Origin of the sequence: Nonomuraea sp. NPDC047897 (assembly GCF_043204415.1) — a bacterium.
Taxonomy (GTDB): domain Bacteria; phylum Actinomycetota; class Actinomycetes; order Streptosporangiales; family Streptosporangiaceae; genus Nonomuraea.
The window spans coordinates 1-111,647 of sequence record NZ_JBIDCC010000020.1; the positions used below are offsets into that span (position 1 = coordinate 1).

Annotated in this window: 102 protein-coding genes, 1 tRNA gene and 3 pseudogenes; 62 read left to right on the top strand and 44 right to left on the bottom strand. The window is 72.4% G+C overall.

Annotation, left to right across the window (positions count from 1 at the left end):
• Together ACGF0J_RS33720 and ACGF0J_RS33725 are read right to left on the bottom strand one after the other, a co-directional pair.
• Positions 1-106 (bottom strand): transposase (locus ACGF0J_RS33720; protein ID WP_393152732.1); only part of this gene is annotated, 106 nt, incomplete at its 3' end.
• 224 nt (positions 107-330) lie between these two features.
• Complete coding sequence (locus tag ACGF0J_RS33725; RefSeq protein WP_393152528.1) at positions 331-684, bottom strand: hypothetical protein; 354 nt, start codon at positions 682-684, stop codon at positions 331-333.
• Between the two features lie 226 nt (positions 685-910).
• Here ACGF0J_RS33725 and ACGF0J_RS33730 point away from each other — a divergent pair, with 226 nt between their 5' ends.
• The gene (locus ACGF0J_RS33730; RefSeq protein ID WP_393152530.1) at positions 911-1,837 is read left to right on the top strand and encodes an anti-sigma factor RsbA family regulatory protein; all 927 of its coding nucleotides are present in this window, start codon (positions 911-913) and stop codon (positions 1,835-1,837) included.
• Positions 1,838-2,029: 192 nt separating this feature from the next.
• On the top strand, positions 2,030-2,671 hold the full coding sequence (locus ACGF0J_RS33735) for a DUF998 domain-containing protein (RefSeq protein ID WP_393152532.1): 642 nt from the start codon (positions 2,030-2,032) through the stop codon (positions 2,669-2,671).
• Here the strand turns inward: ACGF0J_RS33735 and ACGF0J_RS33740 are convergent.
• Positions 2,632-2,997, bottom strand: a complete 366-nt coding sequence (locus ACGF0J_RS33740) for a hypothetical protein (RefSeq protein ID WP_393152534.1) — start codon at positions 2,995-2,997, stop codon at positions 2,632-2,634. The genes ACGF0J_RS33735 and ACGF0J_RS33740 overlap by 40 nt on opposite strands.
• Before the next feature lie 81 nt (positions 2,998-3,078).
• Between ACGF0J_RS33740 and ACGF0J_RS33745 the strand changes: the two genes are divergently transcribed.
• The 4 genes from ACGF0J_RS33745 (at position 3,079) to ACGF0J_RS33760 (ending at position 5,616) form a co-directional block, all read left to right on the top strand.
• A complete protein-coding gene (locus ACGF0J_RS33745; protein WP_393152536.1) occupies positions 3,079-3,522 on the top strand; it encodes a universal stress protein in 444 nt (147 codons plus the stop codon).
• Positions 3,523-3,635: 113 nt separating this feature from the next.
• Positions 3,636-4,622, top strand: coding sequence for a phosphotriesterase (locus ACGF0J_RS33750; protein ID WP_393152538.1), 987 nt, complete (start codon positions 3,636-3,638; stop codon positions 4,620-4,622).
• Positions 4,623-4,663: 41 nt separating this feature from the next.
• Positions 4,664-5,050 (top strand): STAS domain-containing protein, encoded by a 387-nt coding sequence (locus tag ACGF0J_RS33755; protein ID WP_393152540.1) that lies wholly within the window; start codon positions 4,664-4,666, stop codon positions 5,048-5,050.
• A 110-nt stretch (positions 5,051-5,160) separates the two neighbouring features.
• Positions 5,161-5,616 carry a hypothetical protein gene (locus tag ACGF0J_RS33760; protein WP_393152542.1) on the top strand — a complete coding sequence of 152 codons (456 nt, stop codon included), beginning with the start codon at positions 5,161-5,163 and terminating at the stop codon, positions 5,614-5,616.
• Positions 5,617-6,349: 733 nt separating this feature from the next.
• On the opposite strand, the gene ACGF0J_RS33765 is transcribed toward ACGF0J_RS33760, so the two are convergent.
• From ACGF0J_RS33765 to ACGF0J_RS33785, 5 genes and pseudogenes are all read right to left on the bottom strand, one after another.
• The gene (locus ACGF0J_RS33765) at positions 6,350-7,450 is read right to left on the bottom strand and encodes a hypothetical protein (protein WP_393152544.1); all 1,101 of its coding nucleotides are present in this window, start codon (positions 7,448-7,450) and stop codon (positions 6,350-6,352) included.
• Between the two features lie 272 nt (positions 7,451-7,722).
• Positions 7,723-10,202, bottom strand: a pseudogene (locus tag ACGF0J_RS33770) (Tex family protein).
• Positions 10,203-10,483: 281 nt separating this feature from the next.
• Positions 10,484-10,918: an RpiB/LacA/LacB family sugar-phosphate isomerase gene (locus tag ACGF0J_RS33775; protein WP_393152546.1), complete on the bottom strand. Its 435-nt coding sequence runs from the start codon at positions 10,916-10,918 to the stop codon at positions 10,484-10,486.
• Positions 10,919-10,927: 9 nt separating this feature from the next.
• Positions 10,928-11,404, bottom strand: a complete 477-nt coding sequence (locus tag ACGF0J_RS33780; RefSeq protein ID WP_393152548.1) for a hypothetical protein — start codon at positions 11,402-11,404, stop codon at positions 10,928-10,930.
• Positions 11,405-11,429: 25 nt separating this feature from the next.
• Positions 11,430-13,217, bottom strand: a complete 1,788-nt coding sequence (locus ACGF0J_RS33785; protein WP_393152550.1) for an alpha/beta hydrolase — start codon at positions 13,215-13,217, stop codon at positions 11,430-11,432.
• A gap of 291 nt (positions 13,218-13,508) precedes the next feature.
• On the opposite strand from ACGF0J_RS33785, the gene ACGF0J_RS33790 reads away from it, so the two are divergent.
• The 7 genes from ACGF0J_RS33790 to ACGF0J_RS33820 are packed head-to-tail and all read left to right on the top strand — an operon-like array spanning position 13,509 to position 21,232.
• Positions 13,509-14,573: a DUF917 domain-containing protein gene (locus tag ACGF0J_RS33790; RefSeq protein ID WP_393152552.1), complete on the top strand. Its 1,065-nt coding sequence runs from the start codon at positions 13,509-13,511 to the stop codon at positions 14,571-14,573.
• Entirely contained in the window at positions 14,570-16,108 is a 1,539-nt protein-coding gene (locus tag ACGF0J_RS33795) for a hydantoinase/oxoprolinase N-terminal domain-containing protein (RefSeq protein ID WP_393152554.1), read from the top strand. Before ACGF0J_RS33790 ends, ACGF0J_RS33795 begins: the two co-directional genes overlap by 4 nt.
• 23 nt (positions 16,109-16,131) lie before the next feature.
• Positions 16,132-17,748: an ABC transporter substrate-binding protein gene (locus tag ACGF0J_RS33800; RefSeq protein ID WP_393152556.1), complete on the top strand. Its 1,617-nt coding sequence runs from the start codon at positions 16,132-16,134 to the stop codon at positions 17,746-17,748.
• A 4-nt stretch (positions 17,749-17,752) separates the two neighbouring features.
• Positions 17,753-18,769 carry an ABC transporter permease gene (locus ACGF0J_RS33805; protein WP_393152558.1) on the top strand — a complete coding sequence of 339 codons (1,017 nt, stop codon included), beginning with the start codon at positions 17,753-17,755 and terminating at the stop codon, positions 18,767-18,769.
• Complete coding sequence (locus tag ACGF0J_RS33810) at positions 18,766-19,605, top strand: ABC transporter permease (RefSeq protein ID WP_393152560.1); 840 nt, start codon at positions 18,766-18,768, stop codon at positions 19,603-19,605. The genes ACGF0J_RS33805 and ACGF0J_RS33810 overlap by 4 nt, the downstream gene beginning before the upstream one ends.
• A complete protein-coding gene (locus ACGF0J_RS33815) occupies positions 19,602-20,339 on the top strand; it encodes an ATP-binding cassette domain-containing protein (protein ID WP_393152562.1) in 738 nt (245 codons plus the stop codon). Before ACGF0J_RS33810 ends, ACGF0J_RS33815 begins: the two co-directional genes overlap by 4 nt.
• Entirely contained in the window at positions 20,336-21,232 is an 897-nt protein-coding gene (locus ACGF0J_RS33820) for an ABC transporter ATP-binding protein (RefSeq protein WP_393152564.1), read from the top strand. Before ACGF0J_RS33815 ends, ACGF0J_RS33820 begins: the two co-directional genes overlap by 4 nt.
• Before the next feature lie 3 nt (positions 21,233-21,235).
• Here ACGF0J_RS33820 and ACGF0J_RS33825 read toward each other — a convergent pair whose 3' ends face one another.
• Together ACGF0J_RS33825 and ACGF0J_RS33830 are read right to left on the bottom strand one after the other, a co-directional pair.
• Positions 21,236-21,592: a DUF742 domain-containing protein gene (locus tag ACGF0J_RS33825; protein ID WP_101787211.1), complete on the bottom strand. Its 357-nt coding sequence runs from the start codon at positions 21,590-21,592 to the stop codon at positions 21,236-21,238.
• Complete coding sequence (locus tag ACGF0J_RS33830; protein ID WP_393152566.1) at positions 21,585-23,483, bottom strand: nitrate- and nitrite sensing domain-containing protein; 1,899 nt, start codon at positions 23,481-23,483, stop codon at positions 21,585-21,587. The genes ACGF0J_RS33825 and ACGF0J_RS33830 overlap by 8 nt, the downstream gene beginning before the upstream one ends.
• A gap of 163 nt (positions 23,484-23,646) precedes the next feature.
• Between ACGF0J_RS33830 and ACGF0J_RS33835 the strand changes: the two genes are divergently transcribed.
• Positions 23,647-25,209 (top strand): ABC transporter substrate-binding protein, encoded by a 1,563-nt coding sequence (locus ACGF0J_RS33835; protein WP_393152568.1) that lies wholly within the window; start codon positions 23,647-23,649, stop codon positions 25,207-25,209.
• Here the strand turns inward: ACGF0J_RS33835 and ACGF0J_RS33840 are convergent.
• Positions 25,185-25,352, bottom strand: coding sequence for a hypothetical protein (locus ACGF0J_RS33840; RefSeq protein ID WP_393152570.1), 168 nt, complete (start codon positions 25,350-25,352; stop codon positions 25,185-25,187). The genes ACGF0J_RS33835 and ACGF0J_RS33840 overlap by 25 nt on opposite strands.
• A 21-nt stretch (positions 25,353-25,373) precedes the next feature.
• Here ACGF0J_RS33840 and ACGF0J_RS33845 point away from each other — a divergent pair, with 21 nt between their 5' ends.
• Entirely contained in the window at positions 25,374-26,066 is a 693-nt protein-coding gene (locus ACGF0J_RS33845; RefSeq protein ID WP_393152734.1) for a hypothetical protein, read from the top strand.
• An 80-nt stretch (positions 26,067-26,146) separates the two neighbouring features.
• Here the strand turns inward: ACGF0J_RS33845 and ACGF0J_RS33850 are convergent, their stop codons facing one another.
• Both ACGF0J_RS33850 and ACGF0J_RS33855 read right to left on the bottom strand, forming a co-directional pair.
• Positions 26,147-27,088, bottom strand: a complete 942-nt coding sequence (locus tag ACGF0J_RS33850) for a cobalamin biosynthesis protein (RefSeq protein ID WP_393152572.1) — start codon at positions 27,086-27,088, stop codon at positions 26,147-26,149.
• Complete coding sequence (locus ACGF0J_RS33855) at positions 27,072-27,854, bottom strand: phosphotransferase (RefSeq protein ID WP_393152574.1); 783 nt, start codon at positions 27,852-27,854, stop codon at positions 27,072-27,074. Before ACGF0J_RS33855 ends, ACGF0J_RS33850 begins: the two co-directional genes overlap by 17 nt.
• Positions 27,855-28,008: 154 nt before the next feature.
• Here ACGF0J_RS33855 and ACGF0J_RS33860 point away from each other — a divergent pair.
• Both ACGF0J_RS33860 and ACGF0J_RS33865 read left to right on the top strand, forming a co-directional pair.
• Positions 28,009-28,082, top strand: a tRNA-Arg gene (locus ACGF0J_RS33860).
• Between the two features lie 610 nt (positions 28,083-28,692).
• The gene (locus ACGF0J_RS33865; RefSeq protein ID WP_393152576.1) at positions 28,693-29,331 is read left to right on the top strand and encodes a hypothetical protein; all 639 of its coding nucleotides are present in this window, start codon (positions 28,693-28,695) and stop codon (positions 29,329-29,331) included.
• A gap of 51 nt (positions 29,332-29,382) precedes the next feature.
• Here ACGF0J_RS33865 and ACGF0J_RS33870 read toward each other — a convergent pair whose 3' ends face one another.
• The 3 genes and pseudogenes from ACGF0J_RS33870 to ACGF0J_RS33880 all read right to left on the bottom strand — a co-directional run bounded on the left by ACGF0J_RS33870 (position 29,383) and on the right by ACGF0J_RS33880 (position 30,410).
• Complete coding sequence (locus tag ACGF0J_RS33870) at positions 29,383-29,547, bottom strand: hypothetical protein (RefSeq protein ID WP_393152736.1); 165 nt, start codon at positions 29,545-29,547, stop codon at positions 29,383-29,385.
• 356 nt (positions 29,548-29,903) lie between these two features.
• Positions 29,904-30,083, bottom strand: a pseudogene (locus ACGF0J_RS33875) (GntR family transcriptional regulator); the annotation flags it as partial.
• Between the two features lie 45 nt (positions 30,084-30,128).
• Positions 30,129-30,410: a hypothetical protein gene (locus ACGF0J_RS33880; protein WP_393152578.1), complete on the bottom strand. Its 282-nt coding sequence runs from the start codon at positions 30,408-30,410 to the stop codon at positions 30,129-30,131.
• A gap of 401 nt (positions 30,411-30,811) precedes the next feature.
• Between ACGF0J_RS33880 and ACGF0J_RS33885 the strand changes: the two genes are divergently transcribed.
• The 4 genes and pseudogenes from ACGF0J_RS33885 (at position 30,812) to ACGF0J_RS33900 (ending at position 33,421) form a co-directional block, all read left to right on the top strand.
• Complete coding sequence (locus ACGF0J_RS33885) at positions 30,812-32,143, top strand: XRE family transcriptional regulator (protein ID WP_393152580.1); 1,332 nt, start codon at positions 30,812-30,814, stop codon at positions 32,141-32,143.
• Complete coding sequence (locus ACGF0J_RS33890; protein ID WP_393152582.1) at positions 32,140-32,673, top strand: flavoprotein; 534 nt, start codon at positions 32,140-32,142, stop codon at positions 32,671-32,673. Before ACGF0J_RS33885 ends, ACGF0J_RS33890 begins: the two co-directional genes overlap by 4 nt.
• Positions 32,674-32,930: 257 nt before the next feature.
• Positions 32,931-33,152: pseudogene (locus ACGF0J_RS33895) on the top strand (DUF4240 domain-containing protein); the annotation flags it as partial.
• Positions 33,153-33,172: 20 nt separating this feature from the next.
• On the top strand, positions 33,173-33,421 hold the full coding sequence (locus tag ACGF0J_RS33900) for a hypothetical protein (RefSeq protein ID WP_393152744.1): 249 nt from the start codon (positions 33,173-33,175) through the stop codon (positions 33,419-33,421).
• 866 nt (positions 33,422-34,287) lie between these two features.
• Here ACGF0J_RS33900 and ACGF0J_RS33905 read toward each other — a convergent pair.
• Both ACGF0J_RS33905 and ACGF0J_RS33910 read right to left on the bottom strand, forming a co-directional pair.
• On the bottom strand, positions 34,288-34,443 hold the full coding sequence (locus tag ACGF0J_RS33905; RefSeq protein WP_393152584.1) for a hypothetical protein: 156 nt from the start codon (positions 34,441-34,443) through the stop codon (positions 34,288-34,290).
• Positions 34,444-34,753: 310 nt separating this feature from the next.
• A complete protein-coding gene (locus tag ACGF0J_RS33910; protein ID WP_393152586.1) occupies positions 34,754-35,758 on the bottom strand; it encodes an endonuclease/exonuclease/phosphatase family protein in 1,005 nt (334 codons plus the stop codon).
• Between the two features lie 542 nt (positions 35,759-36,300).
• Here ACGF0J_RS33910 and ACGF0J_RS33915 point away from each other — a divergent pair.
• From ACGF0J_RS33915 to ACGF0J_RS33930, 4 genes are all read left to right on the top strand, one after another.
• Positions 36,301-37,371: a winged helix DNA-binding domain-containing protein gene (locus ACGF0J_RS33915; RefSeq protein ID WP_393152588.1), complete on the top strand. Its 1,071-nt coding sequence runs from the start codon at positions 36,301-36,303 to the stop codon at positions 37,369-37,371.
• A gap of 124 nt (positions 37,372-37,495) precedes the next feature.
• Positions 37,496-37,906, top strand: a complete 411-nt coding sequence (locus tag ACGF0J_RS33920) for a VOC family protein (RefSeq protein WP_393152590.1) — start codon at positions 37,496-37,498, stop codon at positions 37,904-37,906.
• Between the two features lie 94 nt (positions 37,907-38,000).
• Complete coding sequence (locus ACGF0J_RS33925) at positions 38,001-38,465, top strand: helix-turn-helix transcriptional regulator (protein ID WP_393152592.1); 465 nt, start codon at positions 38,001-38,003, stop codon at positions 38,463-38,465.
• Positions 38,466-38,573: 108 nt separating this feature from the next.
• The gene (locus ACGF0J_RS33930; RefSeq protein ID WP_393152594.1) at positions 38,574-39,029 is read left to right on the top strand and encodes a pyridoxamine 5'-phosphate oxidase family protein; all 456 of its coding nucleotides are present in this window, start codon (positions 38,574-38,576) and stop codon (positions 39,027-39,029) included.
• A gap of 58 nt (positions 39,030-39,087) precedes the next feature.
• Here ACGF0J_RS33930 and ACGF0J_RS33935 read toward each other — a convergent pair whose 3' ends face one another.
• The 4 genes from ACGF0J_RS33935 to ACGF0J_RS33950 all read right to left on the bottom strand — a co-directional run bounded on the left by ACGF0J_RS33935 (position 39,088) and on the right by ACGF0J_RS33950 (position 43,802).
• The gene (locus ACGF0J_RS33935; protein ID WP_393152596.1) at positions 39,088-40,335 is read right to left on the bottom strand and encodes a hypothetical protein; all 1,248 of its coding nucleotides are present in this window, start codon (positions 40,333-40,335) and stop codon (positions 39,088-39,090) included.
• Between the two features lie 99 nt (positions 40,336-40,434).
• Positions 40,435-41,715, bottom strand: a complete 1,281-nt coding sequence (locus ACGF0J_RS33940; RefSeq protein WP_393152598.1) for a protein kinase — start codon at positions 41,713-41,715, stop codon at positions 40,435-40,437.
• Between the two features lie 105 nt (positions 41,716-41,820).
• The gene (locus tag ACGF0J_RS33945; RefSeq protein WP_393152600.1) at positions 41,821-43,122 is read right to left on the bottom strand and encodes a hypothetical protein; all 1,302 of its coding nucleotides are present in this window, start codon (positions 43,120-43,122) and stop codon (positions 41,821-41,823) included.
• Positions 43,119-43,802: a hypothetical protein gene (locus ACGF0J_RS33950; RefSeq protein ID WP_393152602.1), complete on the bottom strand. Its 684-nt coding sequence runs from the start codon at positions 43,800-43,802 to the stop codon at positions 43,119-43,121. The genes ACGF0J_RS33945 and ACGF0J_RS33950 overlap by 4 nt, the downstream gene beginning before the upstream one ends.
• A 141-nt stretch (positions 43,803-43,943) precedes the next feature.
• Here ACGF0J_RS33950 and ACGF0J_RS33955 point away from each other — a divergent pair, with 141 nt between their 5' ends.
• The gene (locus ACGF0J_RS33955) at positions 43,944-45,437 is read left to right on the top strand and encodes a cobyric acid synthase (protein WP_393152604.1); all 1,494 of its coding nucleotides are present in this window, start codon (positions 43,944-43,946) and stop codon (positions 45,435-45,437) included.
• A gap of 52 nt (positions 45,438-45,489) precedes the next feature.
• Here the strand turns inward: ACGF0J_RS33955 and ACGF0J_RS33960 are convergent, their stop codons facing one another.
• Both ACGF0J_RS33960 and ACGF0J_RS33965 read right to left on the bottom strand, forming a co-directional pair.
• Positions 45,490-46,377, bottom strand: a complete 888-nt coding sequence (locus ACGF0J_RS33960) for a DNA-3-methyladenine glycosylase family protein (protein ID WP_393152606.1) — start codon at positions 46,375-46,377, stop codon at positions 45,490-45,492.
• A 61-nt stretch (positions 46,378-46,438) separates the two neighbouring features.
• Positions 46,439-46,999 carry an ArsR/SmtB family transcription factor gene (locus ACGF0J_RS33965; protein WP_393152608.1) on the bottom strand — a complete coding sequence of 187 codons (561 nt, stop codon included), beginning with the start codon at positions 46,997-46,999 and terminating at the stop codon, positions 46,439-46,441.
• Positions 47,000-47,135: 136 nt separating this feature from the next.
• Between ACGF0J_RS33965 and ACGF0J_RS33970 the strand changes: the two genes are divergently transcribed.
• Genes ACGF0J_RS33970 through ACGF0J_RS33980 form a run of 3 tightly spaced genes read left to right on the top strand, consistent with a single transcriptional unit; the run spans position 47,136 to position 49,838 of the window.
• The gene (locus ACGF0J_RS33970; RefSeq protein WP_393152610.1) at positions 47,136-48,047 is read left to right on the top strand and encodes an ABC transporter ATP-binding protein; all 912 of its coding nucleotides are present in this window, start codon (positions 47,136-47,138) and stop codon (positions 48,045-48,047) included.
• Positions 48,025-48,819 carry an ABC transporter permease subunit gene (locus ACGF0J_RS33975; protein WP_393152612.1) on the top strand — a complete coding sequence of 265 codons (795 nt, stop codon included), beginning with the start codon at positions 48,025-48,027 and terminating at the stop codon, positions 48,817-48,819. Before ACGF0J_RS33970 ends, ACGF0J_RS33975 begins: the two co-directional genes overlap by 23 nt.
• Positions 48,819-49,838 carry a PucR family transcriptional regulator gene (locus ACGF0J_RS33980; RefSeq protein WP_393152614.1) on the top strand — a complete coding sequence of 340 codons (1,020 nt, stop codon included), beginning with the start codon at positions 48,819-48,821 and terminating at the stop codon, positions 49,836-49,838. The genes ACGF0J_RS33975 and ACGF0J_RS33980 overlap by 1 nt, the downstream gene beginning before the upstream one ends.
• A gap of 141 nt (positions 49,839-49,979) precedes the next feature.
• Here ACGF0J_RS33980 and ACGF0J_RS33985 read toward each other — a convergent pair whose 3' ends face one another.
• From ACGF0J_RS33985 to abc-f, 3 genes are read right to left on the bottom strand one after another with little or no spacing between them, the layout of a single operon-like run.
• Entirely contained in the window at positions 49,980-50,927 is a 948-nt protein-coding gene (locus tag ACGF0J_RS33985) for a quinone oxidoreductase family protein (RefSeq protein WP_393152616.1), read from the bottom strand.
• 54 nt (positions 50,928-50,981) lie between these two features.
• Positions 50,982-51,887 carry a virginiamycin B lyase gene (locus tag ACGF0J_RS33990; protein ID WP_393152618.1) on the bottom strand — a complete coding sequence of 302 codons (906 nt, stop codon included), beginning with the start codon at positions 51,885-51,887 and terminating at the stop codon, positions 50,982-50,984.
• Positions 51,881-53,452: a ribosomal protection-like ABC-F family protein gene (gene abc-f, locus ACGF0J_RS33995; RefSeq protein ID WP_393152620.1), complete on the bottom strand. Its 1,572-nt coding sequence runs from the start codon at positions 53,450-53,452 to the stop codon at positions 51,881-51,883. The genes ACGF0J_RS33990 and abc-f overlap by 7 nt, the downstream gene beginning before the upstream one ends.
• 54 nt (positions 53,453-53,506) lie before the next feature.
• Here abc-f and ACGF0J_RS34000 point away from each other — a divergent pair, with 54 nt between their 5' ends.
• Entirely contained in the window at positions 53,507-54,100 is a 594-nt protein-coding gene (locus ACGF0J_RS34000) for a TetR/AcrR family transcriptional regulator (RefSeq protein ID WP_393152738.1), read from the top strand.
• Positions 54,101-54,115: 15 nt separating this feature from the next.
• Here ACGF0J_RS34000 and ACGF0J_RS34005 read toward each other — a convergent pair whose 3' ends face one another.
• Complete coding sequence (locus ACGF0J_RS34005) at positions 54,116-55,738, bottom strand: serine/threonine-protein kinase (RefSeq protein ID WP_393152622.1); 1,623 nt, start codon at positions 55,736-55,738, stop codon at positions 54,116-54,118.
• A 267-nt stretch (positions 55,739-56,005) separates the two neighbouring features.
• Between ACGF0J_RS34005 and ACGF0J_RS34010 the strand changes: the two genes are divergently transcribed.
• Both ACGF0J_RS34010 and ACGF0J_RS34015 read left to right on the top strand, forming a co-directional pair.
• Positions 56,006-56,272: a DUF6504 family protein gene (locus ACGF0J_RS34010; protein ID WP_393152624.1), complete on the top strand. Its 267-nt coding sequence runs from the start codon at positions 56,006-56,008 to the stop codon at positions 56,270-56,272.
• Positions 56,272-60,081 (top strand): DNA polymerase III subunit alpha, encoded by a 3,810-nt coding sequence (locus ACGF0J_RS34015; RefSeq protein ID WP_393152626.1) that lies wholly within the window; start codon positions 56,272-56,274, stop codon positions 60,079-60,081. The genes ACGF0J_RS34010 and ACGF0J_RS34015 overlap by 1 nt, the downstream gene beginning before the upstream one ends.
• A gap of 63 nt (positions 60,082-60,144) precedes the next feature.
• Here the strand turns inward: ACGF0J_RS34015 and ACGF0J_RS34020 are convergent, their stop codons facing one another.
• Positions 60,145-60,828, bottom strand: coding sequence for a DUF4328 domain-containing protein (locus ACGF0J_RS34020; RefSeq protein WP_393152628.1), 684 nt, complete (start codon positions 60,826-60,828; stop codon positions 60,145-60,147).
• A 67-nt stretch (positions 60,829-60,895) separates the two neighbouring features.
• The gene (locus tag ACGF0J_RS34025) at positions 60,896-61,543 is read right to left on the bottom strand and encodes a response regulator (protein WP_393152630.1); all 648 of its coding nucleotides are present in this window, start codon (positions 61,541-61,543) and stop codon (positions 60,896-60,898) included.
• A gap of 90 nt (positions 61,544-61,633) precedes the next feature.
• Between ACGF0J_RS34025 and ACGF0J_RS34030 the strand changes: the two genes are divergently transcribed.
• The gene (locus ACGF0J_RS34030; RefSeq protein WP_393152632.1) at positions 61,634-62,311 is read left to right on the top strand and encodes an ABC transporter ATP-binding protein; all 678 of its coding nucleotides are present in this window, start codon (positions 61,634-61,636) and stop codon (positions 62,309-62,311) included.
• Positions 62,308-64,278 (top strand): FtsX-like permease family protein, encoded by a 1,971-nt coding sequence (locus ACGF0J_RS34035; protein ID WP_393152634.1) that lies wholly within the window; start codon positions 62,308-62,310, stop codon positions 64,276-64,278. Before ACGF0J_RS34030 ends, ACGF0J_RS34035 begins: the two co-directional genes overlap by 4 nt.
• A 6-nt stretch (positions 64,279-64,284) precedes the next feature.
• Here the strand turns inward: ACGF0J_RS34035 and ACGF0J_RS34040 are convergent, their stop codons facing one another.
• A complete protein-coding gene (locus ACGF0J_RS34040; RefSeq protein WP_393152636.1) occupies positions 64,285-65,286 on the bottom strand; it encodes an LLM class F420-dependent oxidoreductase in 1,002 nt (333 codons plus the stop codon).
• 111 nt (positions 65,287-65,397) lie between these two features.
• Between ACGF0J_RS34040 and ACGF0J_RS34045 the strand changes: the two genes are divergently transcribed.
• On the top strand, positions 65,398-66,810 hold the full coding sequence (locus tag ACGF0J_RS34045; protein WP_393152638.1) for a sulfatase: 1,413 nt from the start codon (positions 65,398-65,400) through the stop codon (positions 66,808-66,810).
• Between the two features lie 31 nt (positions 66,811-66,841).
• On the opposite strand, the gene ACGF0J_RS34050 is transcribed toward ACGF0J_RS34045, so the two are convergent.
• A complete protein-coding gene (locus ACGF0J_RS34050) occupies positions 66,842-67,546 on the bottom strand; it encodes a FadR/GntR family transcriptional regulator (protein ID WP_393152640.1) in 705 nt (234 codons plus the stop codon).
• Positions 67,547-67,626: 80 nt separating this feature from the next.
• On the opposite strand from ACGF0J_RS34050, the gene ACGF0J_RS34055 reads away from it, so the two are divergent.
• From ACGF0J_RS34055 to ACGF0J_RS34065, 3 genes are read left to right on the top strand one after another with little or no spacing between them, the layout of a single operon-like run.
• Positions 67,627-68,364 (top strand): (Fe-S)-binding protein, encoded by a 738-nt coding sequence (locus tag ACGF0J_RS34055; RefSeq protein ID WP_393152642.1) that lies wholly within the window; start codon positions 67,627-67,629, stop codon positions 68,362-68,364.
• Positions 68,361-69,746 carry a lactate utilization protein B gene (locus tag ACGF0J_RS34060; protein ID WP_393152644.1) on the top strand — a complete coding sequence of 462 codons (1,386 nt, stop codon included), beginning with the start codon at positions 68,361-68,363 and terminating at the stop codon, positions 69,744-69,746. The genes ACGF0J_RS34055 and ACGF0J_RS34060 overlap by 4 nt, the downstream gene beginning before the upstream one ends.
• Positions 69,743-70,327, top strand: a complete 585-nt coding sequence (locus tag ACGF0J_RS34065) for a lactate utilization protein C (RefSeq protein WP_393152646.1) — start codon at positions 69,743-69,745, stop codon at positions 70,325-70,327. Before ACGF0J_RS34060 ends, ACGF0J_RS34065 begins: the two co-directional genes overlap by 4 nt.
• On the opposite strand, the gene ACGF0J_RS34070 is transcribed toward ACGF0J_RS34065, so the two are convergent.
• Both ACGF0J_RS34070 and ACGF0J_RS34075 read right to left on the bottom strand, forming a co-directional pair.
• On the bottom strand, positions 70,317-71,330 hold the full coding sequence (locus tag ACGF0J_RS34070) for a Vms1/Ankzf1 family peptidyl-tRNA hydrolase (RefSeq protein WP_393152648.1): 1,014 nt from the start codon (positions 71,328-71,330) through the stop codon (positions 70,317-70,319). The genes ACGF0J_RS34065 and ACGF0J_RS34070 overlap by 11 nt on opposite strands.
• 3 nt (positions 71,331-71,333) lie before the next feature.
• Positions 71,334-71,744, bottom strand: coding sequence for a DUF2795 domain-containing protein (locus ACGF0J_RS34075; protein ID WP_393152650.1), 411 nt, complete (start codon positions 71,742-71,744; stop codon positions 71,334-71,336).
• A gap of 74 nt (positions 71,745-71,818) precedes the next feature.
• Between ACGF0J_RS34075 and ACGF0J_RS34080 the strand changes: the two genes are divergently transcribed.
• The 8 genes from ACGF0J_RS34080 (at position 71,819) to ACGF0J_RS34115 (ending at position 82,870) form a co-directional block, all read left to right on the top strand.
• Positions 71,819-72,898 (top strand): GNAT family N-acetyltransferase, encoded by a 1,080-nt coding sequence (locus ACGF0J_RS34080; protein WP_393152652.1) that lies wholly within the window; start codon positions 71,819-71,821, stop codon positions 72,896-72,898.
• Positions 72,899-72,963: 65 nt separating this feature from the next.
• Entirely contained in the window at positions 72,964-74,139 is a 1,176-nt protein-coding gene (locus ACGF0J_RS34085; RefSeq protein ID WP_393152654.1) for a precorrin-6Y C5,15-methyltransferase (decarboxylating) subunit CbiT, read from the top strand.
• 66 nt (positions 74,140-74,205) lie between these two features.
• Positions 74,206-75,051 (top strand): sirohydrochlorin chelatase, encoded by an 846-nt coding sequence (locus ACGF0J_RS34090; protein ID WP_393152656.1) that lies wholly within the window; start codon positions 74,206-74,208, stop codon positions 75,049-75,051.
• Positions 75,052-75,277: 226 nt separating this feature from the next.
• The gene (gene cobT / locus ACGF0J_RS34095; protein ID WP_393152658.1) at positions 75,278-76,348 is read left to right on the top strand and encodes a nicotinate-nucleotide--dimethylbenzimidazole phosphoribosyltransferase; all 1,071 of its coding nucleotides are present in this window, start codon (positions 75,278-75,280) and stop codon (positions 76,346-76,348) included.
• A 358-nt stretch (positions 76,349-76,706) separates the two neighbouring features.
• Complete coding sequence (gene cobA / locus ACGF0J_RS34100) at positions 76,707-77,939, top strand: uroporphyrinogen-III C-methyltransferase (RefSeq protein WP_393152660.1); 1,233 nt, start codon at positions 76,707-76,709, stop codon at positions 77,937-77,939.
• Positions 77,936-80,347: an AAA family ATPase gene (locus tag ACGF0J_RS34105; RefSeq protein ID WP_393152662.1), complete on the top strand. Its 2,412-nt coding sequence runs from the start codon at positions 77,936-77,938 to the stop codon at positions 80,345-80,347. The genes cobA and ACGF0J_RS34105 overlap by 4 nt, the downstream gene beginning before the upstream one ends.
• On the top strand, positions 80,344-81,966 hold the full coding sequence (locus ACGF0J_RS34110) for a GTP-binding protein (RefSeq protein WP_393152664.1): 1,623 nt from the start codon (positions 80,344-80,346) through the stop codon (positions 81,964-81,966). The genes ACGF0J_RS34105 and ACGF0J_RS34110 overlap by 4 nt, the downstream gene beginning before the upstream one ends.
• A 49-nt stretch (positions 81,967-82,015) precedes the next feature.
• Positions 82,016-82,870: a DUF5995 family protein gene (locus ACGF0J_RS34115; protein WP_393152666.1), complete on the top strand. Its 855-nt coding sequence runs from the start codon at positions 82,016-82,018 to the stop codon at positions 82,868-82,870.
• A gap of 306 nt (positions 82,871-83,176) precedes the next feature.
• Here ACGF0J_RS34115 and ACGF0J_RS34120 read toward each other — a convergent pair whose 3' ends face one another.
• Entirely contained in the window at positions 83,177-83,650 is a 474-nt protein-coding gene (locus tag ACGF0J_RS34120) for a MarR family winged helix-turn-helix transcriptional regulator (RefSeq protein ID WP_393152668.1), read from the bottom strand.
• Between the two features lie 57 nt (positions 83,651-83,707).
• On the opposite strand from ACGF0J_RS34120, the gene ACGF0J_RS34125 reads away from it, so the two are divergent.
• From ACGF0J_RS34125 to ACGF0J_RS34145, 5 genes are all read left to right on the top strand, one after another.
• Positions 83,708-84,484 (top strand): alpha/beta fold hydrolase, encoded by a 777-nt coding sequence (locus ACGF0J_RS34125; RefSeq protein WP_393152670.1) that lies wholly within the window; start codon positions 83,708-83,710, stop codon positions 84,482-84,484.
• 797 nt (positions 84,485-85,281) lie between these two features.
• Positions 85,282-86,523: a GGDEF domain-containing protein gene (locus ACGF0J_RS34130; protein WP_393152672.1), complete on the top strand. Its 1,242-nt coding sequence runs from the start codon at positions 85,282-85,284 to the stop codon at positions 86,521-86,523.
• Between the two features lie 482 nt (positions 86,524-87,005).
• On the top strand, positions 87,006-88,670 hold the full coding sequence (gene ettA / locus ACGF0J_RS34135; protein ID WP_393152674.1) for an energy-dependent translational throttle protein EttA: 1,665 nt from the start codon (positions 87,006-87,008) through the stop codon (positions 88,668-88,670).
• A gap of 191 nt (positions 88,671-88,861) precedes the next feature.
• A complete protein-coding gene (locus ACGF0J_RS34140) occupies positions 88,862-89,245 on the top strand; it encodes an acyl-CoA thioesterase (protein ID WP_393152740.1) in 384 nt (127 codons plus the stop codon).
• Positions 89,246-89,255: 10 nt separating this feature from the next.
• Positions 89,256-90,425 (top strand): MFS transporter, encoded by a 1,170-nt coding sequence (locus ACGF0J_RS34145; protein WP_393152676.1) that lies wholly within the window; start codon positions 89,256-89,258, stop codon positions 90,423-90,425.
• A 48-nt stretch (positions 90,426-90,473) separates the two neighbouring features.
• Here the strand turns inward: ACGF0J_RS34145 and ACGF0J_RS34150 are convergent, their stop codons facing one another.
• From ACGF0J_RS34150 to ACGF0J_RS34165, 4 genes are all read right to left on the bottom strand, one after another.
• The gene (locus ACGF0J_RS34150) at positions 90,474-91,988 is read right to left on the bottom strand and encodes an alpha-amylase family glycosyl hydrolase (RefSeq protein WP_393152678.1); all 1,515 of its coding nucleotides are present in this window, start codon (positions 91,986-91,988) and stop codon (positions 90,474-90,476) included.
• A gap of 16 nt (positions 91,989-92,004) precedes the next feature.
• Positions 92,005-92,385: a globin gene (locus ACGF0J_RS34155; RefSeq protein ID WP_393152680.1), complete on the bottom strand. Its 381-nt coding sequence runs from the start codon at positions 92,383-92,385 to the stop codon at positions 92,005-92,007.
• A 9-nt stretch (positions 92,386-92,394) separates the two neighbouring features.
• A complete protein-coding gene (locus ACGF0J_RS34160) occupies positions 92,395-93,402 on the bottom strand; it encodes a mechanosensitive ion channel family protein (protein WP_393152682.1) in 1,008 nt (335 codons plus the stop codon).
• 475 nt (positions 93,403-93,877) lie between these two features.
• A complete protein-coding gene (locus ACGF0J_RS34165) occupies positions 93,878-94,162 on the bottom strand; it encodes a hypothetical protein (RefSeq protein WP_393152684.1) in 285 nt (94 codons plus the stop codon).
• A 273-nt stretch (positions 94,163-94,435) separates the two neighbouring features.
• Here ACGF0J_RS34165 and ACGF0J_RS34170 point away from each other — a divergent pair, with 273 nt between their 5' ends.
• From ACGF0J_RS34170 to ACGF0J_RS34185, 4 genes are all read left to right on the top strand, one after another.
• A complete protein-coding gene (locus ACGF0J_RS34170; protein ID WP_393152686.1) occupies positions 94,436-95,992 on the top strand; it encodes an XRE family transcriptional regulator in 1,557 nt (518 codons plus the stop codon).
• Positions 95,989-96,471, top strand: coding sequence for a GNAT family N-acetyltransferase (locus tag ACGF0J_RS34175; protein WP_393152688.1), 483 nt, complete (start codon positions 95,989-95,991; stop codon positions 96,469-96,471). The genes ACGF0J_RS34170 and ACGF0J_RS34175 overlap by 4 nt, the downstream gene beginning before the upstream one ends.
• A 270-nt stretch (positions 96,472-96,741) precedes the next feature.
• A complete protein-coding gene (locus ACGF0J_RS34180) occupies positions 96,742-97,962 on the top strand; it encodes a DMT family transporter (RefSeq protein WP_393152690.1) in 1,221 nt (406 codons plus the stop codon).
• A 315-nt stretch (positions 97,963-98,277) separates the two neighbouring features.
• Positions 98,278-99,861 (top strand): tetratricopeptide repeat protein, encoded by a 1,584-nt coding sequence (locus ACGF0J_RS34185; RefSeq protein ID WP_393152692.1) that lies wholly within the window; start codon positions 98,278-98,280, stop codon positions 99,859-99,861.
• A 95-nt stretch (positions 99,862-99,956) separates the two neighbouring features.
• Here the strand turns inward: ACGF0J_RS34185 and ACGF0J_RS34190 are convergent, their stop codons facing one another.
• Positions 99,957-101,711, bottom strand: a complete 1,755-nt coding sequence (locus tag ACGF0J_RS34190; protein WP_393152694.1) for an NmrA family NAD(P)-binding protein — start codon at positions 101,709-101,711, stop codon at positions 99,957-99,959.
• An 80-nt stretch (positions 101,712-101,791) separates the two neighbouring features.
• Between ACGF0J_RS34190 and ACGF0J_RS34195 the strand changes: the two genes are divergently transcribed.
• From ACGF0J_RS34195 to ACGF0J_RS34205, 3 genes are all read left to right on the top strand, one after another.
• Complete coding sequence (locus ACGF0J_RS34195; RefSeq protein ID WP_393152696.1) at positions 101,792-102,424, top strand: TetR/AcrR family transcriptional regulator; 633 nt, start codon at positions 101,792-101,794, stop codon at positions 102,422-102,424.
• Positions 102,425-102,440: 16 nt separating this feature from the next.
• A complete protein-coding gene (locus ACGF0J_RS34200) occupies positions 102,441-103,217 on the top strand; it encodes a hypothetical protein (RefSeq protein ID WP_393152698.1) in 777 nt (258 codons plus the stop codon).
• Positions 103,218-103,395: 178 nt separating this feature from the next.
• Positions 103,396-104,292 (top strand): TIGR03620 family F420-dependent LLM class oxidoreductase, encoded by an 897-nt coding sequence (locus ACGF0J_RS34205; protein WP_393152700.1) that lies wholly within the window; start codon positions 103,396-103,398, stop codon positions 104,290-104,292.
• Positions 104,293-104,358: 66 nt separating this feature from the next.
• Here the strand turns inward: ACGF0J_RS34205 and ACGF0J_RS34210 are convergent, their stop codons facing one another.
• A complete protein-coding gene (locus ACGF0J_RS34210; RefSeq protein ID WP_393152702.1) occupies positions 104,359-104,991 on the bottom strand; it encodes a DUF47 domain-containing protein in 633 nt (210 codons plus the stop codon).
• Between the two features lie 15 nt (positions 104,992-105,006).
• The gene (locus ACGF0J_RS34215; protein WP_393152704.1) at positions 105,007-105,939 is read right to left on the bottom strand and encodes an anion permease; all 933 of its coding nucleotides are present in this window, start codon (positions 105,937-105,939) and stop codon (positions 105,007-105,009) included.
• Positions 105,940-106,152: 213 nt separating this feature from the next.
• On the opposite strand from ACGF0J_RS34215, the gene purU reads away from it, so the two are divergent.
• Positions 106,153-107,004, top strand: a complete 852-nt coding sequence (gene purU / locus ACGF0J_RS34220) for a formyltetrahydrofolate deformylase (protein WP_393152706.1) — start codon at positions 106,153-106,155, stop codon at positions 107,002-107,004.
• Between the two features lie 16 nt (positions 107,005-107,020).
• Here purU and ACGF0J_RS34225 read toward each other — a convergent pair whose 3' ends face one another.
• The gene (locus ACGF0J_RS34225; RefSeq protein ID WP_393152708.1) at positions 107,021-109,075 is read right to left on the bottom strand and encodes a prolyl oligopeptidase family protein; all 2,055 of its coding nucleotides are present in this window, start codon (positions 109,073-109,075) and stop codon (positions 107,021-107,023) included.
• A 282-nt stretch (positions 109,076-109,357) separates the two neighbouring features.
• On the opposite strand from ACGF0J_RS34225, the gene ACGF0J_RS34230 reads away from it, so the two are divergent.
• The 3 genes from ACGF0J_RS34230 to ACGF0J_RS34240 all read left to right on the top strand — a co-directional run bounded on the left by ACGF0J_RS34230 (position 109,358) and on the right by ACGF0J_RS34240 (position 110,979).
• Entirely contained in the window at positions 109,358-109,864 is a 507-nt protein-coding gene (locus ACGF0J_RS34230; protein ID WP_393152742.1) for an HNH endonuclease, read from the top strand.
• Between the two features lie 78 nt (positions 109,865-109,942).
• A complete protein-coding gene (locus ACGF0J_RS34235) occupies positions 109,943-110,755 on the top strand; it encodes a GNAT family N-acetyltransferase (protein ID WP_393152710.1) in 813 nt (270 codons plus the stop codon).
• Positions 110,756-110,769: 14 nt separating this feature from the next.
• Positions 110,770-110,979, top strand: a complete 210-nt coding sequence (locus ACGF0J_RS34240; protein ID WP_393152712.1) for a zinc ribbon domain-containing protein — start codon at positions 110,770-110,772, stop codon at positions 110,977-110,979.
• Between the two features lie 161 nt (positions 110,980-111,140).
• Here ACGF0J_RS34240 and ACGF0J_RS34245 read toward each other — a convergent pair whose 3' ends face one another.
• On the bottom strand, positions 111,141-111,635 hold the full coding sequence (locus ACGF0J_RS34245) for a helix-turn-helix transcriptional regulator (protein ID WP_393152714.1): 495 nt from the start codon (positions 111,633-111,635) through the stop codon (positions 111,141-111,143).
• Positions 111,636-111,647: the final 12 nt, after the last annotated feature.

Genomic DNA, 111,647 nt, shown 5'->3' on the forward strand with positions numbered 1-111,647 from the left:
GCGGGTGCTTCTCCGGGCGCCCACCGGTGTTCGGCTCGGGAAGTAGCGGCTCGATCAGCTCCCACTGCGCGTCAGTCAGATCGGAGGGATAGCGGTGAGAGGGCATCCGGCCACCCTGACGGCGCCGACGCTTCTCGTCACGCCGCCACGCCGTACATGAACGATCTTCTCAAACACGCTCTTAGACCGCTTTCCGCGGACAGGCGGCCGTCGGACGGGGACCGACCGGCCGTCGGATGGGACCGGCCGTCGCGCGCGGACCGGCCGTCGGACGCGGACCGGCCGTCGCGCGCGCTGCCCCCCGCAGGCGACGCGACGGCCGGAGGCCCGTCAGGAGCAGGCGCTCTGGATCTTCGTCGTGAAGCCCTGGAGCTTGTTCGCCGACTCCATGGCCCCCGTGGGGTTCTTCGGGTCGATCTCGAACCCGTCGAAGGTGGCGGCCAGGTCGTTCAGCGCGGAGGCCAGCTCGCCGTCGTACTTGCCGGCCAGGTCCTTGACCTTCTTGGCGGCCTCGTCGCCGGCGGCCTCGAAGGCCTTGGGGTCGGTGCCGACGCTGGCCATCGAGGTGGTGAACTCGTTCGAGATCTTCGTGACCTCGGTGGCCACCTCGTTGCAGTCGACCGCCTGGCCGAGGGCGCCGCAGGCGGTGGTGAGGCCGGCGAGGGACAGCGTCGCGATGGTCATGGCGATACGCCGGCGAGGGGGAGTCATGGTCAGTTGCCCTTCATCGTTCGTCAGGAGATGGGAAGGAGGTTACGGCCATGCTCTTGATCGCCGCTTGCACGACACTAACAAGGTCCTTATCTCCGCCTTATCAGTGGTTCGCCCCGGCTCTCAGGACGATTGCCGCACCGGACCGGATGGCCGTCGATTTGTCGTGAAGCCCTCGCAAGCGGGTACCGTGAGTCTGATGCTGGCGGACCCTTTCGTGCACCCGGCCCTCTTCTATCAGGGCGACCGGGAGTACGTGGCTGCCACCAGCGCCTTCGTCCGCGAGGGGCTCGACGCCGGCGAGCCCGTGGCCGTCGCCGTTCCCGCCGGCCGGCTCAAGCTGATCGAGTCGGAGCTCGGCGCCGACGCCGCCCGCGTCCAGCTCCTCGACATGGAGCAGGCGGGCCGCAACCCCGGCCGCATCATCCCCGCCGTGCTGCGCGCCTTCGCCGACCGTCACCTCGGCACGCATGTACGGATCATCGGCGAGCCGATCTGGGCCGGCCGCTCGACGACCGAATACCCTGCCTGCGCCCAGCACGAAGCTCTGATCAACTTCGCCTTCACGGGGCGCGACGTCACGATCCTGTGCCCGTACGACGCCGATCGGCTCGACCCCCGCGTCCTGCGCGAGGCCGCGCAGACCCATCCGGTCATCTGGGACGGGCGGGGCCGACGACCCAGCGACGCCTACGCGCCCCTCCAGGTCGTCCTCGACCACAACCTGCCCCTCGGCGAGCCCGCATCGCCGCACATCCTCCGCTTCGACAGCGCCAACCTGTCGGAGGCCCGCACGCTGGCCGCCGACCGGGCGGCCGAGCTGGGGTTCGTGGGCGCCCGGCTCGACGACATCCGCCTGGTGGTCGCCGAGCTGGGGGCCAACAGCCTCGACCACGGTGGCGGCGCCGGTCTCCTCAGGGTCTGGACCGAGCACGACCGGCTGGTGTGCGAGGTCAGCGACACCGGCCACATCACCGACCCGCTGGCGGGCCGCCGGCCGGTCGATCCCCACGTGGCCGGGTCGCGCGGGCTGCTCATCGTCAACCTGCTGAGCGACCTCGTGCGGGTGCACACCCACGCGGGCGGCACCGCCATCCGCACCTACTTCGACCTGCCCGGCCGCTGATCGCCGCCGGCCGCGCGGGGGTGGGGCGGACCGCCGCCACCCTGAGGAGGCCCGCCCCATCAGGGTCCGTCTTCGCGCAGGTCAGCGCCGCCGGGTCAGGGATGTTCCGACCAAGGTCGTAGGGGGCGGTTCAGGGCCGTTTCGGGCCGATCTCCGATGGCTCGCCAGGCCGCGTTCCACGAGCTTGGGAGCATGAAGGCTCTGCTTGTGAGTGGATTGGCGGCCAACGCCGCCGGGACCGTCGCCATGCTCGCCCTGCACGCCCGGGCCGGGCTCGACCCGCTGTACGACGTGATCAGCACGTACGCGTTCCACGAGGACGGCTGGCTGCTGCCCACGTCGCTGACGTTGTTCGCGGTGGGCGGGGTGCTGACCGCCGAGGCGGTGCGCAGGGCCGGCGCGGGCGGCTGGGTGGTGGCGTTGCTCGGCGCCTGGTCGGTCAGCATGTTCCTCATCGGGGCCTTTCCCACCGACCGGCCGGGAGTGCCGTTGTCGCTGTCGGGCGGAATACACCGCTACGCGGCCTTCGCCGCCTTCCTCGCGATGCCGGCCGCTGGGATGCTGCTGGCCAGGACCCAGGCCCGGTACGGCCGGGCGGTGCGGATCCTCAGCGGGATCGCGCTCGGCGCACTGGTGCTGGTCGTGACGCCGTACGTGGTGCGCATGGCGGGCGTCCCGCTCGGCGACGGCGACATCCCCGCCGGGCTGACCCAGCGGATCGTCGTGATCACCGAGCTGGGCGTGCTCGCGGCGGTGGCGCTGTCGCTGCTCCGGGCCTCGGCCGCCCGGGCCGCTCAGCGTTCCCAGGGCGGCGTGTCGCCCATCTTGGCGTAGTACTTCGCCAGATGCGCCCTGACGCGGGAGATGTCCTCCTCGGGCAGGTCGATGCCGCCCCGTGCGCCGTCCATGACTCCCGCGGCGGCGACGACCGCCCGCGGGACGACCTTCAGCTCACCACCGACGACGTCGGCGATCGGCAGCTTGTACGAGCCGAACGCGCCGGCGTCGTCGCCGTCGTACCACACGTGGGCCTGCCGGTACTTCTCGTTGGGCCGGTCCTCGGCGCCCGCCCACGAGCGCACCCGCTTCTCGGCCGCGGCGGCGTCCCACGCCCGGTCGCGGTCGGCCAGCGGCAGGTCCTGGAACCTCGTAACGGTCATGACATGGGGCTACCCGCCTCGCAGGCGTGAAACGGGCGCGACTCGGTAGAGAAGGGGAAACGGCTGAAGGACGTGATGACGATGACGATACTGATCGCTTACGACGGCTCCGAGGACGCCAAGGCCGCGATCGCGTACGCGGGACCGCTGCTGAAGGGACAGCCGGCCGTCGTGCTCACCGTGTGGGAACGGGCCGTGACCGTGCCGGTGGGCCTGATGATGCCGGTCGGCCACTCGGCGGAGGAGGACGAGGCGATGCGCGGGGCGATGGCGCAGCTGGCCGCCGAGGGAGCCGACCTGGCCCGCCAGGCGGGGCTCGACGCCACGCCCCGGGCCGAGATCCATCCGGCCGCCGTGTGGTCGTCGATCGTGGAGGTCGCCGACGAGCTCGACGCCTCGCTGATCGTGACGGGCACGCGCGGGCTGGGCGGGCTCACGTCGCTACTGGTCGGCAGCACGGCCAACCGGGTGCTCCACCACGCCGACCGGCCCGTCCTGGTCGTGCCCGCCCCGAAGCCCGGGTGACGGAACGCCCGCCGCCGAAACCCCCGGGGGCGGGCACGATCGCGCCGCCGGGGCCGTTGTTCCGGCGGCCCCGGCGGGCCTAGGCTGACGCGCACATCGACCGACCAGCCGGTATGGAGGCGCTCGTGCCCGTCAACACCGTCCGCGGCCCCGTCGAAGCCGACCGGCTCGGCCAGACCCTCATGCACGAGCACGTCTTCGTCCTGTCCCCCGAGCACCTGGAGAGCTACGGCCGGGGCGCGTGGTGGGACGAGGAGGTCAGGGTCGCCGACGCCATCGGCAAGCTGCGGGCCGCCGCGGCCAAGGGCGTGCAGACCATCGTGGATCCGACCGTGTGGGGCCTCGGCCGGTACATCCCGCGCATCCAGCGCGTCGCGGCCGAGGTGCCGGAGCTGAACATCATCGTGGCGACCGGGCTCTACTCCTTCGAGGAACTGCCGCACCAGTACGAGCACCGCGGCCCCGGCCTGCTGCTCGACATGCCGGAGCCGATGGTCGAGGACTTCGTGCGCGACCTCACCGAGGGCATCGGCGACACCGGGGTGAAGGCGGCGTTCCTCAAGTGCGTGGTCGAGGAGAAGGGCCTGCTCCCCGGCGTCGACCGCATCTGCCGGGCCGTCGCGCAGGCCCACCTGCGCACCGGCGCGCCGATCACCGTGCACACCAACTCCTTCGCCGGAACCGGGCCGATCGCGCTGGACCTCTTCGCCGAGGAGGGCGTCGACCTGACCAAGGTCGTCGTCGGGCACGCGGGCGACACCAACGACCTCGACTACCTCATGCGGCTGGCCGACACCGGGGCCACGCTCGGCATGGACCGGTTCGGTCTCGACATCTACAACCCGACGGCCCAGCGGGTGGCCACCATCGCCGCCCTGTGCGAGCGGGGCTACGCCGACCGGATGGTGCTCAGCCACGACACCGCCTGCTTCATGGACTACTTCGGCGGCGCCTGGGACGAGGCCCGCGGCGCGGTGGCTCCCAACTGGCGCTACGATCACATTCACGATGACGTCGTGGCCGCGCTTCTCGACTCCGGGGTGACCCGGAAGCAGATCGAGCAGATGCTGGTGTTCAACCCGAGACGCTACTTTGCGTAAAGTGGTGACATCGGTCAAGCAATGCGGGTAGGTGGAGCTGGGTGACTTCGGAGCAAGCCTTGTCGATCAGCCTGGGGCTCCAGGGCCCCTGTGTCATCGCAAGGCTCACGGGGGAGTTCGATTTCGCGTCGGCCGCCGAGGTGCGCGACCGCGTGACCAAGGCCCTCGACCTCACCCAGCCACCCCTGCTCGTCATCGACATGCAGGCCGTGAGCGTCTGCGACTCCTCAGGTTTGTCGGTCCTGGTCTACCTGCACAAGGCGGTCACCGCCTCCGGCGGGCGGCTGCTGCTGTCGGGGCTCAACGGCCGCTGCAAGCACCTGTTCGCCATCACGGCCCTCGACAAGTTCTTCGACATCCGCAGCACGGCCGAACTGGCCATCGCGGAGCTCAACGAGACAGGGGACGCGCCGCCGTTCACCGGCTAGTCCTGACATATCCCGATATGTGTTGACCCGGTGCCCTCCGTGATGGTTAATCGAAGGGGCTGAGGCTGCTTTCGACGGGGGAAGCGGCCACGCGTCGCACTGGGGGCATCATGCGCACTCGCCTGTCCGCCTTGCTCTTATCGGCCTCGCTCGCGACCACGACCCTGGTCGCCGCCTCGCCCACCGCCCACGCCGCGACACCCACCGGCACGTCCGTGACCCTCGCCGGCGGCGCGGCGACAGGCGCCGCCGCACGCCCGAAACTCGTCCGTACCAAGATCTACTTCGGTCGATGCAAGGACACCTGCCGGATCAAGGTCCGCATCAAGAACGTCTCCGCGAAGCGGCTCTACGACGTCACCCTGACCGCCCGCCTGGAGATCAACAACCGCAAGGCCGGGTCGTGTCACGACTACGTCGGCGCCATCCGTCCAAGGGCCACCCGGTGGGCCGGCTGCACGGTCCGTTCCGGGACACTCGCCAAGCAGTGGAACCGCTGGCTCGACGGGGAGATCCGCTGGGACCGGGAGGCTCGCACGGTGGTCGCCTACGAGTACTACGGCTGACCGCCGCTTTGGGGAGCGTTCCAGCGAGCTGAGACGCCGACCACGAAGAGAGGGAGCCAGGGGCCCGAGCCGGGCTCGGCCCCCGGCCGGTCAAGCAGTGATCATCAGAGCCAGGCCGATGAGTACCACGATCGGCACCACCCAGACCACGGCCTCGGCAGCGAACTCCTTGTACATCGGTCGATCTCCCTTGTCACGCCCACGCGGGCGGCGTACACGTCACTGCGCAGCATAGCCGCCCACCGGCTCTCCCAATCCACCGCGCCGCAACACCGCCCAAATCCCCCGCGTCGCGTCCGCTGATCGCTGCCGCGGTCGCTTCCCGCGTGATCCCAGGAACGGCACCGCAGCGATCGGCTCCTTCCGCAGCGAGGTGCTCCTTCCGCATCGAGGTCCGCAGGCTGGCCGCAGCGATCCACAGGGCCCCTGACGGTCCGGAGATCTTCGAGAGCGGCCCGCTCCCGTGCGCAGGCTGCGCCCGGCCGCCCCCGTAGGGGCCGGCACATTCGACTGCCTTGCCCGGCCGCCCGCTGCAACGAGAACTGCGGTTCGACCATCGACATCGACCACTGGCGTCGACCACCGATGTCGACCCTCGCATCGACCGCCGGATCAGCCACCGGTCAGACTTCGGCGGCGGCTGCTCCCGCGCGTCGAACGTCCCGGATCCTCTCGCGGGCGACACGCGGCGACGGATGTCACCTCGTGCGGGCGGCGCCGCCGTATCCCATCATCATGGCCGGTCGTCCTCGGCCCGCAGCCGGTTCAGCGCGATCCGCTTCCCCAAACCGGCCAGCGACTCGTCGGCCATCAGCCCGGCCAGCAGCGGCGCGTCGGCGTCCACCCGGTCCAGCACCTCACGGTGTCCACCGCTGAACCGGCTCCATGCGCGTACCACTTCCGGCATGGCGGCGATGGCCTCCTCCGACAGGATGGCCTCCCGGGGCAGCCAGGACGTGAAGAGCTGGGACACCCGCGCAGGGCTCCACCACAACGGGCGATCCCCCACGAACTCCACCAGCTTTCCGAACGCCTCCGTCGCCCCCGGCAGGTCAGGCAAATCCTGGAACCTGGAGACGGTGTCATCCGGCGCGGACCGCACGGCATGCGGCACGGCACGCGCGCGCCCCAGCGCGAACGGCCGCACCGAGGGGAACGTGTCGGCGACCATCGCGCCCATCACGCGGTCGGTCAGCTCCAGCGCGTCGAGTATCCGCCCGGCCACCACGCCCGGCTCCGCGGGATCCAGCCGGAGGTCGTCCAGGAACTTCGGCTCGTCGACCAGCGCGTCCACCGCCAGACCGCCGTTGACCTGGTCGACGCCCACGACGAGGACGTGCGGCTCCTTGTCGTCGTGGTAGCGGAAACGCAGCGCGGCGAGGGTCTGCTGCCCGTAGCGGTCGGCCTTGCCGTACCAGGCTCCCTCGCACATCACCTGGCCCATGCGAGCCACCCACCCGGGCAGCGCCCGCACCGCGTCCCGCCCCGCCTCAGCCCGGGCGGCGACGTCCGCGGCCGCGTCCGCCCGTTCGCCCCCGGCGTGCCCGCCACCGTTCGGACGCCCGCCATCGGTCTCCGCGCCCGCGTCACCGTCCGGACGTGCGCCGGAGCCGACCGGCGCAAACGGAGCAGCCTCCACGCCGAACAGGGCGGCGAGAACCAGCCGCGCCTCTGCGGTGTCCGAGGCGGTCAGCTCCCGTACGAACTCCTCCGCGCCGCCCTGCTCCAGCCCGGCGGCGAGCCTGGCCGCCCAGAGCTCGGTGCGCAGCGGGGAGCGCCACCTGAGCAGGTCACGGGCCTGCGCGATCGCCGTGGTAAACGTCGAAGTGCTCACCCTCCGACCGTATCGCCCGGCGCACCCCGCCATCGGCGGCCACGTTCCGCTGGAAGCGGACCCAGTCCCGCCCCTGCACCGAATCCCGCTCCCGTGCGCGGGGCATGAGGCGCTCAGCAGTGCCGGCCCTGCTCGCCGCGCGAGGGCCGAGAATCGTTCAGGAGCGACCGGACCGCGGCCAGGCCTGGGGCCGCCCTGGGTGGGGCGGCCCCGGGCCTGGCCGGTTCGGGTGGGCGGCCCCAGGTCCGGCCGATACGGGGGAGGGCTGGAGGTCAGCGGCTGTTGCCGGGACCGGTCAGTCCTGCCTTGCGGAGGGCTTCGGCCATGGCGCCCGAAGGGGCTGGGCGGTCCTGGCGCTGGCCGCCCTGACCGTTGCCGCGCTGGCCGCCGTTGCCGCGCCCACGCTGGCCGTTGTCGCCGCCGCGCTGGGCGCCGTCGCCGCGGCCACGCTGGCCGCCCTGGCCGGCGCCACCGTCACCTCGCGTGCCCTCGCCTCGCGTGCCGTCACCTCGGGTGCCGCCCCGCTGGCCGCCGTCTCCACGGCTGCGCTGGGTGCTGTCGCGGCCCTGGCGGGGGCCGCGCTGGCCGCGTCCGTCGGCCGAGCTCTGGGCCGCCTCGTCGTCCAGGCGCAGGGTCAGGGAGATGCGCTTGCGCGGGATGTCCACGTCGAGCACCTTGACCCGGACGATGTCGCCCGGCTTGACCACGTCACGGGGGTCCTTGACGAAGGTGCGCGACATGGCGGAGACGTGGACCAGGCCGTCCTGGTGGACACCGACGTCCACGAACGCGCCGAACGCCGCGACGTTGGTGACCACGCCTTCGAGGATCATCCCGGACACCAGGTCCGAGATCTTCTCGACGCCCTCCTTGAAGGTGGCGGTCTTGAAGGCCGGACGCGGGTCACGCCCGGGCTTCTCCAGCTCGCGGAGGATGTCGCCGACCGTCGGCAGGCCGAACGTGTCGTCGGTGAACTCCTGCGGCTTGATCGAGCGCAGCACCGCCGTGTTGCCGATCAGCGTCTTGAGGTCGGTCCTGACGGAGCCGAGGATGCGCCGGACCACCGGATAGGCCTCGGGGTGCACGCTGGACGCGTCGAGCGGGTCGTCGCCGTCGCGGATGCGCAGGAAGCCCGCGCACTGCTCGAACGCCTTCGGCCCGAGCCGCGACACCTCCTTGAGCGCGGTGCGCGTACGGAACGGGCCGTTGGTGTCGCGGTGGCGCACGATGCTCTCCGCCAGCGTGGCGCCGATGCCGGACACGCGCGTGAGCAGCGGAGGGGAGGCGGTGTTGACGTCGACGCCGACGGCGTTGACGCAGTCTTCCACCACCGCGTCGAGCGAGCGGACAGCTTGGTCTCGGCCAGGTCGTGCTGGTACTGGCCGACGCCGATCGACTTGGGGTCGATCTTGACCAGCTCGGCCAGTGGGTCCTGCAGCCGGCGGGCGATCGAGACCGCGCCGCGCAGGGACACGTCGAGCTCCGGCAACTCCTGGGAGGCGTACGCGGAGGCGGAGTAGACCGACGCGCCGGCCTCCGACACCACGATCTTGGTGAGTGACGGCATGTGCTTGACCAGCTCGCCCGCCAGCTTGTCGGTCTCGCGGGAGGCGGTGCCGTTGCCGATCGCGATCAGCTCGACGCCGTGCTTCTGCGCCAGTGCGCCGAGCACGGCCAGCGACTGGTCCCACTGCCGCTTGGGCTCGTGGGGATAGATGGTGGCGGTGTCGACCACCTTGCCCGTGGCGTCGACCACGGCGACCTTCACGCCCGTGCGCAGGCCGGGGTCGAGCCCCATGGTGACGCGCGTGCCCGCCGGGGCGGCCAGCAGCAGGTCGCGGAGGTTGGCGGCGAACACCCGCACCGCCTCGTCCTCGGCCGCCTGCCACAACCGCATGCGCAGGTCGATGCCCAGGTGGACGAGGATGCGTGTGCGCCAGGCCCAGCGAACCGTCTCACCCAGCCAGCGGTCGGCCGGCCGGCCCTGGTCGGAGACGCCGAACCGGGAGGCGATGCGCATCTCGTAGTCGGGACTGTCGTCCGGCTCGAGTGTGACGCTGAGGATCTCCTCCTTCTCGCCCCGGAACATCGCCAGAATCCGGTGCGAGGGCAGCTTGGTGAACGGCTCGGCGAAGTCGAAGTAGTCGGAGAACTTCGCCCCCGCCTCCTCCTTGCCCTCCCGCACCTTGGCGACCAGCCGTCCGCGCTCCCACAGCTGCTCCCGCAGCCCGCCGATCAGGTCGGCGTCTTCGGCGAACCGCTCGATCAGGATGGCCCGGGCCCCCTCCAGCGCCGCCCCGGCGTCGGCCACCCCCTCGGTGACGAACCCCTCCGCCTCCGCCGCCGGATCCAGCGTCGGGTCGGCGAGCAGTCGGTCGGCGAGCGGCTCCAGCCCCAGCTCGCGGGCGATCTGCGCCTTCGTGCGCCGCCTGGGCTTGTAGGGCAGGTAGATGTCCTCCAGGCGCGCCTTGGTCTCGGCCGCCATGATCTGGGCGCGCAGCTCGTCGTCGAGCTTGCCCTGGGACTCGATCGACTCCAGGATCGCCGAGCGGCGCTCCTCGAGCTCGCGAAGGTAGCGCAGCCTCTCCTCGAGCGTGCGCAACTGCGCGTCGTCGAGGGCTCCGGTCACCTCCTTGCGGTATCGGGCGATGAACGGCACCGTGGCGCCGCCGTCGAGCAGCTCGATGGCCGCGAGCACCTGCCCGTCGCGCACGCCGAGCTCTGCGGCGATCCGCTGGTGAATAGAGAGCACTTGCCTGCCTTTCGATGGTCCCGCCGGTCAATTGTGCAGGACCGAGCCGTTCTTCATGACCAGAGTCCGCGACGGGTGAACACGCCGCGCCCGGTGGGCCCGGCGCGGCGGACGGGGGCGGATGCGGACGAGAACGCCGGTCATGCCGAGAACCTTAGAGCCCGGCACCGACGATTTCCGGATCCGCGGCCGGCCGCGGCCTTGAATGTCTTCGCGCGACCGGGAGCTCTTGGCACCGGTTCGGGGGCGCCTGTCCCGCTCTGCGCGCCGGAGGTCGCGGATCAGATGTCCGCGAGGTGGGAGACGTTCGCCCGGTCGGTCTCGTCCGTGCTCGGCCGGCCGGCCAGCCAGGCGTCGAGGATCTCGTCGAGCAGCACGTCGGAGGTGAGGCGCAGGCTGAGCGCCAGGACGTTCGCGTCGTTCCACCTACGCGCGCCGTCGGCGGTGTAGGCGTCCACGCACAGGGCGGCCCGTACGCCGGGCACCTTGTTGGCCGCGATGGACGCGCCGGTGCCGGTCCAGCAGCACACCACGGCCTGGTCGGCGCGGCCCTCGCCGACGTCCCGCGCGGCCGCCTCCGAGGCCCACGCCCAGTCGTCGCGTTCCTCGTCGTTCAACGCGCCGTGCGTGATCACCTCGTGCCCGCGGTCACGCAACCCCGCCACGACCCGCCGGGCCACCCCGTCGAGGCTGTCGGCTGAAACGGCGATTCTCATGTTCCACGTCTACCAGGAACCGCCGGGTTGCGTGCTCTCGTGGTCGCGGTCCTCGGGTGGGAGGCAGGGGGAGGTGGCGGCGAGGTAGAGGTTGTCGCCCTCGGTCCAGGCGAGGGCGAGGACGAAACCGTCAGGGCTGCTCGTGCCGGTGATGCTGGGATGGCCCGCCTCGAAGCCGCCGGTGGACGTTATCGCGTGCCCCTGAGCTTCCCAGTGGTCGTGCACCTGCCGAGCCGCTGTGACGACGCCTCCGTCGGGAAGACCACGAAGCCAATATTTTCGATTGATGGTGAACCGCAGAGGAATCCCGTCGTCGGACCAGGCGCAGGGATTGGGTGGGGTCGAATAGGGGATGATCTCGAGCTCCGCCGGCGGTGTCAGGGCCGCAGCGGTTTCGCGTACGAGTTGTTCGACGCGTTCGAGAGCTTGGGTGTGGGTGACGGTCCGTTCTGATGGGTGCTCGGGCATGCAGGAGCTCACGGTCATGATCAGGGCAAGGGTGCGTGCGAACCTAGTGAGAGACATCGCCGATATCTTCGTTCCGGCCGAACTGCGGCATGAGCAGTTGTGGCCTGGGTGACAAGGCAGGTGGATCTTCCAGTTCCTGATACTGCTCGTTGACTATCCGTCCGAGATTGCGTAGCGACGCAGAATCGACATCCCAGTACGACGAGTGGGCGTTCTGGAGGAGGCTGCGGCCTACGGGGAAAGGACGGGCGCCGAAGGAGGGGGAGCCGGGGTCGCGGCCGAAGTGGCCGAGTTTGGCGACCGGGTCGTTGCGGTCCTCGCCGACCCAGACGCGGTCGGCGGGGAGGCCCAGTTCGGTGGCGTGGTCGACGCCGACCCCGGGGCTGCCCACGAAGATGAGCTCGTCCGCCAGGCGTCCCCGGCGCAGCAGGGCGGCCTGACCTGTGACGAGGGAGCCGTAGCTGTGGCCGAGGACGACGTGGCGGCCGGGGGCGGTGCGGGCGGCGGTGAGGCCGTCGGTGAAGGCGGCGAGTTCGGTGGCGCCGCGCCGGGCCGGCGCGGCGCCGATGACGGAGGCGCCGGGGGTGAGGGTGCCGGACGTCTGGGGCGGGTCGTAGCCGAGCCAGGCGATGGAGGCGATGGTCCGGGAGCCGGCCGTGGCCTGGGCCTGCTGCCACAGGACGCGGGCGCGGTCGATGTCGCCGGCGAAGGCGCTCAGGCGGGTGTTCAGGCCGGGCACGTACGTCACGGTGACGGCGGCCGTGTCGGGGTCGCCCCAGGAGACGGCCAGCCGGCCGGTGCCGGTGAGGTCGAAGGACAGCAGGAGCGCGGGGGGATGGCCGGACACGCCGCCGAGGGCGAGGGCGCGTTCGACCATGGTGATGTTCTTGAGGAGGCGCATCGTCTCGTCCTGGGCGAGCAACGCCGCGGGCGTCGCCAGGTGGCGCAGGTCGGTGGTGATGGAGGTGAGGGCGCCGGGGCCGTACAGGCGGGACAGTTCGGCGGTGAGCCGGGCCTTCTCCGCGGCGAGCAGGTGGCGGTTGGCCCGGTCGCGTACGGCGGCGGGCAGGCCGTCGAGCGAGCCGAAGCCCGGCAGGGTGACGAGGTGCCGCCGGGCGCCGTCGGGCAGGCGCCGCCACCAGGAGGCGACCTGGGCGGGCAGAGCGGTGTCACGCACGGCGAGGAGCTGGGCCAGGCAGCCCTGGTCGCCCGTGGCCAGGCGGGACAGGAGGGCGTCGCGGGAGACGGCGTACGCGCCGAAGAGGTCGTGGGCGGCCACGCCGGCGGGGATCCAGCGGTCCGAACGCCGGATGCGGGCCAGGCGGCGGCGGAGGTCGGGGCACTGGGTGGCGGTCCATTCGGCGGCGCGCAGGACGGTCCAGGCGGGGGAGGGCGGCAGGCCGAAGGCGGCCAGCTCCGCCCGGAGCCGGTGGCCTGCGGCGGAGAGGCGGTCGGCGGCGGCTTCCAGGGCGGCGATCAGGGCCGTCATGGCGGCGGTGTCGATGCCGCGGAACGGGCCGTGGGTGGCCGGGGCCACCGGCACCTGGGTGGAGGTGGCCGGAGGTGGGGGCTGCGGCTCGCCCAGGTGGGCCGCCGTCTGGGCGAGGGAGGCGAGGGCCAGGGCGAACGCCGACTGCAGGGAGCCTCGTTGGGTGGCCAGCCCGGCCGCGAAGTGCGGCGCTCCACCGCCGACCCAGGCGTGCGCGACCATCAGGCGGGCCGGGGCGTCGAGGTCGGCGTGGTGCTCGGCGGCGAGTTGGGCGACGCGGCGGAACGCCGCACCGGCCGACGGTGCCCGCATGGACGTCTCGCCGGTTGAGGGCGCCGTCATGCGCGTCTCGCCGGTCGGTGCCGCCACGTCTCGCGGGTCCCTCCGCTCCGGCGGGCTGGGAGGAGCGGGTCGACTGGGAGGAGCGGGTCGACTGGAAGGGTGTGGTGGGCTCGGTTCGTCTGGTCGGCTCCGGTGGTGCGGTGCGCCTTGTGGGGTTCGGGCATGGCGGGTTCAGGGTCTCAGCCCGGGGCGACGGCGGTCGGCGAAACGGAAGTTCGCGGCGATAAGTCGGCTCGGTCCCTCATGTCGGACTAGCGAAACCAGGTGGCATGTGCTTGGTTGTGTCGCCATATGAAGATTGATTTAGGGGATGTTGAGGATCTTGCCCGGGGATGTGCCGTATTGGGTACCGGGGGCGGGGGAGACGTGCGGACGGGCGCGCTGGCGGCGCGCCGGGCCATCGAGGAGTACGGGGCGGTGCCGCTCGTCCGGCCGCGGGACCTGGCCGGTGACGCGCTGGTCGTGCCGCTGTCCGGCATCGGGGCGCCCACCGTCAGCCACGAGATGATCCACGGCGAGGAGGAGCCGCGCCGGATCGCCGAGGAGGTCGAACGGATCTTCGGCCGGCCGCCGGACGCGGTCATGTCGTCGGAGATCGGCGGCGCGAACGGCGTGGCGCCCGTCGCCTGGGCCGCGCAGCTCGGCCTGCCGCTGCTGGACGCCGACGGCATGGGCCGGGCGTTCCCCGAGGTGCAGATGGTCTCGATGTACGTGGCGGGGCTGCCGGCCGACTTGGTGATCATGGCGGATGTGGCCGGGAACGTGGTGACCATCCGGCCCGTGGACGGCCTGTGGTCCGAGCGGCTGGCGCGGGCGGTGTGCGTCGCCGCCGGCTCGCACGCGCTGATGGCCGACTACGTGCTCACCGCCGAGCGGGCGAACGGCGCGCTGATCGAGGGGACGGTGTCGCGGGCGCTGGCCATCGGACGGGCCACCGTGGGGGTCGCCGAACCGCTGCGGGCGCTGCGGGACGAACTGGGCGCGGCCCGGCTGATCAGCGGCAAGCTGACCGACGTCGAGCGACGCACCACCGGCGGATTCGTCAGGGGGACGGCCACGATCGAGGGCACCGGCGGCGACCGTGGCCGGCGGCTCACCCTGGAGCTGCAGAACGAGAACCTGGTGGCCGTCGAGGAGGGGCGGGTCAGGGCCATGGTGCCCGACCTGATCACCGTGGTCGACACCGAGACGGCCGCCGCGATCCAGACCGAGGCGCTGCGTTACGGCCAGCGGGTCACGGTGCTCGCCTGGCCGTGCGACCCCCTCTGGCGTACGCCGAAGGGGCTGGAGACGGCAGGCCCGCGGGCGTTCGGCTACGACCTGGACTACGCGCCCGTCGAGGAGTTGACGACGTGATCGAGGGAGCGCTGCGTGTCGGCATCGACGTCGGCGGCACGAACACCGACGCCGTCGTCCTCGACGCCGCCGACCGGGTGGTCGCCAAGGCCAAGCGGCCGACCTCGCCCGACGTCACCGAGGGGCTGCGGGCCGCGCTGGACGCCGTCCTGGCCGAGGCGGGAGCCGCGGCGGGCGGGGTGTCGCGGGTCATGCTCGGCACCACCCACGCCACCAACGCCGTCCTGGAACGCCGCAACCTCGGCCGGGTCGCCGTGCTCCGGCTCGGCGCGCCCGCCACCACGTCCGTGCCGCCGCTGTCCGGCTGGCCCGCCGACCTGCGCGAGGCCGTCTGCGCCGGGGAGGCCGTGGTGCCCGGCGGGCACTACGTCGACGGGCGCGAGATCGGCCCGCTGGACAGGGACGCGATCCGCCGCTTCCTGGACGGGACGGCAGCCGACGCGGTCGCGGTGACCGGCGTGTTCAGCCCGGCGGACGGCGGGCACGAGCGGGAGGTCGCGGAGCTGGTGCGGCGGGAGTACGGGCTGCCCGTCTCGCTCAGCCACGAGATCGGCTCGCTCGGGCTGCTCGAACGCGAGAACGCGACCGTGCTCAACGCCGCCCTGTACGGCGTGGCCGCCCACGTCGTGGAGGCGCTGGTCAGAGCGCTGGCCGAGCGCGGGCTGGCCGCCAGGCCGTACCTGGCCCAGAACGACGGCACGCTCATGACGGTGGAGCACGCGGCGCGCCTGCCGGTGGCGACCATCGGTTCCGGCCCGGCGAACTCGCTGCGCGGCGCCGCGTTCCTGTCGGGCGTGGCCGAGGCGGTCGTGGCCGACGTGGGCGGGACGTCCACGGACCTCGGCGTCCTGGCGGGCGGGTTCCCCCGGGAGTCGGCGGCGGCGGTGGAGATCGGCGGTGTGCTGACCAACTTCCGCATGCCGGACATCCTGGCCATCGCGCTGGGCGGCGGCAGCGTGGTCCGTGAGCACGGCGTCGGCCCCGACTCGGTGGGATACCGGATCACCGAGGAGGCGCTCGTGTTCGGCGGCGGCACGGTGACCATGACCGACGCGGCGGTGGCCGCCGGCCGCACGCCGCCGGGGCTGCCGGGCCGGCCGGAGACGTTCCGGCTGGACGGCCTGATGCGGGCGGCCGTGGCGCGGGCCGACGAGATGGTGGCCGACGCCGTGGACCGGATGGCGCTCGGCCGTGGGGACCGGCCGCTGGTGGCGGTCGGCGGCGGGGCGTTCCTGCTCGCGCCGGAGATCCCCGGGGTGAGCCGCGTCGTCCGTCCGGAACACGCCGAGGTGGCCAACGCCGTGGGCGCCGCGATCGCGCTGGCGAGCGGCAGAGTGGATACGATCTTGCCTGCGGGCGAAAGCCGGTCAAAGGCGATCGAAAGGGCCAAGGAGGAGGCCGCGGCGCGAGCCGTCGCCGCGGGTGCCGACGCCGCGCAGGTCGAGATCGTCGACCTGGTCGAGGTGCCGTTGAGCTACCTCTCCGAGCCCGCCGTGCGGGTACACGTCAAGGCCGCCGGACCTCTCGCCCGGTGACGACATCGAAAGGACCCTCATCCATGCGCTGGCACAAGCGACTGCTCGTCGCCGGAGTCGCCGGCGCCGTGGCCATGGCCGCATCCGCATGCGCGGGCGGTCAGGTGCGCGGCGCCGGCGGGACTCCCCAGCCGAGCACCACCACCAGCCCGTCGTCGGCGGCGGCCCAGGCCAACGACGCCACCTTCGTCTACGCCCCGAACCTGGACGTGGTCACCGACTGGGACCCGGCGAGCTCGTACTCCAACGAGATCATCGCCATGGCCAACATCTACGAGGGGCTGACGCGCTACAACGCCGAGGCCGGCAAGCCGGAGCCGCGCCTGGCCACCGAATGGACCTCGGCGAACGACGGCAAGGAGTGGACGTTCAAGCTGCGCCAGGGCGTGAAGTTCCACACCGGGGCGCCCCTGGACGCCGAGGCGGCCAAGAAGGCCATCGAACGCACCATCAAGGTCAACTCCGGGGCCGCCTACATCTGGGGCTCGGTCGACAGGATCGAGGCCGTGGACCCGGCGACGCTGAAGTTCACCCTCAAGTACGCCGCGCCGCTCGATCTCGTCGCCTCCTCCGGGTACGCGGCCCACATCTACGACACGTCCGTGGCCGACGAGCTCAAGGACGGCACGAAGGACGCCGGCACCGGCCCGTACACGATCGACACGTGGCAGAAGGGCAAGGAGACCGAGCTCACGCTGAAGGCGTTCGAGGACTACTGGGGCGGCTGGAAGCCCGAGCAGTACAGGAAGGTGAGCTTCCGCGTCACCCCGGAGATCACCACCGCCTGGCAGCTGCTGCAGAAGGGTGAGGTGAACTTCGTCCCCCGGCTCAACCCCCAGCTGTTCGAGCAGGCCGGCACGACGGAGGGCGTGCGCACCGCGCAGAAGCCGTCCTTCCAGAACCTCCTGCTGCTGCCCAACACCGTGTCCGGTCCGATGAAGGACGTGAAGGTCCGGCAGGCGCTGCAGCTCGCCATCGACTACGACGGCCTGGTCGCGGCGCTGAAGGGCGCCGGGACGAAGGCCTCCGGCCTGGTCCCGCAGGGCCTGCTCGGCCACGTCGCCGGCATGGAGCCCCGGCAGGATCTCGCGCGGGCGCAGGAGCTGCTGAACGCCGCCGGCTACGGCCCCGACCTGGAGGAGCTCAAGCTCACGCTCACCTACGCCCAGGGCGACGAGGACCAGAAGCTGCTGGTCACGTTGCTCAGCTCGACGTTCAAGAAGCTGAACGTGACGCTGCAGGCCAAGCCGATGGCCTGGAACGCCCAGTGGGACCTCGGCAAGAAGCGGGGCCAGGACATCTTCGTCATGTACTGGTATCCGGACTATCCGGACGCCTACTCGTGGTTCCTCAACGTCTTCAGGAGCGCGGACAAGCCGCAGTTCAACCTCTCCTATCTGAAGAACCCCGGCGTCGACCGGGCCATCGACGCGCTGCCGCAGCTCACGGCCACCGACGCGCTGGCCGCCGACGCGGCGTACGCCGACCTGCAGAAGAAGATCCTTCAGGAGGAGGCCGCGGTGGCGGTGCCGTACGTGCAGACCTACCAGCGCGCGCTGTCGGCCGACGTGGAGGGGTACGCCGACAACCCGGCCTATCCCAACGTGGTCTTCTTCCACGACCTCAAGCCCGCCGGCTGAGGTCGTGCCGCGCTACGTGGCCCGCCGGCTCGGCCAGGCGCTGCTGGTCGTGGCCGGTGTGGTCGGGCTGACGTTCGTCATCATGCGGATGGTGCCGGGTGACCCGGCGGTGGCCTTCGCCGGGCCGAAGGCCACGCCGGGGCAGCTCGCGGAGGCGCGGGAGCGGTTCGGGCTGGACGACCCGCTGCCCGCCCAGCTCTGGAACTACGTCAGGGACCTGGTGACCGGCGACTGGGGGACCAGTCTGCGCACCCGGCAGCCGGTCGTCGAGGACCTGTACGTGGCGTTCCCGGCGTCGCTGGAGCTGGTGGGCGCGGCGCTGCTCGGCGCCGTGGTGGTGGGCGTCCCGGTCGGGGTGCTCGCCGCCCGCTATAAGCGGAAATTTCCGGATATTGGGGTGCGGGTGACGAGCATGCTGGCCGTTTCCGTCCCGGTGTTCTGGCTGGCCCTGGCCCTGCAGACGGTCTTCGCCGGCCACCTCGACTGGCTGCCGGTCGCCGGGGAGTACGACCCCGCGCTCGACACCACGAGCCCGCTCACCCTCTGGACCAACATCACCGTCGTGGACGCCCTCATCACCGGCAACTGGCCCATCCTCACCAGCACCCTGGAGCACCTGGTGCTGCCCGCCCTCGTCGTGGCCGCGTACCCGACCGGCGTGATCGCGCAGATGACCCGGGCGGGGCTGATCGAGGAGTCGGGCCAGGACCACGCGCGCATGGAGCGGGCGCTCGGCTTCGGGGAGACGGCCATCCTGACCAGGTTCGCGCTGCGGCCGGCGCTCAATCCCGTGCTCTCGCTCATCGCCCTGGTCTTCGCCTACGCGATCGTCAACGGCTTCCTGGTGGAGGCGGTCTTCAACTGGCCGGGCCTCGGCAGGTACGCCGTCGAGTCGATCCGCCACCTCGACACGCCGGCCATCGCGGGCGTCACGCTGCTCGTGGCGCTGATGTACGTGCTCGCCAACCTGCTGGTGGACCTGCTGCAGGGTGTGGTGGACCCGAGGGCGCGGCCGCGATGAGGAGCCGCGGCAAGGAGGGCGTGCTGCGGGACCGGCCGGCCGTGCTCGGCGCGGCGCTGCTCGCCCTGATCGTGCTGGCGGCCCTGCTCGCGCCCTGGCTGGCGCCGTACCCGGCCGACGAGCCGGACCCGTACAACCACCTGCTGCCGCCGAGCGCCGCGCACTGGTTCGGCACCGACAGCGTGGGCCGCGACGTGTTCACCCGGGTGCTGTACGGCGCGCGGACGTCGCTGTTCATCGCCGCGGCCGTGCTCGCCGTCGCGGCGACCGCCGGCGTGCTGCTCGGGGTGGTCGCCGGCTACGCGGGGGGCTGGGTCCGGGACGCGATCATGCGGGTGACGGACGTGTTCCTGGCGTTCCCGGCGCTGCTGCTGTCGCTGGCGCTGGCCGTGGTGCTCCAGCCCGGCGTGACCACCGTGGTCGTGGCCATCGCGGTCACCTGGTGGCCGTGGTACGCCCGCCTGGCCGCCTCCGTCGCGGCCTCGGTCGCCACCCGCCCCTACGTGGACGCCGCCCGCTGCCTGGGCGTCCCGGCTCCGCTGATCGTGCTGCGGCACGTCCTGCCGAACTCCCTCACTCCCGTGCTGGTCCATCTCTCCCAGGACGCCGGCGGGGTGATCCTGACCGCGGCGGTCCTGTCGTACCTCGGTCTGGGCGCGCAGGAGCCGACGGCGGAGTGGGGGCTGATGGTGCAGCAGAGCCAGACCCTGTTCACCACGAACTGGTGGGTCGTGACGTTCCCCGGGCTGGCGATCATGCTCACGGCGTTCGCGTTCAACCTCGTCGGCGAGGGGCTGCGCGAGGCGCTCGATCCGCGCAGGGTGGTGGTCAGGTGATCGAGGTACGCGACCTGCGGGTGAGCTACGGGGACCGGACCGTCGCCCGCGTCCCCGAGCTGGACGTGCGGGCCGGGGAGTGCGTGGCGATCGTGGGGGAGAGCGGGTCGGGCAAGTCGACCACGCTGCTGTCGCTGCTGGGCCTGACCGAGGGAGCCCGCGTCTCGGGCACGGTCCGGGTCTGCGGGGTGGACGTGCTGCGCGCCCCCGAGCGGCGGCTGCGCGAGCTGCGCGGCGCGCGCGTGGCGCTGGTCATGCAGGCGCCGCAGGCCGCGCTCAGCCCCACGACCCGCCTCGGCGTGCTCATGCGCCGCGCCCTGCGCCTGCACGGCGTGGCCGGGCCGGACCGTGTGGCGCGGGAGGCGATGGCGGCCGTCATGCTGGACCCGGAGCTGCTGCGCCGCTACCCGCACGAGGTCTCCGGCGGGCAGGCGCAGCGGTTCGCCATCGCGCTGGCCATCGCGCTCGGCGCCGAGGTCGTCCTGGCCGACGAGCCCACCAGCGCGCTCGACGTGACCGTGCAGGCGGAGGTGATGGGCGTGCTGCGCCGCCTGCGGGAGGAGCGGGACCTCGCGGTGCTCCTCGTCTCGCACGACCTCGCCCTCGTCTCCACCGTCGCCGACCGGGTGCTCGTCATGAAGGACGGCGAGGTCGTGGAGGCGGGCCCGGCGGCCGAGGTGCTGGCGCGGCCGTCCCATCCGTACACGCGCGAGCTGCTGGAGGCGCTGCCGTGAGCACGCTGCTGAGGGCCGAGGGGGTGACGCTGGGGTACGGACGCACGCCCGTGGTCCACGACGTCACCCTCGACATCACCGAGGGCGGTGTCGGCCTGATCGGGGAGAGCGGGTCGGGCAAGACCACGCTGGCGCGCGCGTTCCTCGGCCTCCTCACCCCCATGTCAGGAAACATCTGGTACGGCGACCAGAACCTGAAAAAAGCGGATATGAGGCGCTTCCGACGTGACGTCCAGCCGGTCTTCCAGGGCGAGGCCCTCGACCCCCGCATGCGCGTCGGCGCCTCGGTCGCCGAGGCCCTTCCCCGGGCCGACCGCCGGCGCGTACCCGATCTGCTCCGGCAGGTCGGCCTGGACCCCGAGCTGGCCGGTCGCAGGCCGCACCAGCTCTCCGGCGGCCAGCGCCAGCGCGTGGTGATCGCCAGGGCGCTCGCAGCCGGGCCCCGGCTGCTCGTCCTCGACGAGCCCACCAGCGCCCTCGACGTGACCGTGCAGGCGCGGATCCTGGACCTGCTCGCCGGGCTCGACACCGGACGGCTGCTCATCACCCACGACCTGGCCGTGGTCGGCCGGCTCTGCCGCGCGTCGTACGTGCTGTTCGCGGGCCGCGTGGTCGAGTCGGGACCCACGGCCGAGCTGCTGGACGCGCCGGCCCACCCCTACACGCGGGCGCTGCGGGACGCGGCGCCCAGACTCGGCGGGGAGCCGCCCCGGGTCGCGGCCCGGCAGGAGCAGGCGGAGGCGAGGGCGGGGGCGGGGGAGCCCGGCGGCTGCCCGTTCCGCGCGCGCTGCCCGCTGGCCGTGGCGGAGTGCGGGCGGAGGCCCGCGCTCAGGCAGGTACGAGGCCGGCGGGTGGCCTGCCACCGGGCCGAGGAGGTCCTGGCGGGCCGTTGAGCGTCACAGCGCCTTCAGGCCGCTGATCACCTCCAGCAGCACGCTGGCGGACGGCGCGGGCGGCGGCAGCTCCACCTGGACGAGCTGCTGCTGGTGCAGGTCGCCGACCAGCACCCGGACCACGCCGATGGGCAGGTTGAGCTCCGCCGCCACGTCGACGAGCCGGGTCGGGGTGGTGCACTTCTGCAGGATGATCAGGTGTTCGGGGCCGAGCCCCACGGGCGGGGTGAGGCCACCGGCCGTGATGATCACCGCGATGAGGTCGATGGCCTCGCTCGCGGGCACCGTACGGCCCTTGGTCAGCAGGTAGGCCGGGACGATCGGACCGGCGTCCTCGTCCAGCCAGCGCTCGTCACTCACCCTGCACCACCCGCATCGGACGGACAGGTTCCTTCGGGCGGTCCTCCGGCTCGGCCGGCGGATCGCTCACGTGTTCTGCCGGGATCAGCACGATGGCAGTGGTCCCTCCATATGGTGAACCGCGCAGTGTCACGCGGATGTCATGCCTGGCGGCCAGGCGGGAAACGACGAAAAGGCCGAGCCGATCGCTGTCGGCCAGGTCGAACTCCGGTGGGCTGGCCAGCCGCTCGTTCAGGCCGGCCAGCTCCTCGGCGCCGATCCCGAGACCGCGGTCCTCCACCTCGAAGGCGAAGCCGCGGGCCGTCACCTCGCCGCGCACCTGGACCGGGGTGTGCGGCGGCGAGTAGACGGTGGCGTTCTCGATCAGCTCGGCTATCAGGTGTATCACGTCCCCGACCACGGGTCCGGCCAGACGCTGGGCCGGCATCGGCTCGACGATGACCCGCTGGTAGTCCTCCACCTCGGCCGACGCGCCCCGGGCCACGTCGAGCATCGGCACGGGCTTGCTCCAGCCGCGGCCCGGCGTCGCGCCGGACAGGATGATCAGGCCCTCCGCGTGGCGGCGCATGCGGGTGGTCAGGTGGTCCAGCCGGAACAGGTCGTCCAGGGCCTCCGGGTCGGTGGCCCGGTGCTGCATGTCCTCCAGTTGGATGCGCTGGCGGTGCAGCAGGGTCTGGCTGCGGCGCGCCAGGTTGCGGAAGACGTGGCCGACGCCGTCGCGCAGTTGCGCCTGGCCGACCGCCGCCTCCACGGCCGTCTGCTGGACGGTGGAGAACGCCTGTCCCACATCGCCGATCTCGGCGGTCGTGGTGGCGACTGACAGCTCGGGCACCTCGACCGCCTCCCCCCGGCGCAGCTTCTCCACGACCTGCGGCAGCCGCTTCGCGGCCACCTCCAGGGCCGCCTCGCGCAGCGCCCCCAGCTCCTTCGACAGCCGGGTGCCCATCCGCAGCGAGAACGCGATCGACACGATGACCAGCACGAAACAGGTGCCGGCCAGCACGAACGCCCGCCACAGCACCGCGTCGGCCACCGGCTCGGCCCGCTCGGTGAGCAGCGCGCCGGCCTGCGTCTGCGCCTCCTGGAACGACGTGCTGAACGCCTCGCTGGCGGCCAGCCAGGACCGCGGGGCGCCGCCCGCGATGATCTGGTCCTCCATGAGCCGCAGCCGCTGGTAGCCGGGCGAGGTGATCAGCGAGACCTGGACCTCCCGCAGGCCCGGGTCCAGCTCGCCCAGCGCCTGGTCGATGAGGAAACGCCGGTTGCCGACGAGCTGGGTGAACAGGCGGCGCTCGGCGGCCGTGGCCGGCCCCGCGGCGATGGCCTGCTCGCGGCTCAGCAGCTCCCGGGCGTACCCCAGGTCGATGACGACGCGCGACTGCTCGTACAGGGGGATGTCGTCGATGAACGCCACCCGCTTGTGCAGCCCGAACAGCGCGTCGGCGATCGCGTTGTACGCCTCGATCACCTGCAGCCGGCCGGACAGGCCGGTGTCGATGTCACCCCTGATCGCGTCCAGCCGCTGTAGTTGCGTCACCACCACGTCCACCTGCGTGCTGATCGCCTCCGAAGTGTGCATCGAACGGGCGGACAACTGCCTGAACCGCTCGTCGGCGGCGTCGGTGCGGGCGCGCTGGGCGGCGAGCTCCTGCACTCCCGGGGTGCTCTTGCCGCGCAGCAGCTTCACCGAGGCCAGCCGCTCGCGCTGGAGCTCGGTGGTGAGCTGGTCGGCGGGGTGCCGGAGGTTCGTCCAGAGCGTCTTGTACTGCCGCAACTCCAAGCTCTCGCTCGCCGTGACGGCGGTGATGACACCCCACAACACCACCATCGAGGCAAGCGGGACCAGCAGCAGGCCGATGATCTTCAGTCGGATCGTGCGGCTGCGACCCATGGCACCTCTTCCGGTCGGTCCCCTGCTGGCGAACCCCGGACGGGACAACGCATGAGAATAGCAATTCGATCTCTGGAAGTCCTAATTTTTCGGGACTTTTGAGCTTGTGGCGTTGATCATCTAGTAGGTTTCCGGCGTACGTCCACCACCGAGGGAGAGAGCGTTGCGCCGTCGACTCGCAGCGGCCACCGCCCTGCTGCTCTCCCTCGTCGCGTGCTCGGCCCCCGCCCAGGTGCGGCAGGCCCCCCGCGGCGAGTCCGCGTTCGTCATCGTGCAGAACCTGGACGTCGTCACCGACTGGGACCCCGCCACCTCCTACTCCAACGAGATCATCGCCTTCCAGAACGTCTACGAGACGCTCACCTTCTGGAACCCGGTCACCGGCAAGGCCGCGCCCCGGCTCGCCACGTCCTGGCGGTCGTCCGCCGACGGCCGGTCCTGGACGTTCACCCTCCGCCCCGGCGTGACCTTCCACACCGGCAGGCCCCTCGACGCGTCGGCCGTCAAGGCGTCGATCGAACGCACGATGAAGGTCGGCGGCGGCGCCGCCTACATCTGGGACGCCGTCGCCGGCATCAGGGCCGAGGACCCGGACACCGTCACCTTCACGCTGAAGTACCCCGTCCCGCTCGACCTCGTCGCCTCCGCCGGCTACGCCGCCTACATCTACGACACCCAGGCCGCCGCCGACCTGCGCGGCTGGCTACGCGGCGGCAGGGACGCCGGCTCCGGCCCGTACACGGTGGCGTCCTGGCGCAAGGGCAAGGAGGACGAGCTCACCCTCAAGGCGTACGACGGCTACTGGGGAGGCTGGTCCGGCCCGCACTACCGCACGGTCAGGTACCGCGTCGTGCCCGACCCCGACCGCGCCTGGCGGATGCTGCTGCGCGGCGAAGCCGGGTTCGTCGAACGGCTCAACCCCCGCCTGTACGCCCGGGCCACCCGGACGCCGGGCGTGCGCACCTCGCAACGACCGTCGTTCCAGACCGCGATGCTGCTGTTCAACACCGCGAGCGGGCCGATGGCCGACGTGCGGGTGCGGCGCGCGGTGCAGCAGGCCGTCGACTACCGCGGCATCGTCAAGCTGCTCAGAGGCGCCGTCTCACCCGCCAGCGGCATCGTGCCCGAAGGCCTGATCGGGCACGTCCCCGACCGGGTGCCGAGGCAGGACCTCGCGGGCGCCGAGCGGCTGCTGCGGCGGGCCGGATACGGCCCCGGCGGCCGGCCGCTGCGCCTGAGCCTCACCTACGCCGAGGGCGACACCGACCAGCGACTGCTCGTCAACCGGCTGGCCATGGCGCTCAAGCCGCTCAACGTCACGCTGGAGGCGCGGGCCATGCCGTGGACCGCCCAGTGGGACCGGGGCAAGAAGCGCGGCCAGGACATCTTCGTCATGTACTGGTGGCCCGACTACGCCGACGGCTACTCGTACTTCGGCAACGTCTTCCGCAGCCAGAACCCGACGATCTTCAACCTGACCTACCTCGACGACCCGGCCACCGACAAGATCATCGACAGCCTGCCCCAGCTGACCGTCAGCGACCGGACCGCCGCCGAGCGCGCCTTCGCCGAGGCCACCGACCGCGTGCTCGACCGGCACGCCGCCGCGGCGCTGCCCTGGGTGGTCAACTACCAGCGGGCCTACCTCGGCGGCGTCCAGGGCTACGACGACAACCCCGCCTACCCCGACGTCGTCTTCGTCTACGGGTTGCGACCCTCGGGCTGACGCTCCGCCAGCCGCTCGCGCAGCCGAACCCTGATCTCCTCGGGAGTGTAGGCGCGGCGACGCCGCTCGGCCCGCGCGATCGCCACGCCCGTCGCCGCCACACCCGCCACCCCGGCCAGCCCGAGTACCTTCCACCAACGCATGTGCCTAGGCTAGCGAGCGTGCTGACTCTCGATGAGGCTGTCGCGCTGACCCGGACCGGCGACCTGTGGGTCTTCCGGGGACGCTCCGTGCCCGACCGCGCGATCCAGACGATGACCAACAGTCCCGTCAACCACGTGGGCATGGCCGTCGTCGTCGAGGACCTGCCGCCGATGATGTGGCACGCCGAGCTGGGCAAATCGCTGCTCGACCTGTGGTCGGGCACCCACCGGCGCGGAGTGCAGCTGCACGACCTGCGCGACGCCGTGACCGTCTGGGCCAACCGCTACGGCCAGCGCGCCTGGCTGCGCCAGCTCGAACCCCAGGCCACCCCCGAGATGGAGGACGCCGCGCTGCGCACGGTCGCCCGGCTGGACGGCACCCCGTTCCCCAGCACGGCCCGCCTGGCCGCCCGGTGGGCGCGCGGCCGCGTCCCCAAGATCCGGCTCCCGCTGCCGCGCCGTGACCGGGAGGAACGTGCCCTGGAGGAACGTGCCCTGGAGGAACGCGCCCTGGAGGAACGTGCCCTGGAGAGCGCCTACTGCGCCGAGGTCGTCGCCCTCACCTACGAGGAGATGGGCCTGCTGCCCGCCGGTCGCCGCCCCCACTGGTACGACCCGGGCAGGTTCTGGAGCGGCGACTCGCTCGACCTGCTCGGCGACCACAAGCTCGGCAACGAGATCACCGTGGGAGTCGAGCGCCCCATCCCGGCGTGACCGCCCGGACCGGCGGCGGGATCACCGCGACCCGCCCGCACCAGTGGCGGGATCACCGCGACCCGCCCGGCCGGTCCCGCCTACCGGCGCCGCCCCAGGGACCAGGCGGCCGCCACGGCCAGCCCGGCCGCGGCCCAGCTCACCACCCGGGTGAGCCGCACCGCGCGGCGGATGTCCGACACCTCCGGCCCGCGGCCGTCGCCCATCTCGGGACGGTGCTCGGTCCGGCCCGCGTAGACGTTCACGCCGCCCAGCGTGACGCCCAGAGCCCCGGCGAACGCCGCCTCGCACCGGCCCGCGTTCGGGCTGGGATGCCGGTGACCGTCCCTGGCCAGCACGGCCAGCGCCCGGCGCCGGTCGGGGGCGGCGGCCACGGCCAGCAGACCCGTGATCCGGGCCGGGACGAAGTTGGCCACGTCGTCGAGGCGCGCCGCCGCCCAGCCGAACCTCTCGTACCGCGGCGAACGGTGCCCCACCATCGCGTCCAGCGTGTTGGCCGCCCGGTAGGCCAGCAGCCCGGGGACACCCGCCAGCGCGCCCCAGAAGAGCGGGGCCACGACGGCGTCGGAGGTGTTCTCGGCCAGCGACTCCACGGTCGCGCGGGCCACTTCGGAGGCCTCCAGCTCCGACGGGTCACGCCCGCACAGGTGCGGCAGCCGGGCCCGCGCCCGGTCCAGATCACCGCCCTCCAACGCCTGCGCCAGGTACGCGCCCTCCCGCGCCAGCGTCGTGCCGCCCAGCACCGCCCACGTCGCCGCGGCGGTCAGCGCCGCGTGCGCCACCGGATGCCGTACACGCTCGGCCGCCACGGCGACACCGGTGACGCCGCCCACGCACACCAGCACGTGGAGCACGCCGTTCGGGCGCGCGTCGCCGTACAGGCGCCGCTCGATCCCCGCCGCCGCCCGGCCGAACAGCGCCACCGGGTGGCCGGCCCGCGGATCGGCGACGAGCGCGTCGACCAGCACCCCCGCGGCGATGCCGGCGGCCCGCGAACGGGCCCGCTCAGACCAGATGAACACGGAGCTCTTCCTCCTGCGCGTCCAGCCACGCGGCGGCCCGGCGGATGCGCTGCCCCGCCCCCTCGGCCCACATCCGCGCCCAGCCGCCGCCGGTCGCGGCCCGGTCGCGCATCACGTCGTACGAACGGTGGAAACGCAGCCGCGCCAGCTCCAGCAGCCGCCGCCGGTCACGCGGCGGCACGCCGTACGCGTCGCAGAACAACCGCAGCCGCGCCCCCACGTCCAGCCCGCGCAGCAGCGGATGCCGGTCCACCGGATCGGCGATCGGCGCCCAGTGGCGCACCGCGGTCACCACGTCGAACAGCCGCGTCGTCGGCCGCGCCAGATCGAAGTCGATCAGCGCCGCGGGCCGCCCGTCCCGGAACACCACGTTGTCCGGCGTCACGTCACAGTGCCCGACGACCTCGGGCGGCGCGTCGTCGTTCGACCCGGCCTGCCAGCCGCCCCGCTCCAGCGGAAACCCGGCGGTCGCGTCGTGGAACTCCCGCAGCAGCACCGCCACCCCCGCCAGCGCCTCGTCCCCGACGACCGCCGCCCGCAACCCCGTCGTCCCGGGCAGATACGTGAGAACCTCGCGGCCCAACTCGTCCACGCCCACCACCCGTGGCGCCCCCTCGAAACCGGCGGCCTCAAGATGGCGGAGCAGGGCGTGCACGGCAGGGGTGAACGGGCCGACGGGCCTGCGCACGGTGTCACCGACACGCACCACCCCGTCTGTCACGTCCCCGCCCTGAAGAGGGATCTCATGGAGGAGCGTCGCGACCATGCCAAGACACCTTAGCCCCATATGTACCGCTGCCGCCTGGCGTTTCCGCCGACCGTAACCGGCCGTCCACCAGGCAGCCCGGACGGGCCCGGCACCCTGTCGCCGTGAGAACGTGTGCGTGACACCTCGCCGGATCATGCACAATAAGGCGGGAGCGCCCTTAGCTCAGCTGGATAGAGCACCGGACTTCTAATCCGACGGTCGCAGGTTCGAATCCTGCAGGGCGCGCGACCGAGACCAGCTCAAACATCGTCTGAGCTGGTCTTTTGCATGACCCGGGTCGTGACGCGGTAGGCGGTGAGAGGCCGCTGTGAGCCTGAGATGTCCCAGGGTCCTGCTGGGTGTTGTGGGTCACGCTGCGAGTGCTTCCAAGATGCGCCGGTTAGCGACATCTCGTTGGTCGTCGATGCACTTGGCGTAGACGCGGAGCATGACGTCCACGCCGTGTCCCGCCCGTTCCGCGGCCTCTGCAGCGGGCACGCCCGCGTTGAGCCGGAGCGAGACGGCCGCGTGCCGGAGGCCGGACGGTCTGCCCGCCAGGGGAGAGGCGACCTGATTGGGTGTGAAGGCATACGCGCGAGCCTCCTGCCCGACTTGTCGTACGCCCGGTCCCGAGATCACGCCGCCTGTGCGCGTGCGGAAGAGCCGGCGTCCGCACGGATGCGTAGTGCACCCCCAGACGTCGCTGGGATGATCGTGGGCATGTCGACAGATTGGTCACGGCCACGCCTACGGTGCCGCGGCCGATGTCCCGCAACTCTTCGAAGAGGTCGCGGATCCGGAGCTGGCCGCGAACGCCTGGCATGAACTCTGGTCCAGCCTCTGCCACCAGGGAACCGTGTACCCGGCAAGCTTTGCCGCCCTGCCTGTTCTGGCGGACATTGCCAGCAGCCGCATGCCCGGCGATCAGCGGGCAGCGATTTCGTTGGCCGGCCGTATCGTCGCCGGGGAAACGCAGCTTCACCAACCGGGATACTGCCGTAAGCGCTACCCAGCCGAGATCGACGAGCTGCAGCGGATCGTTCAGCGCCACCTGACGGAGGAGGCGTTCGAGGGCGACGAACACGACTACCTCTATCCGCTGGAGGACCTGCTTGCCTTCGAGGGCGTACCGGTGTGGAGCGAATGCCTACTCCCGAATCTCCACGACGTCATCTGCCCATCCTGCTCCGAGCATCTGGAGATCGACCTCTCCCACAGCTCCACCCCCGGCACTCGCCGTCGTGACCCACATGAAAGTGTGCGAAAGCTCAACTTCAAGGGGCCGACGCTGACAGGTATCCGCCCGGCGAAGCCTGCCGACCTCCAGTTGCTGGCATCCCGGCTGCATCGCATGGCTGTCAAGGCCGGGCAAACCGCGGCCGCCGAGCACCTGACTTACCTGTTCGGGCACACGACGTGCCCAGCCTGCGCTGCGGACTTCTCTGTGCCGAAGCAGATCGAAGCCTTCTTCCTTGACGGTCCGCAAGCTGCCTGACGCTACACATGGTCGGCTTGCGGCGGCCCGAAGAGCGCCGGTGACGGCTCCTTACGCGACAGGGTAGGCGTCTTCCAGCTCATGACGGTCGGCCGAAAGCAGTACCTCCACCACGACCAGCGGCTGGCCGGAGGCGTCCCGCACAGCCCCGAACACCGCCAGAAGCGGCACGTTCTTGGGCATGCCGAGCTGCTTGGCCTCGGCGGCGGTGGGCATGCGCGCGGTGATCTCTCCACGATGTGATCGAAGCGGACGCCCTTGCGGGACTGCAGATGCTGCCGGATGCCCTGCGGCAACGGCTCGCCGCTGGTCAGGTCGGTACCCTCCGACAGCTCCAACGGCAGCCACAGCGACACCAGCTCGCTCGGCTCGCCCTCGCGGACGACCAGGCGGCGGCGCAGGAACGCCTTGCTCTTGGGCTCAGCAAGGACCGCGACCCGGTTGGGCAGGGCCACGGCAGCGGCCTCGATCAGCTCACCGGGGGCGTCGGTCTCCGGGCTGGTCAGGTATGCCTGTCCGGGGCGGTTGGACTCCACCGTGGCCATGGCGGGTCGGCCGCGCACGAAGCGGCCCTTGCCCTGCTGGGACTCGATCCAACCCTGTTCACGCAGCACTCGCAGCGCTGCCACGACGGTGGGCCGGGAGACGCTGAACTCCTGGATGAGCTGGTGCTCGCTGGGGAGCATGGAGCCGGGCGGGTAGGTTCCCGATTCGATACGCCGTTGAAGGGCCTGCACAAGCTGTGCATACATCCGTCCCCCTCCAGAAACGGGAGCCGTCACCGCCCCGCCCGTCTCCTACTTGGCGACGTAGGTCGCCAAGACGTCCGCCGCCCCCTCCACGTCATCCACCGGATGACGCCGCTCCGCGTGCTGCCACGAGTAGTACGCGCCGCCGTACCCGACGAACACCCACACCGGCAGCCCCGGCTCCGGCCGACGCACCATCAACGCACTGTTGTTGTCGCGCAGCTCAGCATTGACGCCGCGCGTCGCCAGCCGGTCCCGCAGGCGGATGAGTGCGTTCGCCTCCTCCTGCTGCCCGAGGCCGACCATGGCCGCCTGCATGACGGAGTTCATCTCCCGCTCCCTTCGCCCTGGCCGTCGCCGAGGCAGTCGAGACACTTGCGCTCCTCATTCCGTTCCGCCTCCTCCCCGCCGGTGTCGATCAGGAGAGAGCGGCGCGAGCTCTTGAGCTTGTAACCGCGTCCCCGACGCGCAGGGCAGGGCCTTGCCTCGCTGTTCTCGTCTGGCCGGGTCACCGTCGCCCTCTCCTCGCGAGTCGTTCGGTACTTCCTACGGCGGGAGCCCGCTTCACTTACGTTATTGATTGATGGCAAGTCCACCGGCAAAGCAGAATGAGGGGACCCGCTGATAAGCCCCCCTCTTAACCCCTTTTCGATCTCCGCTCGGAAAGCAGGCCAGAAATGCCGGAAGCGACACCTAATGAGCGACTTCGGAACTGGCGACAGCAGGCCGGTTTGACCCGCGCCGAAATGGCGAAAATAGTCAACCTCTCCAAGAGCGGGATCAAGCACAACCTGGCCTGCGACGAGGAGCGCGTACGCCGATGGGAAGCGGGCGAGGTCACATGGCCCCGCGAGCCATATCGCCTGGCGTTGACGGAGGTCACCCACCTTGACCCGGAAGACCTGGGTTTCACCCCCACCAAACGCACACGCACACCCGCAAACGCCCACACAACGGCCGGAAGCATCACAAACACGCTTCGTGCCGCGACGCTTGTAGGACTCGGCGAGGACGAAAAGGACCTGCGACGTCGAGAATTCGTCGGCCTCACTGGAACCGCCCTCTTCAGCGCCGTACTGTCCCAGCCCGAACCCGCCCAAAGCGCGGAACAGGAAATCGAGCGGATCGCCGCCGTACTCGTGGACTACTCCACTCCCGCAGACGGCCCCATCGACCTCGAATCACTCGCGAGCGCGGTCGCCGCCGCCAAACGCAACTACCAGGCGTGCCGATACGCCGAAGTGACCGCCAAGCTGCCGGTCCTTCTGCGCCGGCTCCGCGCCGCCTGCGCATCCTTGCACGGCGACGACCGGCTACGAGCTCACACCCTGTGCGCCGAGGCGTACCACGTGACCGCCTCCATCCTGCTCAAGCAGGAAGACAAGGGCCTGGCATGGCTTGCCGCGGACCGCAGCGTTCAAGCCGCTCATGCCAGCGAGAGCCCGCTCATGATCGGCTCAAGCTCCCGCATCATCACCCACGCCCTCATGGACGGCGGACACCACCGCGCCGCCACCGACAACGCACGCGGCGCAGCCCAACGCATGGACGCCGACCTCACCGCCCCCTCCTCGGACGACCTGTCCATCTACGGGTCCCTGCTGCTACGCGGAGCCATCGCCGCCGCCAACACCGGCAACCGGCACAACACCGCCGAACTCCTCGACGAAGCCGCAGAGGCCGGCACCCGACTCGGCCACGACGCCAACCACATGTGGACCGCGTTCGGCCCCAACAATGTCCTGTGCCACCGGGTCAACGTCGCCCTGCGCTTCGGCGACGCGGGCACCGCCATCGACTACGCCCGCCAGGTCGAACTGGACAAGCTCCCCATCAACGAACGCAAGGCCACACTGCTGCTCGACACCTCCCGCGCGTTCCTCATGTGGAACCAGCACGACAAGGCGCTGCACATCCTGCGCGCCGCAGGCGAGATCGCCCCCGAGGAGATCACCGGCCGCCCGGCGGCCCTCCGGCTGGTACGTGACATCCTGGCAACCGCCCCGATCAGCGTCCGCCGTGAAGCCCGCGAGTACGCGGCAACCCTGGGAGTCATCGCGTGACCCAACTCGGCAAGGTCCTCTACATCATCGTCTGCGCCGCCGGCCCCGCCCCCGACGTCGGACGCCTCGTCACCCTCGCCCAAGACGCCGGCTGGACCGTCCAGATCATCGCCACCCCGTCGGCACTCGACTTCATTGACGTCGCCGAACTGGAGAAGCAGACCGGCCGCCCCGTCCGCAGCCAGTACCGCAAGCCCCACGAACCCAAGCCCCCCCGAGCAGACGCCATCATCGTCGCCCCCGCGACCTACAACACCATCAACAAGTTCGCCCAGGGCATCGCCGACACCTACGCCCTCGGCCTGCTCTCCGAAGCCCCCGGACTCGGCATCCCAGTGGTGATCCTGCCCTTCGTCAACACAGCACTGGCCTCACGCACACCGTTCCAGCGCAGCGTCGACCAGCTCCGCGCCGAAGGCATCCGCATCCTGCTCGGCCCAGACCAGTTCGAGCCGCACCCGCCAAGCTCCGGAGCGGAACGCATCGACAGCTACCCCTGGGCTGCAGGACTGGAGAACTTGCCGAATTGATCTGTTAGGTATCAGGCGGCGGCGCGCCGCGCCGCCGTACCCGGCCCTCCGCCGCCCGCCGCCCGCCGCCCGCCGCCCGCCGCCCGCCGCCCGCCGCCGCCGACCGGCGTGCGGCCTGGGGGCCGGTCCCGGTCGGCGGCGGCCCGGGCCGTAGCCGTACCACGCACCCGCCGCAGCAACGGAACGCGCCGACCTCGGCGGCGCACCGCCGCACGAGCTATCTGGGCAGAGCTGGTCGTCCATGCCATGATCCGCCCATGGACGCGGATGCCTTCTGGGCCCTCATCGAACGGTCCCGGCGGGAAACCAGCACCAGGAAAGCCCGCCTGAAGTGGCTGGAGGAACGCATCAGCGGCCTCCCAGTCGATGACATCATCGACTTTCAGAAGTGGCTCGACATCTGCGAGTACCAAGCCAACACCTGGGACCTATGGGTGGCCTACCACGCCGTCTTCCCCCTGGGCTCAGACGACGGCTTCCTGTACTTCCGCCGACCCGCTTGTGGACCAACGAGGAGGACCCCGAATTTGAATCGCTCGGATACGTCGCCTCCGAGCCGTACACGAAGCGCACCGGCCTGGAACTGGCCACGCTGCACGACCAAGCACATGCGCGTACCGGCCTGGGTGAAGATTGGTACAAAATGCGTGATGAGCAGCCGAGCCCCATCGGCGAAGAAGAGTTCGCACGCAGATTTCCGCGCATCATGAGCTACTGGGGCGGAATACCCGATCCTTCTGCCGAATGAATCCGCGGGGACAAACCAAAAGCCTCCGGCGGGGCCGCTCCGGCTCCGGGATGATCGCCGCGCGGACCTGAGGTTCGTAGGTTGTTGAGGTGGCGGGCGAGGTAACGCAGGAATCCGCGCTAGTGCTGCCGGGATCGGCATTATTAGGCCCTCGAGCCGTCCACCCATGCCCAAACGATCACCAGCGCTTCGGGATTGACTGCTGCTCTTTCGATGGCTGCCAGGATTTCCGGCTCGTTGCCCTTGTAGTAACCCTCTGATCAAGAGGGTAATGGCCATCATCCGAACATGGCCTGTCTGTCTCCGATGGAGATGTACGCGCTCAGGTAAGGACGTGGCAGGCGTGCTCGCTTCCGACGGCGTTGCAGGAGTAACGGATCATGATCATCTCGTCCGCCATCGACCTGGACAAGCCAACATTGCTTGGTGCGGCTGACCGAGTGGCAAGCAGGTGATTCACCGAGCTTTCTGGGAGCCACCTTGGGAGCCACTGGAACGGACGATCACGAACTGCGGCGAACGGAGACTTGCAGTGAGGATGCCGCCAGAGGAGGTGGCGGACGCCTGCGAACGCCCATGAAGATCGTTTGGGGACACGATCGAGGTCAGCATCGAGCAGGGGTAGGTCGCGGCGATCGATGACGGTGGCCGCCCACGGGTCGAGCTGCCCGAGGACCGGTAGCCTATTGCCCCCGGCACTGTTCACCAGTGGCAATAGCTTTTCCACCTCCACGTCCAGCAGCCAACCTCGCTGCCGCGCGATCTCCCATTCCTCGGCGTTGGCGCGGCGGTGCTCACGGCGCGCGGTCCGAGTAGCCCGACGTAGGCTCTTCGGGCGAGTCTGAGGAGGGCGCAACACCTTCGGTTCAGTCCGGCCGCGGGCGTCCAACCATGCGCCGCAGCACCGCCACCTCATGACGCAACACCATGATCTCCGCGTCCTTCGACGCCTGGCTGCGGCCCAGCAACATCAGCCAGCCGAACACTCGAAGCGCGATCAGATAGAGCAGGCGGACAAGCACACGACGCGATCTTGCCTGCAGGGACGGACTCCGTCAAACCACAGGCCAGAGCCATCGCGGCTGCATTTTGACGCGGTACAGGGGTTCTCTCGGACCAGCCGCAGAGTGAGCGCGCGGATGGAGCGCACGGTGGGTGGACGGCCCGGCCGTGTCCTCTGACAGGTACGGGCGTGACGCTGCCTGAGCAGATTGCGGCGCCACCACAGTCGACGGGTTGTACTCCGACCGGCCCTCCATCCCGACCGGACAGCTCAGACGGGACGCGTTGGCCGGCATTCGTTTGATCCCGGGCTCCGTGCGGGAAACGGGGCTAGTGCGAGATCTCCAGATCCGTCACCACGGCGGCGTGGTCGGAGTAGAACTTGCCGGGCTGGTGGGCGGGTAGCCGGTCGTCGACCGTGAACGAGTCACGCACCTTCACCCCCTGCCCCTTGGCGAAGATGAAGTCGATGCGGTCCTTAGTGATCATGTAGTCATAGTCGGGCTGAGGGCTCCAGGTCTTGCCGGGCGACTTGCACACGTTACGGTTGGCGGCGCGGTAGGTGTCGACGAACCCCGCGTCGGTCACCACATCCGTCGCCTGCAGATCGTAGGAGAGGCCGTAGTGGCAGTGGGCGCTGCCCTTGGTCCAGTCGGCGGCGGACAAGGTGTTGAGGTCGCCCCCCAGGATCACCGGGTCGGTGTTGCCTGCGAGCATGGTCGGCAGGTGGTTCTTGATGATGTCGGTAACCTGGGGCAGTTGCACGGTGGTGTCGGCCTTTACCACGTCCTCGTCGGAGTACGGCTTCGGCTCGCCCTTCTTGACCGCCGCCGCGTTGGCGTCGATCATGTCGCCGACCCAGGGGTCGGAGTAGTTCACCCAGGTGTCGAAGAAGTTCGCCTCCCGGCCGCTGGGCAGCTTGACGCGGATGCCCCCGAAGTAGAAGTCGTTGATGATGCCGCCGACCGGCTTCGGGTAGGCCTGCGTGATCGGGTAGTGCGTGAAGATCCACAGGTTGTCGGCCGACCTCGAGGTGATCCGGGTGGCGGTGTAGTCGCCCTTCCCCGCTCCGGCGCTCAGCCCGGCACGGATCTCCTCGGCGCTGCCGTACGTCTCGACGGCCAGGAAGACGTCGGGCGAGATGTCGACCAGCTGGTCGATCAGCAGCGGCAGGTTCTTCTCGCCGCCAACGGCCGGGTCCTTGCCGCCGTGCCAGATGTTCCAGGCGAGCACCCTGACGTCGTCCGCCACGGGCTTGGCGTGCGCGGGGGTGGCAGCGACGGCGGCGAGGAGGAGGGCGGACAGCCCGCCCGCCACCCATGTAACGCGTGACATAGTACTGCTCCTCACATGTTGCCATTGGGGCAGGTGAATGTGGTTGAGGAGAGGCTAGCGTCCATTTATGAAAATGACTAGGCTAAATCGAGCAACTTCACACACGGTTCCGCTGCCCGTCACTCCGGCTCCGGCTCCGGTCCGCATCGTGCGGGCGCGCCGCGACGAAGAGCCCGCCGTGTTCGTCGTACGGCCATGCCGTTGAAGTTCTCGCTCACGGCGGTCGACGCCGACGCGCCGCACGAGCGGCACCCTTCGTCGCACCGCCCGTGACTTGTGCCGGGACGACGTTGCGCTGGCCCGCGTCCTCCGCTCCGGTCGACGGCGTGGCGGCTGCCCGCGCCGACGCTCACCGGCTGCTGCCGGATCTGTTCCCCGCCTGATCCGAGCCGCTCTTCTGGCACCGTCCCGCGCCAACCAGTCCGATTGGAATAAAGTATTCCGTTCTGGCAGAATGGAGGCACCGACGGTCTCGTCGTCGGTGGTGATCAGCGGCGAGGTCACGGGCGACCTGCTGCCGGCAGTCTCACGGAGGCGGAGCATTGATCCTCACGCAGCGCACCCTCAACCGTACGCTTCTCGATCGGCAGTTCCTGCTGGACCGCACCTCGCGTCCGCCCCTGGACGTGATCCGGCACCTGGTCGCCGTCCAGGGGCAGGAGCCCAACTGGCCGTACGTCGGGCTGTGGACACGCGTCCACGGCTTCCGGCACGAACACCTGGAGACGCTGATCCACGATCGCGGCGTCGTCCGCTCGACCGCGATCCGCAGGACCGTGCACCTGATGAGTCCCCATGACTTCGCCTGGTTGCGGCCCGCGGTCGAGCCCGTCGTCAGCGTCGCCCTCCGGCACGCCTTCTACGCGCGGGAGATCGACGGACTCGACCTCGGCGAGCTGGCGCGGACCGGCCGTGAACTGCTGGGCGGCCGGATGCTGACCCGGCGCGAACTCGGCCGGCTGCTCGCGGAACGGTTCCCGGGACGCCACGCGGGCCGGCTCGCCGACGCGGTGGAACTGCTGCACCCGCTCGTCCACGGGGCGGCGGCCGGCGTCTGGGGGAAGTGGAAGAACCGGTCGTCGATCGAGGTGGCCCTCGCGGAGGAATGGACGGGCATCCCCATGGCCGCGGAGCGGCGGCTGGAAACCATGGTCGTGCGCTATCTGGCGGCGTTCGGGCCGGCGAGCGTCATGGACGTGCAGGCCTGGGCCGGGGTGACGCGCCTGCGCGAGGTGATGGAGGGGCTCCGGCCCCGCCTGCGCGTCTACCGGAACGAGGACGGCGAAGAACTGTTCGACATACCCGAGGCGACGCTCGCGGACCCCGAATGGCCGGCGCCGGTGCGCTTCCTGCCCGCCTTCGACAACGTCCTGCTCGGCCACCGGGACCGGCGGCGGATCATCAGCGAGGAGGATCGCCGGCGTATCGCCCCGGCGGCCTCGGGCGGTGTTCCGACGTTCCTCGTGGACGGCTTCGTCCGCGGCGTCTGGACGCTGAAGGACGACACCGTGTTCGTCTCACCGTTCCGGCCGCTGGCCGACCCCGAAGCGGTGCTCGCGGAGGCGAAAGGCATGCTGCCCTTCGTCGGGGCGCGCATCGCCAAGATGGCCTGATCACGGAACGGCCGTTCATGCGTCCCGCGCCGCAGGATGGGGCGGGACGCGTGGGCGGCCAGTGATCACGACCGGTCAGGAATCGAGAAGTGCCGGTCACCGCCGCGCGGCTAACGTGACGGGTATGGACATCAGCATCCACGCCAGCACCCTGCCGCACGACGACCCGGACGCCTCCCTGGCCTTCTACCGCGACACCCTCGGCTTCGAGGTTCGCAGCGACGTCGGACACGGCAGGATGCGGTGGATCACGGTCGGCCCGGTCGGCCAGCCCGGCGTGTCGATCCTCCTGGCGCCGCCGGCCGCCGACCCCGGGATCACCGAGGACGAACGCCGCACCATCGCCGAGATGATGGCCAAGGGCACCTACGGCTGGATCCTGCTGGCCACCCGCGACCTCGACGGCACCTTCGAGCAGGTGCAGGCCGGCGACGCCGAGGTCGTTCAGGAGCCGACCGAGCAGCCCTACGGCGTCCGTGACTGCGCCTTCCGCGATCCCGCCGGCAACCTCGTCCGCATCCAGGAGATCCGCTGAGCCGTTCGGCGGGACACCCGCACCGGCGAGCACGGGTCGTCGCCTCCCTCGGGGCGTCCCCATGCCCGTGAACATCGACGACAGGAGTTCTCTCATGTGCCATCCCGCATGGGGACGCGCGCTCACCGCGGCGCACCGCCTGAACGACCTGGCGCGGCTGCGCCGCGTCCGCGACCGGATCGACCGCGAGTACGCGCAGCCGCTGGACGTCGAGGCGCTCGCCCGTGGCGCGAACATGTCGGCCGGGCACCTCAGCCGCCGGTTCCGGCTCGCCTACGGCGAGTCGCCGTACTCCTACCTGATGACGCGGCGCGTCGAGCGGGCGATGGCGCTGCTGCGACGTGGCGACCTCACCGTCACCGAGGTCTGCTTCGCGGTCGGCTGCTCGTCGCTGGGCACCTTCAGCACCCGCTTCACCGAGCTGGTCGGCATGCCGCCCAGCGCCTACCAGCGTCAGGCGGCTGACGCAGTGGCGGGGATGCCGTCGTGCGTGGCGAAACAGGTCACCAGACCGGTCAGGAATCGGCGGGCGCAGGTCCGCGGGCCGCAACCGGCGTGATCGCGGGACCTCGGAGTGCGCCGCGCCGGTCATGGGGGCGGGTGGGGTGGCCGCCGGACGGATGCGTACGCTTCGTGTGCCCACAAGATGCAGGTGACTGGAGGAAACATGACGGCCGCGCCGCCGCGTGAGCTGGAGGAGAGACTGCGGGACACCCGCGCGAGACTGGAGAGCGACGTCGATCTCTGGGTCGCCACGCCCGGCTCGTCGGACGGGGTCCACCTGATCCCGCTCTCGTACCTGTGGGACGGCACGGCGTTCCTCGTCTCGACGCCGCGTTCCTCGGTCACCGGCCGCAACCTGCTGGCGGACGGCCGGGTGCGACTCGGTCTCGGGCCGACCCGCGACGTGGTCGTCGTCGACGGCGCCGCCGAGCCGGTGGATCTCGCCGACCTCGCCCCGGGGACCGGCGACGCGTTCGCGGCCAAGACCGGTTTCGACCCCCGCGACCTCGACGAGCCCTACCAGTACTTCCTGATCCGGCCACGACGCATCCAGGCCTGGCGGGAGGCGAACGAGCTGCGGGGACGCGACCTCATGCGCGACGGCCGCTGGCTCGGCTGACACCGCACGCCAACACCCCATCCCGACGGGCGGTCGCGGGCCTCAGGTCCGCAGGTCGCTACGCCTCCCACACGGGGAAGTCCTGAGCCGGTACGCCGTCCGGCCCGGAGCTGTGCGCCTGGGCGTCCATGCCCGCGTACAGCACCGTGCCCATGACACCGAAGAGCGCGCTGTGCAGGGCCATGACGGTGATGGTGAGCTTGCGCCCGACGGCTTCCTGGAGCGTCAGGGCGGCGACGGGGTTGATCGAGTACATCATGCGAACCATCAGCAGGGTTCCCACCTCGGCCGCGGTCAGCATCACGGCCATGTCGTGCACGGCGTTGAGGGTCTCCACCGCCTGCGCCAGGTCGTAGGCGTGCGCGACGGCACGGTCGGAGAGCTGGATCCCCGCGGTCATGAAGGCCCGCAGCTTCGCGTCGGCCGCCTCCATGGCGCCGCCGCTCCACGCCTCCGCAAGGGCCCGCCTGCCCGCGGGGTCACCGCCGCCGAACTGGGCATCGAGCTCCCTGGCGATGTCCGCCCAGTAGTCGACGTGCGCGTCGAGCTCGTCGTCGCTGCGGACGATCGCGGTCGACCAGAGCAGTGATCCCATGACGGCGGCGAACGACAGGCCCGCGGCGGCCTTGAGCAGCGCGGCGGTGCGGCTGCTCTGCCGCGCGGCGCGCGACAGATCGGACTTCTGTTTGGCGGCCGCGGCTTTCTGCATCCTGTCCCGGTCGCCGCTCCTGTGTGCTTTCTCTACCTGCTGGTTGTGGTGGTAGCGGTCTTCGTAGTCGCTGCCCAGGGCGACGTACTGCTTGTTGGCCAGCATGTTGCGCAGCTTCAGCCCCGCCAGCGCGCCGCCTGCCGCGGCACCGTCCATTGCCGCCAACTGCCACAACTTGTCCCGGTTCGGTGGTCCGAACAGGGGATTGACGCTGCTGTAGGTGCCGCCGTCCTGAAGCAGTTGGTAGTCGAGAGAGCCGGTGGCGTCCTTCAGCGCCAGCATCGCACGCACACCGGAGTGCTCGGCCTGGGCGTAGCCCTCCTTGCTGGTGGTGATGCGCTCCGGCAGTTGCGTGGCGGACAGCCCGCCACGCGCCAGGCGTTCGCGGAAGTCCGCGAAACCCTTGTTGTACCGCAGGCGGGCGGCCTCGCCGACCAGTCCGAGGGCGCCCAGCGACAGCTCGGCCGCCGCGTGCACGTCTCCGCTGCTGCCGTCACCCCGCCGTTGCAGTCCCTGCAGCACCGTGGCGGTCTCCTCAAGACGGACGCGTGAGTCGTCGAATCCGGCGCCGCGTGCGTGGAGCGTGGGTTCCGTCACAGATCAACCGTCCCTTCCGTAGCCTTGATCATGGTCAAAGGTAGCCGTGCCTCCTCCCGGTTCCGTGCCGGGTTCGGGCGCCGATTCGACGGTGCGGGGTCAGCACACCGAGGGGATGCAGGTGTAGGGGTTCGCGGGCGGGGTGGCCCAGTCCGCGGGGGGCCACGCCGGAGCCGTGGTGGTGGGCGCGGGGGCCGGTCCGCTGGTGCGTTCGGGCTCAGGGTCGGGGGTGGGGGCCGTGGCGGTGCCGCGGTGCTCCTGTGCCGTCGGCGGGCTCACCGGGCTCGGGCTGCGGGCCGCCCTGGTGGCCGGCGCCGACGTCTTCGGGCGGGACGTCCGCTCGGGCGCCGGGGGTGACGTCCGTCGCTCGGCCTGTCGGGTGTGCGCCGACACGGTGGCGGGGGAGGGGCTGGGCAGCACCGGTGGCCGGGACGTCGCGAGGCCCGCGGGGGGCGGATTCGCCGGGTCGCCGCCCAGGTCGAGCAGCACGCCGCCGGTGACCAGCAGGGCCGCCGCCGCGGTGCCGGCGATCGTCGCGATCAACGTACGTCGGGACCGGCGCGCCGGGGGACGCCCGGGGAGCGCGGTGAGCCGGGCGACCAGGTCGTCGGCGGTGGGCCGGCCGGCCGGGTTCTTGGCCAGGCTGGCGGTGACGAGCCGCAGCAGCGGTCCGTCCAGCCCGGAGATCACCGGCTTGGCGTGCAGGATGCGGTTGATCACCGCGGGGGTGGAGTCCACGCCGAACGCGGGCCGGCCCGAGGCGGCGAACACCATGGTCACGCCCCAGGCGAAGATGTCGGCCGCCGCGGTCACCGGCGCCCCGCCCAACTGTTCCGGGGCGAGGTAGGACGGCGTCCCCATCAGCGGTCCGGTGGACGCGGTGCCCGGCGCGTCGAGAGCGCGGGCGATGCCGAAGTCGATCACGACGGGACCTTCCGGGCCCATCAGGATGTTGGCGGGCTTGAAGTCGCGGTGCTGGACCCCGGCGCGGTGGATGGCGGCCAGCGCGGTGGCGGTGCTGATCGCCAGCCGGTCGAGTGCGGCGCCGCGTCGCGGGCCCTCGGCGGTGACGAGGTCGCGCAGGGACGGGCCGGGCACGTACTCGCTGACGATGTACGGCCGCTGGCCGGCGAGGTCGGCGTGCACGACGGGCGCGGTGGAGAACCTGGCCACGCGCCGGGCGATCTCCACCTCGCGCAGGAACCTGTGCCGCGCGTCGGGGTCGGTCAGCAGGCCGCGGTGCAGGAGCTTGACGGCGACCTGCGCACCGGACGTCGTCCGCCCCAGGTAGACGACGCCCTGGCCGCCCTCCCCGAGGCGGGCGGTGATGTCGTACGGGCCTAATCGCCGCGGATCGTCCTCCGCCAACGGCTGGCTCACGCGGGCCCCCCAGAACACACCGACAGAGAGGGCCACAAACTATCAGCGCGGCTGTCGGGGTGTCTCGCATTCGTGATCAACGGGGAAGCGGCGACCAGGCGGGGCTCAGGGCGCCTGGGCCGCGGCTGTGCCCGCCATGGCGGCGGACATCCGCGCCGCCCACGTGGCGCCCCGGGCGTCGAGGTGGGCCGCGAGCGCGTGCCAGCGGGCCGGGTCCGCGGCGTCGGCCACGACCGCCTGACAGGGTGTCAGCCGGTCGAGCGGCCCGGGCGGTCTCGCCAGGATCGGGGCCGTGTGGCAGCCCGGCCCCTGCCACGCCTCCGGGAGGTGCGCATCCTCCTCCAGGAGGGGGCGCGGGATGAGGAGGGCCTCGCGTGCGAAGCGGTCACCGGTCGTGTCACCCCCCGCGCGGAACATCGCCGCCATGTGCCGCATGTGGGCGACGACGCCTCGCATGATCGGCGGGCGGGCGACTCGGAGCCCGGCCACCGTCCCGCTGTAGTGGGCGTCCAGCTCGGCCAACTGCCCGTAGACCGCCCGGAGGCCGAGAGGCATCCGCTCCGTGGCCCACCGCAGCACGTAGGTGACACACCGGATCATGCCGGCGGCCCTGGTGAGGGCCATGAACCAGGAGTCGAAGCCGCCGCTCTGCCGGGCGTCGTCCAGCAGGCCGTACGAGCGTTCCACCAGCATGCTCATCACCGGCGCGGCCCGGCGCGGCAGGGCGGAGAGCGCCGGCTCGGTCAGCGGAGCGGCGGCCCAGGCTCGGCCGGTGTCCGGCAGGCGCCCGCCGAAGAAGGCCCGGACCAGCGCGTCGGCGGTGCCGGCCTCGGCCGGCGCCCGCAGCACCAGGGTGATGGCCCGCGCGGCGCCCGTGACGTCGCGGCACAGTCCGGCCGACACCACGTCCGCGATGTACTCGATCGCGGACGTGGGCTCTCCCGTCCGTGCCGCGTGGTGCAGGGCCGCTCGCAGCAGCCGTGCGGACTCCAGCAGGCGGCTGTTGGCGTCGGGGTCGTCGCCGGAGGCGCGCCAGGACTCCCGGAGCGTGTCCTGGACGTCCCAGCGGGCCAGCAGGTCGGTCGCCCACGCCGATGGAAGGTAGTCGGACCGGCGGGACAGGTACCCGCTGAGCTCTCCGTCGCCGTCCCGCGCGAGCCGCAGGAAGGGCACGTCCATCGAGGGGTCGAACCGCAGGCCGATCGCCTTCTCCAGCCCGCCGGCCAACCCGACGAGCACCGTGTGCCGGGCCCGCCGCTGCTCGAACCGGACGCCGAACCGGTGCAGGCCGACGACGGCGTCGCAGGCGCTGGCGAGCAGCGCCTCCTTCGTCAGACCGGCGAGCACCTCGACGAGCAGCTCGGCCCCGGGCGGCGCCTGCCGCGCCCGCCATGCCGTGGGGATCATCCGAACATGCCGATCGTTCCGACGATGTCGCCGTAGTTCTCGCGCGCCGCCCGGAAGCCCTCGATCAGCCATTCGCGCATGGGCCGCCGGTCGGTCCGCTCGTATGCCAGCCCGCGGCGGGTCCACTGGACCCCGAGGTCGTCGAGGAATCGCCCCGGTTTGCCCGCCGCCGCCAAATGGTCCATCTCGGCGAACACCTCGCGCAGGTGGAGGCGCACCTCGCGCTCGGACTCCAGGTGCCCGAGCGGCAGGTAGACCCCGTCGGTGTCCTCGGAGAGGTCCCGGAAGACGACCAGGCCGGGCAGCGGCGGGACGCGTGAACCGCTGAAGAGCGTCCGCACCATCCGGTAGGCCGGGTCCACCCCCACGCCGACCTCCGCCCACTGCCCGAACGCGCCCGCGCCGACGGGGACCGCGATGGGGGCGGGCCGATCCAGGGTGAAGAGGACAAGCACGTGGGGCCCGCTGTCGTCCGCCATGGTGCCGGAACGGACGTAGTCGACGATCGGCGGATCACCGGCCGGGTGAAATGCGAGAAAACAGCATACAGAGGAGTAATTCCGTAATGCCCGCAAATTCTCGGGTTGGAGAAGATGGGACAGATCCTTGACGTTCCCCACGTCGAACCGGTGGTCCGAGGTCGCCTCTTCCAGAATGGCCTGCAGGGAGATGACCAGCATGCCGAGCACTGTAATGGCTGCTACGCGGAATATCCGCCGCTTTCCCCGGCGCCACCTCTCATCGGCGGACAGCGGGCGGTAGGCGATTTCCGTGTACGCCCGGATATATCCCGCGTGCCGAGGTGTGGGAGGATCCGGCGCGTGCGAACCAGAGGGGCGTTGCTCGTGGCGGGGACCACGTCCGACGCGGGCAAGAGCGTGCTGACGGCCGGGATCTGCCGATGGCTGGCCCGCAGGGGCGTCCGGGTGGCGCCGTTCAAAGCCCAGAACATGTCGCTGAACTCCTACGTCACCGCCGGCGGCGCCGAGATCGGCCGCGCCCAGGCCGTACAGGCACAGGCCGCCGGCCTCGAACCGGCCGCGGACATGAACCCGATCCTGCTCAAGCCCGGCAGCGACCGGCGCAGCCAGGTCGTACTGCTCGGGCAGCCGGTCGCCGACGTGGACGCGATGGAGTACGGCGAGCTCAAGGAGCTCCTGCGCGAGACGGCACTGGCGTCGTTCGGCAGGCTGCGGGACGCCTACGACGTCGTGGTGTGCGAAGGGGCGGGCAGCCCGGCCGAGATCAACCTGCGCCGCGGCGACATCGCGAACATGGGCCTCGCACGGGCCGCGAACCTGCCGGTGGTCGTGGTGGGCGACATCGACAGGGGCGGAGTGTTCGCCGCCTTCTACGGCACGGTCGGGCTGCTGGACGCCGCCGACCAGGCGCTGATCTCCGGATTCGTGGTGAACAAGTTCCGCGGTGCCAGGGAACTGCTCGAACCCGGGCTCGACATGCTGCGCTCGGTGACCGGCCGGCAGGTGTACGGCGTGCTGCCGTGGCTCGACGGGCTCTGGCTGGACGTCGAGGACTCCCTGGCGCTCGACGGCCGCTCCGTGGCCGTGGGCGAGCCGTACGGCAGGCAGACGCTGCGCGTGGCCGTGGTGCGGCTACCGCGCATCTCGAACTTCACCGACCTGGACGCGCTGGCGGCGGAGCCGGGCGTGGTGGTGCGGTTCGTACGGGGGCCGGGCGAGCTCGACGACGCCGACCTCGTCGTGCTGCCCGGCTCCCGGGCCACGGTGGACGACCTGGCCTGGCTGCGGCGTACGGGCCTCGCGGCGGCGCTGGCCGCCCGGCCGGGGCCGATCCTGGGCGTCTGCGGCGGCTTCCAGATGCTCGGGCGGGAGATCGTCGACGAGGTCGAGTCGAAGGCGGGCAAGGTCGAAGGGCTGGGGCTGCTGCCGGTGCGGGTCGAGTTCGCCGCCGGCAAGACGCTGGCCCGGCCGTCCGGTCACGCCTACGGGCATCCGGTCACCGCGTACGAGATCCACCACGGCGTCGCCACCGTCGAGGGCGGCGAACCGTTCCTCGACGGCTGCCGCGTCGCGAACGTCTGGGGCACCACCTGGCACGGCGCCCTGGAGAACGACGCCTTCCGCCGCGCCTTCCTGGCCGACGTGGCGGCGCGGTCGGGCCGCGACTTCGTGCCCGCGCCGGACACGGACTTCGCCCGGCTGCGCGAGGACCGCCTCGACGCCCTGGGCGACCTGGTGGAACGGCACCTCGACACGGACGCGCTGCTGCGCCTCATCGAACACGGCCCGCCCGGCGTGCCCGTCCTTCCTCCCGGCGCGCCGGCCCCCGTCTAGGGCCGCCCGGCTCCGCCTCACCGGACCGGTAATCGGGCCGCCCGGCTCCGCCTCACCGGTCCACCGGGACGACGCCGTAGGCGGCCGCCCGGAACAGGAAGGACGCCCAGGACCGGTAGGGCCGCCAGGCCTCGGCCAGCCTGCGGTACGCGGCCGGCGGCGCGTCCTCCGGCAGGCCGTACACCTCGCGCAGGATCGCGAACAGGCGCGGCTCGTCACCCGGGAACGCGTCCGGCGCGCCCGCGCCCCGGATCAGGATCAGCCCGGCCGAGAACGGCCCCACGCCGGGCAGGGCCCGTAGCTCGGCCAGCGCCTCCTCGGGCGCGAGCGCACGCAGATGCTCGGCGGTGAGCACGCCGTCGAGCGCCGCGCGCGCCAGCCCGCGCAGCCACTCCTCCTTCTGCGCGGGCAGGCCGAGACCGCCGGCCTCCAGCAGCGTCACGGGCGGCGGGAAGGCCGCGTACTCCCGGCCGTCCACGGTGACCTTCGCGCCGAACCGTTCGGCGATGCGCTGCTTGATCCGGGCGGCGACGAGCATGGACGAGCGCTGCACGACGACCGCCCAGCACGCCGCCTCCCACGGGCTCCAGAAGCACACCGGCCGCAGGCCGGGACCGCGCCGCTGCAGGTCGCCGAGCACCGGATCGGCCTCGCCGAGCGCGGCGAAACCGGAGCCGTCCACGTCGAGGGACAGGATCCGCGCGACCTCGCCCCGGATCCCCGGCCCCGCCGGTCGCGTCGTGGCGACCGCGACCCCGCCCGGCGCGGCGGTCACGGTCACGCCGACCGGCAACCAGTCGGACTCCGCGCAGTAGGCGAAGCGCAGCGCCCGCCCGTCGCAGGGCAGCGCCCCGGTGGCCGGCCAGTCCGCCACGAAACGCAGCGCGGCGCCGAAGTCGAACGGGCCCACGGCGTCGATCATGAATCCGTGCGTCGTCATGGGCGTAGGGTAGACGCCCCGCCGGACCCGCCGGGGCAGCGCTCCACCGTCGGCCTGCCGGTCAGGATGCACCCGCCACGTCGACGGCGGCGGCGGCGAGGGTGAGCACCGGGAAAACCGCCGTGGGCGGAACCCGGTAGACGCCCCGCTCGGGCTGCTCCACCAGGCCGGCCGAGGTCAGCGTCTTGAGATGGTGGTAGAGCTGGCCCTGGGAGGCGAGGTTCAGCTCGCTCTGCAACTCGGCGATGGGGCGGGGGCCCACGACGAGGAGCTGCAGGATGCGCAGCCTGGCCGGGTGGCCGGCCGCCGCCAGCACCGCCGCCAGCGGGGCGGCCGGCCGCTCGACCAGCCAGCCGGGGGAGCGGGCCACCTGCCACGCCCAGGCCCGACCGCCCAGGCGGGCCTCGCCGCCGTAGACCAGCCGGCCCGTGTCGCCGCCCGCGGGGCCGCCCGCCGGACTGCCCGCCGGGCTCGCCTGGGCGCCCGCCGGACCGTCCTGGGCTCCGCCGGAACCGCTCCGGCCGCCGGCCGGGCCGCCGTCGCCGCCCGGCACGGCCCGTTCGCTCTCCAGCGCCGCCACCCGAGCCTCCAGGTCGGCGAGGCGTTCCTCGATGCCGCTCACGTTCCGCACGTTACCGTCGATCCGGAATTCCGGAGCGGCGGCGCCCGGGCTGTTGCCGGATGCCGGAAACGAAGCGGGGCCGACCCTGCCGGAACGCGCTCCTGACAGCGCCCCGCGCGAACGTCACCATGGCGGCATGACAGCAGTGGTGCAGGCCGAAGGGCTGACCAAGTACTACGGCGGGCGCCGGGGGCTGGAGGACCTCACCCTCGACATCCTGCCGGGCGAGATCTTCGGCTACGTCGGGCCGAACGGCGCCGGCAAGACCACGACCATCAGGCTCCTGCTCGACGTGATCAGGCCCACCCGCGGCCGGGTGCGCGTCCTGGGCGTCGACGCCCGGCAGGCGGCGGTCCGGTCCAGGATCGGCTACCTGCCCGGCGAGCTGGTCCTCGAAGGCCGCGAACGGGCCCGCGACCATCTCGCGTTCCTGGCCCGGCAGCGGGGCGGCGTGCCGCCCGGTCGCGTCGAGGCGCTGGCCGAACGGCTCGACGCCGACCTGTCGGCGCCGATGCGCAAGCTCTCCAAGGGCAACAAGCAGAAGATCGGGCTGATCCAGGCGTTCATGCACGAGCCGGAGCTGCTCGTCCTGGACGAGCCGACCGGCGGCCTGGACCCGCTGGTGCAGCAGGAGTTCCTGGCCATGGTGCGCGAGGTGCGCGCCGCCGGCCGTACGGTGCTGATGTCCTCGCACGTGCTCGCGGAGGTCGAGCACGTCTCCGACCGGGTCGGCATCGTCCGCGCCGGCCGGCTGGTCGCCGTGGAGAACGTGGCGACCCTGCGGGAGCGGGCGGTGCGTACGGTGGAGTTCCACTTCGACGCGCCCGTGCCCCGCGAGGCGTTCGAAGGCCTGCCCGGCGTGCGCGACCTGCGCGTCGAGGGGGCGAGCCTGCGCTGCACGATCGACGGCCGGCCGGACCCGCTGGTCAAGGCGGCCGCCCGGTTCACCGTCGTGCACATGGTCAGCGCCGAGCCGGACCTGGAGGAGATCTTCCTCACCTACTACAGCGAGGAGGACCAGGACGATGATCTCGAAGTCTCTGCGTGACCAGCGCCGGTCGCTCCTCGGCTGGTCGCTCGGGCTGAGCGCCTTCCTGACGCTGTACCTCGGCGTCGTCTACCCGAGCATCGTCCAGGACCCGGCCACCTACAGCGCGCAGGCCCTGGCGAAGTACCCCGGGGCGCTGCGCGACCTCATGGGCGGGCTGCAGGACTTCGCCACCGCGCTCGGCTTCCTGCAGTCGGTCGTCTACCAGCTCATGGTGCCGGCGCTGTTCGTCGTCTGCGCGGTGGGGCTGGCCGGCCGGTCGCTCGCCGGGCCGGAGGAGTCGGGCACCTTCGAGCTGGTCGTCACGCTGCCGATGAGCCGGCGCAGCCTGGTGGCGCGGCTGTTCGCCGCGCTGGCCCTGGGCCTGCTGATCGTGGCCGCCGTGACGCTGCTGGTCGTGTGCGCCCTCGCGGCGGGCACCGGGATGGACGTGGGGTTCGACCGCATCCTGGCCGCCCACACCGGTGTCTACCTGCTGGCGCTGCTGTTCGGCACGGTGACGCTGGCCGTCGGCGCCGCCACGGGCCGCCGGGCCGTCGCGAGCGCCGCCGTGGGCGCGTGGGCGGTGCTCGGCTACATGGTCGTCACGGTGGGCCGGAACGTCGAGGCCGTCGCCTGGCTCAAATGGGTCTCGCCGTTCCACTACTACGCGGAGGGCAGGCCGCTCTACCAGGGGCTGCCGGCCGGGGACTACCTTGTGCTCGCGGGGGCGGTCGCCGTGTTCGCGTTCGTCGCCGTCCTCACCTTCGACAGGCGCGACGTGGGGGTGTGATGGCGGTCTCGCCGGTGCCCGCCGACCTGCTGGACGGGCACTTACGGGTGCTGGCCGCGGCGGCCGGCACCGGGCGGCTGCCGGACCGGCCGGCGCTGGACGCCTACCGCGACGCGGGTGCGCGGGCCGCCCGGCTCGGGGTGCCGCTCCGGGCGCTGATCGACGCCGCGCTGGCCGCCGCCGAGGGGACGGACGGGCCGTCCGCCGTCCTGGCCACGCTGCGCAGGGCGGTCGCCGCGTTGATGGAGGGCTACGAACGGGCCCAGTTGGCCGCGCTGCGCGAGGAGGAGGCGGCGCGCCGGGAGTTCGTCGACGACCTGCTGCAGGGCCGGGCCGAACGGCTGGCCGAGCGGGCCGAGCACTTCGGGTTGCGGCTGGCCGAGTCGTACGTGGTGGCCGTGGCCCGCGGGATGGGCGACGGCGAGCGCGACCGCATCGAACGTGAGCTGATCGCCCGCTTCGGCTCGCACAACGTGCTGGTCGCCGTCCGCGACGGCCTGCTCGTCTGTGTCGCGCCGGCCACGCTGCCGGCGGCCGTGGGGGAGTTCACCCATCACGTGCGCGCCTGCTTCGCGCCCGGCTGGCGGGTCGGCGTCGGACGGCCGCAGCGCGGGCCCGGCGGGATCGTCGCCTCCTACCGGGAGGCGACCGGCGCGCTCGACCTGGCCGACCGGCTCGGGCTGGCTCCCGACGTGGTCAGAGCGGCCGACCTGCTGGTGTTCCCCGTCCTACTGCGTGACAGGACCGCCATGGAGGACCTGGTGTCCAGCGTGCTCAGCCCGCTGCTGCGCTCGCGCGGCGGGCACGAGCCGCTCCTGGAGACGCTGGAGGCGGTCTTCGCCGCGCAGGGCAACCAGACGGCCGCGGCCCGCCGGCTGGGCATCAGCACCCGCGCCGTCACCTACCGTCTGGAACGGGTCCGCCGCCTGACGGGCTTCTCGCCGGACGACCCGACGCAGCGCTTCACCCTGCAGACCGCCGTGCTGGGCGCCCGCCTCCTCGACTGGCCGTGGCCCTGAACCGCGCCCGCCCGCCTGCGTAGCCCCCTCGTCGTGCCGCTGCTTGGTGAGCAGCATCCGTGCACCCATCCACACCGGGTACGCCGCTCCCGCCCAGCGCAGCACGGCGTGGGCAGGGGCAGGGGCGTGGGCAGGGTCAGGTCACGGGAGGAGCAGCAGCTTGCCGGTGGTGCGGCGGGCGGCCAGGTCCTCGTGGGCCTGCGCGGCCCGCGCCATCGGGTAGCGGTGCGACACGTTGACGCGCAGCCGTCCCTCCCCGATCCAGCCGAAGAGGTCGGACGCCCGCTGCAGCAGCTCGCCCCGGTCGGCGATGTAGTGCGTCAGGCTCGGCCGGGTGAGGAACAGCGAACCCTCCTGGTTGAGCCGCTGCGGGTCGACGGGCGGCACCGGCCCGCTGGCGGCGCCGTACAGCGCCATGAGGCCGCGCGGCCGCAGCGCCTGCAGCCCGCCGTCGAACGTGGCGGCGCCCACGCCGTCGTAGACGACGTGCATCCGCCCGCGCAGCGCCTCGGCGAAGTCGTCGTAGCGCAGCACCTCGTCGGCCCCGGCCGCGCGCGCCAGCTTCTCCTTCTCGTCGCTCGACACCGTGGCGAACACCCTGGCGCCCCTCAGCTTGGCGAGCTGGACCAGGAGCTGGCCCATGCCGCCGGCGGCGGCGTGGACGAGGACGTGGTCGCCCTCCCGCACCGCGTAGGTGGAGTGGGTGAGGTAGTGGGCCGTCATGCCCTGGAGCATCGTGGCGGCGGCCAGCTCGGCGGGCACGTCGCCGGGCACGGGCACCAGCCGGCCGGCCGGGACGACGGCCTTGTCGGCGTAGCTGCCGAGCACGCCGGCCCAGGCCACGGTGTCGCCGACCGCGACGTCCGGCACGCCCGGCCCCACGGCGGACACGACGCCCGCGCCCTCGGACCCGATGGGGCTGGGCAGGGGGAGCGGGTAGGCCCCGGAGCGGTGGTAGATGTCGATGAAGTTGACGCCGCTCGCCGCGACGTCGACCACCACCTCCCCGTCACCCGGCACCGGGTCGGGATGCTCGGCGTATTCGAGGACCTCTGGACCGCCGTGGGCGGCGATGACTATGGCACGCATGTCTCCAGTCAACTCCCGCGCCCCTGCCGGGATTCCACCGGCCCGCCGGATCCGTCATCCGGCGGGTGGAGGGACCGCGATCCGGGCGAGGCCGCCCGCCTCCAGGGCCACCCAGAGCGCGCCGTCCGGGCCGACGGTGAGGCCGTGCGGCTCGGCGCCGGCCGATCCGGGCACGGCGGGCAGGTCGAACTCCTCGACGGCGCCGTCCGGCGTGATCCGGCCGAGCCGGCCGGCCCCCCACTCGGTGAACCACAGGGCGTCGTCGGGCCCGGTCACGATGGCATGCGGCCGGCAGGCGCGGTCGGGCAGCGGGTATTCGGTGATCGTGCCGTCGGTGGCGATCCGCCCGATCTGGCCGGCGCCGATCTCGACGAACCACAGCGCCCCGTCGGGCCCGGCCGTGATGCCCACCGGAGCGGCCGCCTCGGTGGGCAGCGGATGGACGGACACCGCGCCGTCCGGCGAGATCCGGCCGATGGCGTCGGCCTGGTTGAGCGTGAACCACATGGCGCCGTCGGACCCGGCCGCGATGGTCGAGGGCATGCCGCCCGGCGCCGGCACGTCGTACTCGGTGATCGTGCCGTCGCCGTCGATCCGCCCGACCTTGTCGGCCTGCAACCGGGTGAACCACATCGCCCCGTCGCGGCCGACGGCGAGCCCGTACGCCCCGCCGACCTCGTACGACGTGACCTCGAACCCGGCCTCTGGCCCGGTGCCGGGGGCGGATGCCGTGATGCGGCCGATGCGGCCGCCCTGGAACTCGGTGAACCACATCGCCCCGTCGGCTCCCGCCACGATGACGGTCGGGCCGCCGTCGGCCGGGTCGAGCTGGTGGACGGCCGGGTCATGGCCCGGCACCATCCGGCCGATGCGCCCCTGGTGCACGAGGGTGAACCACAGCGCTCCGTCGGGGCCGGTGGCGATGCCGTACGGTGCTCCGTCGGGAATCCTGGTCAGCAAAGGTGTCCTCCAGACATTTCGAGCTCCCTGCCCCTGAAGCGTTGCCGCAGGGCGCGGTCGTGCGTGACGACGACGAGCGCGCCGGGGAAGCGGTCGAGAGCCTGCTCCAGCTCCTCAACCAGGTCGAGGGACAGGTGGTTGGTCGGTTCGTCGAGCAGGAGCAGGTCGCAGGGGGTGGCGAGCAGCCGGGCCAGCGCGAGCCTGCGCCGCTGGCCCTCGGAGAGCGCGCCTACGCGCAGGTCGAGCGTCTCGGGCCGGAACAGTCCGGTGGCCAGCAGTGCGGCTCGCCGCTCGGCGGGGTGGCCGTGGCCGTAGGCGTCGAGGATCCTCAGCCCAGGGTCGAAGGCGGTCTCCTGCTCCAGGTGGCCCACCCGGCAGCGGGCCCGCTCGGCGATGGCGTGGAGCAGCGTGGACTTGCCCGCGCCGTTGGCCCCGTGGACGAGCAGCCGCTCGCCCGCCGTGATCGTGAGCGCGTCCACCTGGAGCCGGTCGCCGACCCGGACGTCACGCAGCTCCGCCAGCACCCGGCCGGTCGCGGGGGCGTCGCCGAAGGCGCCGCGGAAGCGGAGCGGCCGGGGCGGCGGGAGGACCGGGTCGGCCTCCAGGCGGCGCAGGCGTTCCTGGGCGTTGCGTACGCGGCTGGAGATGGAGCTCTGCACCCGGCCGGCGTTGCGGTCGTAGGCCATCTTGTTGTTGTCGCGCATCTCCCGGCCGGCCGCGACCCGGTGCGCGGTCGTCGCGGCGCGCTCGCGGACCTGGCGGACCTCCTCGCACCAGTCGGCGTAGGCCTGCTCCCGCCGGGCGCGGGCCGCCGCCTTGGCGGCCAGGAAGCCGGAGTAGCCGCCGCCGTAGCGGGTGACGGCGCCGTCCTCAACCTCGATCACGGCGGTGACAACCCGGTCGAGGAAGAGCCGGTCGTGCGACACGACGACCACCGGGCCCCGGTGGTCGCGCAGCCGCTCCTCCAGCCACGTGACGGCGGGCACGTCGAGGTGGTTGGTCGGCTCGTCGAGCAGCAGCGTCTCCGGTGAGGCGGCCAGCAGGCAGGCCAGACCGAGCCGGGCCCGCTCGCCGCCGGACAGCTCGGCCAGCGCCCGGTCGCGCGGGAGGTGGGACAGGCCGAGGCCGTGGAGTGACTTGTCGACCCGGGAGTCGGCCTCGTAGCCGCCGCGTGCCTCGTAGGCGGTGAGCAGCTCGCCGTACTCGTCCATGAGCGCGGCCTCGGCGCCGCCGGGGGCGGCCATGGCGGTCTCCAGGTCGCGCATCCGCCGTTCCATCGCGCGCAGGGGGGCGAGCGCGGCGTCGACCGCCTGCTGGACGGTGTGCTCCGGCGGCAGGTCGAGGGTCTGGCCGAGGTGGCCCACGTCGCCGCCCGGGTCGGCCTGGCCGTCGTCGGGCAGCTCGATTCCGGCGAGCAGCCGGAGCAGGGTGGACTTGCCCGAGCCGTTGTCGCCGACGATGCCGAGGCGCTCGCCCTGCCGGACGGACAGGGACACGCCCGACAGGACGCGCCGGTGGTCGTAGGACTTGGAGACGTTACGCAGGATGGTCAGAGGGAACTCCAATCGCAACTGATGTAGCTTTAGCGTGTCACAGTGAGCCCACAAACGCAACTGGAGTTGACTTTGGAGTCTGGGAAGCGCCCCGGCGGGCGCAGCGCGCGGGTGCGCGACGCGGTGCGGCAGGCCACGCTGGCCGAGCTGGCGGAGCACGGGTTCGGCGGCCTGACCGTCGAGAACGTCGCCGAACGGTCGGGCGTGCACAAGACCACCGTCTACCGGCGGTGGGGCAACGTCGAAGGGCTGATCGCCGACGCGCTGGAGCTGGCCCGCGACGAGCCGTGGCCGGTCCCCGACACCGGCTCCGTCGAAGGGGACCTGCGGGAGATCGTGCGGCTCGTCCGGACCGGGTTCGGCGACCCGGAAGCGGGGCCGGTGGCGGCGGCGTTCGTGGCGGCGGCCATGCAGAGCCCGGACGCCGCGCGCTCCCTGCACGACTTCCTCACCGCGCGGCACGAACAGTCGGCCGAGGTCGTGCGCCGGGCCGTGGCACGGGGCGAGCTGCCCGAGGGCGTGGACGGGCACGAGGTGGTCCGGGTGGCGATCGCGCCGGTCTACTACCGGCTGTTCGTCTCCCACGAGCCGGTCACCGACGACGACGCCGACCGCGCGGCCGCCGCCGCCCTGGCCGCCGCCCGCGCCGGGGTGCTCTGAGCCGCCCGGCGGCGCTCAGGGCTCCTTGGTGCCGCGCAGCTCGAAGTCGTCGAACGTGGTCTTCATCAGCGACTCGCCGTCCTTGGTCGTGCGGGCGAACAGCCCCAGCGTGCCGTTGCCGATGCCGTTCGGATCCTCCACCTGGTGCACCCGCTCGCCGTTGACCCACATCGTCAACCGCACCGTGCTGCCCGACTGCTCGCACGCCGCCTCGATGCGGGCCGTGCCCGGCAGGCCGGCCACCTGCACCGGCTGGGCCAGCGTGCCGCCCGACCCGTCGGAGATCCGCCGGATGCGTGCCTTGCCGGTGGTGTCCACGCCGAACTCGTAGTAGGTGTCGTCCTCGGCGGCATGGCAGTAGACGCCGTACTCGCCGCTGCCGGTCACGTGCTGGACCTTGGCCGTGACGGCGATGAGCACGGTCTCGGGCAGCATCGGCGTGGGCGTGGCCGACGGGTCGGGCGAGGTCGTGGGCGTGGCGGTGAGGTAGGGCAGCGGCGCCCTGGCCCACCGCTCCTCGCTGTGCTCCTCGACGTCCAGCCCGTACGTGCCGTCGGTGCGGTAACCGTAGCTGGCGTCCTCGTCGGCGTCGTAGGTGCCGGGCCAGCCGCCGGTGGTCTGGGTGAAGTCCTCCTGGTAGAGGACCGGCAGCTCGGGCGGGCCGCTGGGGGTGAGCAGCGCCCACGCGCCCGCGCCCAGCGCCGCCAGAGCGAGCACGCCGGCGGCCAGCCCCGCGAGGAGCCGCCCCCGCCTCCCGCGCGCCGCGAACGGCGGCGCGCCGGTGAACGGGGTCGTCGCCTGCTGCCAGGCCACCTGAACGGTGTGGGCCGCCTGCTCCGGCTGGGCCGAACGGCCCACCAGATGGTCGAGCAACTGCTGCGCGGTCGGCCGCGCGGCCGGGTCCTTGCGCAGCGCGGAGGCGACCAGCTCCCGCAGCCCCGGCTCGACCGCGCTCAGGTCGGGCTCGGTGTTGAGCACCTGGTAGACGATCGCGGGCAGCGTGCCGCCGCCGAACGGGGCCTGCCCGCTGGCGGCGAACGCGACCAGGCACCCCCACGAGAACACGTCGCACGCGGGCGAGACCGGCTCCCCGCGCAGCACCTCGGGCGCCATGTAGCGGGGCGTGCCGATCAGCTCGCCGGTGCCGGTGACGCCGCCGAGCGTGTCGAGCGCCCGCGCGATGCCGAAGTCGATCACCCTCGGGCCGACGGGCGACAGCAGCACGTTGGACGGTTTGAGGTCGCGGTGCACCACCCCGGCCCCGTGGATCGCGGTCAGCGCGGTGGCCACGCTGACGGCCAGGGCGTCCAGGCTCGACCCCGTCAGCGGGCCGGACTGCTCGACGGCCTGCTCCAGGTTGGGGCCGGGCACGTATTCCGTGACGACGTAGAGCTGGTCGCCGTCGAGAGCGGCCTCCAGCACCGCGGCGGTGCAGAACCTGCGCACCCGGCGCGCGGCGTCCGCCTCCCGCCGGAAGCGCATGCGGAACTGCTCGTGCTGGCTGAGCTCCGGGTTGATCACCTTGACGGCGACGCGTTGCCCGGCGGGGTCCTCGGCGAGATGGACCGTGCCCATCCCGCCTCGCCCCAGCACGCTCAGCAGCCGGAAGCGCCCGATGTGCGAGGATTCACCGCTCACGGCGGGTTAGCTTACCGACATCGTGTCCGGTCCGGGCGGGCCCGACACGGAACGACGGCGATGACTCCGCCGACGGCGGGGCTGCGCGGAGCCCGCGGGAGCGTGGTCCGGGCGCGTCCGGCCGGGCATCACCCCGGCCCGTGCGGGTAGCCGTGAAGGTGGCCGGGCGACTTGCGCTCCGAGCCCTGAGAACATATGTTCGATACGTAGCGCCCGCCTTCCCCCGGGCGGCTCAGCACAGGCACGAGAGCCGCGGGGAGAAGCATCTTGAGCAGACTCTATGGCGACCCCATCGAGGTGTGGACCAGGGACGGGGAGCCGTCCCAGTTCGTCTGGCGTGACCGCCTCTACCTCGTGCGCCGCGTCCTCGACCACTGGGTGGTGGCGCGCGAGTGGTGGCGGACCGGGGAGGGCGACCCGGGCGAGCGCCGGTTCTGGCGGGTCGAGGCCGCTCCGGGGCGGCTGGTCGGCTCGTACGAGCTGAGGTTCGACACCGCCAGCGGCGGCTGGCTGCTCATGAGGGCGTGGGACTGATGGCGCCCCCGTTCCCGCACCTCAACGTGTGCTCCGCCTACTCGATGCGCTACGGCACGGCCTTCCCGCAGGCGCTGGCGCGCCGGGCGGCCGACGACGGCATGGACATCCTGGCCCTGACCGACCGCGACGGCCTGTACGGAGCGGTCAAGCACGCCCAGGCGTGCGCGGACGCCGGGATCGGCCCCGTCTTCGGCGTGGACCTCGCGCTGGCCGGCCTCGACCACGGGCGCGACGACACGCTGGCCGGCCTCGACCACGGGCGCGACGACACGCTGCCCGGCTTCACCGTGCTGGAGCCCCGCCCGCGCGGGCCGCGGCCGAGGACCGGGCCCGACGCCGAGGACCGGGTCACGGTGCTGGCCCGCTCGCACGGCTGGTCGCGCCTGGCACGGCTGGTCACGGCCGCCCACCGGGCGGGCGACCGCGGCGCGCCGCGGGTGACCCGCGAGCTGGTGGCCGCGCACGACGCCCCCGGCTCCGGCGGGCTGATGGTGCTGCTCGGCCCGCGCTCCGACGTGGGCCGGGCGGTGGCCGAGCGCCGCGACGAGCAGGCCAGGGCGCTGCTCGGCCGCTGGCGCTCCCTGCTGCCCGGCGTGGTGGTCGAGCTGGTCGACCAGTACGGCTACCGCGAGGCCACCACCGCCACCCGCATGCTCGGCCTGGCCGAGTCGCTCGGCGTGCCCGCCGTGCTCACCAACGCCGTCCGCTACCTCGACCCGGCCGACCACCAGGTGGGCGACGTGCTCGACGCCGCCCGCCAGCTCGTCCCGCTGCACCCGCGCCATCTCGACCGCACCACCTCGCACGCCTATCTCAAGAGCTCCAAGGACATGCTGCAGGTGGCCGCCAGGATCTGCGGCGGCGACGAGAGCCGGATGGCCACGCTGCTGCGCACCACCCGCCGGATCGCCGAGCAGTGCGTGATCGACCCGCTGGAGCTGCTCGCACTGCGCGGCGACCCGCCCGCCCTGCACCTGCCCGAGATCGGCGCCGATCCGGTGCCGCTGCTGCGCCGCCGCGTCGAGGACGGGATGGCCGCCCGCGGGCTGGCCCGCTCCCGCGACGCCCGCGATCGCCTCCGGGCGGAGATGGACATCATCGAGCGCAAGCGCCTGTCCGGCTACTTCGTCGCCGTGTCCGGCATCACCGACATGATCCGCGGCATGGGCATCCGCTGCGCGATCCGCGGTTCCGGGGCGGGCAGCCTGGTCACCTACCTGCTCGGCATCGGCGAGGTGAACCCCCTCCACCACGGCCTGCTCATGGAGCGCTTCCTGTCGGAGGGCCGCGTCGGGCTGCCCGACATCGACGTCGACGTCGAGTCCGCGCGCCGGCTCGACTGCTACAGGGCCATCTTCGACCGTTACGGCGAGGAGCGCGTGGCCTGCGTGTCGATGATGGAGACCTACCGGGCGCGCAGCGCCATCCGCGACGTGGCCGGCGCGATGGGGCTGCCGCCGCACGAGATCGACGCCATCGCCAAGGCGTTCCCGCACATCAGGGCCAGGCAGATCACCGCGTCGCTGAGCGACCTGCCGGAGCTGCGCGACAGCCGGCTCGGCGAGGCGGGGCTCGACCGGGTGTTCCGGCTGGCCGAGAAGCTCGACGGACTGCCCCGGCACATCGCGCTCCACCCGTGCGGGGTGCTGATCGGCAACGCCACCCTGCGCGACCGCACACCGGTGGAGCGCAGCCTGCTGGAGTTCCCGATGTCGCAGTTCGACAAGGACGACGTCGAGGAGGCCGGGCTGCTCAAACTCGACGTGCTGGGCGTGCGGATGCAGTCGGCCATGGCCCACACGCTGAGCGAGATCAAGCGGGTGGACGACGTCGTGGTCGCGCTGGACGAGCAGGCCGGCGACGACCCGGCCGTCCAGTACGTGCCGCGCGACGACCAGGAGACCTACGACATGATCTGCGCCGGCCGCACGCTCGGCTGCTTCCAGATCGAGTCGCCCGGCCAGCGCGAGCTCGTCGCCAAGCTCGAACCCCGCACGATGCACGACCTCATCGTGGACATCTCGCTGTTCAGGCCCGGCCCGGTCAACTCCGACATGGTCACCCCCTACCTGGAGGCCAGGCACGGCTGGCGCGAGCCGCGCTACCCGCACCGGCGGCTGCACGGCGCGCTGAAGGAGACCCACGGCGTCGTCGTCTTCCACGAGCAGGTCCTCAAGGTCATCGAGGTGATGACGGGCCGCGACCTGTCGTTCGCCGAGATGCTGCGGCGCTCGCTCGGCACACCCGAGGGCCGGGAACTGGTGCGCCGGACGTTCGTGCCGCTGGCCCGGGCCAACGGGTTCGACGACGCCACCGTGGAGCGGGCCTGGGAGGTGCTCGACGCGTTCGGCGGGTTCGGGTTCTGCAAGGCGCACGCCGCGGCGTTCGCGCTGCCCACCTACCAGTCGGCCTGGCTCAAACGGCACCACGCGGCGGCGTTCTTCGCCGGGGTGCTCACGCACGAGCCCGGCATGTACCCCCAGCGCGTCATCATCGACGAGGCCCGGCAGTGCGGGGTGGCGATCCTGCCGCTCGACGTCAACAAGTCGGGCAAGGACTGGCAGGTCGAGCGGCTCGGGCCGCGTCCCCCGCTGCGGGTCCGGGTCCCCGCCGGGGCGCTGGGGGAGCTGCGGGAAGAGGAGGCGCGGGAAGGCGAGGCGCGGGAAGGCGTGCCGGAGGGCGGTGCGGCGCGGCGGCTCGCGTTCCGGCCCGAGGAGCTGGGCCGGGGCTACGCCCTGCGGGTGCCGTTCTCGGCGGTCAAGGGGGCGAGCGAGGCCGAGGTCGAGCGGATGGTCGCGGGCCGGCCGTACACGTCGCTCGCCGACTTCTGGGACCGGGCCCGCCCGTCCCGGCCGACCGCCGAGCGGATCGTCCAGGTGGGCGGGCTGGACGCGCTGCACGACCTCCACCCGGGCGGCCCGCGCTGGCGTCCCGGCCGGCTGACCCGCCGTGACCTGGTGGCCCAGGTGGGCGCCCTGGAACGCGCCTCGACCTCGGGCATCAGCACCGCCCGGCGGTCCAGGCGCTACACCGCGCCGCCCGCGCCGCCCGCGGGCCCCGCCGGGCCGGGCCCCGCCGGGTCCGCCGGGTCCGCCGGGCCGGGCCCTGCCGGGTCCGGGCCGGCCCACGCCGAACCGCCGGCGGTGCAGCTCCCGCTGGGGTTCGGCGAGCACATCCCGCCGGGCGAGCTGCCCGAGATGACCGAGGCCGAGATGGTCGAGGCCGAGCTGGAGATCCTCGGCATCGACGTCAGCCGCCACGTCATCAGCTTCCACGCCGAGCTGCTCGACGCCGTCGGCGTGGTCCGGGCCAGAGATCTGCCGGCCCAGCGCAACGGCGCCGAGGTGCTGGTCGCCGGGGTCAAGGTGGCCACCCAGACGCCGGCCATCCGGTCCGGCCAGCGGATCATCTTCACCACCCTCGACGACTCGACGGGGCCCGTCGACCTGACGTTCTTCGAGTCGGTGCAGGGCCGGTGCGCGGCGACGGTGTTCGGGGCGTGGCTCCTGGTGGCGCGGGGCGTGGTGCGGCGCACCGGCGTCCGGGCGGTCACGCTGCGCGCGGTCGACTGCTGGGACCTCGCCGCGCTCGACACGCTGTGGCGGTCGGCCGGCATCGAGGCGGTGCGGGAGGTCCTCGCCCGCCCCTCGGGCGAGCAGGTGGCCGGCGGGGTCGGCGGGCGGCCGATCGAGTACGCCAACGGGTTCCGGCTCTCCCCCTACTCCGACGTGGGCCCGCCCGTCACCGCGCCGCCGCGCCGGCTGTGGCACTCCAGCCCGGGCAGCTCCGGCCCCACGGCCGCCTGACCACGACCCGCGGGCGAGCCCGCAGCGAGCTCGCAGCGAGGGCGGTGGACGGCACGTGCGGGCTCAGCCGGCCTGGCCGATCGGCGCCGACTCGGGGGCGGGCGGGATCTGCGTCGTGCGGGGCACGACGCGCAGGGCCGCGCCGTGGGAACACTGGACCCGGGTGACGGTCCGTACGGTCGCCGCGCACAGCACGGCCGACACCGCGAACGCGACCAGCTCCGGCACCCCAGCCCCGGTGAGACCGCCGGAGGAGTCGAGCGGCAGCCGGACCGCGACCATCGCCACCATGACCAGCCAGCTCACCCACCAGGCGGCCAGCAGCGCGCGCCAGCGGCGACGCTGCTCGACCGGTGGCCGGGCGCCCCGCCACACCTCGTCGAGCAGCAGCGCCGGCGCCAGCAGGTTGACGCCGGGCAGCATCCAGGCCAGGACGACCGGGCGGGGGGAGGCGGTGCGGTCGTTGGCCTGCCGGGCGCGGACGATCCAGGTGGTGTAGGCGGCGGCGGTGGCGATCGTGGTGCCGGCCAGCAGCATGATGAGCACGGCGAAGAGCGTCACGGCGCCGACCACCGCCTCGGCGTCGGCTCCGCTGGGCCGGCCGCCGAACGCGGCGAGCTGCTCGGCCAGCCGGTCGGCGCGGGTCAGCTCGAACAGCACGAGCGCGCCCAGGGAGAGGACCTGCGCGGTGAGCGTCACGTAGACGGCGGTGGCGGCCTTCGTGGGTGGCGGCTGGGCGTAGCGCACGTCGTTCTCCCCCCTGGGCCCTGCGCCGGGTACTGCTTAACTTCTATCCCGCCGGCCTCGTTGTTAATCAGCTCACCACGCCGGATTCCCACGCCCAAGCTGCGATTTCAACCCGATTGCGGACACCGAGCTTGGCCTGGATGCTCCCGAGATGCGTCTTCACCGTGGACAGCGAGACGAACAGCTCCGCGGCCACCTCCTGGTTGGTGCGCCCCCTGGCCACCAGGCGCACCACGTCGAGCTCCCGGTCGGTCAGCGGGTCGTTCGGCGCGCTCACGACCCGCCGCGGCTTGGCCAGGTGCTGCAGCAGCCGGACGGTCACCGACGGCGACACCAGCGACTCGCCGTCCGCCGCCGCCTTGACGGCCTCGATGAGCAGCGTCGGCCCGCTGTCCTTGAGCAGGAAACCGGTGGCTCCCGCCCGCAGCGCGCCGTAGACGTACTCGTCCAGGTCGAAGGTGGTGACGATGACCACCCGCAGCGGATTCTCCACGCCGGGACCGGCCAGCGCCCGCGTCACCTCCAGCCCGTCGAGCTTGGGCATCCGGATGTCGAGCAGGCACACGTCCGGCCGCAGCCGTCTGGCCTCGGCCACGGCCTCGGCGCCGTCGGCGACGGCCGCCACGACCTGCATGTCGGGTTGCGCGTCCAGGATCATCTGGAAGCCGGTGCGGACGAGCTCCTGGTCGTCGGCGATGAGCACGCGAATAGTCACGGCCCAACTCTAGGATCGGCCGTTCGGCCGAGGCGCAACCGGACGCACGACCGATCCGCCGCCCACCCCCGCGCCGCGAGACTCGTCGGCATGAACGACGTGCTCGCTGGACGGGCTTTGACCAAGAGATTCGGCCGGACGACGGCCCTGAACGGCGTGGACATCGCGATCCGGGCCGGCGAGGCCGTGGCCATCATGGGGCCGAGCGGCTCCGGCAAGTCGACGCTGCTCCACTGCCTGGCCGGCATCATGAAGCCCGACTCGGGGGAGGTGCACCTGCTCGGCTCGCGCATCGACGCCATGCGCGAGCGTCAGCGCAGCGCCCTGCGCCGCACCCGGTTCGGCTTCGTCTTCCAGTTCGGCCAGCTCCTGCCGGAGCTGCCCGCCGAGGAGAACGTGGCGCTGCCGCTCATGCTCGGCGGTGTCGCCAGGACCGAGGCCGTGCGGCGGGCACGTGAGTGGTTCGGGCCGCTCGGGCTCGGCGGCATGGAGGGCAGGCGGCCGGGCGAGCTGTCCGGCGGCCAGGCGCAGCGGGTCGCCATCGCGCGGGCGCTGGTGACCAAGCCCGCCGTGGTCTTCGCCGACGAGCCGACCGGCGCGCTCGACCAGACGACCGGCCACGACACGATGCGGCTGCTCGTGGAGGCGACCAAGCACAACGGCGCCTCCCTCATCGTGGTCACCCACGACCCGGGCGTGGCCGGGTGGTGCGACCGTACGGTGGAGGTCCGCGACGGACGGCTGCTGACCGCCGGGCTGGCGGCATGAACCTCGCCCTCACCTGGCGGCTGCTGAAAGGCGGTGGGCGCAAGGGCATGCTCGGCACCTCGCTCACGCTGGGGGCCGTCGCGGTGTCCACGGCGCTGCTGCTGTTCGCGGTCGCCGCCAACTTCGCCTTCGCCGCCCGTGCCGACCGCAGCGCGTGGCGCAACCCGGTCGCGGCGACGGCCCAGCAGGGTCCCCCCGCCGCCGAGGGCACGGCGGGCAGGGCCGTGGCGGTGGAGGCCAGGCGGCACGACCACGTACGCGGTGCGCAGATCACGGTCGTGGACCTGGCCGCACTCGGCACCGGGGCGCCCGCGCCGCCCGGGATGCCGCGCTTCCCCGCGCCCGGCGAGGCGTGGTTCTCGCCCGCCCTGCACGAGCTGGCCCGGCGGCTGCCCGCCGACCAACTCGCCAAGCGCTTCCCCGCGCCGGCCGGCGTGCTCGGCGACGAGGCGCTGATCCACCCGGACGAGCTGGTCGCCGTGGTGGGCCACCGGCCGGACGCGCCCGTGATGACCGCCGAGCGCGCGGACGACTGGATCGTCGGCTCCACCCCGGTCGAGATCGCCTCGTTCGTCGGGGAGCCCACCGAGGACTCGGAGGGTTACCAGGTGCTGGCGCTCATCGCCGGCGTGCTCATGGTCGTGCCGCTGCTGGTGTTCGGGGGCGCGGCGGCCCGGCTCACCGTGGCGCGCAGGGACCAGCGGCTGGCCGCGCTACGGCTGGTCGGCGCGACGCCGGGCCAGGTGGTCGGCATGACCGTGGCCGAGGCGATGATCGTCGCGTTCGCCGGGGCGCTGGCCGGCACGGGCGCGTACGCGCTGGCCGTGCCGCTCCTGACCCGCATCGAGATCGGGGGCGGCCCGTGGTTCGTCCCCGATCTGTGGCCGCACCCGCTGGTCCTGGCCGGGGTTCTGGTGGCGGTGCCGCTGCTGGTGGGCCTGTCGGCCGTGGCGGGGCTGCGCCGGGTCGTGGTCAGCCCGCTCGGGGTGGCCAAGCGGGAGACCCCGCCCGCCCTGCGCGCCGTCAGGGTCGTCGCGCTGCTCGCGGTGCTGGCCGTGGTTCCCACGCTCACCCAGGGGACCAGCGCGTCGATCATCGCGGTGGTGATCGGGCTGGCGTTCCTGTGCGTCAACCTGGTCGGCCCGTGGGTGGTGGGCCTCATCGGCCGGATCACCGCCGCCTCGGCGCGCTCGCCGGCCCGGCTGCTGGCCGGTCGGCGGCTGGTGGACGACCCACGCTCGGCCTGGCGCACGGTGAGCGGCGTCGCCCTGACGGGGTTCGTCGCCGGGTTCCTGGGCCTGCTCAGCCCCGGCGCGTTCACCAGCGACGCGTCCGCCGACCAGCTCCGGGTGCACGCGCCGGCGGGCCGGGCGGCCGCCGTGGCGGAGCAGGCGCGGCTGCGGCTGGAGCGGGCGGGCGTGCCGGCCACGGTCGAGCCGGTGAAGGACACGGTCGTCGCCGCCCTCGGCGCCGGGGCGGGGGAGCAGGTCGTGGACCGGGCGCGCACGGCGCTGGCCGGGATCGTGCCCGGCCGCACGCCGACGACGGGCGTCGACGAGGAGCGCTTCGGCACGCAGATCCTCGCCGACATCGGCACGGGCACCGTCGTGGTGCTCTCGGTGTCCTTCCTGGTGGCCATCGCCAGCGCGGGCATCACCGCCGCCTCGTCGGTCCTCGACCGGCGGCAGACCTACGGGCTGCTGCGGCTGGCGGGCACGCCGCTGGAGGTGCTCGACCGGGCCCGCCGGGCCGAGACGCTCGTCCCGCTGACCGTCATGGGCGGCGGCGCGATCGTCGTCGGCGCGTTCTGCGGCCTGCCCTTCATGGTCACCTCGGTGAACGTGTCGGGTCTGGTGACGCTGGGGGTGTGCGTCGTGGCGGGGTTCGCCGGCGTGGTCGGCGCGGGGGCGCTGAGCAGGCCGCTGCTGCGGTCGGTGACCGCCGATCCGGCGCCGCGGCCCGACTAGCGCCCGTCAGCCCAGCACCAGGTCGCGGACGACGGTCAGCGACTCCTCGTCGCGCGGGCCCATGACCAGGAGGGACGTGACGGGGGAGGCACGCCACAGCTCCAGGCGCTCCTTGATCCGGCCGGGCGGGCCGACGAGCGAGATGCCGTCGGCCAGCTCGTCCGGGATCGCGTGGAACGCCTCGTCCCGGCGGCCCTCCAGGTAGAGCGCCTGGATGCGCTCGGCGGCCTCGGCGTAGCCCATCCGGCCGATGATGTCGGCGTGGAAGTTGCGCTGCCGTGCCCCCATGCCGCCGATGTAGAGGGTGAGCATCATCTTGACGCCGTTCAGCGCGGCCTTGACGTCGTCGGAGATGACGACCATGACCATGGCGGCGATGTCGAAGTCCGGTGCCCGGCCCGCGAGCGCGTCGCCGTACATCTCCTGGATCTTGCCGGGGAAGGCGAACAGCGGCAGCCAGCCCTGGCCGATCTCGGCGGCCAGGGCGACGTTCTTCGGGCCCTCCGCGCCGAGGTAGACGGGGATGTCCGGGCGCAGCGGGTGGGTGATCAGCTTCAGCGGCTTGCCCAGGCCGCCGGGCAGGGGGAGCGGGTAGTGCGGGCCGTCGCTGGTCACCGGCTCCTCGCGGCGCCACACCTTGCGCATGATCTCGACGTACTCGCGCGTCCTGGCCAGCGGCCTGGCGAACGGCCGGCCGTACCAGCCCTCGACGACCTGCGGGCCGGAGGCGCCCACGCCGAGCAGCAGCCGCCCGCCCGTGAGGTGGTCGAGCGTCATCGCGGTCATCGCGGTGGCGGCGGGGGTGCGGGCCGAGAGCTGGACGACCGATGTGCCAAGCTTGATGCGTGAGGTCCGCGCGCCGTACCACGCGAGCGGCGTGAAGGCGTCGCTGCCGTAGGCCTCCGCGGTCCACACCGAGTCGTAGCCGAGCCGTTCGGCGGTCAGCACCGTCTCGGTCGCGTCGTCGGCGTGCCGCTGCCAGTAGCCGAGATTCAAACCGAGCTTCATCGACACCTCCGGAATGTAGTTCTATTACCGCCGGGACGGACCGGGGTGTCAATGCAAGATCCTCCGGGGAGATGAAAACCCGTGGTCAAAGGTCTGTGCCGAATCCTCTGCGTGGCGCTGCTGCTCTTGACGGCGGCCGAGCCCACGGTCGCGACCGGGGTGTCACGCTCGTCCAAGCCCAACATCATCATGGTGCTGGCCGACGATCTCGACAGCGGACACCTGGCCCGCTTCCCCAACATCACCCGGCACCTGGTGCGGCAGGGCGCCACGTTCGACCACTTCTTCGTGACGAACTCCTGGTGCTGCCCCTCCCGCGCGTCGATCTTGCGCTCGCAGTACGTGCACAGCCACCGGGTGCTCACCAACACCGCGCCCGAGGGGGGTTTCGACCGGTTCTTCGCCACAGGTCTGGAACGTTCCACCTTGGGGTTGTGGATGCAGCAGGCCGGATACCGCACCGGGCTGATGGGCAAGTACCTCAACCACTACCCCGGCGCGAGCGCCGCCCCCGAGTACGTGCCGCCCGGCTGGAACGACTGGGCCGTGCCCGTGCGCCGGCTCTACCACGAGTACGGCTACCGGCTGAACGAGAACGGCGACCTGGTCGACTACGGCTGGGCCGAGGAGGACTATCTCTCCGACGTGCTGGCCCGCAAGGCCGCCGACTTCATCACCACCAGCACCGAGCCGTTCTTCCTCTACCTCGCGCCGGTCGGCCCGCACAATCCGGCCAACCCCGCGATCCGGCACATGGACGAGTTCGTCCTGGACGAGGCGCCCCGGCCGCCGTCGTTCAACCAGCCCGACGTCAGCGGAGAGCCCGCCTGGCTGCGCGAGACGCCCCCGCTGACCGACGGCCAGATCGCCCGGATAGACGAGCGATACCGCAGCCGGATGCGCTCCATGCTGGGAGTGGACGACCTGGTCGGCACCGTGGTCGACACCCTCGCCCGGAGCGGCAAGCTCGACGACACCTACGTCGTCTTCACCTCCGACAACGGTTTCCACCTCGGCACCCACCGGCTCAAGCAGGGCAAGACCACTCCGTTCGAGGAGTCCATCAAGGTGCCGTTCGTGGTGCGCGGGCCGGGCGTGCGGCCGGGCTCGGTCGTCGGCGACCTGGCCTCGACGGTGGACATCGCGCCCACGTTCACCGAGCTGGGCGGGGGGCAGGCGGCGCCGTTCGCCGAGGGCCGGTCGCTGGTGCCGCTGCTGCGCGGGCAGCGGCCGGCGCAGTGGCGGCGCAACGTGCTCGTCGAGTTCGCCAGGCCCGCCGACCAGGCGTCCGCCGCGCAGACTCCGGTGCCGCCCTACCACGCGCTGCGCACCGCGACCCACACCTACGTCAAGTACTCCACGGGCGAGATGCAGCTCTACGACCTGACGAACGACCCCTACCAGCTGCACAACCTGATCCGCATCGCCGACCCGGCGCTGCTGCGCGACCTCGACGCGCGGCTGCGGGCCATGGTCGCCTGCTCGGGCGCCACCTGCCGCGACGCCGACGCGGGCGGCGGCTGAGCTCAGTCGCCGATGCCGGCGGCGGCTGACCTCAGTCCGGCAGGCCGGGCAGCAGCGCGGGGTAGGCGCGGCCCAGGTGGGCCGTCACCGCGCGGACCGCGTCGTCGGGGTCTCCGTCGCGCACGGCACGCAGGATGCGCCGGTGGTCCTCCTGCAGTCCGGCGGTGTTGCCCAGTCGCACGACCGCCTCCACGGCGTACCTGCCGAGCGAGTCGCGCAGCGAGCGCATGAACGCGGCGAGCAGCCGGTTGCCCGACGCCTCGGCGAGCGCGCAGTGGAAGGCGGTGTCGTGCTCCACGAACTCCTCGGGCGAGCGCGCCCGGTCCATGCCTTCGACGGCCGCGGCCAGCCCGGAGGTGTCGGGCCGGTTCGTGGCCGCCCGCGCCGCCGCCCAGCGCTCGATCATCAGCCGGGTGTCGATCACCTCGCGCGGCTCCAGCGCGGCCAGGCCGAGGTGCAGCCGCAGCAGGTCCGTCAGCGCGCTGTCGGGCCGGGAGACCAGCACCGCGCCGGCGTCCGGGCCGCGTCCCACCTGCGACGACACCACGCCGAGCGTCTCCAGCACCCGCATGGCCTCGCGCACCGACGAGCGGCTCACGCCGAGTTGTTCGGCGAGTTGCCGTTCGTGGGGCAGCCGGTCGCCGGCTGTCAGCCCGTCCGCGCCGATGCGATGCTCGATCTGGGCCAGGACGTCCTCGAACGTCCGTGTCTTCTTGACGGGCTGCCAGCCGGTCAACAGGGCCCCCTCTGGTGGTTTGCTATGGTCTGACCATACTGTGGTCCGACCATACGCCAGAACCTCTCGGAAGGAGAGTCGTGCGAGTCGCCCTGTTCATCACCTGCGTGAACGACACGCTCTTCCCCGGCACGGGCAAGGCCGTCGTGTCGCTCCTGCGCAGGCTGGGCTGCGACGTCGACTTCCCGGCCGCCCAGACGTGCTGCGGGCAGATGCACGTCAACACGGGCTACCGCGACGAGGGTGTCCGGCTCGCGCGCCACTTCACCGAGGTGTTCGCCGGGTACGACGCCGTCGTGGCCCCGTCGGGGTCGTGCGCCGCGATGGTGCGTGAGCAGTACCCCAAGCTGGTCCGGCCGGGGAGCAGGGGCGCCGTGGCCGTCGCGGAGGTGGCGCCGCGGGTCCACGAGCTGTCGGAGTTCCTGGTGGACGTGCTCAAGGTGGACGACGTCGGCGCATATTTCCCGCACCGGGTGACATATCACCCCACGTGCCATTCGCTGCGCGGGCTGCACCTCGGCGACCGGCCCACCCGCCTGCTGGAGAAGGTCCGCGGCCTCGAACTCGTCCCCCTGCCGGCGGCGCAGGAGTGCTGCGGCTTCGGCGGCACGTTCGCCGTCAAGAACCCCGCCGTCTCCGCCGCCATGGGCGCCGACAAGGTCCGCAACGTCCTCGACACCGGCGCCGAGGTGCTCTGCGCGGCCGACAACTCCTGCCTCATGCACATCGGCGGCACGCTCTCCCGGCAGCGGACCGGCGTCCGGGTGATGCACCTGGCCGAGATCCTCGCCGCCACCGACCAGGAGACCCCGTCATGAGCTCCACCTTCCTCGGCATGCCCGGTGACTTCCCCGCGAACGCCGCCCGGGCCGTCCAGGACTCCCAGCTCCGCTACAACCTGCGCAAGGCCACCCACACCATCCGCGGCAAGCGCGCCGCGGTCGTGGACGAGCTGCCCGACTGGCGGGAGCTGCGCGCCGCCGGCAAGGCGATCAAGGACGAGACGCTCCGCCACCTCGACCGCTACCTCCTCCAGATGGAGGAGGCCGTCACCCGGGCGGGCGGCCACGTCCACTGGGCCAGGGACGCGGCCGAGGCCAACCGCATCGTCGCCGACCTGGTCAAGGCCACCGGCGAGACCGAGGTCGTCAAGGTCAAGTCGATGGCCACCCAGGAGATCGGCCTCAACGAGGCGCTGGCCGCCGAAGGCATCACCGCCTACGAGACCGACCTCGCCGAGCTGATCGTCCAGCTCGGCGACGACTTCCCCAGCCACATCCTGGTGCCCGCCATCCACCGCAACCGGGCCGAGATCCGCGAGATCTTCCTCGACAAGATGGGCGACGCGCCGCCCGGCCTCACCGACGAGCCCGCCGCCCTGGCCGAGGCCGCCCGGCTGCACCTGCGCGAACGGTTCCTGCGCAGCAAGGTCGCCGTCTCCGGCGCCAACTTCATGATCGCCGAAACGGGCACCCTGGTCGTGCTGGAATCCGAGGGCAACGGCCGCATGTGCCTCACGCTGCCCGAGACCCTGATCAGCGTCGTCGGCATCGAGAAGCTGCTGCCCACCTGGCGCGACCTGGAGGTGTTCCTGCAACTGCTGCCCAGGAGCTCCACCGGCGAGCGGATGAACCCCTACACGAGCACGTGGACCGGCTCCGCCGAGGGCCAGGAATTCCACCTCGTGCTGCTCGACAACGGCCGCACCGACGTCCTCGCCGACGAGGTGGGCCGCCAGGCGCTGCGCTGCATCCGCTGCTCCGCCTGCCTGAACGTCTGCCCCGTCTACGAACGGGCCGGCGGCCACGCCTACGGCTCCGTCTATCCCGGCCCGATCGGCGCCATCCTCACCCCGCAACTGCGCGGCATGTCCTCGAAACTCGACGCCTCCCTGCCGTACGCCTCCAGCCTGTGCGGCGCCTGCTACGACGTGTGTCCGGTCGCCATCGACATCCCCGAGGTGCTGGTGGACCTGCGCGCCAAGGCGCCGCACGGGGCCGCCGAACGCGCCGGCATGCGGGTGGCCGGCTGGATACTCGACGACCAGGCCCGCCTGGCCAGGGTGCAGCGCGCGGCCGTCCGCCTGCGCCGGCTGGCGCCCAAACGGCTGCCCGGCCCCCTGTCGGCGTGGACCGACACCCGGGACCTGCCCGAGATCCCGGAGGAATCCTTCAGAGACTGGTGGGAGCAAGAAGGGTGAGCACGAGACACGGCGCCGCCCGCGAGGAGATCCTCGACCGGATCAGGCGCGCCGTCCAGGGCGCCCCCGAGGTGGAGGTCCCGCGCGGCTACCGCACCACGACGGACGTGCCCGACCTGGTGGAACTGTTCGCCGAACGGGTGCGCGACTACCGCGCCATCGTGCACGTGCTGCCCGCCGCCGGCGTGCCCGCCAAGGTGGCCGAGCTGGTGGCGGGCCGCCGCATGATCGTCCCCGACGGGCTGCCCGCCGAGTGGGCCGACCCCGCCCCGGACGTGGACCCGCGCTCGGCCGACGGCGTGCTCACCGGGTGCGCCGTCGCGATCGCCGAGACCGGCACGATCGTCCTCGACACCGGCCCCGGCCAGGGCACCAGGGAGCAGACCCTCGTACCCGACTACCACCTGTGCGTGGTGCGGGCCGGCCAGGTCGTCGGAGGGGTGCCCGAGGCGGTCGCCAGGCTCGACCCGGCCCGCCCCCTCACCTGGATCAGCGGCCCCTCAGCGACGAGCGACATCGAGCTCAACAGGGTGGAGGGCGTCCACGGCCCCCGCACCCTGGAGGTGATCATCAGTACCTGATGACGGCCGCCACGTCCGGCACCTGGTCGGTGAACCACAGCTCCGCGTCCGTCATCGCCGCGGCCCTGGCCAGCGCCGAGTCGGCCCGGTCCTGGACCGGGTCCTCCACGCCCCACCGGCGCAGCTCCTCGGCGTCGGTCGCGAGCTGGGTGCCGCCCTCGCCCACCCACACCGGTTCCGGCAGCTCACCCGGTGAGAGCACGGCGTGCACCCGGCCCTCGCGCAGCGCGTGGAACACCGGCCCCCGCCCGACGGGGCCGGACGCCTCGCGGTGCCGGTCGAGCAGTTCGGCACGCCGGCCGTCCAGCCACTCGTCGAGCGCCCGCTCCACGTCCCGCTCGAACCGGCCGTGATCCGAGCGGCTGCCGTGCTCCACCATCTTCACCCGGTCCGACGCCTTCGTGCCGAGGTGGTCGCAGAGCATCGAACGTGACCTCGGCTCGCCCGCCACGATGACCAGCTCGGCGCCGAGCCGCCGCACCTGCTCGTCGACCTCCTCGGCGACGCGCGCGGCGTTCCTGTCCCAGGTCTCCTCCACGGCGTTCTCGTAGCGGCGCTGCGACCAGCCGCCCTGCGCGGTCTTCTGCAGCGGCCACGACTCGGCCCGCACGGTGGCCGTGCGCGGCGAGCCGCCGCCGAACGCGGTCAGCTCCGCCCCCGCGTGGTCCACGATGACCCGCAGATGCGGCACGTTCTCGCCACGCCGCATCAGCATGGGCGTCACGTGCGGCAGCGGCGCCCACACGGCCAGCTCGGCCGCCGGCGGCTCGGCGAACTCCTCCACCAGCACCACGTCGCCGTGCGTGGCGAAGACAGCCTGACCCGCCGCCGGCCGCGCGGCCCGCTCCCGCAGGGCCTCGACCGTCGCCGGATCCGCGTCCCCCAGCCGGTCCCGGACGGCGCGCCAGCGGGACTCCCGGTCAGCCTCGGTGAACGCGCCGAGGTAGGCCGACGCGTACGGCCCCCGGCGCTCGTACAGCGGCCTGATGAAGTCGAGCCGCACGAGTCACCACCTCCGCCTCTCCTTGCCCAGCCCCAGCGCCTGCGCCACCGCCGCCACGTTCACGAAGCGCTCGTCGGGCAGCGACCGGAGCAGGTCCGCGACGGCGTCGGGCGTGCCGGAACGGTCCACATGGCGCAGCAGGTCCGCCCTGGTCGCCGGGAAGTCGGCGTCGCTCAGCCACTTGGCCAGCTCGCTGCGGCGGTCCACGCCCTCCTGCGTGATGCCCTCCGGCGTGCCGGGCTCGTGTCCGGGGGCGTAGGCGCGGGTGGTGTCCTCCTCGCCGGGGAGAGGCATCGGCTCCGGCTCCTTCCACTCCTCCGCATGGGTCGGGCCGCCGCCCCGGACCATCCCCTCCGTCTCGTGCTTCTGCTGCTCGTCGACCCGGCGGGTGTGCTTGGCGCTTCCTCGCTCCATGGTTTCCACTCCTCTCCCTCGCGCCCCTACCCCCGCTTTTCCCGGCAAACATCGCCGCTGTGTACGCTGCCGACGTGTTCGATCCTGATGTGACGGTCATCACCGGAAGGCTCCTGCTGCGGCCTTTCCGCCCGGATGACGAGGCGCGGGTCAGGTCCATCGTCGAGTCGGGCACGGCGTTCCTGCCGCCCGGAGCGCCCGCCCATCCGGCCGGGGTGCCCCACTGGCTGTCCACCGGCGTGCACGAGCTGCAGAGCTCCGGCCAGGGCGTCCACCTCGCGATGACCGACGCCGACGGCCTCATCGTCGGCGCCGTCAGTCTCTTCAAGACCTCCTGGGGCGCCGGCACCACCGAGGTCGGCTACGGCGTGCACCCCCTGCACCGGGGCCGCGGCTACGCCACCGAGGCCGTGCGCGGGCTGGTCGACTGGGTCTTCGCCGCGACCGACCTGCGCCGGATCGACCTGACCGCCAGTCTCGACAACCTCGCCTCGCTCCGCGTCGCGCAGAAGGCCGGCTTCACCTGGGAAGGCGTGCTGCGCGAGGCCACCCTGGACGACGACGGCCCACACGACCTGGTCGTCCTCGGCCTGCTGCGCGGCGACGACCGCACCCCCGCCGACACCCTGCCCCGCGTCGAGCTGCGCAGCGACCGGCTGCTGCTGCGCCCGCTCAGCGAGCGGGACGTGCCCGACCTGGCCGCCACCGCCGCCGACCCCGTCACGCAGGCCCACACCGGCGTGCCGCGCGGCTACAGCGAGGACCACGCCCGCGCCTTCGTCACCGCCACCGAGCGGATGCGCGTCCAAGGACAGGGCATCGCGTGGGCCGGCGTGGCGCCGGCCGACGGCCGCTTCCTGGTCAACGTGGACCTGCGCGACATCGACTGGGCCAACCGCGCGGCAGAGGTCGGCTACATGACCGCGCCGTGGGCGCGCGGCCGCGGCTACGCGGGCGAGGCGGTGCTCGCCGTAGCCCGATGGCTGTTCGGCACGCTGGTGTTCCGGCGGCTGGTGCTGCGGGCCGCCGTCTCCAACCCCGCCTCGCAGCGGGTCGCCGAGAAGGCCGGCTTCACCCGCGAGGGCGTCGCGCGCCACGCCCTGCGCGGGGAGGACCTCGTCGTCTACAGCCTCCTCCCGGGCGACCTGCTGTAGCTCCGGCGCGTCTGGTGAATCGCCGCCGGAACGGTCACCCTTGGTGGTGAAGGCGGTGAGGCGTCATGATCACGGTGGTCGGCTGGGACGGATCAGAGCTGTCGGCCGGGGCGGTCGACCGGCTGCGCGAGGCGGCGCTCGTCATCGGGCCCGACGCCGTCGTCGGCCGGCTCAGACTCACCGCCGCGACCGCCACCGACGAGAGGCTGCTCGCCACCCTCGACCACCACGCCGAACACGGCGAAGGCCCCGTTGTCGTGGTCGCCGAGGGCGACCCCGGCTTCTTCGGCGCGGTGCGCGAGCTGCGCGCGCACGGCCTCCACCCCGAGGTGCTGCCCGCCGCCTCGCTCGTCACCCGCGCCTTCGCCTGTGCCGGGCTCAACTGGGAGGACGCCCTCGTCGTCGCCCCCTCCGGTCCCCACCAGCTCCGCCGGGTCGTCAACGCCTGCCGCGCGCACCCCAAAGTGGCGCTCCTCGTCACCCCCGGCGTCGGCCCGGCCGAGATCGCCCGCGAGCTGGCCCCCACCACCCCGCGCGCCCTCATCGTCTGCGAGGACCTCGGCGGCCCCGACCAGCGCGTCACCCACAGCCGGATGGGCGAGGCCACCACCCGCCCATGGAAGGACCCCGACGTGGTGCTCGTCGTCGACCCGCTGCACAAGGGCGCGCCGCCCGGCTGGGTCGCGGGCGCCCAGCCCGGCCCGGCCGAGTGGGCGCTGCCGGCCGCCGGGCGCATCCCGCCCGAGGTCAGGGCGTACGTCCTGGCCAAGCTGGGGCCCCGGCTCGGCGACCTGGTGTGGGACGTCGGCTCCGGCACCGGCGAGATCGCCGTCGAATGCGCCCGGCTCGGCGCCGCCGTCGTCGCCGTCGAACGCGACGAACCCTCCTGCGCCCGCATCCGCGCGGCCGTGCTCGACCACGGCGTCAAGGTGGCGCTCACCCGCGGTCAGGCCCCGCCCGCCCTCGAACCCCTGCCCGACCCCGACGCCGTCTACGTGGGCGGCGGCGGCCCGGACGTGATCGTGGCCTGCGCCGCCCGCGGCCCCCGCTCGCTGGTGTGCGTGGTCAAGACCCTCGAACGGGTGCCCGCCGTGCTCGACCGGCTGCGCGAGCACGGCTACCGCGCCGAAGGCACCCAGATCCTCGCCTCCCGGCTGACCGTGCGGCCCGACGGCTCGCACGGGCTGGCCGCGTCCGACCCCCTCTTCGTGGTGCACGCGGTGCCGGCGCACCCAGCGTGACCTGTCCCTCACCGCCGCGCATCGGATATCCTCGCGTGTCTTTGTCTACCACCGGAGAAAGTCTCGATGAAGCCGCCGCTCCTGCTGATCGGGCAGGGCTCGAACGATGACGCCGACTCGGCGGAGTTCGGCAGGTTCGTCCACCGGCTCCGCTGCCGGCTCGACCAGAAGGCCGCCGACGTGTCCGGTGGCTACCTCGAACGGGCGACGCCGCGGTTGAGCGACTCCGTCGCGTCCCTGGTGGCCCGCGGGCACCACCGCCTCGTCGCGCTCCCCCTGAGCCTGAGCCGCGTGGGAGAGGAGTACCCCGCCGCCATGGAGCGCGAGCAGGTGCGCCACCCCACGCTGATGTACGACTACGGCCGGCCCCTCGGGCCCGACCCGCGCGTGCTCGCGCTGCTGGCCGAGCGGCTCAACGACGCCGCCACCGAGATGCCCCGGCTGCGCCCCCTGGAGATGGTCGGCGGCCGGCCCCGGCTGCGCGCCGTCGAGGCGGGCGTCGCCGACCTGCTGCCCGGCCACGTCGAGCCGGGAGAGACCGCCGTCGTGCTCGTCGGGGAGGGCTCCACCGACCCGGCGGCCAACGCCGAGATCCACCGCGTTTCCCGGCTGTTCTGGGAGACGCACGCCTACGACTTCATGACGGTCGAGACGGCCTTCGTGTCCGTCACCCCGCCCGGCGTGCCCGGAGGGCTCGAACGCTGCCGGCGGCTCGGCGCCAAGCGCGTCATCGTGGTGCCGTACCTGCTGTTCGCGGGGGGCGTGCTCGAACGGGTGTGGGCGCAGGCCCTGGCGTACGGCGCCGGGCACCCCGAGCTCGACATCCGCTGCGCCGAGGTGATCGGCGACTGCGAGACCCTCGCCGACGTCGTGATCGACCGTTATGAGGAAGCGCTCCAACTGGTCCCCTGAGCCGGGCGCGGCCTGGCATGCTCCCTCGTGGGCCGCCCCGGCCCATGCCCGGCCTGCCGGGATGTGTCCCTGAAGTCCGGTCGTCCGTCCACGTGGGTGCCCGTCGCTGTTCGGGTCCGTGCCGGCGGTCCGTGCTCGGGCTCGCGCCGCCGGTCCGAGTTCGGGCCATCGGTCCGTGTCCATCGGTCCGTGCTTTTCGTCCGTGATACGTCTGTGGAGGTATGCCATGCTCGCCGAGACTCTCGCCGAGATCCGCCCCGCCGACCCGCGCGCCCTCGCGGACGCCCGAGCGCACCAGGACCGCCTCACCAAGCCGCGCGGCTCGCTCGGCGCCCTGGAGGACGTCGCCGTACGCCTCGCGGGCGCCGCGGGCGTCAGCCCTCCGCCCATGCCGGCCCCGGCCGCGCTGGCCATCTTCGCGGCCGACCACGGCGTGCACACCCAGGGCGTCAGCCCGTGGCCCCAGGAGGTCACGGTCCAGATGGTCGCCAACTTCCTGGCGGGCGGGGCCGTGGCCAACGCCTTCGCGGCCCAGTCCGGCACGTCGGTGACCGTCGTGGACGTCGGCGTCGCCGCCGACCTGCCCGACGCCCCCTCCCTGCTCAAGCACAAGATCGCGTACGGCACGGCCGACCTGTCGGTGGGACCCGCCATGAGCGTCGACCAGGCCGTCCAGGCGCTGGAGGCCGGCATCTCGGTGGCCCGCGACCTGGTGAAGGGCGGCGCCCGGTGCCTGATCACCGGTGACATGGGCATCGCCAACACCACCGCCTCGGCCGCCCTCGTGGCCGCCTTCACCGGCCACGACCCGGCCGAGGTGACCGGCCGCGGCACCGGGATCGACGACGAGACCCACGCGCGCAAGGTCGCCGTCGTCCGCCGGGCGATCGAGGTCAACGACGCGGCCACCGTCGGCTCCCGGCCCAGTGACGCGCTGCGGGTCCTGGCCGCCGTCGGCGGCTTCGAGCACGCGGCCATCGCCGGCCTCATCCTGGGCGGCGCGGCCTGCCGGGTGCCGGTCATCCTCGACGGCGTCATCGCCGGCGCCGCGGCCCTCGTCGCCACCGCCCTCGACCCAGCCGCCGTGGACCACTGCATCGCCGGGCACCGCTCCGCCGAGCCGGGGCACGCCGTCGCGCTCGCCGCCCTGGGCCTGCGGCCACTCGTCGAACTGGAGCTCCGGCTCGGCGAGGGCACCGGCGGTCTCCTCGCCCACCCTCTCGTCTGCGCCGCCGTACGGGTGATGCACGACGTCGCCACGTTCGACTCGGCGGGCGTCTCGGAGAAGCAGGACTGACCGGCGAACCGCCGCCCCGGCGGCCATGGCCCCGGGGCGGCCGTCAGGCCGTCGCCGCCGACGCGCGCACTCCGGTCGCGTCGCGGGGCCCGGCTCCGTCCGAGTACTCCGCTCCGCCACAGCGCCCGGCTTCCCGGTGCCGGGCGGGGCCGGGGGCGCGGCTCGACCCGGTGGGCCGGTTACCCTTGGAGGGCTGTCAGTGCTGGCCAGACGCCCGAAGGACGACGGAGGCGGGCCCGCCGGGATCCCTCCAGCCCTTGCCGCCGGGTGTCGGCCTGCGCGAAGCGAGCGCCCCATGAAGACCCGATAGGTTTACCTCCTGACAAGACCCAACCTTCGCGAACGGGAGATTCCCACCATGGGCCCCTACCTCCTTGGCCTGCGGCTTTCCGGTCGCCGGGTTCTCGTCGTGGGAGGCGGCCGCGTCGCTCAACGGCGGGTGCCCGCTCTGCTCGAGGCGGGTGCGGTGGTCACCCTGGTGTCGCCGAGCGTCACCCCCGCCCTCGACGATCTGATCGCCGCCGGCCGGGTCACCTGGCACTCCAGGCCGTACGAGGTGGGTGACTGCGACGGCGCCTGGCTCGTCCAGGCCTGCACCGACGAGCGTTCCGTCAACACCGCCGTCGCCGCCGAGGCCGAGGCCAAGCACATCTGGTGCGTACGCGCCGACGACAAGGACTCCTCCGCCGCGTGGACCCCCGCCTCCGGCAAGGTGGACGAGATCACGGTCGCGGTCACCGCCGGAGGCGACCCGCGTCGGGCGGCCGGCATCAGGGACGCCGTGGTGGGCGCGCTGCGCGACGGCACCGTCGACGCCCGGCGCAGCCGCACGAAGCCGGTCGGCGTGGCCCTCGTCGGCGGCGGCCCCGGCGACCCGGGCCTGATCACCGTCCGCGGCCGGCAGCTCCTCGCGCAGGCCGACGTGGTCGTCGCCGACCGGCTCGCGCCGCGTGCCCTCCTCGACGAGCTCGCCCCGGACGTCGAGCTCATCGATGCCGCCAAGGTCCCGTACGGCAGGTCGCTGGCCCAGGAGGCCATCAACGACGTGCTCATCGACCGGGCCAGGCAGGGCAAGTTCGTGGTCCGGCTCAAGGGCGGCGACCCGTTCGTGTTCGGCCGTGGCGGTGAAGAGATGATCGCATGCGCCCGGGCCGGCATCCCCGTCCTGGTCGTGCCCGGCATCACCAGCGCCGTGGCGGTGCCGGCAGCGGCGGGCGTCCCCGTCACGCACCGGGGCGTGAGCCAGGAGTTCCACGTGGTGTCGGTCCACGTGGCGCCCGACGATCCGCAGTCAACTGTCGACTGGCCGGCCATGGCCCGTTCCGAGGGCACCCTGGTGCTCCTCATGGGCGTCGAGCGGCTGTCCAAGGTCACCGAAGCGTTGCTGAGAGACGGACGTTCGCCGGAGACTCCCGTAATGGTCGTCCAGGACGGTACCCTTCCGACGCAGCGGGCGGTCGTCGCTCCGCTTTCCACCGTCGCCGACCGCGTGTCCGCGGCTGGGATACGGCCGCCGGCGATCATCATCGTCGGCGACGTCGTCAGGGTGGGCCAGGAGGTCGAGATGGTTCGAGCGGAGCGCTTGCCGTGAACACGGCCATGGACGACGAACGTCCGGAGTCGGCGGGGGAGCAGACCCTCAACTTTCGCGCGATCAGCGAAGACGCCCCCGCCGAGCCCTCTCGCCCCGCATTCGACGCCTTCGCGCCGAAGATCGCGCCCTCCCGCGCGGGCGAGGCCGCACGGCAGCCCGAACCCGCCGCCGAGCCCGTACCGGCCCGGAAACCCGAGCCTCCGCGGCAGGACGACCCCACACCGAACGACGAGCCTTCGCGGCAAGAAGAGCCCGCCCGAGAGGACACCGCCCAGGACGATGTGTCCGACCTGGACGAGCCCGTAACCCGGCAGGACGCCTTGGACCCGGACGAGCCCATCCTGGGCGACGCCGACTCTGGCCGGTCGGGTGACGACGCCGGCCCCGACGAACCTGCGCCCGGCGACGACCCCGCACCGGAAACGGCTGCCTCGGAAGAGCTTCCGCCGGAGGACGACCGTCCCGCCGACGAGCCCGCCCGGGACGATGCCGGCACGCCGGGCGACGTCCTTGCGGCGGACGACCCGTCTGCGGCTCCTGATCCCGCGAAAGGCCAGGCCGACCCGACCGACCAGGTTGACCCTGCCGACCAGGTTGACCGGATCGACCAGACCGACCCTGCCGACCAGGACGAGCCGGAGGAGCAGGCCGAGCCGGAGGAGCAGGCCGAGCCGGAGGATCAGGCCGACGTGTCCGGGGACCGCGCCGGACCATCCTCCCAGCCGGACGCGCCTGCCGAGCCGCAGCGGCGACGGGGAGGCGAAGGACTGCCCCCCGAGACCGTCGCCGCGCTCACAGCCGCCCTCGACACCCTCCATGACAGTGTGTCGGACGTGAGGTTCGGCCTCGACCTGCCGGGCGCCGAGGAGGCGCGGCAGGCACAGGCCGACCTGCTGGCCCAGCTGCGGGACTACGTGCTGCCGAGAGTGCGCACCAGCACCGCGCCCGCGCTCATCGTCGTCGCCGGCTCGACCGGCGCGGGCAAGTCCACGCTGGTCAACTCGCTGGCCGAGAAGAACGTCTCGCGCACCGGGGTGCGGCGGCCCACCACGGGTGTCCCGGTTCTGACCTGTCACCCCGAGGACCGCGCGTGGTTCGCCGAGGGGGACCTGCTGCCCGGGCTCCGCCGCATCGACACGCCGCAGCCGGACGCCGGGCTCGACAGCCTCATCGTCGTCCCGACCGAGAAGCTCCCTCAGGGCGTCGCGCTGCTCGACACTCCTGACATCGACTCGGTCGTCGAGGAGCACCACGAGATCGCCCAGCGCATGCTGGACGCGGCCGACCTGTGGGTGTTCGTCACCACGGCGGCCCGCTACGCCGACGCTCCCGCCTGGAACCTGCTCAGGCTGGCCAAGGAGCGCGGCGCCCGCCTCGCCATCGTGCTGTCCCGGGTGCAGCCGAGGGCGCGCGACGTGGTGCTCAAGCATTTCGTCCGGATGCTGACCGAGTACGGTCTGGGGGAGATCGACCGGTTCGTCATCAACGAGGCCAAGGTCGTCGACGGCCGTCTGCCCGACAAGGAGGTCACCGACCTGCGACTGTGGCTCGCCGAGCTGTCGGTGGACGAGGAACGCCGTGAGCAGGCCGTACGCGAGACGCTGAACGGTGTGCTCAACAGCTTCCGCACGCGCGTGCCCGCGCTGGCCAAGCACATGGAGGTCCAGGTCACCTTCCGCGGGGAGTTGCGCGCCGACGTGGAGGCCGCCTACCGCAACGCGCTCTCCGAGATCGACAAGGCGTTCCGCGGCGGCACGCTCATCCACGGTGAGGTGCTGGCCCGCTGGCAGGACTTCGCCGGGTCTGGTGACCTCCTCCGCACCCTCCACCTGCGCAAACGCGGCAGGTCGGCCGGTCAGGCGCCCGAGCGGATCAGGGCGTTCCGGACGGCGCTGCGGGCCGGTCTCGAGTCGGTGATCGTCGCGGGAGCCAATCGCGCCGCCGAGGAGGTGGCCGCCCGCTGGCGGCACCGCTCGCCGCTCGGCGCCAAGCTCGCGGAGGGTCTCGACCGCCCGTCCGACGACCTCGTACGCCACGCGAGCCGGGCCATCGCCGCCTGGCAGGAGCACGTCACCGAGATGGTGCGCAGCGACGGCGTGGCGAAGAGGTCGGTGTCGAAGTTGCTGTCGTTCGACGCCGACTCGCTTTCCTTGATCTTCATGGTGGCGATGTTCAGCGGCCCCGTCGAGGGGCTCCAGCACCGGCTCGTCACCGCGTTGCTCGGCGCGGAGTCGCTGCGGGGCATCGGCGCCAAGGCGCTCAGCGACCTGAGAGCCAGGATCGGCATGCTGTTCGACGAGGAATCCATGCGTTACGCGCACGTGCTCGACTCTGCGGGCGTTCCCGACGAGTCCATCGCCACGCGCCTGTACCAGGCCACGTACAACCTTGAGGTGGCTCGATGACCACCGTCGCGGCGAGGCCGAGCCTCGCGACACGGCTCACCGCCCTCACCAAGATCGTGGAGTTGGGGCCGGGACGGCTCGAACCCAAGCTGCTCGCCGAGGCGAGCACGCTCCTCACCCGCGCCGGTGAGCGGCTCAAGCTGTCGTCCGAACACACCGTGGTCGCCCTGGCAGGTGGCACGGGCAGCGGCAAGTCGTCGCTGTTCAACGCCCTGTCCGGGCTGGAGCTGTCACCCACGGGCGTGCGCAGGCCCACCACGGCCCGCACCCATGCCTGCGTGTGGGGGCTGGAGGGCGCGACGCCGCTGCTCGACTGGCTGCAGATCCAGTGGCGGCACCGGTTCTCCCGGTCCAGCGCCCTCGACAAGGGCGAGACCCAGCTGAACGGGCTGATCCTGCTCGACCTGCCCGACCACGACTCGATCCGGGCGCTCACCGACAACGAGGCCGACCGGCTCATCGGGGTGGCCGACCTGGTCGTGTGGGTGCTGGATCCGCAGAAGTACGCCGATGCCTCCACTCACCGTCGCTACGTCACGGAGCTGGCGGGGCACGACGCGGTGACGGTGTTCGCCCTCAACCAGGCCGACCGGCTGAGCGCCGAGGAACTGGCCGAACTGGTCATCGACCTCAACGACCTGCTCCGGCGCGAAGGCGTCGAACACCCCAGCGTGGTGCCGACCTCGGCGGCCACCGGGCGGGGCGTCGACAGCCTGAAGAGCGTGATCGCGGCTGCGGTCTCCCGGCGCAGGGCCGCCATCCAGAAGCTGGAAGCCGACCTGCACCGGCTGGAGCAGCGCATCGCCGAGACGATGCCCGTGGGTGAGGCGCTGTCGGCCCCCTCGACGGTCGACGACGCCCGCAGGCTGGGGCTCACCGACGCGCTGTGCGACGCGGTGGGCGTCCCCGCCGTGGGCGAGGCGATGGAGAACGTGTACGCCGAACGGTCGATGAGCTGGGTCGGCTGGCCGTACCCGCGGTGGATCGCCAGGCTGCGGCCGAACCCGCTGAAGGCTCTGCGCCTGCAGGACGTCGCCGACGGGATCCGCGGCATCGCCTCGGGCGCCGTGAGCGCCCAGTCCGCCGAGGTGGTCAACGCGGTGCAGGCGCTCGCCGACGGCCTGTCGTCCGACATGCATCCGGTCTGGCGGTCCTCCCTCAACCACGCCGCCCGGTCGCAGGCGGCCAAGCTGCCGAAGGCGCTCACCGACGACCTCTCCGAGGTCGCCCCCCGGCTCGACCGGGTGCCGGGGTGGTGGCGGCTGCTCAAGGTGTGGCAGTACGCGCTGGTGGCTGGGCTCGTGCTGGGCGTGGCGTGGCTGGTGACGGGGCTGCTGTTCGCCGGGCAGGCGCCGCTCGGCGTCCGGCTGCTCGGTGACACGGCGGCGCTGCCGTGGGTGGGCCTGATGATGGCCGCCGTGCTCGGCCTGGGCGCGTTGTCGGGGATCGCCGCACGCAACTTCGTCGAACTGGGCGCCTCGAAGGAACGCGAACGCCTCGAACGCGAGATGCGTCGCCGGGTGTCCGCCATCGCGGAGACGTCGGTGGTGGAGCCGGTCGAACGCGAGCTGGGCCGCCACCATGCCTTCTACACGGCCATGAGAGCCCTGGCGAGCTGACGCGGGACCCCGGCCGGGACCGGCTCTGTCCACAACCGGCCTCCCTCTCGTGCCCCTGTCCACAGAACGCCGTTCGCCCCGTACGCGCTCGCGGCGTCTGCGGCACCGTGGTCCCAGGTCGCGGGCGCCCCGCCCGCCGCATGGGAGGCAACGGATGAACGACATCTACATCACGCTCACCGGCAACGTCGCAGCAGAGCCCCGTCAATACACGTTCGAGGACGGCGCGAGGGTGACGTCACTGCGGGTGCTGACCGCTCACCGCTACTTCGACCGGAAGACCGGGCAGTGGACCGACGGCGAGAAGGTGTGCTTCGCGGTGCGCTGCTGGCGGGCCCTCGGCGACAACGTGGCGCAGTCGATCAGGGTGGGCCATCCCGTGGTGGTGTCGGGCAAGCTGCGCATCCGCGAGTTCGGCCCGGAGGGCGACCGGCGCTTCATGCCCGAGGTGGAGGCCAGCGCGGTCGGTCATGACCTGCGCTGGGGCACGGGTGTCTTCGCCAAGCCCGACCGGGGCGGCACGGGGGCGACGGTCAGCCGGGAGATGCGCGACCGGCTCGACGCCGACACCGAGGACTGGGCCATGGGCGCCAAACCGCCCGGCGCGCCCCAGCCCGCTTCCGAGCACCTGGAGCTCCCCGCCTCGACCCCGACCAGCGAGCCGGCCGGCCGGCCGGACACCGCCATCGCCCGGGACGCGACGCCGGCCCCAGCCGTGACCGCACCGCCTGGGGCGACCACGACTCCCGCTCCCAAGCCGCCGGCCGGCACCCGGCAGGGCACCGTCAGGGCGCGGAAGGGCGCCTCCGTCGGCAGCGCTGCCGTGCGCATTCTCGGAGCAGACGACAACGAGAGTGAGTCGGAGGACGCCGAATGGCCGACGGACGAACGCGCAGCCGCCTGACCGCGTCCCAAGGCGGCTGACCGCACGGCGGCTGACCGCGTCCCAAGGCGGCTGACCGCGCAAGGCCGCTGACAGGCGAACCGGAACTGGACTCCTCGGCAAGCGCGTTCGGCCCGGCGGCCACGCCGCGCCCATCGGGCGGGGGCCGACCCCTGAGCCGATCATCCCCAGGATGCATCGTGACCGCGCAGCACGGTGCCGTGGCCGAGACGGCGAGGCGCAGGAGACGGCGCCGGGCATCGAGCCTCTTGCCGGGGTGTCCAGGTCGCCGGCCAGGTGGGTGACGCGGGTCGCGTCTCCCGTGGCTCAATCCACGTCCACGTTGTCGAGGAAGCGCAGGAGGTGAGAGAGCACCCGGACGCACGCGGTGATGTCGGCTTCGGTCAGGCCGCCGCCGGCCTGGCGCAGTACCGCGCGCTCGCGGTCGAGCACGGCGGTGATGGCGGCCCTGCCCTCCTCGGTGAGCCGGATGAGTGAGGACCGTTTGTGCGCCGGGTTGGGAACAGACTCGACCAGATGTCGTGCCGCCGCGTCGTTGATCATGCGCTGCACGAACTGGCGGCTCAACGCCTGCGCCCTGCCCATCTGCGGGACGGTCATGGGCCCGTGCTCGCGCAGCATGGTGAGCACGGCCCGCACTCCGACCGACAGACCCTCGATGGGCGCGTCCTGCTCCACCTTGCGGTGGGCGCGCCGGTACAGCGGCCCCACCAGGTCGAACACCTCGATGAGCCGGTCGGACGGTTCTGCGGATCTCTGACTCCGGGTTGGTCCACTCACCTCTCCATGATGACACCTGAGTTGTCATATCGCGGCCAAGATGACACCCTGGTTGTCATGAATGATGTGTTCTGGCTCGACACCGGCACTGGCCGGCCCATCGTCCTGCTGCACGGCGGCTTCGTGGACCACGGCATGTGGCAGGCGCAGATTCCGGAGCTCGCCGAGCGGCACCGCGTCATCGCGCCCGACGCCCGCGGCCACGGCCGATCCGCCAACTCCACCGAGCCGTACCGGCTCACCGACGACCTCGCCGCGTTGCTGCGCCATCTGCGCACCGGTCCGGCCGTCCTCGTCGGCGTCTCCATGGGCGCGAGCGTCGCGGTCGAGACCGCGCTTGAGCACCCCGAACTGGTCGGCGCCGTAGTCATCACCGGCGCCGGCACCGGCGAGCCGTACTTCACCGATCCCTGGACCGTCGAGCACATGACCACCTGGCACTCGGCCATGGCGTCCGGCGACCTGGAGGCGTCGGTCGAGGGGTTCATGGCGTTCGTGGCCGGCCCGCACCGCACCCTCGACGACTGCGATCCCGAGGTCGTGAGTCGCCTGCGCCGGATGGCCAGGGAGACCATGGCCAAGCACACCGCCGACGAACCCAACCTGCTCGTCCCCGTAGCCGACGCCTGGGGGCGGCTCGCCAAGATCGATGTCCCGGTGCTGGCCGTCAACGGCGCCCTCGACTCGCCCGACCACATCGACATGGCGGAACGCGTCGCCTCGACCGTGGCCAACGGCCGCACGATCACCATCGACCGTGCGGCCCACTACCCGAACATGGAGCGTCCGGACGCCTACAACGAGATCCTCACGGACTTCCTGCGTGCCCTGTGACCACCCCGCCGACAGTGACCTGCCGCGGCCGGCGACCGTGACCGACCCTGCCGCCGGCCGGGTGGGCGTTCAGCGCGGAGACCCCGACGCGACGGCCGCTGGACCGCCGTTTCGGTGTGGACCCGGAGGGGCGGGTCGTACTCTCTCGGCCGCTGGGGCTTTGGTGTGGTGACGTGCGGTCGTGCCGCCGGGTTGGTGATCTTCCGGATGGGCTGGTCCTGTGCGTGGCTGCTCGGGTCTTGGTGTGGTGACGTGCGGCCGTGCCGCCGGGTTGGTGATCTTCCGAGTGGACCGGTCCTGTGGGCACGGCCGGAGAGGCCTCGGGGCGGGTCTGAGGTCGCACTGCCGGATCGATGTGCCGCGTGCGTGGAGGCGTGCCCGTTCGGGTGCCTGCACGGGGCGCGGGTGATGCCACCACGTGGGACGGCGTCGGAGTGGTGCGGTGCCGGAAGGCGGCGAGCAGGAGGGGGCATCGGCCGGTCACGATCACGTGCCGGGCAGGCCGAAGGGAACCGGGTCGGCCGATGATGCTTCCGGTGTCAGACGGCTAGATCTCTGTCAGGTCCAGATCACGCCCCGCACCATGGCTGCTCCTTTCCGGCACGGCCTGCTCGCGGAGTGAGCGGCCTCTTCTCGTCGACCACGGACGCGAGTGGTCTCGTTGCTCAACGTAGCGGTTCCCGTCGCGCGGCGCACACTCCGCAATTATTGTGTTACATATCGTCAGTCAGGGAGGAGACGTGATGGCGGCCTCTGGTCACCCTCCGATCACGCCTCGCGACGGTACGTCAACACTGGTGAGCAGGTGGCCGCTCCTGGGCCAGCGCCGCTCCTTGGTGGCCTACCTCGTGGGGCTCGTAGTCGTCGATCTCATCGCGATCGTGGCGTTCGCGATGACCACCCCGTTCCGCTGGGCGGACGTGCTGACGTTCGCCGCACTCATGGGCTGTGGCGTGGCATGCATCGAGGCGACCAGGCGGCTGGGGGTTCCCGCGGGGGTCTCCCGCGACCTCCTGTCGGCCTGGTGGCTGCCGGTGGCGCTGCTGTTGCCGCCGGTCTACGCGTTGTTCGCGCCGATCGTGCTCCAGGTCCTGGCGCAGTGGCGGGTGCGCGCCACCGTGCTCCACCGCCGGGTCGTCACCGCCGCTGCCATCGGGCTGGCGGGGTGTGCGGCGTCGGTGGTGTTCCACTGGTTCGTCTCCGGCCCGGCGGAGCTGTCGCGGGGCGAATGCGGCACGATCGCGCTGGCGGTGGCGGCGGCGCTGGTGTTCGCGGTGGTCAACACGGCGCTCATCGCCATCGCCGCGCACACCGCCGACCCCGAGGTCCCGTGGCGCGACGTCCTGTGGGACAGGGAGAGCGTCCTGCTCGACGTCGTCGAGCTGTGCCTCGGCGTCATCGTGGCCGTCGCCACGAGCCTGAGCCTCACCCTGCTCATCATCGCCCTGCCGCCGGTCGTCCTGCTCCAGCGCAGTCTCCTGCACGCGCAGCTGCAGGCGGCCGCCCGCACCGATCCCAAGACGGGCCTGCTCAACGCGGCGGCGTGGCAGCGGGAGGCCGACACCGAGATCGTCCGCGCTCGTCGCACCGGTGAGACGCTCGCGCTGCTCATCATCGACATCGACCACTTCAAACGGGTCAACGACCGCCACGGTCATCTCGTCGGCGACCAGGTGCTGGCCGGGGTCGCCACGACGCTGCGCAGCCAGTTGCGTGACTACGACGTCGTGGGCCGGTTCGGGGGAGAGGAGTTCGTGGTCCTGCTGCCGGGCGCCGACCTGCACGAAGCGCGTCAGGTCGCCGAACGGCTGCGCAACCGCATCGCCCGCACGGCCGTCACCGCCGACGACGCCCTCGTCACGGTCACCATCTCGGCCGGCGTCGCCATCATGAGCGTTCACGGCGACGACCTCATCGAGCTGCTGGCCGCCGCCGACCTCGCCCTCTACCGGGCCAAGGAACTCGGCCGCGACCGCATCTGCATCCCCGCCGTACAACCTCCGCCCCCGCAGATCCCCGAATCGCCCCCCGCCGCCTGACCGTCCCTGCTCGTTCCGCGCCGTCCCTGCTCGTTCCGCGCCGTCCCTGCTCGTTCCGCGCCGTCCCTGCTCGTTCCGCGCCGTGGCCGGCCCGTACACGCCGGTCCGCGGTGGTCACCCCCAGCCTTTCGCTCCTACTCCGCCGCGACTCGGTCGCCACCCCCCAGCCTTTCGCTCCTACTCCGCCGCGATTTGGTCGTCACCCGCAGTCTTTCGCTCCCACCCCGCCGCGACTCGGCCGCCACCCTGGCTCCCGCCCCGTCTGCGGCTCGACTGCGCCGTGCACTCGGTTTCGGGGGCGGCGCCTTCCGGTACGGAGGGGCGGGCCCACCCGAGGGGCGTGTGGGCCGCCGCGCCGGCGGCGTCCGGCCGGTGGAGGGCGGCGTACCCGATCGCCACAAGTCCGTATCGGGTCACGGCCATGCGCGGGCGCGTGGGACGGGGCGGCGGAAGCCCGCTGGGGAGCCCCTAAGCTAGATGGCATGCCGGAGTACATCTACACGCTGCAGCGCGTGCGCAAGGCGCATGGCGACAAGGTTGTCCTTGACGACGTCACGTTGTCGTTCCTGCCAGGCGTCAAGATCGGCGTCCTGGGGCCCAACGGCACCGGCAAGTCGACGCTGCTCCGGATGATGGCCGGCCTGGAGCAGCCGTCCAACGGTGAGGCGAAGCTCATGCCGGGCTTCAGCGTCGGCATGCTCCAGCAGGAGCCCCCGCTCAACGAGGAGAAGACCGTCCTCGGCAACGTGCAGGAGGGCGTCGCCGAGACGATGGCGATGCTCGACCGCTACAACGCGATCGCCGAGCAGATGGCCACCGACTACAGTGACGAGCTGCTGGCGGAGATGGGCAAGCTGCAGGACCAGCTTGAGCACCGCAACGCGTGGGATCTCGACAGCCAGCTGGAGCAGGCGATGGACGCGCTGCGCTGCCCGCCGCCCGACGCTGACGTGACCAAGCTGTCCGGCGGTGAGCGCCGCCGGGTCGCGCTGTGCAAGCTGCTGCTCGAGGCGCCCGACCTGCTGCTGCTCGACGAGCCCACCAACCACCTCGACGCCGAGAGCGTGCAGTGGCTGGAGCAGCACCTGGAGAAGTACGCCGGCACCGTGCTGGCGGTCACCCACGACCGCTACTTCCTGGACAACGTGGCCACCTGGATCCTTGAGCTGGACCGTGGCCGCGCCTACCCCTATGAGGGCAACTACTCCACCTACCTTGAGGCCAAGGCCCAGCGGCTCAAGGTCGAGGGCCAGAAGGACGTCAAGCGCAAGAAGCGCCTGGAGGACGAGCTGGAGTGGGTCCGCTCCAACCCGAAGGCCCGCCAGACCAAGAGCAAGGCCCGGCTCCAGCGCTACGAGGAGATGGCCGCCGAGGCCGACAAGTATCGCAAGCTCGACTTCGAGGAGATCCAGATCCCGCCGGGCCCGCGCCTGGGCACCACGGTGATCAAGGCCGAAGACCTCACCAAGGGCTTCGACGACCGGCTGCTCATGGAGAAGCTGACGTTCGACCTGCCGCGCAACGGCATCGTCGGCGTCATCGGCCCCAACGGCGTCGGCAAGACCACGCTGTTCCGCATGATCACCGGCAGTGAGACGCCCGACAACGGCTCCATCGTCGTGGGCGACACCGTCAAGATCTCCTACGCCGACCAGTCGCGTGGCGGCATCGACCCCAACAAGAACGTCTGGGAGGTCGTCTCCGACGGGCTCGACCACATCAAGGTCGGCAACGTCGAGATGCCGTCCCGCGCCTACATCGCGGCGTTCGGCTTCAAGGGGCCCGACCAGCAGAAGAAGGCCGGGGTCCTGTCGGGCGGCGAGCGTAACCGGCTCAACCTGGCGCTCACCCTCAAGCAGGGCGGCAACGTGCTGCTGCTCGACGAGCCCACCAACGACCTCGACACCGAGACCCTGTCGTCGCTGGAGAACGCCCTGCTCGACTTCCCGGGCTGCGCGGTCATCACCTCGCACGACCGGTGGTTCCTCGACCGCATCGCCACCCACATCCTGGCGTGGGAAGAGGGCTCCAACTGGTTCTGGTTCGAGGGCAACTTCGCCGACTACGAGAAGAACAAGATCGAGCGCCTGGGCGCCGACGCGGCCCGTCCGCACCGGGTCACCTACCGCAAGCTGCACCGCAGCTGACGGTTCTGCCCCGGCCCTGCCCGGGCTCGTGACCGCCGTGCGATGGCGAGGACGTGTTCGTCCGCCCGCACGGCGGTGGCGGGGCCCGGGGACGGCGAGGCGGGGGCCTGCCGGTGGGGCAGGGCGGGGCGGCGGGTAGCGTGGCGCCCGTGGTGCAGAACTCCCTCGCCCAACGGCACGTCTTCCCCCGCATGGTGCGGTTCGCGGACATCGACTCGCTCGGGCACGTCAACAACGTCCGCTTCTTCGACTACCTGGAGGACGCGCGCCTCGGCATGCTCCATATCGATCCGTACAAGGCCGGCGACGCCCCTTTCAAGGGCTTCGTCATCGCCCGGCACGAGATCGACTACCGGCGTCCGCTGAGTTTCCGCGCCGACCCGGTGCGCGTGGAGACCTGGGTGACCGAGGTGCGGCCCGTCAGGTTCACGCTGCGGTACGAGATCCGGGACGACGACGAGGTGTTCGTGACCGCCACCTCGATCGTCGTGGCGTACGACGTGGAGCGCGGCGCCCCGCGCAGGCTGACCGGGGACGAGGTCGCCTACCTCAAGCGTTTTCTCGTCCCCGCCTGATCCCGCGCGCATGAAGCGCTGGGTGATGCTGGGCCTGGGCGTCCACGCGCACGCCGGTGTCACGCTCGGCCTGTTCGGGCTGCCGCTGGTGCTGCCGGACGTCCAGCGGTTCTTCGGGGTGTCGCTCCCCGTGGCCGGGCTCATCGTGACCGCCCCCGCCGTCGGGGTCCTGTTCGCCCTCGTGCCGTGGGGCGTGCTGGCCGACCGGCGCGGGGAACGGCTCGTGCTGGGCGTGGGCGTGGGGCTGGCGGCGGTGTTCCTCGCGGGGGCGGCCGTGGTCGGCGAGCTCTGGGCGGTGATGGCGCTGCTGGCGCTCGCCGGGGCGGCCGGCTCAGCGGCGATGGTGGGTGGCGGGCGGATCGTGCTGCGCTGGTTCGAGCCGCCGGAACGCGGTGTCGCCATGGGTGTGCGGCAGGTCTCCTACACGCTCGGCATGGCCGTGGCCGCTTTCGTGCTGCCGCCGGTCTCGCGTGGGTACGGGCTGCGGGGCGTGCTCGTCGTGTGCGCCGTGGTGAGCCTGCTCGCCGCGCTGCTGGCGGGCTTGTTCCTGGCGGGGCCGCCGCGCCGGGTCGCCCGCGCCGGTGCGGTGGCTGCCCCCGTCTCGCCGTACCGGCAGGCGGCGCTGTGGCGAGTGCACGCCACCAGCGCGTTGCAGCAGGTCCCGCAGGCCGTGGTCGGCACGTACGGGGTGATGTGCCTGGTCGAGGTGTACGGGTGGGACGGCGTGCGGGCGGGACAGTTGTTCGGCGTGGCCGCGGTCGGCGGGGCGGTGGTGCGCGTCGCGGTGGGCCGCTGGTCCGACCGGAGCGGGCTGCGCATGGCGCCGCTGCGCCGCCTCACCTGCTGCGCCGTGGTGGTGCTCGCGCTGCTGGTGGCCGGTGCCGTCACCGGGTCGTGGTTCGGCCCGGTGATGCTGGCGTCGGCGGCGGTCATCACCGTGGCGGGCAACGGGCTGGCCTACCTGGCGGCGGGGGAACTGGCCGGGCCGGGGTGGGCGGGGCGGGTGCTCGGCACGCACAACACGGTGCAGAACGTCGTCGCGCTGGTCGTGGCGCCCCTGGCGGGCCTGTTGATCGCCGAGGTGGGGTACTGGGCGGGGTTCGCCGCCGGGCTGCTGTTCGCGCTGCTGTCGCTGCCGGTCGTCCCGGTGCGGGGTGAACGTGCCGCGCACCGGTCCTGAGGGCGGCCGTGGCGCGGTCGGCCGCCCCGGACCGGGCACGGCGCGCGGTCAGGCGTGCAGCCAGGCCGCCGTGTCCGGAGGCAGGAGACGGTCCTCCGGCAGGTGGCCGCTCGCCAGCAGGACCCGGTCGTGGGGCGGCAGCGGCACCTGCTCCGTGCCGCAGTTGAGCACGCACACCATCGGCCCGCGGGCGAAGAACAGCGTGTCGGCGGTGGAGTCGAGCCACTCGATGGTGTGCGGGGTCTCCGCCACCAGTTCCCGCCGCAGGGCCAGCGACCGGCGGTAGAACTCCAGCGTCGAATGCGGATCCCCGTCCTGCGCCGCCACGCTCAGCGCCCCGAACGAGTCCGGCTGCGGCAGCCACGGCAGCACCTCGTCGGGGGAGAACCCGTACGACGCCCCGTCGGCCGTCCACGGCAGCGGCACCCGGCACCCGTCGCGTCCCGGCATCTCGCCGCCGGTCTGGAAGAAGACGGGGTCCTGCCGCGCCTCCGGGGGAAGATCCTTCACCTCGGGGAGTCCTAGTTCCTCCCCCTGGTAGAGATATGCACTACCGGGGAGTGCCAGCATCGTGAGCAATGCGGCCTTCGCCCGCGCGAGCCCGGTGCCGGGGTCGGCCGTCTCGTAGCGGGTGCGGTGCCGTACGACGTCGTGGTTGGACAGCACCCACGTGGCGTACGGCACGGTGGCCAGCGTGTCGTCGATGACCTTGCGGAAGGCGGTGGCGGACCACGGGGCCTGCAGCCAGGCGAAGTTGAAGCTCTGGTGCAGCTCGTCCGGCCGGACGTAGCGCGCGAGGTCCGCCGGGTCGTCGGTCCAGACCTCGCCGACGGCCATCCGCTCGCCCGGATAGGTGTCGAGCAGCGCGCGCCATCGGCGGTACACCTCGTGCACCTCCGGCTGGCCCCACACCGGCGACTTCGACTGGAACGACTGGTCCTCGACGTCCGGGAGCCCCTCGGCCTTGTACAGGCCCATGGCGACGTCGATGCGGAAGCCGTCGACGCCCCGGTCGAGCCAGAACCGCAGCACATCGAGGAACTCGGCGTGCACCTCGGGGTTGCGCCAGTTGAAGTCGGGCTGGTCGGGGGCGAACAGGTGGAGGTACCACTGCCCGTCGGCCACCTGGGTCCAGGCGGGGCCGCCGAACGTGGACTGCCAGTTGTTGGGCCGTTCGGGCGAGGAACGGAAGACGTAGCGATCACGGTGCTCGCCGCGCAGCGCCTCCTTGAACCACGGGTGCTCGGCGGAGCTGTGGTTGGGCACGATGTCGACGACCACTCTCAGCCCGTGCTCGTGGGCGTCGGCGACCAGCGCCTCGAAGTCGCCGAGCGAGCCGAACAGCGGGTCCACCCCGCGGTAGTCGGCCACGTCGTAGCCGCCGTCGGCCATGGGGGAGGGGTAGAAGGGCGTCAACCAGAGGGCGTCGACGCCCAGCCGCCGCAGATACGGCAGGCGTTGCCGGATCCCGGCGAGGTCGCCGACGCCGTCCCCGGAGGCGTCGGCGAAGCTGCGTACATAGATCTCGTAGACGACGGCGTCACGCCACCAAGGGATAGCCATGGGGCGGTCATGCCCGCTAGGAGGGCGAGTTCACCAGACTGTGGGCGGCGTAGACGAGATAGTCCCACAACCGCTTCTCCTGGTCCTCGGGCAGGCCGAGGGAGTCGACGCCGTCGCGCATGTGCCTGAGCCAGGCGTCGCGCTCGGCCTCGCCGATGACGAACGGCACGTGCCGCATGCGCAGCCTGGGGTGGCCGCGTTCCTGGCTGTAGGTGTTGGGGCCGCCCCAGTACTGGACGAGGAAGCCCCGCAGCCGGTCTTCCGCGCCCGTGAGATCCTCCTCGGGGTAGAGGGGGCGCAGCAGCGGGTCCTGGGCGACCCCCTCGTAGAAGCGGCGCACGAGGCGCCGGAAGGTCTCCTCGCCCCCGACGGCTTCGTAAAAGGACGTTTCAGTCACTGTCCAAGCCTATGCGCTGGGCACCATGGCGATGTCCGCGGCGTCGAGGGCGGTCTTGACCCGCAGGCGTAGTTCGCGGGCGACGTCCGCCTGCTTGGTGGGCAGCGTCTTGGCGGTGATCCGGAAGACCAGGCTGCTGTCGGAGAGCTGCTCGACGCCGAACACCGTGGGCCGCTCGACGATCGACGTCTCGCGGAACTCGGGGTCGTCCCAGATCTCCTTGGCCACCCGCTCCAGCAGGTCGCGCACGGCGGTGACGTCGGTGTCGTAGCCGACGGGGACGTCGACGTAGGCGCGCGACCAGCCCTGCGACTCGTTGCCGACGCGGGTGATGGTGCCGTTGCGCACGTACCAGACCCGGCCGTCGGCGTCGCGCAGCCGGGTGATCCGCAGGGTCACGGCCTCGACCGTGCCGACGGCGGCGCCCGCGTCGATCACGTCGCCCACGCCGTACTGGTCCTCCAGCAGCATGAACATGCCGGCGATGAAGTCCTTGACCAGCTCCTGCGCGCCGAAGCCGATCGCGACGCCGAGGATGCCGACGCTGGTCAGCACGGGGGCGATGGGGATGGTCAGCCGGTCGAGCACGGTCAGGATCGTGGTGCCGAGGATGACGATGGAGGCGATGTGCTTGAGCACCGACCCCATGGTCTCGGCGCGTTGCTTGCGCCGCTCGTGCAGCAGGGCGTCGATGCCGTCGGTGACCGAGCCGCGGCGGAAGCGGGTGGCGATCGGGCCGCCGACGGCGGCGCGGTTGACCACCCGGGTGATCAGCCGGTGCGCGATGTTGCGGATGACGACGCCGAGAAGCAGGATCAGCGCGATCGTGATGGCGCTCGCGACGATCGGGGCCCACACGGCCCCGTCGAAGAGGCCCGCGACCGTGGCACAGATGAAGCCGTCGCCCTGACACGCGTTGGCGATGTCGGAGCCGACCTTGTCGAGGCTGGGCAGCAGCGACTCGGTCGAGCTGGGAGCCGGGGAGGGCGATGATGCTGGTGTGGCCAGCGTGAACACGGAGCGGATCCCCCTTTGTGGGAAGCGGTTCGGTCGGCGGGTCCCTGGACCGTTTCGATCCAAAAGATACCGCCGACCGAACCGGCCGCCGTCACATCACGCCGGGGAAGACGGGGTCATCAGGGCCCGAGGCCGCGGAAGGGCGAGACCTGACGCTCCGGTGACGTGCGGCTCGGCCGGGACGGGCACCCGGAAGCCGGTCCCGTGCCGTTTCCCGGGAGCTTCCTCCCGGACACCCCCCGGTGTGACCCGGAGGGCGGCTCTGTGGCGCGCGCGGGGCCCGGGGCCCTGCGCGCCGATCGACTACGCTCCGTGACGTTGTGGAGCGCGCCGCTGGGTGGTGCGGAACCGGCGGGACGGCCAGGGCTCCTGCGTGCAGGGTGACCCTCCGCACCGGCCGTCCCGCCGGCTCCGTGAGGCCGCCGTGGGCGCGGTGAGCCGCGGTGGCTGCGCTCCACCCGGTTCACCGCCCGCGTCACTTCGCCACGGCGGCGAGCACTCGGGCGACCTTGGTCGCCGCGCCCGCCGGGTCGTCGGCGGCGTGCATCGGCTCGCCCCACGACCAGCAGTAATGCCAGTCGGCCAGGTCGGCGACCGTGGTGGGTCGGCAGGTGACGTTCTCCGTCAGGCTGGTCGCCTCCGGGTTGATCACCCGGACGAACAGCCGCCCGGTCTGGGTGCGGACCACTCGTGCGAGCAACCCACGAGCGTCGAGCTCCGACACCAGACGCTCCAGGTGCTCGAAGTTGTCGTCCCCCACCTTCGGTCCCTCCCTCGCATCGTTGCTGGTGGGCCAAAGATGACTCAAGTCGGCCGGTTACGCAACGAGGCCTCCGCGCTCACGGGGAGTCGCTTCTCCCTCGTGGGTATTAAGAAACAGTCCGCTGGAGGACGATCCTCAACCGTAAGCTTCAAGACGACGTTTTCTTACCGTCCACAGTGGTCCATAGTGTTTGCTAGGCGGAGTGCGACCTGGAGGCTACGATCCGTAATCATCCGCGGATCGTACGGGACATGTGTGAGAGGGGCCGGGATGTCCGGCAGACAGCACAGGGAAACGGAGATGGCACGGCGGATCCGAGCCAAGGGGCTCGCCGTCGGTCAAACCGCTGCCCAGATCGCTGAAGAGATTCACGAAGCCTGCGGGCCACAGTTCGGCACCACCAAGATCAAGAGCCATCGCCTGTCGCACGGCATCGCGCTGGCCGACGTCATCGAGCAGGTGCGCGCCCTGTTCGACCGGGACGCCAAACCGCCGCCCGGCATCGGCGAGACCCTGCTGTCGGCCTACGAGAGCGGGCTCAAGCGACCCGGACCCGAATACCTCCACTATCTGTGCACGGTCTACCGGGTCGAGCCGGTCGCGCTCGGCTACGACGGGCCGTGCATCTGTGGCCACGGCCACCGCATGCCGGGTCCGCCGGGCGACGAGCCGGGCGAGCCGGCCGCGACGGCCGCCGGCCGTGCCCGCCAGGCCCCCCAGCCGCCGCCCCGCGAGGAGCCCCGGCCGGACGACCAGGAGGACGAGAACATCCTCCGCCGCACGCTGCTCCACCTCCTCAACGGCCACTCCGCCAAGAAGCTCGACGGGCCGGTGCTCGGCGCCATCGAAGGGATCAGGCGGCGCATGGACGAGACACTGGTGTCGTCCACCGTCTCCTATGCGATCCTCGACCAGTGGGAGGAGGCGACCGTGGCCTTCGGTCGGCAGTACACGACCACGGCTCCCCTTCGCCTGCTCTGCGACGTCGTGCTGGAGCTCAGCGCCGTGCGCAGCGCCATGTCGCACCGCCAGCCCATCGACCTGCAGGACCGGCTGTGCCGGATGGCCGCCCAGCTCGCCGGGCTGAGCGGCATGATCCTGATCAATCTGGGCGACCACCGCCTGGCCCGCTCGTTCTTCCGCACCGGCCGGGTGGCGGCCGACGAGACCGGCGACCGGGCCCTGCGCGCGTGGGTGATCGCCCGGGAGTCGCTCGTCCCGCTCTACTACGGCGACGCCCGCGAGGCGCTCAACCTCGCCAAGAAGAGCCGCGACCTGGCCGGGCACACGCCGTGCGCGGCCCAGGCGATGGCGCCGGTCGTCGAGGCCCGGGCGCTGGCCATGCTGTCGAGCGCCGAGAACAAGAAAGAAGTCGTCGACCAGGCCAAGCGCGCGCTGGCCCGGGCCCGCACCGCCTTCTCGCACATCAAGGGCGAGGAACGCGAGGACATGGCCTTCGGCTACACCGAGCGGCAGCTCTACTTCTACCAGGGTGACGTGCTGACGAAGCTGGGCCAGACGGTCGAGGCCGAGGTGGTGTTGGACCAGGCGCTCGACAAGTACCAGGACCACATCCTCGACCAGACGCTGATCCGGCTCGACCTGGCCCAGTGCCGGCTCATCGAGGGCGAGCTGTCCGAGGCGCTCGACGTCGCGACCGAGGCGCTGCGGCTGCTCGGCCCCGAATACCTGACCGACTTCATCCTGCGTCCCGCTGTCGCCCTGGAGCAGGCGATCGCCAAGCGGGAGCCCGGCCATCCGGGTCTGGCGGCCTACCGGGCCCTGCTGAAGCAGCCGATCATGAGCGAAGGGAATGGCGGTGCATGAAGCTCCAGATCCGGCGTTACCGTTGGTCCGACCTCGACACGATCCTGGCCCTGCACCAGATCTGCCTCGCCGGGGTCGGCCTGTTTCCCGGCGACGGGGTCTACTACGACGACGACTTCCCGCGCATCCAGGAGCTCTATCTCGCCTGCGGCGGTGACTTCCTCGTCGGCGAGCTCGACGGCCGTGTCGTCGCGATGGGCGGGCTCAAGCCCGTCGACTCCGACACGGTCGAGGTGTGCCGGTTGCGTGTCCACCCCGACCACCAGCGCCGGGGCCACGGCGCCACGATGCTCGCCGCCCTGGAGGCGCGGGCGGTGCAGCTCGGTTTCCGCAGCCTGCGCGGCGACACCACCCAGCGCCAGGAGGCCGCCCTGGCGCTGTACGAGCGGCACCGGTGGCGGGAGGTCTGCCGGGAGCAGGTCGGCGACCTCACCGTGATCTACATGGAGAAGCGGCTGGTGCCCGTCGCCACCACCTGACGTCCCGCCGACCCCGCCACCGGTTACGCTCCGTAGTGGCGGGGTTCGTGCTGAGATGGTCCTCCGGCGCCCGCCGGCCGGTTCGCCGACGACCCGGCTCCGCGCCAAACCCCCTGCGGATAAGGATGTTCGGGCCTCCGGGTGAGGCTCTTCACTCCCGGTGGTAGAGGAACCTCACCGGCTGCTGGCTGTACATCCACGGCTGCGTTATGTAGTGACATGCTGTTGGCCATGGCAGTCGTGGCCGCTCCCCGCCCCCTTCTGGGAGCCGTGCTTCTGTTGTTCGTCAGCGCCGCTTGGGGGTCGGCGTTCCCGCTGATGAAGGATCTCATTCTCCGGTTACCCGTCGAGGACCTGCTCGCCGAGCGCTACACTCTGGCGGCGCTGACGCTGCTCCTCATCCGCCCGCGTTGCCTTCGGGGGCTGTCCCGCCGGACCTGGGGCCAGGGGGCGCTGCTGGGGGCCATGTTCGGGGTCGGCCAGGCGGGTCAGGCCGTCGCGCTGGCCAGCCTTCCGTCGGCGGTGTCGGGGTTCGCCGTCGGGTGCAGCGTGGTCATCACGCCGATCCTCGCGCTGGTGCTCTTCCGGGCGAAGGTGCCGACACGGGTGTGGGCGGGCGTCGCGCTCGCCATGGCGGGGATGACCGTCTTCACCCTGCTGCAGGGAGTCGGGGACGAGCGGGTGTCGCTCGTCGCGCTGGGGGTGACGCTCGTCGCCGCGGCGCTGTACGCCGGGCACACGCTCCTGCTGGCCCGGTTGTCGCGCAGCCGGGAGGGGTTCCCCGCCTACGCGCTGACCGTCATCCAGCTCGCCACCATCGGCGGCCTGACGGGGGTGCTCGCCGTGCGTGACGGGGTCACGCTGCCGGCCACATTGCCCGACTGGGGGATCCTCACGCACCTGTCAGTCGTGTCGTGCGCCCTGGGCTTCCTGGCCCGCTCGTACGGCCAGGCGCACGTGGCGGCGGTGCCCAGCGCGGTGCTGATGTCGTCCCAGCCGCTCTGGGTCGCGGCCATCGCGGTCGTCTGGTTCGCCGAGCCGGTGAGCATGGGGATGGTCGTGGGCGGTGCGTTCATGGCGGTGGCGATGCTGCTGGCCGTGCCGTCCCGCACGCCAGCGGTCGCGCCGGTCGCGGGGCCGCCGCGCGAGCGCACGCTGCTGGAGGTGTCCCGTCAGGCGTCGAGGCGGCTGGCGGACCTCAAGGTCAAACGCCCGGCCTCGGACAGACCCGCCGACGTTCCCGTCATCTCGAAGGCCGCCTGCGCGAACGGGGGGACGTGCCCGCTCAGCACGCACTCCGCCAAGGGCAGCGGCCAGCCCAGCCTCGACCGGCTGATCGAGCGGGCCACGCTCATCGTCCGTGCCCGCAACCTGCCCGGGCCGGGCTGCTGCCGGTCGGTCACCCTCGTCGGGCGCTGTCTCTGCGCCCTGATGGAATCAGCGGAACAGGACGGTGAGACGGCCCGGCCGTCATGGTTTCGGCCTGGTTAGGCCTGGCGGCCCCGAGACAATTCGGCGCTTCTTATGGCCGGGTATCCCGGTTGTTCGACCGAAAACTTGATAAACATTCAAACGTCGAATAATGGTGGACTAACCGTGTTCGGAGGGGGACACCATGAAGCGCATCGTCGTGCGTAAACCAGGCACCGCACAGCTCACCGGGACGGCCAGCGTCATCCACAAGGGATGAGCCGGGGCCGCCGGACCCATCTCCGGTCACCGGGCGCTCCGCCCGACCCGATGGGGGCCGCGCGGCCGCTGATGCCGACGATCGACGGGCACCGACGACCGCACGGTCCCTACACCGTGGCTTCCGCCCTGCTGCACCGGCTCGTGCCGGAGGCTTTGGAACGTTCCCCCGAGCTGGTGGCCGCCCACGACATCGAGATCAGGGCGGTCGCGCCGGGGCTGGCCGCGCTCGTGCCGGCCAGGCGGGAGACCGTGGACGCCCGTCTGACCGACGAGGAACGGATCCTCGTTCCCGCGCCCCGCCGCACGCTGCGGCTGGCCAACGGCATCACGGAGTTCGTCCGGGAGGCGGTGCCGCTCGGCATGACGCTCGTGGTGGGCAACGCCGCGCGGGCCGACCCCACCGACGTCGAGTTGCTCGACGTGATGACCCGCCGGATCTCCCCGGACGTGCTGGAGATCGCCGTCTACGCCGGCGGCCCCGAACCTCCGCCGGACCGGCGTGGCCCCGAGGAGCTGTGGCGGGCCGTTGACCGATGCCTGCGCGAGGGGTTCCTGCACGCCGTAGCCGAGCTGGGGGCACGCGGGATGACCGGCACCGAGCCGGGCGGCGAGCCGTGGTGGCGGTTCGCCCAGCGCACCGCGACGGCGCTCGGCGGGCTCGGGAGGGTGGACGAGGCGCGCCGGGTGTGGACGCGGGCGCGCCGGGCGAGCCAGGACCCGGCCGTGCACGCGGCCTGCGCGTACGGCCTGGCGATGCTCGACGCCCGGCACCGCGACCCAGCCCGGCGCGACCTGGCCGCGGCCAGAGAGTGGATCAACACGGCGATCGCCATCTCGACGCTGCTGCCCGACCCGTACGACAGGGCCTTCAAGCTCGGCTTCGACCGCAACGGCCTGGCGCTGGTCGAGCTGCGCGAAGGGCGGCCGAAGGCGGCCCTCGCCCTCGTCGACTCGGCTCTCGACCTGGCCCGCGAGCTGGGCGAGCGGCATCCCGTGCACCGGATGGTGCTGCGGGCCAACCGGGCCCGGCTGCTGGCGGTGCTCGGCCGTGCCAAGGAGGCGCTGGCCGACTACGGTGCGGCCATCGCGCTCGACCCCGACTTCCCCGACTACTACCTCGACCGGGGCAACCTGCTGGCCAGGCTGGGACACCAGGATGAGGCGCTGGCCGACTACGAGAGCGCGATGCGGGTCAGCCCGCCGCTGCCCGAGGCGCACTACAACCGCGCCGAACTGCGGATCGCCCGCGGCGATCTCGACGGCGCCCTGGCTGACCTCGGGCGGGTGATCGACCTCGACCCGTCCTGCCTCGACGCCTACATCAACCGGGCCGGGCTGCTGGCCGGTCTGGAGCGCGACGAGGAGGCGTGGCGCGACGTCGCTGCCGGGCTCGCGCTCGCCCCCGGCAACCCCCACCTGCTGGCGGTGCTGGGCCAACTGGAGACCGCGGCCGGGCGGCTGGCCGAGGCGCGCCGCGCCCTGGACCGGGCCGTCGAGGCGGCTCCGTGGCTGGCGTCGGCCTGGGGCAACCGGGGGGTGCTGCGGTTCGAGGCGGGCGACCCGGAGGGGGCGGTCGAGGACCTGTCGCAGGCCATCGGCCTCGAACCGCAGCCCGACCTGTACGCCAACCGGGCCGTCGCGTTACGTGCCCTCGGCCGGGAGGCGGAGGCGGCGGCGGACGAGGAGCGGGCCAGCTGACCCCGCCCGGAGGCGGAGGCGGACGAGGTGCGGCCCGCTGATCACGCCCGGAGGGGATGAGGTGCCACGTGACCTCCTCCCCTCCGTGACGGCCGTCAGGTCAGGCGGCGCCGGAGGAAGGACTCGAAGCTCAGGAGTGCCGGGTGCTCCTTGCGCAGCGTGTCCAGATCGGCCTGGTAGCCGCTCTCCCGGAACCACTCGTACATCCGTTCCCCGCCCGTGGGCTGCGGCTCGAAGCGGCTGGGCGTGCCGGTGACCCGCTCGTACGCCGCGGCGATCTCGGCCCCGGTGAGCGCGTCGCCGGCGATCTCCACCTGCCTGCCGATCCACCGCCGCGGGTCGTCGAAGGCCTCGGCCGCGAAGTGGCCGATGTCCTCGGCGGCGATGAGCTGCATGCGCTGCCCGGGGGTGAAGGGCAGGGCGATCACCCGTTCGCCGCCGGGCGGATCGGCGTAGGCGAGGAGGTTCGTCATGAAGAACACCGGCCGCAGGATCGTCGCCGGCAGGCGCAGGCCGGCGATGTGCCGCTCGACGGCGGCCTTGGACGCGAAGTGGCCGATGCCGGTGTCGCGCTCGGCGCCGCCCACCGAGGAGTAGACCAGGTGCGCCACGTGCAGCTCGCCCGCCAGGTCGGCCAGCGTGACGCCCTGCCGCACCTCCCTGGCCAGCTCCTCCTCGGTCCAGGCGAACGGCTGGACGCTGAAGACGCCGTGCACGCCCGTCATGGCGGCGCGCACGGAGGAGGGGTCGTCCAGGTCGCCCCGGTGCAGGGTCGCGCCGAGCTCCGCCAGCGCGCGGGCGGCGGCCGAGTCCGGATCGCGGACCAGGGCGCGGACGGCCCAGCCGCGGTCGAGCAGCGCGCGGGAGACCGCGCCGCCCTGGTTGCCCGTCGCGCCGGTGACCAGGATCGTCCTGGCCCGGGCGGGCAGCAGCAGCGACTTGCCGGTGACCGTGCGCGACTCGATCGCCGCGTGCGCCTCCGCGGCCGACTCCAGCGGGAACACGCCGCCGATCGTCGGGCGCAGCCGGCCCGCCGCGGCCAGCTCCAGCGCCTCCTGGGCCAGGTCGCGCGGATCCGTCTCCGGCCAGCCGACCTGCGTGACCCGAGGATCCGCCGTGGTCATCGCGCCGCCCGCCATGCCGTACGAGCTGAGCCGGCCGCCGTCGCGCAGCAGCGTCTGCGCGGCCGTGCCGATGGAGCCGCCCACCCCGTCGAAGACCACGTCCACGGGGCCGCCGACGGCGGCGCGCACCTGGTCGGTCCAGTCGGGGTCGGTGTAGTCGACGGTCAGCTCCGCGCCCAGCGACGCGGCGTGGCGGCGTTTGGCGGCGCTGCTCGCCGCGCCCACCACGCGTGCCCCGGCGGCGGAGGCGAGCTGGACGAGCAGCCCGCCGACGCCGCCGCCCGCCGCCTCGACCAGCACCCATTCGCCCGGGCGCGGCGCGGCGGCGCGCGCGAGGCCGACCGCGGTCCGGCCGTCGGCCAGCAATGTCACCGCCTCCTCCAGGGGCAGCCCGTCGGGAACCGGGATGAGCCGGTCGGCCGCCGCCACCGCCAGCTCGGCGTAGCCGCCGGTGCCGTCCAGCGTGCTCACCACCCGCGTGCCGGTCAGGGTCTCGTCCACGCCCTCGCCGACGGCCAGCACGGGGCCGCCGACGCCGTTGCCGAGCACGGCGGGCAGCTCGACGCGGCGCGGGCCGCGGTCGGCCCGTAGCTGCGTCTCGACGAACGTGATGCCGGCCACCGCCACCTCGATGAGCACCTGCCCCGGGCCCGGCACGGGGTCGGGTAGCTCCTCGACGGCCAGTGAGTCCGGCCCGCCGTACTCCCGCAACACCACTGCGCGCATGACGCCTCCTCATTATCGGAGCGCTTCGCTCCGATAGTTAGGCTATACCGGAGCATTCCGCTCCGCAATATGCTGGGTCCATGGGCACGGGCAGGCGGGGCAGGCAGGCCGAGGCGGCGCGCAACGACGTGCGGCTGCTGGAGGCTGCCCACGAGGTGTTCACCACCCAGGGCTTCGACGCGCCGGTGTCGGCCATCGCCAAGGCGGCGGGCGTCGGCATGGGCAGCCTCTACCGGCGCTACCGCACCAAGGAGGAGCTCCTGCAGCGCCTGTGCGTCGTCGCCATGGAGCGCGTCGTGGCGGCGGCGGAGGAGGCGCTGGCCTGCGACGACCCCTGGGAGGGATTGACGCGTTACGTCCGGGCGTGCGTCGGCAACCGGGCCGGGGCGCTCGCCCCGGTGGCGGGCACCATCGAGGTCACCGACGAGATGTGGCGCACGTCCCGCCGGGCCACCGAACTGGCCGACAGGGTCGTCGCCCGGGCGCACGAGGCGGGGGTGCTGCGCGGCGACATGACCACGCTGGACGTGTCGCTGCTGATGGAGCAGTTCAGCCGGCCCGCCCCCGGCCCGCCCAGCCCCTACCACCAGCGGGCCAGGGAACGGCTGCTGACCGTCGCCCTCGACGGGCTGCGCGCCCCTGGCGCCACCCCGCTGCCCGGCGAACCGCCCACCGCCGAATGGTACGAAGGCCGCTGGGAGCCCGGCCCGTAGGGCTACGGTTGGACCCGTGGGTTTCGACGAACTGTTCAGCGACCTGCGGCCGGGCGCCACCGCCCAGGTCGCCGGCATCGGGCGCGGCTACAGCGGGCCGCCGGCCCGCTCGGTGACCGTCACCTCTGGCCTGACCCGGCTGCGGTGCGCCTCGCTGCTCAAACCGCTGTACGCCTGGGCGGCCGCCGCCCACGTCGCCGACGCCGGGCGCTGGCGGCGGCACGCCGAGCCGGCCGTGGTGGTCTCCTCCAACGCCGACACACTCGCGCTGTGGCTCTCCGTCGGGCCCCGCGTCCTCCTCGACGACCTGCGCCGGCGCACCGGCGTGCGATGGGCGCCGCCGAACGGCGACCCGTCCCGGTTCGGCTCCGTCGAGGTGACGGCGGCCGAGGTCGCCACCGCCTACGCCGTGTTCGCCCAGGCGGCGCTCGCCGGCGACCCGGTGGCCGACGAGGTCATGGGCTGGATGCGCCGGGTGGGCCCCGACCAGGCGTTCGGCGTGCGGGAGGCGCTGGCCGCCCCGGACGCCGCGGTCAAGTGCGGCTGGTACGGCGGAGCGGACGAGGCGTGCCTGCGTACGCACGCGGTGGCCGTGCTGCCCCGGGGCGGCCGGGTCGGCGTCCTGGTCGGCCTGACCGCCCAGCCGTACACCGACGAGCGCGACCGGGAGGTCTACCAGGCCAGGGTCGCGGAGGGCCTGCCGGTCGAGGACGACCACGAGAAGGCGGGCGGAGCGCTGCTGCGCGGCCTGCTGCGCACCGCCCTGGCGGAACTGGGCTTTCACCGGGGCTGACGTCGCCCCCAGTCGGTCGCTCAGTCGGTCGCTCAGCCGGTCGCTCAGTCGGTCGCTCAGTCGGTCGCGCAGCCTCGCGCCGACGCGAGCCCTGTCGCGCGTGTTCTGTTCGGCTGCGGACGGGCGGCGGAGTAGCGTTTCCTGTCAGTCCAACAGTCTCTAGGCGGAAGGCCCGGCCGTGGATATCGGACATGTCGGCGTTTGGCATCCCCTGCTCAACACAGCTCCCGTCGCGGCCGCCCGTACGGCGGCCATGGAGATCGAACGGCTGGGCTACAGGTCGATCTGGGTGCACGAGGGACCGGGCAGCGGCGAGCCGCTCGTGAGCGCCGCGCTGCTGCTGGCGGCCACGGCCCGCATCGCCGTCGGCACGGGCATCGCCAACCTGTGGGCGCGCGACGCCACGGCCATGGCGGCGGGGGCCGAGACGCTGGGCGACGCCTTTCCCGGCCGGTTCCTGCTGGGCGTGGGGGTGAGCCACGCGCCGCTGGTGGCCGTCCGCGGCCACGACTTCGGCCGGCCGCTGGCCGCGATGCGCTCCTACCTCGAGGCCATGGACGAGGCCGCGCCCCTGCTGCCCCGGACCGGGGTGCCGAGGATCCTGGCCGCGCTCCGGCCGCGGATGCTGGAGCTCGCCCGCGACCGGGCCGACGGGGCCCACAGCTATCTCGTGCCGCCCGAGCACACCGCCCGCGCCCGTGCGATCCTCGGCCCCGACCGGCTGCTCATCCCCGAACAGGCGGTGGTCCTCGAGACCGACCCGGCGCGCGCCCGAGCCGCCGCCCGCGCCCACATGGCGACCTACCTGACCCTGCCCAACTACGTCAACAACCTGCGCGAGCTGGGCTTCACCGACGGTGACTTCGCCGACGGGGGCAGTGACCGGCTCGCCGACGCGCTCGTGGCCTGGGGCGATCCCGCGGCCGTGGCGGGGCGGGTGCGCGACCACCTCGACGCCGGGGCGGACCATGTGGCGCTCCAGCCGCTCGGCGCCGAGGGCCCCGACCTCGCCGCCGCCCTCACCCAGCTCCGCGCCCTCGCCCCCGACCTCGGCGTACGGCCCACCACCCCCTGACCCGGCCCGGTCTGTGCAGGTCCGGTCCGTGCAGGCCCGGCCCGTGCCGGCCCGGCTGGCTGCCGGTCAGCGCTTCATGGCGCCGTCGGCGATCGCGTCCGCCGCGTCGCCGATGGCGACGCCGACGATCTCCAGGCGGCGCACCAGCTCACGCTCCTTCATCGCCTCGGCCGTCAGCTCACCCGAGAAGATGCGCGAGATCTCGTACTGGTACATCCTCCTGATCGCCCCGCCCGTCTTCTTGGCCTCCAGCGCGTCGTGCACCACGGCCGAGGGCCGGGAGGCGAGGTCGCGTACGGCGTTCTCCAACGCGTCGATGCCGCTGATGACCTGGTCCAGCAGCGGGGAGAAGCGGATCTGGTTCGGCACCCGGTACAGGTGCGACTCGCGGACGAAGTCACGCAGCGAGTCGAGCACGTCGTCGATGGAACGCGAGAGCCGGAAGAGGTCCTCGCGGTCGATCGGCGTGACGAGGGCGGTCCTGAGCTCCTCGACCAGGCGGCGGCGCTCCTCGTCGCCGAGGTGCTCGATCGTGCGCATCTGCTCGTGCGCGCCGGTCCTGCCCACCTCTCCGCCGATCATGGCCATGGCCAGCCAGGCCCCCTCCTTGGTGGCCTCCAACTGGCCGAGCAGCGCCTCGGTCAGCGCGCTGTCCATCCGCCCGGTCATCAGGTCACGGATGCGTCGCAGTCGCTTCATCCCACCCCTTCCGCCTCATGTCCTCGCCAGGACGAACGCGACGACTCCGGCGAGCAGGGCGCTGGCGGGGAGCGTCAGCAGCCAGGCGACGACGATCTTGACTGCGGCGTACCAGCGGACCCGGCCGCCGCCCTGTGCCATGCCGGCGCCGATCAGGCCCCCGGCGACGGACTGGGTCATGCTCACCGGCATACCCGCCAGGGCGCAGGCGATCACCGCGGTGCCCGAGGCCAGCTCCGCCGCCACGCCGTGCAGCGGCCGCGAGGCGATGATCTCCTGGCCGAGCGTACGGCCCGCCTTCGGCAGGCCGTACAGCGAGCCGATCGCGAACAGCAGCGCCACCAGCGACGTGTACGTCAGCGGAGCGTCCTGGAAGCCGATCGCGATCATGAAGACGGCGAGCATCTTCTGCCCGTCGTTGGCCGCGTAGGCCACGGTCTGCAGCCCGAATCCCACCCGGTGCCAGTGCGCCAGGCCCCGGCTGGTGGTCGTCTGGACCAGCAGCCGCGTCGTGGCCCAGCCCACGAGCCCGCCGACGAACGGAGCGGCCAGGCCGAACGCCAGCACCAGCGCCACCGACCCGGCGGAGACCGGCAGGCCCCAGCCGAGGCCGGCTCCGGTGAGCCCGCCGACGATGGCCAGCGTGAGGCTCGTCGGCCGGCCCTTGGCGCTCAGCACGGTGACCACGACGAGCGCGGACAGCACGGCGATTGCCATCGCGATCCGCGCGCCGGGCCCCTCGAACGTGGCCAGCCGGTTCACGAACGTCAGCGCCACGGCGTGGCTGGCCAGCGGCACCAGCGCCACCATGACGACGAGCGCGAGGATGCCGGTCGCGGGGCGTACAGTGGGCAGTTTGAGCCCGGTCGCGAGGAGGGCGCCCCCGTCGTTCATGCCGGTCACGATCGCGAAGACCGTCGCGACGGCGACCAGCACGACGGCTTCCAACCGGTATCCCTCCCCGCCCGCACCCTGTGTTGGCCGGATAAGTACCCATGATCGGCTAGATAATGGAGGCCGGGTCGTTTTTATGACGAATGTCGGATTGTAGTAGAGCAGACCTGGTGCCCCTACCGGCGAGGCCCCGGCGAACCCGCCGCCGCGGGCGGTAGCCTTCCCAGGTCACCTGCCCCTCCTCGACACGTTCGCGAGAGTACGACGATGAGCCCTGCTGAGTACGTCCTGACCCTGTCGTGCCCTGACCGGCCAGGCGTGGTCGCCGCCGTCTCCGGCCTGCTCGCCGGGCACGGCTGCAACATCATCGAGAGCCAGCAGTTCGGCGACCGGGACGAGCAGCGCTTCTTCATGCGCGTCCAGTTCGCCGCGCCGCTCACCGAGGACGAGCTGCGCGCCGCCTTCGCCGCGCTCGCGGCGGACCTCGGCATGGAGTTCGAGCTGCGCGACACGGCACGCAAGCCCAGGGTGCTGATCATGGTCAGCAAGTTCGACCACTGCCTCAACGACCTGCTCTACCGGGTGCGCAAGAAGTCCCTGGACATCGAGATCGCCGCCGTGGTCTCCAACCACCCCGACCTGCGGCCCCTCACGCAGTCGTACGGGATCGACTACCACCACCTGCCGGTCACCCCGCAGACCAAGCGGCGGCAGGAGGCCGAAGTGCTGACACTGGTCGAGCACTACCAGGTGGACCTCGTGGTCCTGGCCCGCTACATGCAGGTGCTGTCGGAGGACCTGTGCGCCAAGCTCGCCGGCCGGGCGATCAACATCCACCACTCATTCCTGCCGTCGTTCAAGGGGGCCAAGCCCTACCACCAGGCGCACAACCGCGGCGTCAAGCTCATCGGCGCGACCGCGCACTACGTGACCTCCGACCTGGACGAAGGGCCGATCATCGAGCAGGAGGTGGCGCGCGTCAACCACAGCCACGCGCCCGAGGACCTCGCCGCCATCGGCCGTGACGTGGAGTGCGTCACCCTGGCCAGAGCCGTCCGGTGGCACGCCGAGCAGCGGGTGCTGCTCGACGGGCACAAGACGATCGTCTTCCCCCGCTGACCCGGCGGGCACCCGGCTACAGCCCGGTGTGCCTGGCCAGGAAGGTCAGCGTGTCGGCCGACAGGTCCACCGTGCGGCTGATCGAGCGGGCGCCGTGGCCCACCTCCGTCTCGTTGCGCAGCAGGACCGGCCGGTCCGAGGACGTCGCGTGCTGCAGCGCCGCGCACATCTTCCAGGCGTGCAGCGGGTGCACGCGCGTGTCGGACTGGAAGACCGTGAACAGCGTCGCCGGGTAGGCGACTCCGTCCCTGACGTGGTGGTAGGGCGAGTAGGCCAGCAGCCACCGGAACTGCTCGGGGTCGTCGGCCGAGCCGTACTCGACGTTCCAGGTGGCGCCCAGCCCGAACTTCTCGAAGCGCACCATGTCGAGCAGCGGCGCCGAGCAGGCCACGGCCGCGTACAGCTCGGGACGCTGGGTCAGCGCGGCGCCCACGAGCAGGCCGCCGTTGGAACCTCCGGAGATCGCGAGCTGCTGCGGCGTGGTGACGCCGGTGGCGATGAGATGCTCGGCGGCCGCGTGGAAGTCGTCGAAGACGTTCTGCTTGGCGCCCAGCATGCCCGCCCGGTGCCAGCCCTCGCCCTCCTCGCCGCCGCCGCGCAGGTTGGCGATGGCGTAGACGCCGCCCGCCTCCACCCAGGCGAGGATCGACGCCGAGTAGCCCGGGGTCATCGACAGGCCGAACCCGCCGTAGCCGTACAGGATGGTCGGGCGCGGCCCCTCCCCGTCGACCGGCGCGATGACGAGCATGCGCACCTCGGTGCCGTCCGCGGACCGATAGACCTGCTGGGCCGTGCGGACCGGCGGCACCTCGACCGCGCCCGGCGAGGCCGCCCAGAGCGTCGTCTCGCCCGTCCGGGCGTCGTAGCGCTGGATGGTCGGCGGCGTGGTGTTGTCGGTGTAGCCGAACCATGCCTCGTGGCCGCCCTCCGGCCGCTCGGCGATGCCGCCGATCGAGCCGAGGCCCGGCGTCGGCACCTCGCCGACGCGCTCGCCGGTCTCCAGGTCGTGCACGGTGATCTCGCTGATGGCGTGCCGCGTCCACCCGACCAGCATGACCGGGCGCTCCAGGTCGTCGAGGATCGCGAAGTCGGACAGCACCGCCTCCGGGTCCTCCGGGATCAGGTCGCGCCAACCCTCCACCCCGGGTGTCGCCGGGTCGGTCACGCACACCCGCCCGCGCGGCGCGTCACGGTCGGTGTGGACGTACAGCCTGCCGTCACGGCCGAACACCAGCCCGGTCTGGGCGTCCACGCCCTCCTGCACGACCCGCAGCTCGGGCCGCTCGGGCGCCGACTCGGTCAGGTCGGCCACCCACACGTCGTTGCGCGGAGCCGTGCCCTCGCTGGCCGAGATCTGCAGCCAGCGGCCGTCGCGCGACACCGACACACCGTAGTAGTTGGTCATCTTCATGCCGTCACCGAAGATCATCACGTCGTCCTCGGTGGACGTGCCGACGCGGTGCAGGTAGACCCGGCGGTGGAACTGCCGCTCGTTCTCCGGCAGCTCGGTGCTCGGCAGCCTGCGCACGTAGTAGAACGCCTCGCCGCCCGGCAGCCACGCGATGGGGGAGTAGCGGCAGCGGTCGATCGGCCCCTCGACGCGGGCACCGGTCGTGACGTCCAAGATGTAGAGGATCGACTCCTCATCGCCGCCCACCGAGATCTGGTAGGCCAGCAGGCGGCCCTCCTTGTCAGGCTGCACGGCGTCGAGCGTGGTCAGCCCCGACGGGTCGATCGCGATCGGGTCGACCAGCGCCCGCTCGCTGCCGTCGGGCTCCACCACGTAGTAGACCGCGTGCTCCTGCTCCGGCGTGCGCCGGCTGAAGAAGTGGCGCCCGCCCCGCCACGCGGGTGTGCCCACCGAACCCGACTTGAGCAACTCGCCGATGCGCTCCTTGAACCGCTGCGGCTCGCTCTCCCGCTTGAACAGCTCGGCCTGCGCCAGCAACCACTCCTGCGTCTCCGCGCCGTCGGGATCCTCCAGCCAACGGTACGGGTCGGGCACGGGCGTCTCGTGCAGGAGATCGACGGTGTCCTCGCGTCGCGCGGTGGGATAGGGCTCTCGGGTCATGCCCCGAACCCTACTGCGAAGCAGGGCGCGTAAAGCCCTGGTGATACGGGCATAAAACGTACCGTGCGTCCCTCTCGTCATTCCGGACCGGGGTTATGGGGTGGCGGGGACCACGCTCGAAACGCCAGACTTGGTGACAGGACGGTACCGTGGTGACCATCCGCTGGGCCGTCCGGCGGAGGTCCACGTGACGGAAGCATCGATGCCCCAGGAGGGGCCGACAGCCGGGACATGCCGCGGCATGTCCCCTTTGATACGCGCGCAGCGGGGTGAGGCCCGATGATGCGCCAGGTCCTGCTGCTCAATGCCACCTACGAGCCACTCACCACCCTGTCGCTGCACCGGGCCATCGTGCTGGTGCTGCGGGAGAAGGCCGACGTCGTGCACCGCGACGGCCGGGGAGCGGTCCTGCGCTCCGCCAGCCGGACGCTCGACGTGCCCTCGGTGATCAGGCTCCGGAGATACGTCCGCATTCCTTACCGGTCGCGCATCCCGCTGACGAGGGCAGCCCTCATGCGGCGCGACGACTACCGCTGCGCCTACTGCGGCCAGCGGGCCGAGACCATCGACCACGTCGTGCCCCGCTCCAGGGGCGGGGCGCACACGTGGGAGAACTGCGTGGCCTCGTGCACCACCTGCAACCACCGCAAGGCCGACAAGTATCTGGAGGAGCTGGGGTGGACGCTGCGCGTCGCCCCGGCGGTGCCACGGGGCGCCCACTGGAGATTGATCGGCGCGTCGCTCGTCGGCGATCCCCAATGGGCGCCCTACCTGGAAGAGGCCGCCTGACCGTCGGGCCCGGTCCCCCTCAGGGGTCGGGCCCGAAAACTCCTGGCCGCGACGCGTCCGGCCTGGCAGCATTCTGGCATGTGGACCTTCACCACCGGCCTCGCCGGGCTGGCCGCCTACGCCGAGGCCGCGGAGCCGTTCCTGCTGAGCGACCCCGTGCGTAACACCGTGCCCCTCAGCGTGCTCGCCAACCTGCGGGCGGGCATGCCGGCCGACGACGCCTACTTCGGCTGGTGGACGGCCGGCGACGGCAGGGTGGGTGGCGTGGTGTTCCGCACCCCGCCCCGCCCGCTCGCCCTCGGCGTCATGCCGGTCGAGGCGGCCGGGCCGCTCGCCAAGGCCCTGCCCGGCCCGATCCCCGGAGTCGTGGGCCGGCGCGACCTGGTCGAGGCGGTCGTGGAGGCCCTGGGCGCGCCCGGGACCGTACGCCCCGAACGCCTCTACCGGCTCGCCGAGCTCGCCGTCCCCGACGTGCCGGGCCGGGGCCGGCTCGCCACGGCCGCCGACCAGGCCCTGCTGACCGGATGGCACGCGGCGTTCGCCGCCGAGGTGGCGCTGGACGACGGCGACCCCCATGAGGTGATCACGCGGCGGCTGGCCCGCCGCGAACTGTTCGTGTGGGAGGAGGACGGCGTCCCGGTCGCGATGGCGGGCCTGTCACCTGAGTCCGGCGGCGTCTGCCGCTTCGGCCCCGTCTACACCCCGCCCGCCGCCCGCAGACGCGGTTACGGCGCGGCGGTCACGGCCCACACGAGCCGGGTCGCGCTGGCGGAGCGCTGCCGCGAGGTCGTCCTCTTCACCGACCTGGCCAACCCGACGAGCAACGGCATCTACCAGTCGATCGGGTTCCGTCCGGTGGACGACCACGCACTGGTGACGTTCGGCGGCTGACCTATCCTGGGGGCATGCCGCGTTACGACTTCCGCTGCCGCGCCTGCGGCTCCACGTTCGAGGTGTCCCGTCCCATGTCGTCGTCCAACGACCCGGCGACCTGCCCGGACGGCCATGACGACACGGTCAGGCTCCTCTCGACGGTCGCCATGACGGGCGGCGCCGCCACACCCCGCCAGTCGTCGGGCGGCGGCTGCTGCGGTGGCGGCTGCTGCGCCACCTGACCGCACCGGCACCACCCCACCGGCCCATCACCCCACTGGCCCTTCCCGACACTGGCCCTTCCCGACACCGGCCCTTCCCGACACCGGCCCTTCACCCCCCGGGCCGGTGGGCACCCGGACGGGACGGCGGTGTGGGACGGGCCGGTGGCCGTGCGGGCAGGTCAGGCCGCTCTGGCGCGCTTGCGGCGTTGGAAGGGGAGGAAACGGTCGGCCAGGTGCGGCCGGGAGGGGGTCAGCGTGGGCTCCACGGCCAGGACGCGGTCGAAGCGGAACGCCCTGATCGCGTGGCGCATCCGGCAGACGCCCACGAGATACCAGTGTTCGCGGTGGACCAGGCAGGTCACCGGCTCCACGTCGCGGATGGTGACGCGGCCGGCGGCGTCGCAGTAGTGGAGCCGGATCATGAGTCGGCTGGTGATGGCGTCGGCGATGAGCCGGGCCCGGGAGGCGATCTCCACGGGGAGCGGGTCGGTGAGCGTCGCGAGCGTGGTGGCGATGACGTCGTCGTCGAGCTCCAGGTGCTCGAAGGCGTGCTGCAGGCCGCGCCTGGCGGTGACGGCCTGCGGGCCCGAGCCCAGGTGAGCCAGGGAGAGGGCGAGGGCGGCGATCTCGGCGGTCGTCAGCGGGCGGGTGGTGGGCTTCACGACTGTAGCCATACCCCAAGAGTA

What these genes read in the sequence shown, in the direction of transcription:
- ACGF0J_RS33725 (WP_393152528.1), bottom strand. Translation starts at nt 684, where the DNA reads ATGACCATCGCGACGCTGTCCCTCGCCGGCCTCACCACCGCCTGCGGC.
- ACGF0J_RS33730 (WP_393152530.1), top strand. Translation starts at nt 911, where the DNA reads ATGCTGGCGGACCCTTTCGTGCACCCGGCCCTCTTCTATCAGGGCGAC.
- ACGF0J_RS33735 (WP_393152532.1), top strand. Translation starts at nt 2,030, where the DNA reads ATGAAGGCTCTGCTTGTGAGTGGATTGGCGGCCAACGCCGCCGGGACC.
- ACGF0J_RS33740 (WP_393152534.1), bottom strand. Translation starts at nt 2,997, where the DNA reads ATGACCGTTACGAGGTTCCAGGACCTGCCGCTGGCCGACCGCGACCGG.
- ACGF0J_RS33745 (WP_393152536.1), top strand. Translation starts at nt 3,079, where the DNA reads ATGACGATACTGATCGCTTACGACGGCTCCGAGGACGCCAAGGCCGCG.
- ACGF0J_RS33750 (WP_393152538.1), top strand. Translation starts at nt 3,636, where the DNA reads ATGGAGGCGCTCGTGCCCGTCAACACCGTCCGCGGCCCCGTCGAAGCC.
- ACGF0J_RS33760 (WP_393152542.1), top strand. Translation starts at nt 5,161, where the DNA reads ATGCGCACTCGCCTGTCCGCCTTGCTCTTATCGGCCTCGCTCGCGACC.
- ACGF0J_RS33775 (WP_393152546.1), bottom strand. Translation starts at nt 10,918, where the DNA reads ATGAGAATCGCCGTTTCAGCCGACAGCCTCGACGGGGTGGCCCGGCGG.
- ACGF0J_RS33780 (WP_393152548.1), bottom strand. Translation starts at nt 11,404, where the DNA reads ATGACCGTGAGCTCCTGCATGCCCGAGCACCCATCAGAACGGACCGTC.
- ACGF0J_RS33785 (WP_393152550.1), bottom strand. Translation starts at nt 13,217, where the DNA reads ATGACGGCGCCCTCAACCGGCGAGACGTCCATGCGGGCACCGTCGGCC.
- ACGF0J_RS33790 (WP_393152552.1), top strand. Translation starts at nt 13,509, where the DNA reads ATGAAGATTGATTTAGGGGATGTTGAGGATCTTGCCCGGGGATGTGCC.
- ACGF0J_RS33800 (WP_393152556.1), top strand. Translation starts at nt 16,132, where the DNA reads ATGCGCTGGCACAAGCGACTGCTCGTCGCCGGAGTCGCCGGCGCCGTG.
- ACGF0J_RS33810 (WP_393152560.1), top strand. Translation starts at nt 18,766, where the DNA reads ATGAGGAGCCGCGGCAAGGAGGGCGTGCTGCGGGACCGGCCGGCCGTG.
- ACGF0J_RS33830 (WP_393152566.1), bottom strand. Translation starts at nt 23,483, where the DNA reads ATGGGTCGCAGCCGCACGATCCGACTGAAGATCATCGGCCTGCTGCTG.
- ACGF0J_RS33840 (WP_393152570.1), bottom strand. Translation starts at nt 25,352, where the DNA reads ATGCGTTGGTGGAAGGTACTCGGGCTGGCCGGGGTGGCGGGTGTGGCG.
- ACGF0J_RS33855 (WP_393152574.1), bottom strand. Translation starts at nt 27,854, where the DNA reads ATGGTCGCGACGCTCCTCCATGAGATCCCTCTTCAGGGCGGGGACGTG.
- ACGF0J_RS33870 (WP_393152736.1), bottom strand. Translation starts at nt 29,547, where the DNA reads ATGCCCACCGCCGCCGAGGCCAAGCAGCTCGGCATGCCCAAGAACGTG.
- ACGF0J_RS33880 (WP_393152578.1), bottom strand. Translation starts at nt 30,410, where the DNA reads ATGAACTCCGTCATGCAGGCGGCCATGGTCGGCCTCGGGCAGCAGGAG.
- ACGF0J_RS33910 (WP_393152586.1), bottom strand. Translation starts at nt 35,758, where the DNA reads ATGTCACGCGTTACATGGGTGGCGGGCGGGCTGTCCGCCCTCCTCCTC.
- ACGF0J_RS33920 (WP_393152590.1), top strand. Translation starts at nt 37,496, where the DNA reads ATGGACATCAGCATCCACGCCAGCACCCTGCCGCACGACGACCCGGAC.
- ACGF0J_RS33925 (WP_393152592.1), top strand. Translation starts at nt 38,001, where the DNA reads ATGTGCCATCCCGCATGGGGACGCGCGCTCACCGCGGCGCACCGCCTG.
- ACGF0J_RS33930 (WP_393152594.1), top strand. Translation starts at nt 38,574, where the DNA reads ATGACGGCCGCGCCGCCGCGTGAGCTGGAGGAGAGACTGCGGGACACC.
- ACGF0J_RS33945 (WP_393152600.1), bottom strand. Translation starts at nt 43,122, where the DNA reads ATGATCCCCACGGCATGGCGGGCGCGGCAGGCGCCGCCCGGGGCCGAG.
- ACGF0J_RS33950 (WP_393152602.1), bottom strand. Translation starts at nt 43,802, where the DNA reads ATGCTGGTCATCTCCCTGCAGGCCATTCTGGAAGAGGCGACCTCGGAC.
- ACGF0J_RS33960 (WP_393152606.1), bottom strand. Translation starts at nt 46,377, where the DNA reads ATGACGACGCACGGATTCATGATCGACGCCGTGGGCCCGTTCGACTTC.
- ACGF0J_RS33970 (WP_393152610.1), top strand. Translation starts at nt 47,136, where the DNA reads ATGACAGCAGTGGTGCAGGCCGAAGGGCTGACCAAGTACTACGGCGGG.
- ACGF0J_RS33975 (WP_393152612.1), top strand. Translation starts at nt 48,025, where the DNA reads ATGATCTCGAAGTCTCTGCGTGACCAGCGCCGGTCGCTCCTCGGCTGG.
- ACGF0J_RS33980 (WP_393152614.1), top strand. Translation starts at nt 48,819, where the DNA reads ATGGCGGTCTCGCCGGTGCCCGCCGACCTGCTGGACGGGCACTTACGG.
- ACGF0J_RS33985 (WP_393152616.1), bottom strand. Translation starts at nt 50,927, where the DNA reads ATGCGTGCCATAGTCATCGCCGCCCACGGCGGTCCAGAGGTCCTCGAA.
- ACGF0J_RS34015 (WP_393152626.1), top strand. Translation starts at nt 56,272, where the DNA reads ATGGCGCCCCCGTTCCCGCACCTCAACGTGTGCTCCGCCTACTCGATG.
- ACGF0J_RS34030 (WP_393152632.1), top strand. Translation starts at nt 61,634, where the DNA reads ATGAACGACGTGCTCGCTGGACGGGCTTTGACCAAGAGATTCGGCCGG.
- ACGF0J_RS34035 (WP_393152634.1), top strand. Translation starts at nt 62,308, where the DNA reads ATGAACCTCGCCCTCACCTGGCGGCTGCTGAAAGGCGGTGGGCGCAAG.
- ACGF0J_RS34040 (WP_393152636.1), bottom strand. Translation starts at nt 65,286, where the DNA reads ATGAAGCTCGGTTTGAATCTCGGCTACTGGCAGCGGCACGCCGACGAC.
- ACGF0J_RS34060 (WP_393152644.1), top strand. Translation starts at nt 68,361, where the DNA reads ATGAGCTCCACCTTCCTCGGCATGCCCGGTGACTTCCCCGCGAACGCC.
- ACGF0J_RS34075 (WP_393152650.1), bottom strand. Translation starts at nt 71,744, where the DNA reads ATGGAGCGAGGAAGCGCCAAGCACACCCGCCGGGTCGACGAGCAGCAG.
- ACGF0J_RS34085 (WP_393152654.1), top strand. Translation starts at nt 72,964, where the DNA reads ATGATCACGGTGGTCGGCTGGGACGGATCAGAGCTGTCGGCCGGGGCG.
- ACGF0J_RS34090 (WP_393152656.1), top strand. Translation starts at nt 74,206, where the DNA reads ATGAAGCCGCCGCTCCTGCTGATCGGGCAGGGCTCGAACGATGACGCC.
- cobT (WP_393152658.1), top strand. Translation starts at nt 75,278, where the DNA reads ATGCTCGCCGAGACTCTCGCCGAGATCCGCCCCGCCGACCCGCGCGCC.
- cobA (WP_393152660.1), top strand. Translation starts at nt 76,707, where the DNA reads ATGGGCCCCTACCTCCTTGGCCTGCGGCTTTCCGGTCGCCGGGTTCTC.
- ACGF0J_RS34110 (WP_393152664.1), top strand. Translation starts at nt 80,344, where the DNA reads ATGACCACCGTCGCGGCGAGGCCGAGCCTCGCGACACGGCTCACCGCC.
- ACGF0J_RS34125 (WP_393152670.1), top strand. Translation starts at nt 83,708, where the DNA reads ATGAATGATGTGTTCTGGCTCGACACCGGCACTGGCCGGCCCATCGTC.
- ettA (WP_393152674.1), top strand. Translation starts at nt 87,006, where the DNA reads ATGCCGGAGTACATCTACACGCTGCAGCGCGTGCGCAAGGCGCATGGC.
- ACGF0J_RS34140 (WP_393152740.1), top strand. Translation starts at nt 88,862, where the DNA reads ATGGTGCGGTTCGCGGACATCGACTCGCTCGGGCACGTCAACAACGTC.
- ACGF0J_RS34145 (WP_393152676.1), top strand. Translation starts at nt 89,256, where the DNA reads ATGAAGCGCTGGGTGATGCTGGGCCTGGGCGTCCACGCGCACGCCGGT.
- ACGF0J_RS34150 (WP_393152678.1), bottom strand. Translation starts at nt 91,988, where the DNA reads ATGGCTATCCCTTGGTGGCGTGACGCCGTCGTCTACGAGATCTATGTA.
- ACGF0J_RS34170 (WP_393152686.1), top strand. Translation starts at nt 94,436, where the DNA reads ATGTCCGGCAGACAGCACAGGGAAACGGAGATGGCACGGCGGATCCGA.
- ACGF0J_RS34175 (WP_393152688.1), top strand. Translation starts at nt 95,989, where the DNA reads ATGAAGCTCCAGATCCGGCGTTACCGTTGGTCCGACCTCGACACGATC.
- ACGF0J_RS34190 (WP_393152694.1), bottom strand. Translation starts at nt 101,711, where the DNA reads ATGCGCGCAGTGGTGTTGCGGGAGTACGGCGGGCCGGACTCACTGGCC.
- ACGF0J_RS34195 (WP_393152696.1), top strand. Translation starts at nt 101,792, where the DNA reads ATGGGCACGGGCAGGCGGGGCAGGCAGGCCGAGGCGGCGCGCAACGAC.
- ACGF0J_RS34210 (WP_393152702.1), bottom strand. Translation starts at nt 104,991, where the DNA reads ATGAAGCGACTGCGACGCATCCGTGACCTGATGACCGGGCGGATGGAC.
- purU (WP_393152706.1), top strand. Translation starts at nt 106,153, where the DNA reads ATGAGCCCTGCTGAGTACGTCCTGACCCTGTCGTGCCCTGACCGGCCA.
- ACGF0J_RS34225 (WP_393152708.1), bottom strand. Translation starts at nt 109,075, where the DNA reads ATGACCCGAGAGCCCTATCCCACCGCGCGACGCGAGGACACCGTCGAT.
- ACGF0J_RS34230 (WP_393152742.1), top strand. Translation starts at nt 109,358, where the DNA reads ATGCGCCAGGTCCTGCTGCTCAATGCCACCTACGAGCCACTCACCACC.
- ACGF0J_RS34235 (WP_393152710.1), top strand. Translation starts at nt 109,943, where the DNA reads ATGTGGACCTTCACCACCGGCCTCGCCGGGCTGGCCGCCTACGCCGAG.
- ACGF0J_RS34240 (WP_393152712.1), top strand. Translation starts at nt 110,770, where the DNA reads ATGCCGCGTTACGACTTCCGCTGCCGCGCCTGCGGCTCCACGTTCGAG.
- ACGF0J_RS34245 (WP_393152714.1), bottom strand. Translation starts at nt 111,635, where the DNA reads ATGGCTACAGTCGTGAAGCCCACCACCCGCCCGCTGACGACCGCCGAG.